This is a genomic window from Streptomyces sp. NPDC058796, assembly GCF_042745235.1.
In the GTDB taxonomy this organism is placed as follows: domain Bacteria; phylum Actinomycetota; class Actinomycetes; order Streptomycetales; family Streptomycetaceae; genus Streptomyces.
On record NZ_JBHYOP010000013.1, the window covers coordinates 11,609 to 123,994 of the forward strand.

106 protein-coding genes and 1 pseudogene (1 of these 107 running past the window's edge) are annotated in these 112,386 nt (G+C 73.5%); 54 read left to right on the forward strand and 53 right to left on the reverse strand.

Annotation, left to right across the window (positions count from 1 at the left end; all coding sequences use genetic code 11):
* The 10 genes from ACFW47_RS28880 to ACFW47_RS28925 form a co-directional block, all read left to right on the forward strand.
* Positions 1–3,590, forward strand: a 3,590-nt coding sequence (locus ACFW47_RS28880) for a HAMP domain-containing protein (protein WP_386307555.1), incomplete at its 5' end; no start/stop codon positions are given.
* 97 nt (positions 3,591–3,687) lie between these two features.
* Positions 3,688–6,186, forward strand: a complete 2,499-nt coding sequence (locus tag ACFW47_RS28885; protein ID WP_386307557.1) for a SpoIIE family protein phosphatase — start codon at positions 3,688–3,690, stop codon at positions 6,184–6,186.
* 116 nt (positions 6,187–6,302) lie between these two features.
* Positions 6,303–6,695 (forward strand): STAS domain-containing protein, encoded by a 393-nt coding sequence (locus ACFW47_RS28890; RefSeq protein ID WP_217251597.1) that lies wholly within the window; start codon positions 6,303–6,305, stop codon positions 6,693–6,695.
* Positions 6,696–6,850: 155 nt separating this feature from the next.
* Entirely contained in the window at positions 6,851–7,747 is an 897-nt protein-coding gene (locus ACFW47_RS28895; protein WP_386286358.1) for an STAS domain-containing protein, read from the forward strand.
* Complete coding sequence (locus ACFW47_RS28900) at positions 7,744–8,175, forward strand: STAS domain-containing protein (protein ID WP_386286359.1); 432 nt, start codon at positions 7,744–7,746, stop codon at positions 8,173–8,175. The genes ACFW47_RS28895 and ACFW47_RS28900 overlap by 4 nt, the downstream gene beginning before the upstream one ends.
* The gene (locus ACFW47_RS28905) at positions 8,175–8,615 is read left to right on the forward strand and encodes an anti-sigma regulatory factor (protein WP_386286360.1); all 441 of its coding nucleotides are present in this window, start codon (positions 8,175–8,177) and stop codon (positions 8,613–8,615) included. The genes ACFW47_RS28900 and ACFW47_RS28905 overlap by 1 nt, the downstream gene beginning before the upstream one ends.
* Positions 8,615–9,679: a SpoIIE family protein phosphatase gene (locus tag ACFW47_RS28910; RefSeq protein WP_386286361.1), complete on the forward strand. Its 1,065-nt coding sequence runs from the start codon at positions 8,615–8,617 to the stop codon at positions 9,677–9,679. The genes ACFW47_RS28905 and ACFW47_RS28910 overlap by 1 nt, the downstream gene beginning before the upstream one ends.
* Positions 9,676–11,415, forward strand: coding sequence for a PP2C family protein-serine/threonine phosphatase (locus tag ACFW47_RS28915; protein WP_386307558.1), 1,740 nt, complete (start codon positions 9,676–9,678; stop codon positions 11,413–11,415). The genes ACFW47_RS28910 and ACFW47_RS28915 overlap by 4 nt, the downstream gene beginning before the upstream one ends.
* Positions 11,416–11,656: 241 nt before the next feature.
* Complete coding sequence (locus ACFW47_RS28920; RefSeq protein WP_386307560.1) at positions 11,657–13,033, forward strand: NAD(P)/FAD-dependent oxidoreductase; 1,377 nt, start codon at positions 11,657–11,659, stop codon at positions 13,031–13,033.
* Between the two features lie 102 nt (positions 13,034–13,135).
* Positions 13,136–15,382: an FUSC family protein gene (locus tag ACFW47_RS28925; RefSeq protein WP_386307561.1), complete on the forward strand. Its 2,247-nt coding sequence runs from the start codon at positions 13,136–13,138 to the stop codon at positions 15,380–15,382.
* A 3-nt stretch (positions 15,383–15,385) separates the two neighbouring features.
* Here ACFW47_RS28925 and ACFW47_RS28930 read toward each other — a convergent pair whose 3' ends face one another.
* The 5 genes from ACFW47_RS28930 to ACFW47_RS28950 form a co-directional block, all read right to left on the reverse strand.
* Positions 15,386–15,820 (reverse strand): hypothetical protein, encoded by a 435-nt coding sequence (locus ACFW47_RS28930; RefSeq protein ID WP_272589977.1) that lies wholly within the window; start codon positions 15,818–15,820, stop codon positions 15,386–15,388.
* A gap of 28 nt (positions 15,821–15,848) precedes the next feature.
* Positions 15,849–16,682 (reverse strand): DUF1206 domain-containing protein, encoded by an 834-nt coding sequence (locus ACFW47_RS28935; RefSeq protein ID WP_386307562.1) that lies wholly within the window; start codon positions 16,680–16,682, stop codon positions 15,849–15,851.
* Positions 16,683–16,874: 192 nt separating this feature from the next.
* Positions 16,875–17,108, reverse strand: coding sequence for a DUF5133 domain-containing protein (locus tag ACFW47_RS28940; protein ID WP_386286366.1), 234 nt, complete (start codon positions 17,106–17,108; stop codon positions 16,875–16,877).
* Between the two features lie 31 nt (positions 17,109–17,139).
* Complete coding sequence (locus ACFW47_RS28945) at positions 17,140–18,009, reverse strand: SigB/SigF/SigG family RNA polymerase sigma factor (protein WP_386286367.1); 870 nt, start codon at positions 18,007–18,009, stop codon at positions 17,140–17,142.
* A 178-nt stretch (positions 18,010–18,187) separates the two neighbouring features.
* Positions 18,188–18,625, reverse strand: coding sequence for an ATP-binding protein (locus tag ACFW47_RS28950; RefSeq protein WP_386286368.1), 438 nt, complete (start codon positions 18,623–18,625; stop codon positions 18,188–18,190).
* A 125-nt stretch (positions 18,626–18,750) separates the two neighbouring features.
* Here ACFW47_RS28950 and ACFW47_RS28955 point away from each other — a divergent pair, with 125 nt between their 5' ends.
* The 3 genes from ACFW47_RS28955 (at position 18,751) to ACFW47_RS28965 (ending at position 21,276) form a co-directional block, all read left to right on the forward strand.
* Positions 18,751–18,966, forward strand: coding sequence for a hypothetical protein (locus ACFW47_RS28955; RefSeq protein ID WP_386286369.1), 216 nt, complete (start codon positions 18,751–18,753; stop codon positions 18,964–18,966).
* A 49-nt stretch (positions 18,967–19,015) separates the two neighbouring features.
* Positions 19,016–20,494, forward strand: coding sequence for an aminotransferase class I/II-fold pyridoxal phosphate-dependent enzyme (locus ACFW47_RS28960; protein ID WP_386286370.1), 1,479 nt, complete (start codon positions 19,016–19,018; stop codon positions 20,492–20,494).
* Positions 20,495–20,820: 326 nt separating this feature from the next.
* Positions 20,821–21,276, forward strand: a complete 456-nt coding sequence (locus ACFW47_RS28965) for a cyclic nucleotide-binding domain-containing protein (protein ID WP_386286371.1) — start codon at positions 20,821–20,823, stop codon at positions 21,274–21,276.
* 15 nt (positions 21,277–21,291) lie between these two features.
* Here ACFW47_RS28965 and ACFW47_RS28970 read toward each other — a convergent pair whose 3' ends face one another.
* Positions 21,292–22,656: an MFS transporter gene (locus ACFW47_RS28970; RefSeq protein WP_386307563.1), complete on the reverse strand. Its 1,365-nt coding sequence runs from the start codon at positions 22,654–22,656 to the stop codon at positions 21,292–21,294.
* Between the two features lie 73 nt (positions 22,657–22,729).
* Positions 22,730–23,344, reverse strand: a complete 615-nt coding sequence (locus ACFW47_RS28975) for a LysE/ArgO family amino acid transporter (protein ID WP_386286373.1) — start codon at positions 23,342–23,344, stop codon at positions 22,730–22,732.
* A 68-nt stretch (positions 23,345–23,412) separates the two neighbouring features.
* Here ACFW47_RS28975 and ACFW47_RS28980 point away from each other — a divergent pair, with 68 nt between their 5' ends.
* Both ACFW47_RS28980 and ACFW47_RS28985 read left to right on the forward strand, forming a co-directional pair.
* Positions 23,413–24,327 (forward strand): LysR family transcriptional regulator ArgP, encoded by a 915-nt coding sequence (locus tag ACFW47_RS28980; RefSeq protein WP_386307565.1) that lies wholly within the window; start codon positions 23,413–23,415, stop codon positions 24,325–24,327.
* Positions 24,328–24,435: 108 nt separating this feature from the next.
* Positions 24,436–24,687 carry a WhiB family transcriptional regulator gene (locus ACFW47_RS28985; RefSeq protein ID WP_073732104.1) on the forward strand — a complete coding sequence of 84 codons (252 nt, stop codon included), beginning with the start codon at positions 24,436–24,438 and terminating at the stop codon, positions 24,685–24,687.
* Positions 24,688–24,707: 20 nt separating this feature from the next.
* Here ACFW47_RS28985 and ACFW47_RS28990 read toward each other — a convergent pair whose 3' ends face one another.
* Entirely contained in the window at positions 24,708–25,157 is a 450-nt protein-coding gene (locus ACFW47_RS28990) for a DUF6098 family protein (protein WP_386286375.1), read from the reverse strand.
* 154 nt (positions 25,158–25,311) lie between these two features.
* On the opposite strand from ACFW47_RS28990, the gene ACFW47_RS28995 reads away from it, so the two are divergent.
* Complete coding sequence (locus ACFW47_RS28995; protein WP_386286376.1) at positions 25,312–25,665, forward strand: DUF488 domain-containing protein; 354 nt, start codon at positions 25,312–25,314, stop codon at positions 25,663–25,665.
* Between the two features lie 37 nt (positions 25,666–25,702).
* Here ACFW47_RS28995 and ACFW47_RS29000 read toward each other — a convergent pair whose 3' ends face one another.
* Positions 25,703–27,376 carry an FAD-binding dehydrogenase gene (locus tag ACFW47_RS29000; RefSeq protein WP_386286628.1) on the reverse strand — a complete coding sequence of 558 codons (1,674 nt, stop codon included), beginning with the start codon at positions 27,374–27,376 and terminating at the stop codon, positions 25,703–25,705.
* Positions 27,377–27,399: 23 nt separating this feature from the next.
* Complete coding sequence (locus tag ACFW47_RS29005) at positions 27,400–28,023, reverse strand: TetR/AcrR family transcriptional regulator (RefSeq protein ID WP_386286377.1); 624 nt, start codon at positions 28,021–28,023, stop codon at positions 27,400–27,402.
* 119 nt (positions 28,024–28,142) lie between these two features.
* Here ACFW47_RS29005 and ACFW47_RS29010 point away from each other — a divergent pair, with 119 nt between their 5' ends.
* The 3 genes from ACFW47_RS29010 (at position 28,143) to ACFW47_RS29020 (ending at position 30,837) form a co-directional block, all read left to right on the forward strand.
* A complete protein-coding gene (locus ACFW47_RS29010) occupies positions 28,143–28,772 on the forward strand; it encodes an alpha-ketoglutarate-dependent dioxygenase AlkB (RefSeq protein ID WP_386286378.1) in 630 nt (209 codons plus the stop codon).
* Positions 28,773–28,848: 76 nt separating this feature from the next.
* Positions 28,849–29,595 (forward strand): MBL fold metallo-hydrolase, encoded by a 747-nt coding sequence (locus ACFW47_RS29015; RefSeq protein WP_386286379.1) that lies wholly within the window; start codon positions 28,849–28,851, stop codon positions 29,593–29,595.
* A gap of 9 nt (positions 29,596–29,604) precedes the next feature.
* Positions 29,605–30,837 carry a DUF4032 domain-containing protein gene (locus ACFW47_RS29020; protein ID WP_386286380.1) on the forward strand — a complete coding sequence of 411 codons (1,233 nt, stop codon included), beginning with the start codon at positions 29,605–29,607 and terminating at the stop codon, positions 30,835–30,837.
* Positions 30,838–30,864: 27 nt separating this feature from the next.
* Here the strand turns inward: ACFW47_RS29020 and ACFW47_RS29025 are convergent, their stop codons facing one another.
* Positions 30,865–31,740, reverse strand: a complete 876-nt coding sequence (locus tag ACFW47_RS29025) for a universal stress protein (RefSeq protein WP_386286381.1) — start codon at positions 31,738–31,740, stop codon at positions 30,865–30,867.
* A 435-nt stretch (positions 31,741–32,175) separates the two neighbouring features.
* Between ACFW47_RS29025 and ACFW47_RS29030 the strand changes: the two genes are divergently transcribed.
* From ACFW47_RS29030 to ACFW47_RS29070, 9 genes are all read left to right on the forward strand, one after another.
* Entirely contained in the window at positions 32,176–35,136 is a 2,961-nt protein-coding gene (locus ACFW47_RS29030) for an ATP-binding protein (RefSeq protein ID WP_386307566.1), read from the forward strand.
* Positions 35,137–35,239: 103 nt separating this feature from the next.
* Positions 35,240–36,553, forward strand: coding sequence for a CAP domain-containing protein (locus tag ACFW47_RS29035; RefSeq protein WP_386286383.1), 1,314 nt, complete (start codon positions 35,240–35,242; stop codon positions 36,551–36,553).
* 59 nt (positions 36,554–36,612) lie between these two features.
* Entirely contained in the window at positions 36,613–37,290 is a 678-nt protein-coding gene (locus tag ACFW47_RS29040; protein ID WP_386286384.1) for an AIM24 family protein, read from the forward strand.
* 168 nt (positions 37,291–37,458) lie between these two features.
* Positions 37,459–38,520: a tetratricopeptide repeat protein gene (locus tag ACFW47_RS29045; protein WP_386307567.1), complete on the forward strand. Its 1,062-nt coding sequence runs from the start codon at positions 37,459–37,461 to the stop codon at positions 38,518–38,520.
* Complete coding sequence (locus ACFW47_RS29050) at positions 38,517–39,572, forward strand: polyprenyl synthetase family protein (RefSeq protein WP_386286386.1); 1,056 nt, start codon at positions 38,517–38,519, stop codon at positions 39,570–39,572. Before ACFW47_RS29045 ends, ACFW47_RS29050 begins: the two co-directional genes overlap by 4 nt.
* A 92-nt stretch (positions 39,573–39,664) precedes the next feature.
* Entirely contained in the window at positions 39,665–40,624 is a 960-nt protein-coding gene (locus ACFW47_RS29055; protein ID WP_386307569.1) for a threonine/serine dehydratase, read from the forward strand.
* 114 nt (positions 40,625–40,738) lie between these two features.
* Entirely contained in the window at positions 40,739–42,364 is a 1,626-nt protein-coding gene (locus ACFW47_RS29060) for a serine/threonine protein kinase (protein WP_386307570.1), read from the forward strand.
* A gap of 45 nt (positions 42,365–42,409) precedes the next feature.
* A complete protein-coding gene (locus tag ACFW47_RS29065; RefSeq protein WP_386286389.1) occupies positions 42,410–43,387 on the forward strand; it encodes an LLM class F420-dependent oxidoreductase in 978 nt (325 codons plus the stop codon).
* Between the two features lie 106 nt (positions 43,388–43,493).
* Complete coding sequence (locus ACFW47_RS29070) at positions 43,494–43,919, forward strand: SsgA family sporulation/cell division regulator (RefSeq protein WP_386286390.1); 426 nt, start codon at positions 43,494–43,496, stop codon at positions 43,917–43,919.
* Between the two features lie 6 nt (positions 43,920–43,925).
* Here ACFW47_RS29070 and ACFW47_RS29075 read toward each other — a convergent pair whose 3' ends face one another.
* Entirely contained in the window at positions 43,926–44,423 is a 498-nt protein-coding gene (locus ACFW47_RS29075; protein WP_386286391.1) for a DUF6328 family protein, read from the reverse strand.
* Positions 44,424–44,573: 150 nt separating this feature from the next.
* Between ACFW47_RS29075 and ACFW47_RS29080 the strand changes: the two genes are divergently transcribed.
* Entirely contained in the window at positions 44,574–44,918 is a 345-nt protein-coding gene (locus ACFW47_RS29080) for a hypothetical protein (RefSeq protein ID WP_386286392.1), read from the forward strand.
* Positions 44,919–44,930: 12 nt separating this feature from the next.
* On the opposite strand, the gene ACFW47_RS29085 is transcribed toward ACFW47_RS29080, so the two are convergent.
* From ACFW47_RS29085 to ACFW47_RS29105, 5 genes are all read right to left on the reverse strand, one after another.
* Positions 44,931–45,914 (reverse strand): aldo/keto reductase, encoded by a 984-nt coding sequence (locus ACFW47_RS29085; RefSeq protein WP_386286393.1) that lies wholly within the window; start codon positions 45,912–45,914, stop codon positions 44,931–44,933.
* Between the two features lie 61 nt (positions 45,915–45,975).
* Entirely contained in the window at positions 45,976–47,193 is a 1,218-nt protein-coding gene (locus tag ACFW47_RS29090; RefSeq protein ID WP_386286394.1) for an FAD-dependent monooxygenase, read from the reverse strand.
* 117 nt (positions 47,194–47,310) lie between these two features.
* Positions 47,311–47,994, reverse strand: coding sequence for a ribonuclease H (locus ACFW47_RS29095; protein WP_386286395.1), 684 nt, complete (start codon positions 47,992–47,994; stop codon positions 47,311–47,313).
* A gap of 55 nt (positions 47,995–48,049) precedes the next feature.
* Entirely contained in the window at positions 48,050–48,841 is a 792-nt protein-coding gene (locus tag ACFW47_RS29100) for a VOC family protein (RefSeq protein WP_386307572.1), read from the reverse strand.
* Positions 48,842–48,847: 6 nt separating this feature from the next.
* Positions 48,848–49,330 carry a VOC family protein gene (locus ACFW47_RS29105; RefSeq protein WP_386286397.1) on the reverse strand — a complete coding sequence of 161 codons (483 nt, stop codon included), beginning with the start codon at positions 49,328–49,330 and terminating at the stop codon, positions 48,848–48,850.
* 226 nt (positions 49,331–49,556) lie between these two features.
* Between ACFW47_RS29105 and ACFW47_RS29110 the strand changes: the two genes are divergently transcribed.
* Positions 49,557–50,213 (forward strand): ATP-dependent Clp protease proteolytic subunit, encoded by a 657-nt coding sequence (locus tag ACFW47_RS29110; protein WP_386286398.1) that lies wholly within the window; start codon positions 49,557–49,559, stop codon positions 50,211–50,213.
* Positions 50,213–50,815, forward strand: a complete 603-nt coding sequence (locus ACFW47_RS29115; protein ID WP_386286399.1) for a ClpP family protease — start codon at positions 50,213–50,215, stop codon at positions 50,813–50,815. Before ACFW47_RS29110 ends, ACFW47_RS29115 begins: the two co-directional genes overlap by 1 nt.
* A 50-nt stretch (positions 50,816–50,865) precedes the next feature.
* Here ACFW47_RS29115 and ACFW47_RS29120 read toward each other — a convergent pair whose 3' ends face one another.
* Positions 50,866–51,288 (reverse strand): helix-turn-helix domain-containing protein, encoded by a 423-nt coding sequence (locus ACFW47_RS29120; protein WP_386286400.1) that lies wholly within the window; start codon positions 51,286–51,288, stop codon positions 50,866–50,868.
* 248 nt (positions 51,289–51,536) lie between these two features.
* Here ACFW47_RS29120 and ACFW47_RS29125 point away from each other — a divergent pair, with 248 nt between their 5' ends.
* Positions 51,537–52,424: an RNA polymerase sigma factor SigF gene (locus ACFW47_RS29125; protein ID WP_386286630.1), complete on the forward strand. Its 888-nt coding sequence runs from the start codon at positions 51,537–51,539 to the stop codon at positions 52,422–52,424.
* An 18-nt stretch (positions 52,425–52,442) separates the two neighbouring features.
* Here the strand turns inward: ACFW47_RS29125 and ACFW47_RS29130 are convergent, their stop codons facing one another.
* Positions 52,443–52,898, reverse strand: coding sequence for an ATP-binding protein (locus ACFW47_RS29130; RefSeq protein ID WP_386286401.1), 456 nt, complete (start codon positions 52,896–52,898; stop codon positions 52,443–52,445).
* Between the two features lie 157 nt (positions 52,899–53,055).
* Between ACFW47_RS29130 and ACFW47_RS29135 the strand changes: the two genes are divergently transcribed.
* From ACFW47_RS29135 to ACFW47_RS29145, 3 genes are all read left to right on the forward strand, one after another.
* On the forward strand, positions 53,056–53,640 hold the full coding sequence (locus tag ACFW47_RS29135) for a PRC-barrel domain-containing protein (protein WP_386286402.1): 585 nt from the start codon (positions 53,056–53,058) through the stop codon (positions 53,638–53,640).
* The gene (locus tag ACFW47_RS29140; protein ID WP_386286403.1) at positions 53,637–54,053 is read left to right on the forward strand and encodes a PRC-barrel domain-containing protein; all 417 of its coding nucleotides are present in this window, start codon (positions 53,637–53,639) and stop codon (positions 54,051–54,053) included. Before ACFW47_RS29135 ends, ACFW47_RS29140 begins: the two co-directional genes overlap by 4 nt.
* 268 nt (positions 54,054–54,321) lie before the next feature.
* Positions 54,322–55,602, forward strand: a complete 1,281-nt coding sequence (locus tag ACFW47_RS29145) for a streptophobe family protein (RefSeq protein ID WP_386307574.1) — start codon at positions 54,322–54,324, stop codon at positions 55,600–55,602.
* 35 nt (positions 55,603–55,637) lie between these two features.
* On the opposite strand, the gene ACFW47_RS29150 is transcribed toward ACFW47_RS29145, so the two are convergent.
* Complete coding sequence (locus tag ACFW47_RS29150; RefSeq protein ID WP_073732076.1) at positions 55,638–56,048, reverse strand: hypothetical protein; 411 nt, start codon at positions 56,046–56,048, stop codon at positions 55,638–55,640.
* A gap of 308 nt (positions 56,049–56,356) precedes the next feature.
* Positions 56,357–57,349 (reverse strand): L-glyceraldehyde 3-phosphate reductase, encoded by a 993-nt coding sequence (gene mgrA, locus ACFW47_RS29155; RefSeq protein ID WP_386307576.1) that lies wholly within the window; start codon positions 57,347–57,349, stop codon positions 56,357–56,359.
* 128 nt (positions 57,350–57,477) lie between these two features.
* Here mgrA and ACFW47_RS29160 point away from each other — a divergent pair, with 128 nt between their 5' ends.
* On the forward strand, positions 57,478–58,362 hold the full coding sequence (locus ACFW47_RS29160; RefSeq protein ID WP_386307578.1) for a LysR substrate-binding domain-containing protein: 885 nt from the start codon (positions 57,478–57,480) through the stop codon (positions 58,360–58,362).
* Positions 58,363–58,387: 25 nt separating this feature from the next.
* Entirely contained in the window at positions 58,388–58,903 is a 516-nt protein-coding gene (locus ACFW47_RS29165) for a DinB family protein (protein WP_386307579.1), read from the forward strand.
* Here the strand turns inward: ACFW47_RS29165 and ACFW47_RS29170 are convergent.
* Positions 58,885–59,964 (reverse strand): adenosine deaminase, encoded by a 1,080-nt coding sequence (locus ACFW47_RS29170; RefSeq protein ID WP_386307581.1) that lies wholly within the window; start codon positions 59,962–59,964, stop codon positions 58,885–58,887. The genes ACFW47_RS29165 and ACFW47_RS29170 overlap by 19 nt on opposite strands.
* A 45-nt stretch (positions 59,965–60,009) precedes the next feature.
* A complete protein-coding gene (locus ACFW47_RS29175; RefSeq protein WP_386307583.1) occupies positions 60,010–60,399 on the reverse strand; it encodes a VOC family protein in 390 nt (129 codons plus the stop codon).
* Positions 60,400–60,546: 147 nt separating this feature from the next.
* On the opposite strand from ACFW47_RS29175, the gene ACFW47_RS29180 reads away from it, so the two are divergent.
* On the forward strand, positions 60,547–61,002 hold the full coding sequence (locus ACFW47_RS29180; RefSeq protein ID WP_386286410.1) for a pyridoxamine 5'-phosphate oxidase family protein: 456 nt from the start codon (positions 60,547–60,549) through the stop codon (positions 61,000–61,002).
* A gap of 6 nt (positions 61,003–61,008) precedes the next feature.
* Here the strand turns inward: ACFW47_RS29180 and ACFW47_RS29185 are convergent.
* From ACFW47_RS29185 to ACFW47_RS29200, 4 genes and pseudogenes are all read right to left on the reverse strand, one after another.
* A pseudogene (locus tag ACFW47_RS29185) lies at positions 61,009–61,613 on the reverse strand (aldo/keto reductase).
* Between the two features lie 84 nt (positions 61,614–61,697).
* On the reverse strand, positions 61,698–62,588 hold the full coding sequence (locus ACFW47_RS29190; protein WP_386286411.1) for a glycoside hydrolase family 19 protein: 891 nt from the start codon (positions 62,586–62,588) through the stop codon (positions 61,698–61,700).
* 217 nt (positions 62,589–62,805) lie between these two features.
* On the reverse strand, positions 62,806–64,128 hold the full coding sequence (locus ACFW47_RS29195) for an aldehyde dehydrogenase family protein (protein WP_386307585.1): 1,323 nt from the start codon (positions 64,126–64,128) through the stop codon (positions 62,806–62,808).
* 113 nt (positions 64,129–64,241) lie between these two features.
* Complete coding sequence (locus ACFW47_RS29200; protein WP_272590025.1) at positions 64,242–64,409, reverse strand: hypothetical protein; 168 nt, start codon at positions 64,407–64,409, stop codon at positions 64,242–64,244.
* Between the two features lie 205 nt (positions 64,410–64,614).
* On the opposite strand from ACFW47_RS29200, the gene ACFW47_RS29205 reads away from it, so the two are divergent.
* Together ACFW47_RS29205 and ACFW47_RS29210 are read left to right on the forward strand one after the other, a co-directional pair.
* Positions 64,615–65,055 carry an SPW repeat protein gene (locus ACFW47_RS29205; RefSeq protein ID WP_386286413.1) on the forward strand — a complete coding sequence of 147 codons (441 nt, stop codon included), beginning with the start codon at positions 64,615–64,617 and terminating at the stop codon, positions 65,053–65,055.
* Between the two features lie 139 nt (positions 65,056–65,194).
* Positions 65,195–65,464 (forward strand): GlsB/YeaQ/YmgE family stress response membrane protein, encoded by a 270-nt coding sequence (locus ACFW47_RS29210; RefSeq protein WP_386286414.1) that lies wholly within the window; start codon positions 65,195–65,197, stop codon positions 65,462–65,464.
* 30 nt (positions 65,465–65,494) lie between these two features.
* Here the strand turns inward: ACFW47_RS29210 and ACFW47_RS29215 are convergent, their stop codons facing one another.
* Positions 65,495–66,454: an NAD-dependent epimerase/dehydratase family protein gene (locus tag ACFW47_RS29215; RefSeq protein WP_386307586.1), complete on the reverse strand. Its 960-nt coding sequence runs from the start codon at positions 66,452–66,454 to the stop codon at positions 65,495–65,497.
* A 159-nt stretch (positions 66,455–66,613) separates the two neighbouring features.
* Between ACFW47_RS29215 and ACFW47_RS29220 the strand changes: the two genes are divergently transcribed.
* Positions 66,614–67,099: a nucleoside deaminase gene (locus tag ACFW47_RS29220; RefSeq protein ID WP_386307588.1), complete on the forward strand. Its 486-nt coding sequence runs from the start codon at positions 66,614–66,616 to the stop codon at positions 67,097–67,099.
* A 325-nt stretch (positions 67,100–67,424) separates the two neighbouring features.
* Here the strand turns inward: ACFW47_RS29220 and ACFW47_RS29225 are convergent, their stop codons facing one another.
* Complete coding sequence (locus ACFW47_RS29225) at positions 67,425–68,129, reverse strand: chaplin (RefSeq protein ID WP_386286417.1); 705 nt, start codon at positions 68,127–68,129, stop codon at positions 67,425–67,427.
* A 259-nt stretch (positions 68,130–68,388) separates the two neighbouring features.
* Between ACFW47_RS29225 and ACFW47_RS29230 the strand changes: the two genes are divergently transcribed.
* The 4 genes from ACFW47_RS29230 (at position 68,389) to ACFW47_RS29245 (ending at position 73,876) form a co-directional block, all read left to right on the forward strand.
* Positions 68,389–69,999, forward strand: a complete 1,611-nt coding sequence (locus tag ACFW47_RS29230; RefSeq protein ID WP_386286418.1) for an alpha/beta hydrolase — start codon at positions 68,389–68,391, stop codon at positions 69,997–69,999.
* 50 nt (positions 70,000–70,049) lie between these two features.
* A complete protein-coding gene (locus ACFW47_RS29235) occupies positions 70,050–71,144 on the forward strand; it encodes a chemotaxis protein (protein WP_386307590.1) in 1,095 nt (364 codons plus the stop codon).
* Between the two features lie 113 nt (positions 71,145–71,257).
* The gene (locus ACFW47_RS29240; protein ID WP_386286420.1) at positions 71,258–72,277 is read left to right on the forward strand and encodes a Gfo/Idh/MocA family protein; all 1,020 of its coding nucleotides are present in this window, start codon (positions 71,258–71,260) and stop codon (positions 72,275–72,277) included.
* A 273-nt stretch (positions 72,278–72,550) separates the two neighbouring features.
* Positions 72,551–73,876: a PAS domain-containing protein gene (locus ACFW47_RS29245; protein ID WP_386307592.1), complete on the forward strand. Its 1,326-nt coding sequence runs from the start codon at positions 72,551–72,553 to the stop codon at positions 73,874–73,876.
* A gap of 33 nt (positions 73,877–73,909) precedes the next feature.
* On the opposite strand, the gene ACFW47_RS29250 is transcribed toward ACFW47_RS29245, so the two are convergent.
* On the reverse strand, positions 73,910–75,418 hold the full coding sequence (locus tag ACFW47_RS29250; protein WP_386286422.1) for a hypothetical protein: 1,509 nt from the start codon (positions 75,416–75,418) through the stop codon (positions 73,910–73,912).
* A 286-nt stretch (positions 75,419–75,704) separates the two neighbouring features.
* Between ACFW47_RS29250 and ACFW47_RS29255 the strand changes: the two genes are divergently transcribed.
* The gene (locus ACFW47_RS29255) at positions 75,705–76,847 is read left to right on the forward strand and encodes an aminoglycoside phosphotransferase family protein (RefSeq protein WP_386307594.1); all 1,143 of its coding nucleotides are present in this window, start codon (positions 75,705–75,707) and stop codon (positions 76,845–76,847) included.
* A gap of 280 nt (positions 76,848–77,127) precedes the next feature.
* Entirely contained in the window at positions 77,128–79,062 is a 1,935-nt protein-coding gene (locus ACFW47_RS29260) for an N-acetylmuramoyl-L-alanine amidase (protein ID WP_386307595.1), read from the forward strand.
* A 9-nt stretch (positions 79,063–79,071) separates the two neighbouring features.
* Here the strand turns inward: ACFW47_RS29260 and ACFW47_RS29265 are convergent, their stop codons facing one another.
* The 5 genes from ACFW47_RS29265 to ACFW47_RS29285 all read right to left on the reverse strand — a co-directional run bounded on the left by ACFW47_RS29265 (position 79,072) and on the right by ACFW47_RS29285 (position 83,541).
* Positions 79,072–79,569, reverse strand: coding sequence for a hypothetical protein (locus tag ACFW47_RS29265; protein WP_386286425.1), 498 nt, complete (start codon positions 79,567–79,569; stop codon positions 79,072–79,074).
* A gap of 57 nt (positions 79,570–79,626) precedes the next feature.
* Complete coding sequence (locus ACFW47_RS29270) at positions 79,627–80,235, reverse strand: CGNR zinc finger domain-containing protein (protein WP_386286426.1); 609 nt, start codon at positions 80,233–80,235, stop codon at positions 79,627–79,629.
* Between the two features lie 478 nt (positions 80,236–80,713).
* Positions 80,714–81,619 (reverse strand): universal stress protein, encoded by a 906-nt coding sequence (locus ACFW47_RS29275; RefSeq protein ID WP_386307596.1) that lies wholly within the window; start codon positions 81,617–81,619, stop codon positions 80,714–80,716.
* 84 nt (positions 81,620–81,703) lie between these two features.
* Positions 81,704–81,946, reverse strand: a complete 243-nt coding sequence (locus ACFW47_RS29280) for a DUF397 domain-containing protein (protein ID WP_386307598.1) — start codon at positions 81,944–81,946, stop codon at positions 81,704–81,706.
* Between the two features lie 89 nt (positions 81,947–82,035).
* A complete protein-coding gene (locus tag ACFW47_RS29285; RefSeq protein WP_386307599.1) occupies positions 82,036–83,541 on the reverse strand; it encodes an acyl-CoA synthetase in 1,506 nt (501 codons plus the stop codon).
* A gap of 151 nt (positions 83,542–83,692) precedes the next feature.
* Here ACFW47_RS29285 and ACFW47_RS29290 point away from each other — a divergent pair, with 151 nt between their 5' ends.
* Positions 83,693–86,110 carry a penicillin acylase family protein gene (locus tag ACFW47_RS29290; RefSeq protein ID WP_386307600.1) on the forward strand — a complete coding sequence of 806 codons (2,418 nt, stop codon included), beginning with the start codon at positions 83,693–83,695 and terminating at the stop codon, positions 86,108–86,110.
* Positions 86,111–86,271: 161 nt separating this feature from the next.
* Entirely contained in the window at positions 86,272–88,047 is a 1,776-nt protein-coding gene (locus tag ACFW47_RS29295) for a serine hydrolase (RefSeq protein ID WP_386307602.1), read from the forward strand.
* Positions 88,048–88,092: 45 nt separating this feature from the next.
* Here the strand turns inward: ACFW47_RS29295 and ACFW47_RS29300 are convergent, their stop codons facing one another.
* From ACFW47_RS29300 to ACFW47_RS29320, 5 genes are all read right to left on the reverse strand, one after another.
* The gene (locus ACFW47_RS29300) at positions 88,093–88,284 is read right to left on the reverse strand and encodes a DUF2795 domain-containing protein (protein WP_055420399.1); all 192 of its coding nucleotides are present in this window, start codon (positions 88,282–88,284) and stop codon (positions 88,093–88,095) included.
* Positions 88,285–88,366: 82 nt separating this feature from the next.
* Positions 88,367–89,944 carry a phytoene desaturase family protein gene (locus ACFW47_RS29305; RefSeq protein ID WP_386307604.1) on the reverse strand — a complete coding sequence of 526 codons (1,578 nt, stop codon included), beginning with the start codon at positions 89,942–89,944 and terminating at the stop codon, positions 88,367–88,369.
* 69 nt (positions 89,945–90,013) lie between these two features.
* Complete coding sequence (locus ACFW47_RS29310) at positions 90,014–92,269, reverse strand: tetratricopeptide repeat protein (protein ID WP_386307606.1); 2,256 nt, start codon at positions 92,267–92,269, stop codon at positions 90,014–90,016.
* A 70-nt stretch (positions 92,270–92,339) separates the two neighbouring features.
* Entirely contained in the window at positions 92,340–93,209 is an 870-nt protein-coding gene (locus tag ACFW47_RS29315; RefSeq protein ID WP_386286434.1) for an oxygenase MpaB family protein, read from the reverse strand.
* A 44-nt stretch (positions 93,210–93,253) separates the two neighbouring features.
* Entirely contained in the window at positions 93,254–93,631 is a 378-nt protein-coding gene (locus ACFW47_RS29320) for a four-helix bundle copper-binding protein (RefSeq protein ID WP_073732046.1), read from the reverse strand.
* A 152-nt stretch (positions 93,632–93,783) separates the two neighbouring features.
* On the opposite strand from ACFW47_RS29320, the gene ACFW47_RS29325 reads away from it, so the two are divergent.
* The 4 genes from ACFW47_RS29325 to ACFW47_RS29340 are packed head-to-tail and all read left to right on the forward strand — an operon-like array spanning position 93,784 to position 96,635.
* Positions 93,784–94,188 carry a ChaB family protein gene (locus ACFW47_RS29325; protein ID WP_386286435.1) on the forward strand — a complete coding sequence of 135 codons (405 nt, stop codon included), beginning with the start codon at positions 93,784–93,786 and terminating at the stop codon, positions 94,186–94,188.
* 37 nt (positions 94,189–94,225) lie between these two features.
* Positions 94,226–94,579: a DUF6479 family protein gene (locus tag ACFW47_RS29330; protein ID WP_386286436.1), complete on the forward strand. Its 354-nt coding sequence runs from the start codon at positions 94,226–94,228 to the stop codon at positions 94,577–94,579.
* A 33-nt stretch (positions 94,580–94,612) separates the two neighbouring features.
* On the forward strand, positions 94,613–94,963 hold the full coding sequence (locus ACFW47_RS29335; RefSeq protein WP_386307607.1) for a hypothetical protein: 351 nt from the start codon (positions 94,613–94,615) through the stop codon (positions 94,961–94,963).
* A gap of 55 nt (positions 94,964–95,018) precedes the next feature.
* Positions 95,019–96,635: a cytochrome bc complex cytochrome b subunit gene (locus ACFW47_RS29340; protein ID WP_386307608.1), complete on the forward strand. Its 1,617-nt coding sequence runs from the start codon at positions 95,019–95,021 to the stop codon at positions 96,633–96,635.
* Here the strand turns inward: ACFW47_RS29340 and ACFW47_RS29345 are convergent.
* The 7 genes from ACFW47_RS29345 to ACFW47_RS29375 form a co-directional block, all read right to left on the reverse strand.
* Complete coding sequence (locus tag ACFW47_RS29345) at positions 96,560–97,021, reverse strand: cytochrome c oxidase subunit 4 (RefSeq protein WP_386286441.1); 462 nt, start codon at positions 97,019–97,021, stop codon at positions 96,560–96,562. The two genes, ACFW47_RS29340 and ACFW47_RS29345, sit on opposite strands and share 76 nt — an antisense overlap.
* On the reverse strand, positions 97,021–98,751 hold the full coding sequence (ctaD, locus tag ACFW47_RS29350) for a cytochrome c oxidase subunit I (RefSeq protein ID WP_386286443.1): 1,731 nt from the start codon (positions 98,749–98,751) through the stop codon (positions 97,021–97,023). Before ctaD ends, ACFW47_RS29345 begins: the two co-directional genes overlap by 1 nt.
* A gap of 13 nt (positions 98,752–98,764) precedes the next feature.
* Complete coding sequence (locus ACFW47_RS29355; RefSeq protein ID WP_386286445.1) at positions 98,765–99,934, reverse strand: CaiB/BaiF CoA transferase family protein; 1,170 nt, start codon at positions 99,932–99,934, stop codon at positions 98,765–98,767.
* Positions 99,935–100,040: 106 nt separating this feature from the next.
* The gene (locus ACFW47_RS29360; protein ID WP_386286447.1) at positions 100,041–102,836 is read right to left on the reverse strand and encodes a hypothetical protein; all 2,796 of its coding nucleotides are present in this window, start codon (positions 102,834–102,836) and stop codon (positions 100,041–100,043) included.
* Positions 102,837–102,949: 113 nt separating this feature from the next.
* Positions 102,950–103,555 (reverse strand): GerMN domain-containing protein, encoded by a 606-nt coding sequence (locus ACFW47_RS29365; protein WP_386286448.1) that lies wholly within the window; start codon positions 103,553–103,555, stop codon positions 102,950–102,952.
* Positions 103,552–105,048: an ATP-binding protein gene (locus ACFW47_RS29370; RefSeq protein WP_386286450.1), complete on the reverse strand. Its 1,497-nt coding sequence runs from the start codon at positions 105,046–105,048 to the stop codon at positions 103,552–103,554. Before ACFW47_RS29370 ends, ACFW47_RS29365 begins: the two co-directional genes overlap by 4 nt.
* A gap of 11 nt (positions 105,049–105,059) precedes the next feature.
* Positions 105,060–105,749, reverse strand: a complete 690-nt coding sequence (locus ACFW47_RS29375) for a response regulator (protein ID WP_386286452.1) — start codon at positions 105,747–105,749, stop codon at positions 105,060–105,062.
* 113 nt (positions 105,750–105,862) lie between these two features.
* Here ACFW47_RS29375 and ACFW47_RS29380 point away from each other — a divergent pair, with 113 nt between their 5' ends.
* Positions 105,863–106,723 (forward strand): DUF3152 domain-containing protein, encoded by an 861-nt coding sequence (locus ACFW47_RS29380; RefSeq protein ID WP_386286454.1) that lies wholly within the window; start codon positions 105,863–105,865, stop codon positions 106,721–106,723.
* Between the two features lie 15 nt (positions 106,724–106,738).
* On the opposite strand, the gene ACFW47_RS29385 is transcribed toward ACFW47_RS29380, so the two are convergent.
* The 6 genes from ACFW47_RS29385 to aztB all read right to left on the reverse strand — a co-directional run.
* A complete protein-coding gene (locus ACFW47_RS29385) occupies positions 106,739–106,948 on the reverse strand; it encodes a hypothetical protein (RefSeq protein WP_386286455.1) in 210 nt (69 codons plus the stop codon).
* Between the two features lie 103 nt (positions 106,949–107,051).
* A complete protein-coding gene (locus ACFW47_RS29390; RefSeq protein WP_386286456.1) occupies positions 107,052–107,993 on the reverse strand; it encodes a TerC family protein in 942 nt (313 codons plus the stop codon).
* 121 nt (positions 107,994–108,114) lie between these two features.
* Entirely contained in the window at positions 108,115–109,326 is a 1,212-nt protein-coding gene (gene aztD / locus ACFW47_RS29395; protein WP_386286457.1) for a zinc metallochaperone AztD, read from the reverse strand.
* 97 nt (positions 109,327–109,423) lie between these two features.
* Positions 109,424–110,404: a zinc ABC transporter substrate-binding protein AztC gene (aztC, locus tag ACFW47_RS29400; RefSeq protein ID WP_386307609.1), complete on the reverse strand. Its 981-nt coding sequence runs from the start codon at positions 110,402–110,404 to the stop codon at positions 109,424–109,426.
* The gene (locus ACFW47_RS29405; RefSeq protein WP_386307610.1) at positions 110,401–111,639 is read right to left on the reverse strand and encodes a hypothetical protein; all 1,239 of its coding nucleotides are present in this window, start codon (positions 111,637–111,639) and stop codon (positions 110,401–110,403) included. The genes aztC and ACFW47_RS29405 overlap by 4 nt, the downstream gene beginning before the upstream one ends.
* A gap of 16 nt (positions 111,640–111,655) precedes the next feature.
* Positions 111,656–112,386 carry the 3' portion of a zinc ABC transporter permease AztB gene (gene aztB / locus ACFW47_RS29410; protein ID WP_386286463.1) on the reverse strand. 127 nt of this gene lie beyond the right edge of the window, so the window shows 731 of its 858 coding nt (coding positions 128–858); the start codon falls outside the window, past its right edge — the gene reads right to left on this strand; its stop codon occupies positions 111,656–111,658.

A 112,386-nucleotide genomic window follows, 5' to 3' on the forward strand; every position in this document is an offset into this window, starting at 1 on the left:
AGATCCTGGAGCTCAAGAACACCATCAACACGATGGTCGACCAGCTCTCCGCCTTCGCCGACGAGGTCACCCGCGTCGCCCGCGAGGTCGGCACCGACGGACGGCTCGGCGGCCAGGCCGACGTGCAGGGCGTCAAGGGCACGTGGCGCGACCTCACCGATTCGGTGAACTTCATGGCGGGCAACCTGACCAACCAGGTCCGCAACGTCGCGCAGGTGGCGACCGCGGTGGCCAAGGGCGACCTGTCGCAGAAGATCACCGTGGACGCCCGCGGCGAGATCCTGGAGCTCAAGAACACCATCAACACGATGGTCGACCAGCTCTCCGCCTTCGCCGACGAGGTCACCCGCGTCGCCCGCGAGGTCGGCACCGAGGGCAACCTGGGCGGGCGGGCCCAGGTGCGCGGGGTGTCGGGCACCTGGAAGGACCTCACCGACAACGTCAACTCCATGGCCAACAACCTCACCGGCCAGGTCCGCTCCATCACGCAGGTCGCCACCGCCGTGGCCAAGGGCGACCTCTCCCAGCGGATCACCGTCGAGGCCAAGGGCGAGGTCGCGGCGCTGGCCGACGTGATCAACACGATGGTCGACACGCTGTCCGCGTTCGCCGACGAGGTCACCCGGGTCGCCCGCGAGGTCGGCACCGAGGGCCGCCTCGGCGGCCAGGCGCACGTGCCCAACGTGGCGGGCACCTGGAAGGACCTCACCGACAACGTCAACTCCATGGCCAACAACCTCACCGGCCAGGTCCGCAACATCGCGCTGGTGACGACCGCGGTGGCGCGGGGCGACCTGTCGAAGAAGATCGACGTCGACGCCCGCGGCGAGATCCTGGAGCTGAAGACGACCATCAACACGATGGTCGACCAGCTCTCCGCCTTCGCCGACGAGGTCACCCGCGTCGCCCGCGAGGTCGGCACCGAGGGCCGCCTGGGCGGCCAGGCCGAGGTCGAGGGCGTCTCCGGCACCTGGAAGCGGCTCACGGAGAACGTCAACGAGCTGGCCGGCAACCTCACCCGCCAGGTCCGCGCGATCGCCGAGGTCACCTCCGCGGTCGCCGAGGGGGACCTGACCCGCTCCGTCAACGTGGAGGCGTCCGGGGAGGTCGCCGAGCTCAAGGACAACATCAACTCCATGGTGGAGTCGCTGCGCGAGACGACGCGGGCCAACCAGGAGCAGGACTGGCTCAAGACCAACCTGGCCCGCATCTCCGGGCTGATGCAGGGGCACCGGGACCTGCCCGTGGTCGCCGAGCTGATCATGGACGAGCTGGTGCCGCTGGTGTCGGCCCAGTACGGCGCCTTCTACCTGGCGGAGGACGGCGAGGCCGGTCCCGAGCTGCGGCTCGTCGGCTCCTACGGCTACCCCGAGGACTCGACCAGACCCACCCGCATCGCCTTCGGCCGCACCCTGGTCGGGCAGGCCGCGCGCAGCCGGCGCACCATCGTGGTGGACGAGGTGCCGTCCGGTTACGTGACCATCTCCTCCGGCCTCGGCGAGGTGGCGCCGTCCGCCCTGGTGCTGGTGCCCATCGTGGTCGAGGGCCAGGTCCTCGGTGTCATCGAGCTGGCGTCCGTCGCACCGTTCACGCAGATCAACCGGGACTTCCTGGAACTGCTGATGGAGTCCATCGGCGCCAACGTCAACACGATCGTGGCCAACGCCCGTACCGACGAGCTGCTCGCCGAGTCGCAGCGGCTGACCGCCGAGCTGCAGGCCCGCTCGGCGGAGCTCCAGGTGCAGCAGGAGGAGCTGCAGCGCTCCAACGCCGAGCTGGAGGACAAGGCGTCCCTGCTTGCGGCGCAGAACCGGGACATCGAGGCGAAGAACCTGCAGATCGAGCAGGCGCGGCAGGAGCTGGAGGCCCGGGCCCAGCAGCTGTCGCTGGCCTCGAAGTACAAGTCGGAGTTCCTGGCCAACATGAGCCACGAACTGCGTACGCCGCTCAACAGCCTGCTGATCCTGGCCCAGCTGCTCGCGCAGAACCCGTCGCGCAACCTCACTCCGAAACAGGTCGAGTACGCGGGCATCATCCACTCCGCGGGCTCGGACCTGCTCCAGCTGATCAACGACATCCTGGACCTGTCGAAGGTCGAGGCGGGGAAGATGGACGTCTCCCCCGAGCGCGTGACGCTGCGGCAGCTCATCGAGTACGTCGAGGCCACCTTCCGGCCCATGACGACGCAGAAGGGTCTGGAGTTCACCGTGTCGACGGCCGCCGGAGCTCCGGCGGACCTGCTGACCGACGACTCGCGGCTGCGCCAGGTGCTGCGCAACCTGCTGTCCAACGCGGTGAAGTTCACCGAGCGGGGCGGCGTGGAGCTGGCCGTCGAACCGGCACCGGACGACGAGGTGCCGGCGGGCGTGGTCCGGGGCGGGGCGGTGGTGGCCTTCCGGGTGAAGGACACGGGCATCGGTATCCCCGAGCAGAACCTGGAGTCGATCTTCGGCGCCTTCCAGCAGGCGGACGGCACGACGAGCCGCAAGTACGGCGGCACCGGGCTGGGTCTGTCCATCACCCGGGAGATCGCCCAGCTGCTGGGCGGCGCCGTCACCGTGGCCAGCACGCCGGACCGGGGCAGCACCTTCACGCTGTTCCTGCCCGTGGCCCGGCCCGACTTCGAGGAGCTGCTGGCCCACGGCCCGCAGCAGGCCGACGCCGAGTCGCCGGCCGACGCGCTGTCCCGCCCGGCTCCGGTGGCCGAACTGGCTGGCGGCCACCGGCAGCGCCCCCGGCGGCTGCTCGTCGTGGAGGAGCGCCCCCGGGGCCTGCTCACCCTCGTCGCGGAGAGCGTGATCGCCGACCTGACGCACGGGCGGGACGACACGGGAGAGAGGCCCCCGCTCGACGTGACCACGGCCGTGGGCGCGCAGGAGGCCGCCGGTGCGCTGGCCGCCGAGCCGTGCCATTGCGTCGTCCTGGACCTGGGCATGCCGGACGCCGAGGCGTCCCGCTTCCTGCGGGCCCTGCGGGGCGACTCTGCGCTGGCGAGCGTGCCGGTGCTCGTGCACAGCGGCCACCGTGCGGACGCCGCCCTGGAGGAGGGCCTGCGCTCCGGCCCCGGGGGCGGGGCGCTGGAGTTCCTGTCCAGCCTCGACGAGCTGCGCGAGCGCATCGCCCTGCACCTGGCCGCCGAGGAGCCCGGAGACGTGCTCTCGCTGGTCCGGTCCGAGGAGCCGCAGCACCTCGCCCCGCACACGGTGGACGACTCGCCCGGCGGGCGCACCGTCCTCGTCGTCGATGACGACGCGCGCAACCTCTTCGCGCTCAGCGGCATCCTGGAACTCCACGGCTTCCGGGTCCTGCACGCGGAGAACGGGCGCCGGGGCATCGAGACGCTGGTGGACCACCCGGAGGTCGCGCTGGTGCTGATGGACGTGATGATGCCGGAGATGGACGGCTACGCGGCGACGGAGGAGATCCGCCGGATGCCCCAGTACGCCGAGCTGCCGATCATCGCGGTCACGGCGAAGGCCATGCCGGGCGACCGGGAGAAGAGCCTCGCCTCGGGCGCCAGCGACTACGTCACCAAGCCCGTCGACACCCAGGACCTCATCGCCTGCGTCCGACGGTGGCTGCCCGCATGAGCGCGCCGGCCCCCGTCCCCTACTCCGGTGGGCCGGGCGGTGCGCGGCGGCCGTCGTCGCGCACCGTGGCGGTCTCCGGCCGAGGAGAGTCGCACACGTGAGCATGTCCGAAAAGCCCCGCGAGCCGGGCGGTGCCGCGCCCCGGGACGCGTCCGCCGCGTCACCCCCGGCGCCCGGGCCGCCCCAGTCCTGCGCGGTGGACGGCCCGGCGGCCCCTCTGCGCGGCATGACCCCGCTGTCGCCCGTGGGCCGGCTGGCGGCCACGGTGGAACGGCTCAGCCGCGAGGTGCGTGCCGCCCAGGCCGAGGCGGAGGGCCGGGCCCTGATCGAACTCGCCAAGGGCATCCTGGTCGCCCGGCTGGGCTGCGGCCCGGCGCAGGCCGCCCGGCAGCTGGCCGAACTGGCCGAGCAGTCCCAGGTGACGTCCCTGGAGTTCGCGGTCGATGTGATCAACCAGGCCGCCCGGGACCGGGTGTCGGAGGTGACGGACGCGTTCCTCACCGCGACCGCCGCCGTGCGCGGTGCGGAATCCGAGGACGGCGCGGACACCGGGGAGGCGGGCGCCGAGTCGGCCGCCGTGCGGCTGCGGGCGGCCGAGAGCGGCGCGCTGGCCGCGGGCGACACCCAGGCCGTCGCCGACGCCCTGCTGAAGCAGGCGCTGCGCCCGCTGGGCGCGGCCGCCGTGGCGATCTGGGCGGCCGGGTACGACGGGTCGCTGACGCTGGCCGGCAGCGCGGGCTTCTCCGCGGCCGAGGCCACCCGCTGGCACTACGTGCCGCCGGACGTGACGACGGTGGCCCGGTGCGGGCTGGCCGAGCGCACCGGCCAGTGGTTCACCTCGCTCGCCGAGACCGGGCTGCCCAGCGTGGGCCGGCACCAGTACCCGGACGGCGGCAGGGTCGCCGTGCCCGCCGGCACGGGGGGCCGCATCCACGGCGTGCTGGAGATCGTCTGGCCGGCGCCGCTGGCCCCGCAGCCGCCGCAGGTGGTGCGCCAGGTGGAGGCCCTGGCGGAGCTGTGCGCGCACACCCTGGAGTCGTACGTGCCGTCGCGCGGCGCCGGGCAGGAGCCGCGGGTCATGCCGGACGCGGTGGAGCTGATGGACCTGGCCGACGGGCTGTACGACCCCGCGCTGGTCCTGGTGCCGCACCTGGACGCCGACGGGCATCTGGCGGACTTCCGCATCCAGCACGTGAACGAGAGTTTCCTGGACCCGGCGGGCCGGCCGCGTGCCGTCGTGGGGGGCGCGCTGCTGCTGGAGGCCTACCCGATGGCCGCCGGGGACAGCGAGCTGTTCCAGAACGTGGAGCGGGTGTACGCCACCGGCGAACCGTTCCGGGCGCGGCGCATCAACCTGACCGCGCTGGTGGACCAGGTGCCGCTCTCGGCGGTCGCGGACATCAGCGTCAGCCGGCACGGCAACGCCGTCCTGCTCATCTGGCGCATCGAGGACGAGACGGCCCGGCTGGCCAGCCTGCTCCAGCACGCTCAGCGCCTCGGCCGCATCGGCGGCTTCGAGGAGAACCTGCTCACCGGTGAGATCACCTGGAACGGGCAGTTGTTCGACCTCTACGGGCGTCCGCAGTCGAGCGCCCCGGTGCCGCTGGAGGAGCTGACCGCGCACGCCCACCCGGACGACGCCGTCACCATCCGCCGGTTCCTGCGCACGCTGCTGCACCACCGGCGGCCGGCGTCGGCGGCGTTCCGGCTGCAGCGGCCCGACCGGGTGACCCGGCACGTGCGGGTGGTCGCCGAGCCGGTGCTGGACACCGACGACCGGCTGCTCCTCGTACGCGGGGCCTACCAGGACATCTCGGCCCAGCACTGGACCGAGGTGGCGCTCGCGGCCACCCGCGACCAGCTGGCGCACACCGAGCAGCAGGCCATCGAACGCGCCCGGCTGACCCTGCAGCTCCAGCACGCGATCATGCCGCCGGCCCAGACCCCGCTCAAGGTGCCCGACCTCCAGGTGGCCGTGCGGTACCGGCCCGCGGAGACGGAGCAGCTGGTGGGCGGCGACTGGTACGACGCGGTGCGGCTGCCGAACGGGCTGGTGCTGCTGTGCGTGGGCGACGTCTCGGGGCACGGCATAGAGGCGGCGACCAGCATGGTGGTGCTGCGCAACGCGCTGCGCGGCCTGGCGGTGACCGGTGCCGGTCCGGGCCAGCTGCTGTCGTGGCTCAACATCGTGGCGCACCATCTGACCGGCGGTATCACCGCCACGGCGTTGTGCGGGCTGTACGACCCGGCCCGGCGCACGCTGCGCTGGGCCCGCGCGGGGCATCTGCCGCCGGTGCTGGTCCGGGGTGCCGAGGCGGGGCCGCTGCCGCTGGTCAAGGGGATGCTGCTGGGCGCGGTGGCCGAGGCGTCGTACGAGGAGGACGAGGTGCAGCTGGCGGCCGAGGACACGCTGCTGATGTACACGGACGGTCTGATCGAGCGCCGCGACCGCTCGGTGGAGGAGGCGCTGGCCCAGCTGCTGAACACGGTCCGTCCGGCGCCGGACTCCCTGGACCAGCACCTGGACCGGCTGCTCACCTACAGCAGGTCGGACACGGACGACGACACGTGCCTGGTGGGCATCCGGGTCGGGTGACGCGGGGCATGTACGTCCGGTCCGGTCGGTGGGGTGTGACGGACGGATTCGCGGGTAACCGCCGTGCGCGGTGGGACATCACACTCCACCGCCCGGCCGCATTGTTGGAGGTACACGTGCCCATAGCCCAGAACCCGCTGTCCGTCGAGGTGACGCTGGAGCGGGAGGAGGTCGCGCTGCTCAAGGTGGCGGGATATCTGGACGTCGACACCGCGACCGAGTTCCAGCACCACCTGGCCAACCAACTGCACCACGGGCGGCGGCACTTCCTGCTGGATCTGTCGGAGGTCCCGTTCATGGACTCCTCCGGCATGAACATCATTCTGCGCGTCTACCAGGAGGCCCGCGAGCTGCCGGGCAGCGTGCACATCATCGCCCCCACCGCGGCGGTGCGACGGGTGCTGGATCTCACAGGGGTGAGCATCACGGTGCCGGTCTCCGAGAGCGTCGACGAGGCGCTCTCCCGCGTCGACGCGCAACCGGAGGGCCCGCAGATACCGGAGGCCTGAGTTCCTGTCCTGCCCGACGCTCATCCGGACCGTTCGTGCGGGAGCAGGTGTCGTGCGAGGTCGGCGGGTGGTTACAGTTGACGCCCGGCAGAGACACGTCGCCGCCACGCAGCTTCCTGGGTGCTGCGGCGCAACGCGGATGAGGAGTGGGGCAAGTGCCGGATCAGGCGGAGGGAACGGCGGGATCGCCGACGCACGAGGTCAGGGACTTTCTGCGGCGCCGCCGTGAGCAGATCGCCCAGCGATGGGCGGACGAGCCCTTGTTCCGGGCCGTGTTCACCGTCTCGCGCGACGAGGCGGTCGAGGCGGGCAAGACCGTGGTCGACGCCCTGGCCCAAGTCGCGGACGGGGACCGGGTCGAGGACCCGGACGCCGCCGGGTTCACGGCGGTGCGCGAGCAGTTGGCGCGGATGGGCGCGGCCCGTTCCCGGGCGGGGCTGAGCACCGCCCAGGTGTCGAGTGAGCTGGCCACCCTGCGTCCGCCGGTCGAGAACCTGCTCCTGTCCGATCTCCAGGACGCGTCGGCCGAGCACGCCCGGGACTGCGTCACCACGCTGAGCGTGCTGATGGGCACCCTGCGGGTCGTGGTCATGCAGACGGCGCTCAGCGAGGGACAGGCGCTGATCGACCGCCAGCGGCTGCAGTTGCTGGAGGTGGCCACTCCGGTGATCAAGCTGTGGGACGGCATCGTGGCCGTCCCGCTGATCGGCACGCTGGACAGCGCCCGCAGCCAGGTCGTGATGGAGACGCTGCTGGAGTCCATCGTCGAGCAGCAGGCGCGGTACGCGATCCTGGACATCACCGGGGTCCCGACCGTCGACTCGCTGGTGGCCCAGCACCTGATGAAGACGGTCGCGGCGGCCCGGCTGATGGGCGCCGAGTGCATCGTCTCCGGCATCCGGCCCGCCATCGCGCAGACGATGGTCCACCTCGGCCTGGACCTGGGCACCGTGGTGACCCGGGCGAGCCTCGCCGACGCGCTGGGCTACGTGCTGCACCAGCTCGGGGTCGGCATCGTGAACCCTGGTACGAACGGCACGGTCACGCGGTGAGCGGGGCGTTCCCGGGGCCCCACGGGGGTCCCGTGACAGGTCATGTCCCGGTGCTCCGGCTCGGCGAGGTGCTGCTGGTCACCCTTCAGGGGGACCTGCACGACAGCACGGCCCAGCAGCTCCAGCAGGACCTCGCCGAGACGATCTCCCACAGCGGGGCGAGGGGCGTGGTCATCGACATCTCCGGGGTGGAGATCGTCGACTCCTTCCTCGGCCGGGTGCTGGCCGAGATCGCCGGGCAGACCGAGCTGCTGGCCGCGCGGACCGTGGTCGTCGGGATGCGGCCGGCGGTCGCCATCACCCTGGTGGAGCTGGGCCTGACGCTGCCGGGGGTGCACACCGCGCTCAGTACCGAGGTGGCCATGCAACTGCTCACGGAGCACGCGCCGTCGTCCCGCTACGGCGGCCTGCGCCGGGAGAGTTTGTGATGCCCACCACCGCGGGCGCCCAGGCCCGCCTGCCGATCCGTTCGGACATGGATCTGGTGTGGGTACGTCAGCACGTGCGGCAGGCGGCCGCGCAGCTCGGCTTCGGTCTGGTGGACCAGACCAAGCTGGTCACGGCGGCCAGCGAACTGGCCCGCAACACGCTGGTGTACGGCGGTGGCGGGACGATGGAGACGGAGCCGGTCACCGAGGGCGGCGTGCAGGGCCTTCGGCTGACCTTCAGCGACGAGGGGCCGGGCATCCCGGACCTGGAGCAGGCGCTCAGCGACGGTTTCACCTCGGGCGGCGGGCTGGGCATGGGGCTGGGCGGGGCGCGGCGTCTGGTGCACGACTTCGCGATCGAGAGCGATCCGGGGGCGGGCACGACCGTGCGAGTCACGTCCTGGGTGGGCCGGGCCCCCCGCCCGCGTGAGGAGACCTGATGCCGCGCGTGTGGGACGTACCGGTGCACGACTCCACCCGGGTGCGCGACGCCCGGGTGGCCGCGGAGCACGCGGCGGCCGTGGCCGGACTGGACGAGCAGCGCACCGCCACGGCGGCGCTGGTGGCGACCGAGCTTGCGACCAATCTGCTCAAGCACGCCGGCGGCGGTCAGGTGCTCATCGACGTCGTCGCTCCCGCGGTCCTCGCGTCCGGCCGGGAGCGGGATCTGCTCGTGCAGGTCGCGACGGTCGACCACGGTCCCGGGATCGGCGACGTGGCCGCCGCGCTGAGCGACGGCTTCACCACGACGGGCTCCCTCGGCGCCGGTCTCGGCACCTGCGCCCGGCTGTCCGACGACTTCGACCTGCACAGCGTCCCCGGCCGGGGCACGGTGGTGGTCGCCCGGATCGGCCCCGTGCTCGGCACCACGGCCCGCGACCGGGGCCCGGCGGCCCGGGTGCGGGCGGGGGCCGTGAACGTGCCGTTCGGCGGCGCGGAGTACTCGGGCGACGCCTGGGCGTGGGTCCGGTCCGGGGACCGGGTGACGCTGATGCTGGCCGACGGGCTGGGCCACGGCCCGGAGGCCGCCCGTGCCTCCACCGCGGCCGTGGAGGCGCTGCGCGGCGCGGCGCATCTGCCGCCGGCCGAGGCGCTGCGGCGGCTGGACACCGCGCTGTCCGGGACCCGCGGGGCGGCCGTCGCGGTGGCCCAGGTCGACGCCGGTGCCTCGGTGCTCCGCTTCGCGGGCGTCGGCAACGTCGGGGCGCGGCTGTGCGAGCGGGGCACCTGGCGGCACCTGGTCTCCCGGCCGGGCATCGTCGGCACCCACCGGCCCGCCACGCTGCGCGAGGAGGAGACGACGTGGGCGGACGACCGGGTACTGGTCCTGCACAGCGACGGCCTGCCGAGCCGCTGGACGCCGACGGACGACACCTGCCGTACGGCGGTCGATCCGGCGGTCACGGCGGCCGTGACGGTCCGGGACGCCAGCAGTCCGGCCCGGCCGGTGCGGGACGACACCGCCGTGGCCGTCCTGGCCTCGACCCCGCCGGACGGCCCATGACCCCTACCTGGCAGATCACCGACATCACCGACGCGGCGCGGGCGCGCATCGGCACCGCGCGTCTGGCCGCGGCCTGCGGCGTGCCGCCGCTGGAGCGCACCCGGCTGCTGGCCTCGCTCGGCGCGCAGTTGCGGCTGTGCCTGGCCAAGGGCGGTACGTGGCGGCTCACGCTGGAGGCGGGCACGGCCTCCCCCGCCACCGCGGAGGCGGAGGCCGGCCGGGGTGTGCTGCACGCGGTGGTGACGCCGTCGCGCGACGCCGCGTCCGCCGGTCAGCCGCCGTGGCGGGTCACGGTGCCCTGCCCGGAGGCGGTGCCGACCGCCGAGGCGGAGGTCACGGTGGACGACCCGGCAGCGCTGGCCGAGGCCCTGCTGGGGGCCGACGAGGACACGGCGCTGGTCCTGGAGCGGCTCACCGAGCAGGAGAACCTGGTCGAATTCCACCGCGAGGAGCTGCACCAGACCAACCAGGGCGTGGTGGCGCTGCACGCCGAGCTGGACGCCGCCGGGCGGGCCCAGCGGGAGGCGTTCGCCGCCGAGCGCAAGGCGCGCACGGAGGCGGAGAACGCCCGGCGCCGGCTGACCTTCCTGGCGGACGCGAGCGCCGTGCTGACCGCGTCGCTGGACCACCACGAGATCGTGCGCCGGCTGCCGGAGCTGCTGGTGCCCGAGTACGCCGCCACCGTCGACGTCTGGCTGTTCGACCAGGACGGCGACCGGCCGGGCCCCGCCCACCCGGCCGCCGCAGTGGTCGCCGCCCGCACCGGCCGGCCGCAGTACGCCGCCCCGCACCCCGGCGATCTGCCGGGTGTCGACGACCAGCCGCCCTCGGCGCTGGCGCCCGACCGCCCCCTGCTGTGCATCCCGCTGCCGACCCGGCAGGCGCCTCTGGGCGTGCTGACCCTGTCCCCGCCCGGGGACCGCTGGGACCCGGACGACGCGGTGATGCTGATCGAGCTGACCCGGCGGGCGAGCACCGCGATCGACCACGCCCAGCGCTACCAGCACAACCGCGACATCGCGGAGACGCTCCAGCGGGCCCTGCTCACCGAGCTGCCCGCCCCGCCGGGGCTCTCGATGGCGGCGCGCTACCTCCCGGCCACCCACGGACTGAACATCGGCGGCGACTGGTACGACGCGTTCCGGCAGCCCGACGGCGGCGTCATCGCCGTGGTCGGCGACGTGACCGGGCACGGGCTGCGCGCGGCGGTGATGATGAGTCAGCTGCGTACGGCACTGCGGGCCTACGCCGTCGACGGCGGCAGCCCCGGCCGGCTCCTGACCCGGCTGCACATGTTCCTGCACCACCTCCAGCCCGATCTGTTCGCCACGGCCGTCATCGCCCGCTTCCACCCCGATGAGCCCACGCTGACGTGGGCCGCGGCCGGCCATCCGCCGCCGGTGTTGCGTACCCCGGACGGGCGGGTCCAGACCCTGGACGCCAAACCGGGCGCGATGCTGGGCATTCCGCTCAAGCAGGAGATCGCCGACCACACGGTGCCGCTGGCGCCGGGTTCGACGCTCGCCCTGTACACGGACGGCCTGGTGGAGCGGCGCGCCCGGGGCATAGACCCGGGCATCGCGCGGCTGGCCGAGGCGCTGGGCTCCTTCGGCCCGGCGGCCCTGGAGGCGGACCTGGAGGGCTCGGCGGACGGCATCCTGAGTCCGCTGCTCAGCGACTCGGAGCGGGACGACGACGTCTGTCTGCTGCTCTGCCACCTCCGCGGCACCCGCTGACCTCGCTCCACCGGCGGCCGGCCGGGCACGGCTCCCCCACCGGAAAGTTCCCGCCCGTTCACTCCCGCCCGGTGCGCTCCGGGCCGGGGCGGGGCATGGTGGTGATCAGGATGTGTCGCCTGCCTGCCGCGCCCGGCTGGCCGGATCCGGGCGGGCGCGATGGGATCGACGAGGTGCGAAACAGCGATCCGGGGGCACGCGAACGGCGTTCGCGGCAGACCGCCTGGAGCCGCAGAAAGGGATGAACACCGTGACACGACCCAGGATCCTGGTGGTCGGCGCAGGTTTCGCCGGCGTGGAGTGCGTCCGCCGTCTGGAGCGCAGGCTCTCCCCCGGCGAGGCCGAGATCACCCTGGTGACACCGTTCTCCTACCAGCTCTATCTGCCGCTGCTGCCCCAGGTGGCCTCCGGTGTGCTGACCCCCCAGTCGATCGCGCTGTCCCTGCGCCGCAGCAGCAAGTACCGCACGCGGATCATCCCGGGCGGCGCCATCGGTGTGGACCTCAAGGCGAAGGTGTGCGTGGTGCGCACCATCACCGACCAGATCGTCAACGAGCCCTACGACTACATCGTGCTGGCGCCCGGAAGCATCACCCGGACCTTCGACATCCCGGGTCTGACCGACCACGCGTTCGGCATGAAGACGCTGGCGGAGGCCGCGTACATCCGCGACCACGTCATCGCGCAACTCGACCTCGCCGACGCCAGCCAGGACCCGGTGGAGCGCGCCTCGCGGCTGCAGTTCGTGGTGGTCGGCGGCGGGTACGCGGGCACCGAGACCGCTGCCTGCCTGCAGCGGCTGACGCACGCGGCCGTCAAGCGCTACAACCGGCTCGACCCGGGCCTGATCAAGTGGCACCTGATCGACATCGCGCCGAAGCTGATGCCGGAGCTCGGCGAGAAGCTCGGGCGCGACGCACAGGAGGTGCTCACCCGGCGCGGCATCGAGATCTCGCTCGGCGTCTCCATCGAGAAGGCCGGACCCGAGGAGGTCACCTTCACCAACGGCCGGGTGGTGCCCACCCGCACGCTGATCTGGACCGCCGGTGTGGTGGCGAGCCCGCTGATCGCCACGCTCGGCGCGGAGACGGTCAAGGGGCGGCTCGCGGTGACCGCCGAGATGTGCCTGCCCGACCACGACGGGGTGTTCGCGCTCGGCGACTCCGCGGCCGTGCCCGACCTCGCCAAGGGCCAGGAGGGCGCCGTCTGCCCGCCCACCGCCCAGCACGCCATGCGGCAGGGCCGGCACGTCGCCGAGAACATCATCGCGACCCTGCGCAACCAGCCGATGCGGCCCTACGTCCACAAGGACCTGGGTCTCGTCGTCGACCTCGGCGGCACCGACGCGGTCTCCAAGCCCCTCGGTGTCGAGTTGAAGGGCCTGCCGGCCCAGGCGGTGGCCCGCGGCTACCACTGGTCGGCGCTGCGCACGGGCGTGGCCAAGGCGCGGGTGGCGGCCAACTGGGCGCTCAACGCGGTGGCGGGCGACGATTTCGTGCGCACCGGCTTCCAGGCCCGCAAGCCGGCCAAGCTGCGGGACTTCGAGTACACGGACGCCTATCTGACGCCGGAACAGGTGCAAGAGCGCGTCACGGAGGCGGGCCGGGCCCGGCTGTGACCCCATGGCGGGTACGGGCGCGCGGCATGACATCCTGAGAAGTGGATCTCGGCGTCAACCGGCCGGGAGTCGGGCGTGTGAGTCGGGAGAGTGTACGGCGGCGTGAAGGCAGCGGGGCGCTCGGTGCGGACACGGCTGCGGGACCGGATCGCCGCGTCCGACCCGGGCCTGCTGCGGCTCACCGCGGGCCTGCGGACGGTGGGCGCCATCGCTCTGGTACTGGGTGTGCTCGCCGCGTTCGGCGCCGACGTCACCCACCTGGTCGCGGGCGCCATGGCGGCGATGGTCGCCACCTTCGCCATCCGCGAGAAGGAGCTCGGCGCGCAGGCGGTCACCCTGGCCCTGGGACTGCCCGTCGCCCTGGCCTCGGTGTCGGTCAGCTCGCTGCTCACCTCTCGGGTCGTCATCGGCGACGCCTTCTTCGTCGTCCTCATCTTCTTCGCCGTCTTCGTCCGGCGCTTCGGCGACCGCGGCACGGCTCTCGGGCTGATCGGCTTCCAGGTCTACTTCGTCTCCCTGTTCGTCGGCGCCGACGTGTCGGTGCTGCCGGGGCTGCTGGGCGCCATCGCGGTGGCGTTCGCGTGCAGTGCGGTGGTGCGCTTCGCCGTGGTGCCGGCGACACCGGCGGGCGTCCTCCAGCGGCTGCGGCAGGCCTTCCGCGCGCGGCTGGCCCAGCTGATCGCCACGCAGATCGAGCTGCTGGACGCCGGGCCGGACGGGATCGACCGGACGCTGGAGCACCTGCGGGACGGCACCGCGCGCCTGCACGAGACGGCGCTGATGATCCAGTCGCGGCTGGAGGACGGCACTCCGGACGCGTCCACGGCGCGCCTGGTGCAGCGGCGCATCGCGGACGCGGAGATCGCCGCCGAGCGGCTGGGCCTGCTGCTGCTGACCGCGCGCAGCGCCGAGCGGGCGGACACCCTGACCCTGCACCTGCCGGGGGCGCCGGCGCCGTCGGTGGGCAGTTCGCCGGCGCCCGGCGAGGCCACGGAGGTTCTGCGCCGGGACCTGGGGGCGCTGCGCACGCTGGTGCTGCGGCCGCCCGCCGAGGCGCGCGGCACCGCGCTGTCCCACCTGCGCAACCGGCTGCTCGGCTACCGCGACGAGGACAACCTGCCGGAGGCCATCCCGGCCGTCCAGGACGTCTTCCGCGGCATCGGTGAGGCCGCGAGGGCGGTCATGGGCCTCAGGATCGCCCTGGACGGGCCGCAGGACGAGTCGGACGACACTCCGGCGACCACCAGGTCCCGGGAGGAGCTGGACGCCGAGGACGCCGCGATCGACGCCGGCGAGGAGGAAGCGGAGAAGGACGAGCCGACCGGGCTGCGGCGGCCCACCACGCGCGCCGCGGTACAGGTCTCGGTGGGGTCCTCGCTGGCCATCGTCGGCGGGGAGTTCCTGTCCTCGCAGCGCTGGTACTGGGCCGTGCTCGCGTGCTGGATCGTCTTCCTGAACACGGCGTCCACCGGGGAGATCCTCGTCAAGGGCTACCGCAGGGTGCTGGGCACCCTGTTCGGGGTGGTGGCCGGCATCGTGCTGGCCGGCGTGGTCGGCGACCACACCTGGGTCGCGTTCGGACTGGTGCTGCTGCTCATCTTCGCGATGTTCTACACGGCACCGCTGTCGTACACGCTGATGTCGTTCTTCGTGACGGCGATGCTGGGGCTGCTGTACACCCTGCTGCACACCTACAGCCTGTCGGTGCTGCTGCTGCGCATCGAGGAGACGGCGCTCGGCGCGGCCTGCGGGATCGTCGCGGCGGCGCTGGTGCTGCCGATACGCACCGACCGCCGTACGAACGAACTGCTCGGCACGGTGCTGGAGCGGCTCACCGACGTCACCGAGGGAGCCGTGGACCAGCTCAGCGGCGGGCCGGCGGCCGACCTGCTGGACAAGGCGCGGGATCTGGACCAGGCGCTGGGCGACCTGCGGGCCGCCACCTCGCCGCTGACGCATCCGATCACGCCGCTGCGGGCGCGGCGGGACACCGCCCAGTACGTGGTGGCGCTGCTGGAGACGTGCGCGTACCACGCGCGGTCGCTGGCGGCGACGGCCGAGCTGCTGCCCACACATCCCTCGATCGCGGCGGACCCGCGCCTGCGTGGCGCGGTGCGGCGCACGGTGCGCAACATCGAGGCGATCGCCGCGCGCGTCGCCGACAAGGACGCGGACACCGGGGTGGAGACCGGGCCCAGCATCGCCTCGCTGCTGCAGTTCGAGGCGGGCGGGGTGCCGCGGTACGGCCGGATCACCGGGCGGGTACTGCGGCACCTGGAGCGTCTGGACGAGGCCGTGGTGGGCCTGGCCCGGCCGCTCGGCGTGCCCGTGGCGACGCCCGGGCGGTGAGGGTCAGAAGTCGCTGGGCAGACCGCTGGCCTCGGCTATGCCGCGCAGTTCCTCGTTCTGCTTGTGTCGTTCCTTGAGGTAGTCGGCGATCTCGCCGAGGCGCTCGGGGTCGGAGGCGGTGGCCGCGTCGGTGACGACCCGGACCGGGCCGGTCTCGTCGGTGCTGATTTCCACGACCTCGTTGTCCAGGCGGCCGGTGACCGCGGTGGCGATGACCAGCGCGGCCTCGTCCCTGATCTCCTGGGGCAGCGCCTCGGCGCTGTCCCCGTCCAGGGAGAAGTCGATGGTGGGCATCTGGTGCTCGTCGATGGCCTGGAGGACCGGTTCGACCACGCTGAGCAGGAGCTGGTAGTCGTCGTTCTCCATGCGGACGCGCAGGAGGTCGAGGTAGACGTCCACGGGACGTCCGTCCGGCGGAGGAATCTCGTGTTCGTTCATTCGCCCCGTGTTCCCCCGTCCGCGCGGCTCAGACCCGGCGCCAGCGTGCGAGGGCGAAGGAGAACACGCCGAACAGCACGAGACCCGCGGCGACGCAGACCAGCAGCCAGGGGCCGAGCGGGGTGTCGGCGAAGGAGCGCAGGGTGTCGTCGAGGCCCTTGGTCCTGTCGGGTTCGTAGTCGACGGCGGCCCGTACGGCGAAGGCGCCCGCCGCGGCGAAGACGATCCCGCGGGCCGTTCCGCCGCCGACCCCGGTCACGTCGACCAGCCGCCGGGCCCGGGGGCTGAGCGCGCTGAGTTTCAGCTTCTTGTGGTAGCTGCGGCGAAGCGCCTGTACGGCGATGACGACACCGGCGACGGCGACGGCGGCGCCGGCCAGGCCCACGACCCAGCGCCCGGCGGGCATCTCCATCACCCTGGCGGTGACGTCGCGGGACTGCCGGTCGCTGGATCCGCTGCCGCCGGATCCGGCCGCGAAGGCGAGGACGGAGTAGGCGACGAAGGCGTAGAACACGCAGCGGGCGGCGGCCGGGAGCCGCTTCCTGGCCGTGTGGCCGTCCTTGCCCGTGACGCCGAAGAGCGCCTCGGACAGCCGCCACAGGGCCATGCCGACGAGTCCGGCGCCCAGCGCCCACAGCAGCACGGCGCCGAACGGCTTGTCCGCCAGCTCGGCCAGGGCGCCGCCCCGGTCGGCCTGCCGGTTCCCGGTGCCGAAGGCGATCCGCAGCGCCAGGACGCCGACCAGCAGGTAGATGACGCCGCGGGCGGTGAGTCCGGCCCGGGCGGCCCCCTCGGCGGCCGAGCCGTTCGCGGCCCGGCGGGCCCGGCCTCGGCCGGTGTGTGCGAGAACACGAGCGTTCATCGTGAGCCTCCCCTCCGGGACAGCGGATGCCCCGGCCTCACGGCCACACACCCGGCATCCGGGATTCCCGGCCCCGACCGGCTTCCGGAGCGGCCCGTACGCCCTTCCGACGTCGCCGTACGCCCGCGGGCACGCCGGCTGCCCGCACACCGCGGGGGTGTGCGGGCAGCCGGCCCACCAGCCGTTCTCGGGTCAGTCCGCCGCGACCGCGGGCTCAGGGTCGGGGACCGGAGCGGTCGCGAGGTGCCGCCGGGCGGCCTCAAGGGCCTGCCGGACGTCGCGCGTGCCGGTCGACACGCACAGCGTGTACGCCAGGTCCCGCGTCCGGGGACCGGGTCCGCCCAGGTCGTCGGCGGGTTCGTGCAGGGCCGCCGCCTCGTACTGGTCGAGGAGCCCGCGCAGCACCGCGGGGTGGGGCATCAGCATCCGTCTCGTCCCTCCTGCGTCGCCCGGTCCGTCAGGTCCGCACCGGTCGGCCGGTGCCCCGGTGGCCCGTCCGCTGTCCCATCGCCTCGTCGCGCACACGGGCGCAGCTGCGGCTGATGAGCCGGGAGACGTGCATCTGCGAGATGCCCAGGCGGTCTGCTATCCGGCTCTGCGTCATGTCCTCGAAGAAGCGCATGTAGAGGATGGCCCGCTCGCGTTCGGGCAGCCGGCGCAGCCCTTCCTTGGCGGACTCCCGGTCGATCACGGTGTCGTACGAGGCGTCGGCCGCGCCGAGGGTGTCCGCGAGGCTGTAGCCGTCGTCGCCGGCCGAGAGCTCGGCGTCCAGCGACAGGGTGCTGAAGCTCTCCAGCGCCTCCATCCCGGCGCCGACCTCGTCCTCGGTCAGCCCGGTGTGGGCGGCGATGTCGGCCACCGACGGTTCGGGGCTGCCGGGGCTCTGGGTGAGCTCGCGTCGCGCCACCCGCACCTTGTTGCGCAGTTCCTGGACCCGGCGGGGCACCCGCAGGGCCCACATCCGGTCCCGGAAGTGGCGCTTGACCTCGCCGGTGATGGTGGGCACGGCGTAGCTCTCGAAGGCGCCGCGCTCCGGGTCGAAGCGGTCGACGGCCTTGACCAGGCCGAGCGCGGCGACCTGACGCAGGTCCTCGATGGACTCGCCTCGGTCGCGGAAACGGCCGGCGATCCGGTGGGCCATGGGCAGCCACGCGGCGACGAGTTCGTCGCGGAGCGCGTCCCGCTCGGGCCCCTCCTCGAGGGCGGCCAGCCGGGCGAAGAGGGCCATGGTGTCCGGGGCGTCGTCGTGCCGGCGACGGGCGGGGGCGGCGGTGGTTTCGGCGGACTCGGGCGTTCCGGGACGGACGGTGGGTGTTTCTGTGAGCATGCGGATCGCTCCTGAACGGTGGTCTCAGGGGGACTTTCCGCGGGAACGGCGCCGGCCGGGTCACTCACCCGGAGGGCCCGAGCAGCCATACCGCTCCCGCTGCTGCGCCTCCGGTCCGAAGCACGAACTTGCGACTGCCCCTGCCCCGGTGGAACAAACTCCGCTTTTGCAAAAGTACTCAGGACAGCGGAACGACCACGGTGATGCACTTGCCTCCCGTCGGAAGATCTGCCACGCGTACGTCGCGGGCCAGCCTGCAGACGATCGGCCAGCCCCGGCCGCCGACGCGGCGGCGTCCCTGGGGGTCGGTCTGCGGCACGGCCACCGGAAGGTCGCGGCTGCGATCGCACACCGACAGCTCGACGCCGGGTCCGACGACGTCGACCCGGAAATCGGTGATGCCGCCGCCGTGCAGGATCGCGTTGGTGGTCAGTTCCGAGGCGACCAGCACGGCGTCCGACAGGGCGTCCGCGTCGCAGGACGCGTGTCCTTTGCCGTCGCAGCACTCGGTGACGACGCGTTCCACGGTCTGCCGTGCCTCGGCGGGTTTGCACGGCCGGTGCGGATCGGCGCCGGACCGGGCGACGGCGGGTCGGGGCGGGTACCTTTCACTCATCCGTCAGCTCCCTGGTCGTGGGACTTGCCGTTACTTCCGGCTGACCTCTGCCGGTACCCCCAAACCTCCGGCCCCCCTTACGGCTCAGGGGCCATCCGGGCGGCCGTCGGGGGTACGCGGAAGACATGACGGATGTTGTGGACTCGGACGAACTGCTGCGTCGCATGCACCGGGCGAGGGCCTGCGCGGTGGAGCAGGAGCGGACCTGGCGGGCCCGGAGCGAGGAGCTGCGGCCGACCGATCCGGACGGCTCCCGGGAGGCCGCCGTACGGACGATGGCGTACGAGGCCGTCCTTCGGGTGCTGGACGAGGTACTGACCCCGGGACGCCGTCCCCGGTGACCGGACGCGCGACGGATTGACGGCGGCCCGGCCGGGAAACCGGGTCGGCATGACAGCCGACCACACCCGCGCGCCCGTGCTGGAAGCCCTCGTCGACTACCGTCGCGAGGGCCGGCTCTCGTTCACGCCGCCGGGGCACAAGCAGGCGCGCGGGGCCGACCCGGAGGTGCGCGAGGTGCTGGGCGACGCCGTCTTCTACGGCGACGTGCTGGCCACCGGCGGACTGGACGACCGGCTCACCCGGTCGCGGGTGCTCCAGCGGGCGCAGGAGCTGATGGCCGACGCGGTCCATGCCGAGCACACGTTCTTCTCGACGTGCGGGAGTTCTCTGTCGGTGAAGGCGGCGATGCTGGCGGTCGCGGGCCCGCACGAGAAGCTGCTGATCGGCCGGGACGCCCACAAGTCCGTGGTGTCGGGGCTGATCCTGTCCGGCATCGAGCCGGTCTGGGTGGAGCCGCGCTGGGACGCGGAGCGGCACCTGGCCCATCCGCCGTCGGCCGAGGAGTTCGAGCGGGCCTTCGCCGCCCACCCCGACGCCAAGGGCGCGCTGATCACCAGCCCGACGCCGTACGGCGCGAGCGCCGACCTCCGGGCCGTCGCCGAGGTGTGCCACCGGCGGGCGGCGCCCCTGATCGTGGACGAGGCGTGGGGCGCCCACCTGCCCTTCCACCCGGATCTCCCCTCCTGGGCGATGGACGCGGGCGCCGACATCTGCGTGACCAGCATCCACAAGATGGGCAGCGGTCTGGAGCAGGGTTCCGTGTTCCACCTGCGCGGTGACCTGGTGCCGCCGAAACTGCTCGGCATGCGGGCGGACCTGCTGGGCACCACCAGCCCGTCGGCGCTGATCTTCGCCGGGCTGGACGGCTGGCGGCGGCAGATGGCGCTGCGCGGCCGGGAGCTGATGGGCGGGGCGCTGGAGCTGGCGGCCGAGGTGCGGGCGGCCGTCGAGGAGATCGACGGCATGCGCGTCGAGGGCCGGGACGACTTCTGCGGCCCGGGGCTGGCCCACGGCTTCGATCCGCTGCCCGTCGTGATCGATCTCGACGGCCTCGGCGTCTCGGGTTTCCAGGCGGCGGACTGGCTGCGCGAGCAGCGGAGCGTGGTGGCGCACCTGGCGGACCACCGCCGCGTCAACATGCAGATCACCCACGGCGACGACCGGGAGACCGCCGGGGAACTGCTCGCCGCGCTGAAGGACCTCGCGCGTGCCGCTCCGGGTCTCGGTCCCGCACCGCGGGTCATGGTGCCCTCGCCGTCCGAGTTGCGGATGCCGCAGGCGGCACTCCCCCGTGACGCGTTCTTCGGGCCGACCGAGGACGTGCCGCTCGGCCGGGCGGCGGGCCGGGTCGCCGCGGAGATGATCACGCCGTACCCGCCCGGCATCCCGGCCGTCCTGCCCGGCGAGCGGCTGGCCGAGCCGGTCCTGCGGTACCTCCGCAGCGGTCTGGACGCCGGCATGTACCTTCCGGACCCGAGCGATCCGGCGCTGGAGACGATCAGGGTGGTCGCCGGGGGCGACGGGTGAGGCGGCGGATGCGCGGATGCCGCTGTGAGTGAAACGGGTCACGTGCCCCGGTACCGGGTTCGCGGAACCCCCGGAGATGGTTTAGCGTTCATCCATACGTGGCGACGGAGTCGACGGACATGTCCTTCGTACGTCACCGCTTACGGCCCTGGCCGGCCTCCCCCGTCCGGCCAGGGCTTTTTCATGCCCTGCCGCGCCCGTACCCGGATCCGGCACGGAATCCGTCCGGGTTCCGCCGTCCGCCGAGGTGCCCGGGGAGCCGACAGCGTCTGAAATGGGCATAGGGAAAGCCCCGGAACCGAATCGCCGGCGAGGAGCCCCGTGCCATGACCAAAGCGATCAAACTGCTGACCGCACTCCCCCAGCCGCAGCGCGCACGCCTCACGGCGCTCGCCCGGGAGGTCTCCTTCGCGGAGGACGCCCGGATCTTCGAGGCGGGCGGCCGGGCCGACCGCTTCTGGGTCATCCGCTCCGGCGCGGTCTCCCTGACCCAGGAGGTGACCCCCGTGCAGCGGGTCACGGTCGCCAGTCTCGGGGCGGGCGACCTGCTCGGCTGGTCCTGGCTGTTCCCGCCCTACGAGTGGGACTTCGGCGCCGAGGCCTTCAGCCCGGTGCGCGCCTACGAGTTCGACGCCGCCTCGGTGCTCCGCCTGTGCGAGGAGGACCCGCAGCTGGGCGTCGTGCTGGTGCGGTCGGTCGCCGAGATCCTCGCGCACCGGCTGGAGACCACCAGGGGCCGGCTCATGGAGCACTACGCGCTGCACGGGCGGGGCTCCCTGTGAGGCGGTGAGGCGCCGTCAGACGCGGTAGCGGCGCAGCGCCGGCACCGCGGCCGCCAGGGCCAGCATCACCACGACGACGAGCAGCCCGCCGCCGGCCACCGCTTCCCGCGCGCCGAAGGCGGAGCCCGCGCCGCCGTGCAGGACGTCGGCCAGGCGGGGGCCGCCCGCCACGACCACGGTGAAGACACCCTGCATGCGCCCGCGCATCTCGTCGGTCGCGGCGGACAGCAGGATCGCCCCGCGGAACACCATGGAGACCATGTCCGCGACGCCGGCCACCGCCAGGAACGCCACCGCCAGCCACAGGCTCGAACTCAGTCCGAAGCCGGTGACGGCGGCGCCCCAGACCACGACCGAGCCGATCACCATCCAGCCGTGCCGGCGGGCCCGGGAGAAGGTGCCGGAGAACAGCCCGCCGGCCACCGCGCCGATGGGGATCGCCGCGAACAGCAGGCCGAGGGCGAACCCCTCGCCGTGTCCGGCGTACGACTCGGCGGCGAGCTGCGGGAACAGCGCGCGGGGCATGCCCAGGACCATGGCGACGATGTCGGCCAGGAAGGACAGCAGCAGCACCTTGTGCCCGGCGATGTACCGGAAGCCCGCCACCACTTCCCGCACGCCCGCGCGCCGGACCGCCGTGCCCTTGAGCGGTGGCAGAGCGGGCAGCCTGTGGACCGCCCACACCGTGACGCACAGGGCCAGGGCGTCGATCAGGTACAGCTCGGCCAGGCCGATCACCGGGATGAGGACGCCGGCCAGGAGCGGGCCGACGACCTGCCCGGTCTGCATGACGGTCGAGCCGAGCGCGTTGGCGGCGGGGAGTTCGTCCTCGGGGACCAGGCGGGCGATGGAGGCGTTGCGGGCCGGCGCGTTCAGGCCCCAGAAGGCCTGCTGGAGCGCGAGCAGCAGCACGAGCGCGGCCACCGACTCCAGGCCGGTGACCGCCTGGAGCCAGAACAGCACCGAGGTAACGGCGATGCCGCTGTTGGTGATCAGCAGCAGCTTGCGGCGGTCCATGGCGTCGGCGACCGCGCCGCCCCACAGCGCGAACACGACCAGCGGCAGCAGGCCCGCGAGGCTCGCGGCGCCGACCCAGGCCGAGGAGCCGGTGATGTCGTAGATCTGCTTGGGCACGGCTACGGCGGTCAGCTGGCTGCCGACCGCCGTGACGATGGTCGACGACCACAGCCTGCGGTAGGCCGGACGGCGCAGCGGCCGGGTGTCCATGGCCCAGCGGCGCGGGCCGCGCCGTGCCGCCCCGTCGGGGGCCGGGTCCTTTGCTCCGGCGCCGTTCTTCCCGGCTTCCTTCTTCCCGGGTTCGGTACCGCTCTCGCCGCTGCTCCGGCTGGTGTCCACGCGCTTCCTACATGCTCGATACATCTTTCAGGCTGCGGACTTACTATCGCAGCTCCGTTCGAGCTCCCGACCCCCGCGTGGCCGCATCCGGGGGTGTTCAGGCCCCGACGACGAGAGTGACGCCGAGGACGATCATGGTGGCGGCGACCAGCCCGTCGAGCACCCGCCAGGCCGCGGGGCGGGCCAGGAAGCGGCCCAGGTAGCGGGCGCCGAAGCCGAGCGCGGCGAACCAGCACAGGCTGGCGACCGCGGCACCCATGCCGAAGGTCCAGCGCAGCGCCCCCTGGTCGGCGGCGACCGAGCCCAGCAGGAACACGGTGTCCAGGTACACGTGGGGGTTGAGCCAGGTCAGCGCCAGGCAGGTGAGGACCGCCCGGCGGCGCGAGCCGGCCGCGTCGCCCTCCGCCCGCAGCGCGCCGGCCGGCCGGAACACGCGCCGGGCGGCCAGGGCGCCGTAGCAGAGCAGGAAGGCGCCGCCCACCCAGCCGACCACGGTCAGGGCGTCCGGCCAGGCCACCACCACCGCGCCGACCCCGCCGACGCCCAGGGCGATGAGCAGCGCGTCGGACAGCGCGCAGATGCCGACCACGGCGAGGACCGCGTCGCGGCGGATGCCCTGGCGCAGGACGAAGGCGTTCTGGGCGCCGATGGCGACGATGAGCGAGAGGCCGGTGCCGAAGCCGGCGGCCGCGGCGGTGAGGGCGTTGGTCATGCTTCGACGCTAAGCAGACGATCACAGGACGTACAGCTAAAGATTCTTACGTATCCTTAGTGTTTGTGATGACGGAACCGAGCCTGCCGGCCTTCGCGGACCTCCCCCTGGACCAGGTGCGCACCCTGCTGGCGGTGGTGGACGAGGGGACCTTCGACGCGGCCGCGGCGGCGCTGCACGTGACGCCGTCCGCGGTCAGCCAGCGGGTGAAGGCGCTGGAGCAGCGCACCGGCCGGGTACTGCTGCTGCGCACCAAGCCGGTGCGGCCGACGGAGTCCGGGGCGGTGCTGGTGCGGCTGGCCCGCCAGGTGGCCCGGCTGGAGCGTGACGCGTACGCCGAACTCGGGCTGAGTGCGGCCGGGGAGCCGACCCGGATCCCGGTGGCCGTGAACGCCGACTCGCTCGCGACCTGGTTCCTGGGCGCGCTGACGCGGGTCCCCCGGGAGCCCCGGCTCTGCTTCGAGCTGCGCCGCGAGGACGAGGACCACACGGCGACCCTGCTGCGGGAGGGCGTGGTCATGGCCGCGGTGACCTCGTCGGCCGACCCGGTCCCCGGCTGCACCGTCCGCTACCTGGGGCGGATGCGGTACCTCCCCTGCGCCGCCCCGGACTTCGCCGCGCGCCACCTGGACGGGCCGGTGCGCGAGCGGATCGCCGAGGCGCCGGTGATGGTGTTCGACCGGCGGGACGACTTCCAGGACGGCTTCGCCCGGCGGCTCGGTCAGGGCGGCGCGAGTGCCGCGCGGCACTACGTGCCGACCTCCGAGGGGTTCGTCGAGGCGGTCGCCGCCGGTCTGGGCTGGGGCATGGTGCCCGAGCCGCAGGCACTGCCGCTGCTGCGCACCGGCCGGCTGGTGGAGTTCGCCCCGGAACTCCCGGTGGTCACCCCGCTGTACTGGCAGCAGTGGAGGCTCGACTCCCCGGCGCTGGCCACGCTGGCCGGGGCGGTGGCGTCGGCGGCGGCCGAGGCGCTGCGGAGGTAGGGGCGCGATCGAAGGCGCGGCGCCGGTTTCACCGCGTATCGACAGGCCACCCGGAAGGGAGCAAGGCAATTACGAGGGCGCGAACGATACCGATCGCAGGTGACATTGATGGACGACTGGCGAGAGCACGCCGCGTGCCGTACGGAGGACCCCGACCTGTTCTTCCCGATCGGCACCACCGGCCCGGCCGCTCTGCAGACCGAGCAGGCGAAGGCGGTCTGCCGGACGTGTCCGGTGCGGGAGCAGTGTCTGCGATGGGCGCTCGACACCGGGCAGTCCATCGGCGTGTGGGGCGGGACCAGTGAGCTGGAGCGCCGGGCGCTCAAGCGCCGGGAGGCGGTGCGCAGGAGGTCCGGCTGAACCCGGGCCCGGCGGCTTCCTCAGCGGCCGGTGCGGCGCAGCGGCCCCCACGGGTGCTCCTGGCGTTCCACCTCGGCCCGGGCCTCGTCGATGACGCCCGGGTCGATCCAGCACAGCGGCCGGGCGTCGGCCACCAGCGGCTCGTTGTCCGGGCCGCGGCCCGCCTCGCGGCCGGTGAGCACCCAGGGGCGGACGCCGGGACCCTTGTCGTGCGGCAGGTGCGCGTAGTCGTGCAGCCGCCGGGCCGCCCACACCCGCACGGGCCGGTCCGCCCACCAGGCCTCCACGTCGAGGGGGTTGGCGGACAGGCCCGGCATGGAAACGCCGGTGAGTTCGTCGGTGCTGGAGACGTCGGCGAGGTCGGTGCCCGGGCCGCGCGACCACCGCACGTACAGGCCCCGGTGCCGGCGGACCAGGTCGGTCAGTTCGTCCAGTGACCGCACGACCGGCAACCCGTCCGATGCGCCCATGCGCCGACCTCCCTCGCCGTACCGTCGGAGCGACGGGGTACCCAGGAGGCGTGGCGGGGAATCGGGCCGTTCCCGAACGGCGCACCCGTCCCCGGCGCCCCGTGGACTTGGGACGTAGGCTCGCGGCAGCACTGCCGTCGAGAGGGGAGTGGTCATGAGCGTGCGCGTGCGCCGCGTCTACGATCCGCCCGAGCCGGACGACGGCGTGCGGGTCCTGGTCGACCGGCTGTGGCCGCGGGGCGTGGCGAAGAACGAGGCACACGTGGACGAGTGGCCCAAGGGGCTCACCCCGTCGACCGAGTTGCGCCGCTGGTACCACGCGGGCGAGGGCTCGTACGAGGAGTTCGCCGAGCGGTACGAGGCCGAGCTGGCCGCCCCTGAGGCGGCGGAGCTCCTCGACCACGTGCGGCAGCTGGCGGGCGAGGGCGACGTGACGCTGCTGACGGCGTCCAAGTCGCCCGGCCGGAGCCACGCGTCCGTGCTGCTCCGGCTCCTCGACGGGGCGTGAGGAGCCGGAGCGGCCGCCGAGGCCCCTGCTGCCCCGCTCAGGCCGTCAGCCGTGCCGCGGCCCGGCCCGCCGCGCGCCCGGAGAACAGGCAGCCGCCGAGGAAGGTGCCCTCCAGCGCGTTGTACCCGTGCACCCCTCCCCCGCCGAAGCCGGCCACCTCACCGGCCGCGTACAGGCCCCCGACGGGCGTGCCGTCGGCACCGAGGGCGCGGGAATCGAGGTCGGTCTGGATGCCGCCGAGGGTCTTGCGGGTGAGGACGTGCAGCTTGACGCCGATCAGCGGGCCCGCCGCCGGGTCGAGGATGCGGTGCGGAGCGGCGACCCGGCCGAGGCGGTCGCCGATGTAGCGGCGGGCGTTGCGGATGCCCTGGACCTGGGCGTCCTTGGCGTAGGGGTTGGCCAACTGGAGGTCGCGGGCTTCTATCTGGCGCCGGATCGAGGGGGCGTCCAGGAGCGGCTTGCCGGTGAGCCCGTTCATCCGGTCGACGAGCTGCTCCAGGTCCGGCGCGGTCACGAAGTCGGCGCCCTCACGCAGGAAGGCGTCCACCGGGCCGGGGGCGCCCTTGCCGAGAACGCGCTCGCGCAGGAACCCGGCGCGGTCCTTGGCGGTGATGTCGGGGTTCTGCTCGGAGCCGGAGAGCGCGAACTCCTTCTCGATGATCTTGCGGGTGAGGATGAACCAGGAGTGGCCGTGTTCCGCGAGGCCGTCGGCGGTGCGCAGGTGCCGCAGCGTGCCGAGGGTGTCGTAGCCGGGCAGGCAGGGTTCGGGCAGCCGGCGGCCGAGGGCGTCGAACCACATCGAGGAGGGGCCGGGCAGGATGCGGATGCCGTGTCCGGGCCAGATGGGGTCCCAGTTGCGCACGCCCTCGGTGTAGTGCCACATCCGGTCGCGGTTGACCAGGCGTGCGCCCGCCTCGGCGCTGATGTCCAGCATCCGTCCGTCGACGTAGGCGGGGACGCCGGTGACCATCTCGGCGGGCGGGGTTCCCAGACGCTCGGGCCAGTGGCGGCGGACGACGTCGTGGTCGCCGCCGATGCCGCCGGAGGTGACGATCACGGCCCGGGCGGAGAGTCCGAACTCGCCGACGGCCTCGCGGTTGGAGGCGACGCCGCGGGGCGAGCGGTCCTCGGCGAGGACGGTGCCCCTGACGCCGCGTGCCGTGCCGTCCTCGACCACCAGGTGGTCGACCCGGTGGCGGTGGTGGAAGGTGAGCAGCCCGTCGCGCGCGGCCTGCTTCGCGTACCGCACGAAGGGCTCGACGACTCCGGTGCCGGTGCCCCAGGCGATGTGGAAGCGCGGTACCGAGTTGCCGTGCCCGCCCGCCCTGAGGTCGCCGCGCTCGGCCCAGCCGACGGTGGGCAGGAAGGTGATGCCGTGGCCGGCGAGCCAGGAGCGCTTCTCCCCGGCCGCCCACTCCACGTACGCGCGCGCCCAGCGCACCGCCCAGGAGTCCTCGTCCCCTATCCGGTCGAAGGCGGCGCTGCCCTGCCAGTCGCTCCAGGCGAGGTCGACGGAGTCCTTGACGCCGAGGCGGCGCTGCTCCGGGGAGTCGACGAGGAAGAGGCCGCCGAAGGACCAGAAGGCCTGCCCGCCGAGGTTGGCCGCGTTCTCCTGGTCGACGAGGGCGACCCTCCTGCCCCGGCTGGTCAGCTCGTGCGCCGCGACCAGACCCGCCAGTCCCGCTCCGACCACGATGACGTCGGCATCCATGGCGACCGTCCCTTCCTGTTCCGTCATTGACCGGTGCTGCCGTCGGTGAGCAGCGCGGTGAGCAGCTGCCCCAGCCAGACCCGGGCGTGTTCGACGTCCCGGTCCAGCAGCAGCTGGGTGGTGACTCCGTCGTAAGCGGCGACCACGGCGTGCGCGGCGCCGTCGGCGTCGCCCAGCGCAGCGGGCAGCGGGGTGTGCCCGCGGGCCCGGGCGAGCCGGTCCGCGATCGCCCGCCTCAGCCGTGCCCGGTGCTCCAGCAGGGCGCGGGCCACATCGGGGTCGCGGGCGGCGTGCACCAGGAAGTCCGTCTTGACCAGGAGCCAGTCCCGGTCGAGGAGCAGCACCTCGGTGACCCGGTCCACGGCGGCCGGCACGTCCAGGTCGGGACCGTCGGAGGCAAGGGCACCGGACACCTGCTCGGCGATCAGGTCGGCGCGCTGCCGGTAGAGCGCGAAGAACAGCTCGTCGAGGCTGTCGAAGTTGGAGTAGAAGGCGCCCCGGCTGTACCCGGCGGCCTCGCACACCTCCTCGATCGACACCCGCCCGAACCCCTTGGCGGCGAACACCTCGAACGCGGCGTCCAGGAGGTTCGCGCGGGTGCGCACGCGCCGCCTGGTCACCCGCCCGGTCGTCGTCCTCACCACCACGGCCTCTCCCTCCCGTTCGATGCGTGAACGTATCGGATACAGCGATGCATCGAAAGAGGTCCGACGACGAGCATCGCGGAAGTAGAACGGATTTTCGAATACGGAGTACGCTGGTCTCCATGACCACGCACCTCCAGGGTTCGCTCTTCGACCAGACCGACGAGGTCCGGCTGGGCCCACTGGACGGTCTGCGCCGAACCGAGCTGGGCTCCGGCGCCTGGATCGACCTGCTCCCGGGCTGGCTGAGCGGCGCCGACGCGCTCTTCGAGCACCTGGCCACCGAGGTCCCCTGGCGTGCCGAGCGGCGGGCCATGTACGACCAGGTGGTGGACGTGCCCCGGCTGCTCGCCTTCTACGGCGCGGGCGACCGGCTCCCGCACCCGCTGCTGACCGAGGCGCGCGAGGCGCTGACGGCCCACTACGCCGGGGAGCTGGGCGAGCCCTTCGCCACGGCCGGACTGTGCCACTACCGCGACGGCCGGGACAGCGTCGCCTGGCACGGGGACCGGATCGGCAGGGGCGCACGCCAGGACACGATGGTCGCGATCCTCTCGGTCGGCGCGCCCCGCGATCTCCTGCTGCGCCCGGTGGGCGGGGGCGGCGACACGGTGCGCCGGCCGCTCGGCCACGGCGACCTGATCGTGATGGGCGGCTCCTGCCAGCGCACCTGGGAACACTGCGTGCCCAAGAGCACCCGCGCCGCCGGGCCGCGCATCAGCGTCCAGTTCCGCCCGCACGGCGTGCGCTGAGGGTCGTGCGCGCTTCCCGGCCGCCGCGTCTGGTTGGCTGGCGCCCGACGGGCAGCCACCTCGACGCGGGAGAACCATGCGACCGGACGTACGGCAGGTGGCCGACGGCACCTACCTGGTGCACGGCGGCCACACCAACTGGGTGATCCTCACCGACGGGGACGCGGTGACCCTGGTCGACACCGGCTACCCCGGGGACCGTCGGACGCTGCTGGCCTCCCTGGCCGCCGTGGGGAGCGGCCCAGATGCCGTGGCGGCCGTGCTGATCACCCACGCCCACAACGACCACCTCGGCTCGGCCGAGTACCTGCGCACCACCCACGGCACGCCGGTCCTGCTCCACCCGGCCGAAGTGCCCCACGCCCGGCGGGACTTCCTCCAGCAGGTGTCCGTCGCCACCGTGCTGCGCAACGCCTGGCGGCCGGGGGTGCTGCCCTGGACGGTGCACGTCCTGCGCTCCGGCGGCACCGAACGGCACCCCGTCGCCTCGCCCGAGCCCTTCCCCGCCGGCGGCGCCTTCGACCTGCCCGGCCGGCCGGTGCCGGTGCACACGCCCGGACACACGGACGGGCACTGCGTCTACCACCTCCCCGACGCGGGCGTGGTGATCTCCGGCGACGCGCTGGTGAGCGCGCACGCCACCTCCCGGATCTCCGGCCCCCAACTGCTGCCCGGCATGTTCCACCACGACCGGGCGGGCGCCCTGGCCTCCCTCGACGTCATCGCGGGACTCGACGCCGACGTGCTGCTTCCCGGGCACGGCCCGGTCCACCGGGGCCTGGTGAAGGAAGCCGCGCGCCAGGCCCGGGAACGGGCGTTCTAGAGTCGGGGCATGGCCTTGCAGATCAGCGCCACCAACCCGGAGCACCCCGCGCTCCTGCTCGAACTGCCCTGGCAGACGCCGCTGGAGGAGTGGCCCGAGGAGTACCTCGTGCCGCTGCCGCGCGGCATCTCCCGGCACATCGTCCGCTACGCCCGGGCCGGGGACGAGGTCGTCGCCGTCAAGGAACTGGCCGAACGCCCCGCGCTGCGCGAGTACCAGCTGCTGCGCGACCTGGACCGGCTCGCCATCCCCGCGGTCGACGCGCTGGCCGTGGTCACCGGCCGCACCGACGCCTCGGGCGGTCCGCTGGAACCGGTGCTGATCACCCGGCACCTGGGCGGCTCGATGCCGTACCGGTCGATGTTCGAGACGACGCTGCGCCCGGCGACCATGCACCGCCTGATGGACGCCCTCGCGGTGCTGCTGGTGCGGCTGCACCTCACCGGGTTCGCCTGGGGCGACTGCTCGCTGTCCAACACCCTCTTCCGCCGCGACGCGGGCGCCTACGCCGCGTACCTGGTGGACGCCGAGACCGGGGAGCTGCACCAGCGGCTCAGCGACGGGCAGCGCGACTACGACCTCGACCTCGCCCGGGTGAACATCAGCGGGGAACTGCTCGACCTGGAGGCGTCGGGCGCGCTGCACCCCTCCGTCGACCCCGTCGACTTCGGCACCGAGATCTGCGCCCGTTACCGGAGCCTGTGGGAGGAGCTGACCCGCACTTCCGTCTACCCGGCGGGCAAGTACCACTACATCGAGCGCCGCATCCGGCGCCTCAACGACCTGGGCTTCGACGTGGCCGAGATGCAGATCGAGCACGCCTCCAACGGCGACACGGTCACCTTCGTGCCCAAGGTCGTCGACGCCGGCCACCACCAGCGCCAGCTGCTCCGCCTGACCGGTCTGGACGCCGAGGAGAACCAGGCCCGGCGGCTGCTGAACGACCTGGAGAGCTGGATGGCCACCCAGGACGACTACGCCCCCGGCGACCCCCTGGGCGCCCGTCCGGAGGTCCTCGCCCACCGCTGGGTGCGCGAGGTGTTCCGGCCCACCGTGCGCGCGGTGCCGGTGGAACTGCGCGGCGCGATGGACCCGGCGGAGATCTACCACGAGCTGCTGGAGCACCGCTGGTACCTGTCCGAGCGGGCCCAGCACGACATCGGGCTGGACACCGCCGTCGCGGACTACATCGCCAACATCCTGCCCAGGGCCCGCGAGACGCTGCGGCCTACGGCGGACTGAGCGGCGTACCGCGCTTTGCGGCGGCGCTCAGGCGTGCGGGACCACCGCCACCGGGCACTCGGCGTGGTGCAGCACGCCGTGCGCCACGGAGCCGATGCGGGCGCCGACGGCCGTACGGCGGGCGCGGCGGCCGACGACCATCAGCCGGGCGCCGCCGGCCACCGACAGCAGCACCTGACCCGCGCTGCCCATCTCCACGTGCTCGATCACCGGCACATCGGGGAAGCGTTCGCGCCACGGTGCCAGCGCCTCGCCGAGCGCCTTGCGCTCGTACTGCTCCAGGCCCCCGGCCTCGTCGGCGAGCGCCATCGAGCCCGGGCTGTAGGTGAACACCGTCGGCAGGCTCCAGGCCCGCACGGCGCGCACGGTGGCGCCGCGCGCGGCGGCGGCCTCGAAGGCGAACCCGATCACGTCGGCGCTGTCCTCCGGCTCCCCCTGCTGGCCAACGACCACCTCGCGGCCCGCCGCCTCGGCCGCCGCGTCGTCCCCGGACCGCACGAGGACCACCGGCCGGGTGGCCTCGGCGATCACCTGCTGGCCGACGGAGCCGAGCAGGAACCCGACGACCGCGCCGTGGCCGCGCGACCCGAGCACCAGCGTCCCGGCGCCGGCCCCGGCTGCGAGCAGCGCGGCGACCGCGTCGTCGGCCTCGCGGACCTCGGTGGACACCGTCAGCTCCGGGTGCCGTTCGGTGACGGTCGCGACGGACTCGGCGACCGCGTCGCGCACCCACCGCTCCTGCGCGTCCCGGTCCCCCGCGCCGTCCCCGTCCAGTGCCTGCACCCGCCAGGCGTGCACGACGTGCAGCGGCGCCTCGCGCCGGACGGCCTCCCTGGCCGCCCAGGCCAGCGCGGCCAGGCTCTCCTCCGAACCGTCCACCCCTGCCGTGATCGGGCGCGTCATGCGGGTCCCTCCCTGAGTCGCGGTCACGTCGTCCATGGGCACAGTCTTCCCTACGCTGTCCTCATGATCCTGGAGTGGGATCAGGTGAACGCCGACGCGGCCGGTCCCCGCACGCCGTGATCCTCGCGACTCGTCGTCTCCTGCCGTGCGTCCCGGCGTGTTCGTGCGGGTGACGCCCGGGCCAGGTCCGCGAAGCGGGGCGGGTACCGGCGGGCCGTGCCCGGACACCGCGGCAGGTGAACGAATTCCGCTTCCGCCCGGCAAGCGCCCGCACCGGCCGCGTGGGCCGGGACCCCGCGCGGCGCCGACCACGAGGCGGCCCGCCTCCCTCAAGAACCGCTGCCGGCCACGCGGCCGCCGGCACCACAGCACCGACCACGAGACGGCCCGCCTCCGCCCCGTGGGGCTGTCCGGCCCGCGTGCCAGGATGGAGGCGTGCCGCAGACCTCATTCACCAGCCCGCTCGTCGGCCGCGAGGACGAACTCGCGCGTCTCACCGGCGTGCTGGAGCGCGCCCGTGCCGGGGAGGCCCGCGCGGTGCTGATCGCCGGGGACGCCGGGGTCGGCAAGACCCGGACCCTGGACGAGGTCGCCGGGCGGGCCGCCGCGGCCGGCACGACCGTGCTCACCGGGCACTGCGTCGACCTGGGCGACGTCGGCCTGCCGTATCTGCCGTTCACCGAGATCCTCGGCGTGCTGGCGGCCGACGAGCGGTTCGCCGCCGTGCTGGGCGCCCACCCGGTGGCCGGCCGGCTGCTCGGCGGCGGTGCCGATGACCCGGAGGGCGGGGACGCCGGCACACGGTCGCGGCTGCGGCTGTTCGAGGGCGTGGCCGCGCTGCTGGCCGAGCTCTCCGACGTCGCCCCGCTGCTGCTGGTCCTGGAGGACCTGCACTGGGCCGACCAGTCCTCCCGGGACCTGCTGAGGTTCCTGCTCAGCCGGGGAGTCCTGCAACGGCCGGCGGGCGGGGCGCCCGGTCACCGCCTCGCGCTGTTCGCCTCCTACCGGGCGGACGACCTGCACCGCCGCCACCCGCTGCGGCCCCTGCTCGCCGAGCTGGTGCGGCTGCCGGCCGTGGAGCGGCTGGAGCTGCGGCCGCTGCCCGACGCCGACGTGGCCAGGCTGGTGCGTTCGCTGCGCGAGCGGCCGCTGCCGGAGACGACCGTGCACCGGATCGTCGAACGCGCCGAGGGCAACGCCTTCTACGCCGAGGAACTGGTCGCGGCCACGGACACGCCCGCCCGGGGCGTGCCCAGCGGTCTGGCCGACGTCCTGCTGATCCGGTTCGAGCAGCTGTCGGAGACCGCCCAGCAGGTGCTGCGCACCGCCGCCGTCGCCGGGCGCAGGGTGGGGCACGTACTGCTGCGGGACGCCGTCGGGCTGCCCGAGGAGGAGCTGGAGTCGGCGCTGCGCGAGGCACTGGGGCGGCAGTTGCTGGTCTCCGGAGACGGCGACACCTACTCCTTCCGGCACGCCCTCGCACGCGAGGCCGTCTACGCCGACCTGCTTCCCGGGGAGCGGGCCCGGCTGCACGGCGCGTTCGCCCGGCTGCTCGACGGTCCGGACCGCCGGTCCGACAGTGCCGCCGAGCGCGCGCACCACTACCGGGAGAGCCACGACCTGCCTCAGGCGCTCGCCGTGTCCCTGGAGGCCGCCGACCACGCCCAGCACATCGGGGCGCCCGCCGAGGAGCTGCGGCACCTGGAGGCGGCCCTCGACCTGTGGTCGGCGGTCGACGCCTCCGCACGGCCCGCCGGCCCGGACGCCGTGACGCTCACCCTGCGCGCCTCGGCGGCCGCCGCGCACGCCGGGGACCTGCACCGGGCCGTCTCGCTCACCCGGTCCGCGCTGGCCGGCCTCGGGCAGGACGCGGACCTGGAGCTCGCCGCCCGCGTCCGCTACACACTCGCCGGGAACCTGCTGCGCGTCGACAACCTGTCGGCCGCGTTCGCCCACAGCAGCGAGGCGTTCGCCCTGATCCCCGCCGAACCGCCGTCGCCGACGTGGGTGTGGGCCGCGGCGACACACGTCATGGCGGCCCGTCAGGTCGGGGAGCACGAGACCGCACTGCGGGTGGGCCGCCGGGCCCTGCGCGTCGCCGAGGAGCTGGGGGTCGCCGACGCCCGGGCGGACCTCCTGATCTCCGTGATCGGTCTCGAGGACGACAACCGGGCCACCTCGCGCGGCCGGGAACGGCTGCTGGAGGCGAGGGAGCTGGCGCGCCGGGCGGGGAACGCGCCGGTGGAACTGCGCGCGTTGTTCAACCTGGCCATCGGCTGTTTCGAGGCCGGCGCGCCGGCGGACTGCCTGAGCTGGGCGGCCAAGGGGCTGGAGCGGGCCCGCCGTTCGGGGCTGCTGTCCTCGCCCTATCCGCGCGAGATGCGGTATCTGCGGCTGCTGGTGCTGTACACGCTGGGTCACTGGGACGAGTGCCTGCGCGAGGCCGCCGAGGACGACGCCGGTCCCCCGCCCGCCGCCGGCGCCCACACCGTCGCGGCGGGCCTGTACGTGGCGCTGGCGCGCGGCGACCTCGGGGCCGCCGACCGCGCCCGTGCCCTGCTGGAGGGGCCGTTCGACTGGATGGTCACGCTGGTGGCGGGCATCGTGCTGACCGACGCCGCCGCGCTGCGCGGGGACGCGGAGGGCGCCGTGCGGTGGGCGCGGTCCACCGTCGCGACGCTCACCGACGACGCGGGTACGCCGCCGGCCGTCACCGTCCGCCTCGCCGCGCTCGCGCTGTCCGCGGTCGCGGACACCGTCGTCGGGCTGCGCGCGGCCGGTGACGAGACGGGAGTCCGCCGCTGGACGGACACCGCGGCGGAACTCCTGGAGCAGGCCCGCCGGTCCGCCGGCAGGGGCGAGGACGACCGGCCGCAGGGCCTGGAAGGACAGGCGTGGCTGGCCCGCGCGGAGGCGGAGTGGGCCCGGATCGCCTCCGGACCCGATCCGGCGGCCTGGCAGCGGGCGGTGGCCGGGTTCGGGCACGGCGACGTGTACGAACGGGCCCGGTGCCGGCTGCGGCTGGCCGAGGCACTGCTGGCGGCCGGCCGCCGTGCGGAGGCGGCCGACGAGGCCGGCCGGGCACACCGGGAAGCCGGCCGGCTCGGCGCCACGCCGCTGGGCGAGCGGCTGGACGACCTGCTGCGCCGTGCCCGGCCGGCGGAGACCGGGGACCGGGCCGCTTCGCTGACCGCCCGCGAGCGGGACGTGCTGCGTCTGCTCGCCCTGGGGCGCAGCAACCGCCAGATCGGCGAGGAGCTGTTCATCACCGCCAAGACGGCGAGCGTCCACGTCTCCAACATCCTCGCCAAGCTGGAGGCGGCGAGCCGCACGGAGGCGGTGGCGGTCGCCTACCGGCAGGGTCTGATCACCCCGGAGACCGCGGGTTCGGGCTGACCGGGCCGCGACAGCCCCCAACGCCGGGAACCCCTGGCCCTCGGCGGACGTTGACCCGGCAGCCGACACCCGTGTCGAGCGCCACCGGGAGGGAGGGCGGCGGATGACCGAGCTGGTGCCCGGGGGCAACATCCCCCTGCCGGACGGCCCCGTGAGCGTGCGGGTGCCCGGCGCCTTCGACGTGTCGGCGCTCGTCACGGACGACGGCGGCAAGGTGGACGGGGACGGCGACTTCGTCTTCTACAACCAGCCCCGGGTCCCGGGTGCCCGCCTGCGGGGCGACACGCTCACCGTCGATCCGGCGCGGCTGCGCCCGGGGGCCACCCGCGTGACGGTCGCGGTGAGCCCCTCCGAGCCTGATGCCGTCCTCGGCGCGCTCCCCTCCCCCACGCTCCATGTCGCCGACGCGCGGGGGCGCGCGCTGACGCGGTTCACGCCCGCCCGTCCCCGGCAGGAGACCGTGCTGCTGCTGGTGGAGTTCTACCGGCGCGGGGAGGGCTGGAAGCTGCGCGCCCTGGGGCAGGGGTACGCCGACGGACTCGCCGGGCTCGCCCGGGACTTCGGGGTGGACGTCGTCGACGACGAGGCGGACGGAGCGGGCGAAGCACCGGAGGAGCCCCCCGGACGGGCGCCGGCCGGCGACTGGGACGGTTTTCTGTCGCCGGTCAACTCGGCGCGTTCGGCGGCCGGTTCCCGGCCCGTCGCCGCCGACGCCCGTCTGGTCTCGGCGGCCCGGGCCCACACGGCCGCCATGGCCGCCGCCGGCGCGCTGAGCGTCGAGACCCGGGACGGCGTCTCGGTGCACCAGCGCGTCGTCTCCGCGGGGTACGCGTACCTCACCGTGGGCGAGCACCTGGTCTCCGGCCCGCGCACGCCCGCCGAGTTCGTCACGTACTGCCTGCGCTCCGAACGGACCCGGCGCACGCTGCACGAGGCGGCCTTCACGCACGCCGGGTGGGCGTACGCGGCCGGTGGCCCCTCGGGCGACACGTACTGGACGGTGCTGTGGGCGGTGCCGCTCACCCCGGACGGTCTGGCCCGCACGACGGCCGAGGTCGTGGAGCTCACCAACCGGGAGCGGACCCGGGCCGGTCTGCCGGCGCTGGCCGTCGACCCGCGGCTCACCGCCGCCGCCCAGGCGCACAGCGCCGACATGGTGGCCCGGGACTTCTACTCGCACACCGATCCGGACGGCGGCAAGCCCTGGGACCGGGCCGCGGCCGCGGGCGCCGCCCGGCGCACGGTCGGCGAGAACATAGCCTGCGGTCAGCGCTCCCCCGCCGACGTGGTGGAGGGCTGGATGAACAGTCCCGGTCACCGGGCCAACATCCTCAAGGCCGACTTCACCCACATCGGGATCGGGCTCGCCGGCGGCGGCCGGGCGGGCACGTACTGGACCCAGCTCTTCGGCGGCTGAGCGGAGCAAGGCGCCGCCCGATCTTGGCGGAACGGGCCGCTCCGGGCCAGGATGCGCGTATGAAGGGTGACCTCTTTTCCAGCGAGCACATGGTCCAGCCCGCCACCGCGCCGGGCATGACCGTCGAGAACTCCAAGTGCATCCGTTACACGGTGAACGGTGAGATGCTGGCGCGGCAGGGCGCGATGGTCGCCTACCGCGGCAATCTCCAGTTCGAGCGCAAGGGCCAGGGCGTGGGCGGCATGCTCAAGCGGGCGGTCACCGGGGAGGGCCTGCCCCTGATGGCGGTGCGCGGCCAGGGCGAGGCCTGGTTCGCGCACGAGGCGCAGAACTGCTTCGTCGTGGACGTCGAGCCCGGCGACGAGTTCACCGTCAACGGCCGCAACGTGCTGTGCTTCGACGTGTCGTTGTCGTACCGCATCTCCACCGTCAAGGGCTCCGGCATCGCCGGCGGCGGACTGTTCAACAGCGTCTTCACCGGGCAGGGCAGACTGGGCCTGATCTGCGAGGGCAGCCCGCTGGTGATCCCGGTCTCGCCCCAGTACCCCGTGTACGTCGACACCGACGCGATCGTCGGCTGGTCCGCGGGGCTGGCGACCTCGCTGCACCGCTCGCAGTCCATCGGCTCCATGCTGCGCGGCGGTTCCGGGGAAGCCGTGCAACTGGTGCTCCAGGGCGAGGGTTTCGTCGTCGTACGGCCGAGCGAGGCGACGCCGCAGAAGACACAGCAGCACTGAGGCAACCCGGTCCGCTCCGCCGACGTCTTGGTCGGCGACAGGCGAGACGCCCTGGTCGCCCCATGTGGCCAGGGCTGTTTTCCGACGCACTATACACAGGACGTATACACGGCGCGCATACCGTGCTCGCAGTGTGCCCGTGCTGTGGACGAGGACCGAAAGGCTTCCATGTACGGCAAGGCATTCGCCCCGGAGTACCAGGGCGCCCTCACCGCCCTCTCCGTCAACTCCTCGCTGACCGACGTGCTGGCCGCGGGCCAGGAGGAGCTGGCCGCCGCCGAACGGGCGGGACGGCACGCGGAAGCGGCACGCTCCGGGCTGGCGGTGGCCGAGGCACAGCGCCGGCTGGGCCGGGTCCCGGACGCCGACCGGGCGTGGAAGGCGAGTTACCGCGCGGCCCGTACGGCCGGGGACACCGCGGCGATGGCCTGGGCCCTGTGGAGCGGCGGCACGCTGGCCCGGCAGCGCGGGGCCCTGCGGCTGGCGCGGCGGCTGCTGGGGCTCGCGGCCGAACTCGGCGAGCGGGGCGGTGACGTGGTGGTGCGCGGCTACTCACTGGCGGGCCTGGCCGAGACGGGCCGCATCCAGGGCGACTACGAGGCCGTGGGGCGGCTGCACGAGCAGTTGCTGGCCGAGGCCCGGCGGCGCGGTGAGGCCCGGCACACGGTGTGGGCGCTGGAGGGCATCGCGCAGATGCACCGCAACACCGGCGCGTACGACCGCGCGTACGAGCTCTTCGAGGAGGCGGCCGGCATCGCGGCGCGCGCCGAGGACCGCCGCGGGCACGCCTGGGCGCTGCGCGGGCTCGCCGACGTCGTCTCCGTCCGCGACGGCGACACCGCACGGGCGCTGGAACTGCTCACCGAGGCGGAGGCCGGGTGCCGGACGATGAACCTGTCCGGGGCGCTGGCCTACAACCACAAGATGCGGGGCAACGTCCTCTACCGCGCGGGGCGTTACCCCGAGGCCCGCGACCTGTACGAGCAGGCGCTCGCGGAGTTCCGCGCCATGGGCGAGCCGCGCGGCGAGGCGCTGTCCCGGCTGGGTCTGGCCAAGTCGCTGGCCCGGCTGGGCCGCGACCGCGCCGAGACGGCCGCCGAACTGGCCGAACTGGCCGGTGTACTGGAGCGCATCGGACTGATGCACGCTCGCCGGATGGTGGCGCGGGCGCAGGAGGAGTTCGGTGTGACGGGCACCCCGGCGGGCGCCGCGGCGGAGGCGGCACGGTGACGGCGCGGGCCACGGCGGCGCAGGCGGCGCCCCCGCCGGCGGTACGGGAGCCGCGGGCCCTGGGCCGTTGCCGCGCCCTGGTGCGGCCCGCGCTGGAGGAGGCCGTCGGACGCTTGCACCCCTGGGTGGGCGAGATGGCCGCGTACTCCTTCGGCTGGTGCGAGGTGGGCGGGGCACCCGCCGCCCGCGCCCGGGGCGGCAAGGGCCTGCGGCAGGCACTGGCGGTGCTCGGGGCCGAGGCGGCCGGCGCGTCCGGGCGGGCCGGGGTGCCCGCGGCGGTCGCGGCTGAGCTGGTGCACGCCTTCTCACTGCTGCACGACGACATCATGGACGGCGATCCGGCCCGGCGCCGGCGCCCGGCCGTGTGGAAGGCGTACGGCACCGGGCCCGCCGTTCTCGCGGGCGACGCGCTGTTCGCGCTGGCCGTCGAGACGCTCGCCACCGCCCCGGCCGGTCCCCGCACGGTCCGGCTGCTGTCCACCGCGCTCGGCGACCTGGTCCGCGGCCAGGCGGACGACCTGCTCTTCGCCGAGCGCCCGTGGACCGGTCCGGGGCGGGTGCGGACGGCCGAGTACCGGACGATGGCCGAGCACAAGACGGGGTCCCTGCTGGGCTGTGCGGCCGCGGCGGGGGCCGTGCTCGGCGGGGCTCCCCGGGCGACGGCCGCCGCCCTCGACCGATTCGGCCGGCACCTCGGGGTCGCCTTCCAGGTCGTGGACGACCTGCTGGGCATCTGGGGCGACCCGGCCGTCACCGGCAAACCCGTGCTGGGCGACCTGCGGGAGCGCAAGAAGACCTTCCCGGTGCTGGCCGCGCTCGAAGCCCCCGTGCCGGCCGCCGGGCGGCTGGCCGCGCTGCTCGCCTCCGACGTCACCGATCCCGAGGAGGCGGCCGTCCTGATCGACGAGGCGGGCGGTCGTACGGCGGCGCTGGCCGAGGCGCACCGGTGCCTCGGCACGGCGGAGGCGGCGCTCGCGGGGGCGGCCGCGGCGGCGGGGCCGGCCGCGGAGCTGCGGTCGCTGCTGGACTACCTGACGCGCCGAGACCTCTGAGCCCCCCCCCGGGACCTTGTTGACCTGGGGCACCCCGCGCGAAAGGGTGCCAAGGGGCGCGGACGGCGCCCGGGTTCGGAAGGAAGAGTGCCTTGATCGGGATCACGGACATCGAAGCCGCGGCCGAGCGGATCGCCGGACACGTCGTACGCACCCCGACCGTGCCCAGCCCCGGGCTGTCCGCGCTGCTCGGGGCGCCGGTGACCGCGAAGCTGGAGCTGCTCCAGCGCACCGGCTCGTTCAAGGCACGCGGCGCGACGGCGAAGCTGCTGTCGCTCACCGAGGCCGAGCGGGCCGCCGGGGTGGTCGCGGTCAGCGGCGGCAACCACGGCATCGCGGTGGCGGTCATGGCCGCCGCGCTCGACGTGAAGGCCACGGTGGTCATGCCGCGTACGGCACCGGCCCGTTCCGTGGAGACCGCCGAGGAGGCGGGCGCACTGGTGCGGCTCACCGACGGCATGGACGGCGCCTTCGCCCTCGTGTCCCGGCTGCGCGAGGAGGGGCTGACCCTGGTCCACCCCTTCGACGACCCCTTGGTGGTCGCCGGGCAGGGCACCGTCGGGCTGGAGTTCACCGAGGACGCCGGGGAGCTCACCGACGTCCTCGTGAGCATCGGGGGCGGCGGGCTGATCGCGGGAGTGGCGGCGGCACTGCGGGCACGGCGGCCCGACGTGCGGATCTGGGGCGTGGAGACGGAGGGCGCCGAGGCCATGTCCCGGGCACTGGCGGCGGGCGGCCCGCGGTCCGTGCCCCTGTCGTCGATCGTCACGACGCTCAGCGCCCCGGCCGTCTCTCAGCTGACGTACGAGCATGTGTCGGCACTGGTCACCGAGGTGTTCGTGGTGCCGGACCGGGAGGCGGTCGAAGGTTCGCTGGCGCTCGCCGAGCACGGGAAGGTGTGGACCGAGCCGGCCGCCGGATGCCTGCTGCCCGCGGCCCGGCGCGTGGTGGAACGGGTCGGGGACGGCGCCCGGATCGGACTCGTGGTCTGCGGCGGGAACGCCACGGCCGCCGACATGACGGGCTGGGCGGACCGCTTCGGGCTGCGCTGACGGCTTTCCGCGCGACTTTCGCATTTACCGCCGGTTACCTCCGATTCGTTGAACGCGGCCCGGCCCGCTCACCGTACCTCTGGTCAAGCCGAGAGCCGGCGGTGCGAACGAGGGATGGCCATGGGCAGGGCGCGCGTCTCCACACACGAGTTGATCGCCGGACGGTACCGCCTGCTCGAGGTCGTCCACCGTGAGACGAACCGCGTCTCCTGGTCCGGGGAGGACGCCCACACGGGCCGCCCGTGCCTGATCGCGCAGACGGCGCTGCCGGAGGAGGAGGACCCGGCCGGCGAGACGGCGCGCCGTCTCGCCGGCCGGGTGGTCCGTACCTGCGAGACCGTGCAGGCACTGTGCCCCGGGCGGGTCGCCGAGGTGGTCGACGCGGTGGTGGCGGACGGCGTCCTGTGGACGGTGACCGAGTGGGTCGACGGCGTGCCGCTCGGCGAACTCCTGGAGCGCCGCGGCACGTTCAACCACGTACGGGCGGCGCGCATCGGTCTGGAACTGCTGGCCGTGCTGGAGGCGGCGCACGACCAGGGCGTCACGCACGGCGAACTCAGCCCGGGGCAGGTGTTGGTGGGCGAGGAGGGATCCGTCGTCGTCACCGGCTTCGGGCTGGCCGGCGCCACCCTCGCCCCGCGCCTGAGCGCACCTTCGTACGCCTCGCCCGAGCAGGCCCGCGACGAGCGGATCGGGCCCGCGGCCGATCTGTGGACGCTGGGCGCGATCCTCTACTCGATGGTCGAGGGTCGCCCGCCGTTCCGCGACCGGGGCCGGCCCGAGACGACGCTGCGGGGCGTGGACCGGCTGCCGCTGCGCACCCCGGTGCGCGCCGGTCCGCTCGCGCAGGCCGTGCAGGGGCTGCTGCGCAAGAACTCCAGGGAGCGGCTGACCCGCCCCGTGGTCCGGGCGGCCCTCACCCGGGTCCTGACGGAGGACCCCGACGCGACCGTGCGCGAGGTGCCCCGGCCCCGGCTGCGGGGCGCGTGCGCCACCGCCCGGCACGTGGGCTCGGGGTGGAGCCGGCGGACCATGGCCGTCGGCACCGCCCTGGCCGTCGTCACCGCCACGGTCGCCGTACTGGCCGTCACCCACGGGCCGCCCGGCGCCGGCGGCGACGCCGCCACCGGTTCCGGCCGGCGGCCCTCGGCCCCCGCCGCGCCGCCCACCGGTGAGACGGCACCCTCCTCCCCCGTGCCCCCGGCGAGCGCGCCTCCGCCCCCCTCGCCCTCGGCGTCGCCGTCCCGTACCGGCGGCTCCGTCCCGGCCGGGTTCCGCCGCTTCGACGCGCCGGAGGGCTTCTCGGTGGCCCTTCCCGAGGGCTGGCGCCGACTGGACACCACCCGGGTGCCGGACGGGGCGTACCGGGTCGTCTTCGGCGCGGCCGGTGACCCGCGCACCCTCGCCGTCACCTACAGCGAGCGCGCGGGCGCGGATCCGGTGGCCGTGTGGCGCGACGACGTGGAACCCGGGCTCCGGCGGTCGGCCGGCGAGTACCGCCGGATCGGCGGGATCCGGGCGACGACGTACCGGGGCCGCGAGGCCGCCGACATGGAGTGGGTCGCCCGCGACGAAGGCGACCGGGTGCGCACCTTCGGCCGCGGGTTCCTCCTCGGCGCGGGTCGCAGCTTCTCGCTGCGCTGGACGGTACCGGCGGAGGACTGGGAGGCCGCGGCGAACGAGGAGGCGCTCGCCACCGTCCTCGACACGTTCCGTCAGGACGCGGACGGGCGCGCGTGACCACTGGGGCCGTTTTCACTCCGTCCGGACGGGGACTCGCCCGTTATGGTGCAAATCGGATACACGATGATGACCGAGCAGGCCGGCCCCCGTGAGCTCGTCGGCCATCTGGTGCGTGCCGAGGAGGCCGGGTTCGACTTCTCGGTGACCTCGGACCACTACTTCCCGTGGCTGCGCGCGCAGGGCCACTCGCCGTACGCGTGGAGTGTGCTGGGCGCGGCGGCGCAGGCGACCTCGCGCATCCCGATGATGACGTACGTGACGTGTCCGACGTTCCGCTACCACCCGGCGGTGGTGGCGCAGAAGGCGGCGACGATGCAGTTGCTGTCCGAGGGCCGGTTCCGGCTGGGGCTCGGTTCGGGCGAGAACCTCAACGAGCACGTGGTGGGCGGCGGCTGGCCGTCGGTCGACGTGCGGCACGAGATGCTCCGGGAGGCCGTGGAGATCATCCGGGCGCTGTTCGAGGGCGGCCACGTGAACCACCGCGGCACCCACTTCGACGTGGAGTCGGCCCGGCTGTGGGACGTGCCGGACAGTCCGCCGCCCATCGGCGTCGCCGTCTCCGGGGAACGCTCCTGCAAGCTCGCGGGCGAGCACGCCGACCTGGTGATCGCCACCGAACCCAAGCCCGGGCTGCTGGAGGCCTTCGACCGCCACGGCGGCCGCGGCAAGCCGCGCGTGGGTCAGCTGCCGGTGTCCTTCGACCCCGACCGGGACACGGCGGTCAAGCGCGCCCACGCGCAGTTCCGCTGGTTCGGCAGCGGCTGGAAGGTCAACTCGGAACTGCCGCACCCGGATTCCTTCGAGGCGGCCACTCAGTTCGTCACCCCCGACGACGTGGCCGAGTCGATCCCGTGCGGCGACGACCCGGAGGCCTTCGTGGAGGCCGTACGCCCCTACGCCGAGGCCGGGTTCACCGAGATCGCCCTGGTGCAGATCGGCGGCGAGACCCAGCCGGCCTTCCTGGACTGGTCGGAGAAGACCCTGCTGCCCGCGCTGCGGGAGGCGCTGGGCGGCTCCTGACTCCGCCGGAAGTCCCGGCGCCGGCGAATCACCCGTCCGACTGAGCATCTTGCCGACGTGCGGGGTACTAGAGGGCTCTACGTCCGTTCCTCTGGAGGCCGCTGTCGTGAACTCCCTCGTGCGCAAGACGCTGGTCGTGCAGCTCCAGGCGGGCGACGCCGAGCGCTGCCCGGTCCTCGCCCACCTCGGCTACGACGCCGCGGACCCGTTCGCGCTCACCGTGGTGTTCAGCCACGACGGCCGTGTGCTCGCCCGGTGGACGCTGGACCGGGAGATGGTGGGCGACGGACTGACCCGTCCGGTCGGCGTGGGCGACGTGCGGCTGCGGCCCGAGTCGCGGGGCATGTGGGACGAGTTGCGCGTCGAACTGCTCGGCGACGCCCGGCCGGACGGGGACCGGCACCGCGCCGTGGTGTTCGTGTGGGCGGCGGCGGTCGAGGCGTTCCTGCGCGAGACGTACGACGTGGTGCAGCCCGGCCGGGAGGAAGTGAGCGTCGACGACTTCCTCGCCGAGCTCATGGCGGACGGCTGACCGCCCTCAGCGGGACGTGTGGCGGTACCGGGTCCACATCGGGATCCCGAACCAGCACAGCAGGTACCAGAAGACCACGCCGGCCACGAGGTAGGGCACGAAGCCGTCGTGGGTCGCGACGCGCAGGATCAGCAGGAGCGAGCAGGCCGTCGTCGCGAGCAGCAGCACCAGACCGAGGAGGGTCAGCCGGGACGCCCACCGCACCGCCTGCGGCTTCACGCGTCGCCCCGAGACGATGCGGTGCAGGGAAACCGGTCCGATCAAAGCACCGGTCGTCACGGCGCCGAGGACGACGGTGACCAGGTAGATCATCTGGTCGGTGTCCGAGAGGTCGTCGTACTTGGGCTGGAACACGACGGTGAGCAGGAAGCCGAAGAGGATCTGCACGCCCATCTGGGCGACGCGGACTTCCTGGATCAGCTCCGTCCACATCCGGTCCGCCCGCTCCTCCTCGCTCTCGTTGCGCCCCCTGCGCCGCACCGGCTCCTCAGCCGCGTCCGTCACGTTTCCTCCCGATGCCGTGGCCTTGGGTTCTCTTCCCTCTTCCCGGGTTCCCCGCGCTCAGGCGCCCTGTCGGCGCGGTGGCGCACTGTTTGAGTGATCGGGGGACGGTTACACGGGCCGGGAACCACACAGGCCGAAGGAAGGCGAAGGATGTCCGACACTCAGCTCACCGTGACGCTCAGCGGCGGCGGCGTGGACGACGCTCGGGCGGTCGTGCGCGCACTGGAGGGTGTCTTCGGGGCGCCCCACGCCATGCCGGCCGACGACCGGGCGACGGTGCGCACCGCGACCTTCGACTCACCGGACACCGTGGAGGCGTCCGCGCCGCCGGAGGCGGGCGCCCCGCTGTCCGCGCCGGTGACGGTCACCGTCCAGGGCACGCCCCAGGCCGTCGAGGCGGCCAGCCGGACCCTGGCCCAGGCCTTCAGCACCCGCGACGAGGGGGCGGCCTCCGGCGACCAGGAGCGGGAACGCGAGTTGCTCCTGGTGCCGTGAGCCCCGTACCGGCTACCAGCGGCCCTCGACCTGTTCCCTGATCCGGCGGTCGTAGAGGTCGCGGATCGCCGCGAGGGTCTGCTCGGACAGTTCCGGCAGCCGGGCGGCGTCCGCGTTGGCGCGGGCCTGCTCCGGGGAACGGGCGCCGGGGATCACGGTGGTCACTCCGGGCTGCTGGACGATCCAGCGCAGCGCCAGCTGGGCCGGGGTGTATCCCTCGGGGGCGAGCGCGGCGAACTCCGCCGCCGCCTGGACGCCGGTGGCGAAGTCGACGCCGGAGAACGTCTCGCCCTGGTCGAAGGCCTCGCCGTGCCGGTTGAAGTTGCGGTGGTCGTTGGCTGCGAAGACCGTGTCCCGGGTGTACTTGCCGGACAGCAGGCCGGAGGCGAGCGGCACCCGGGCGATGATGCCGACGCCGGCCTCGCGGGCGGCCGGCAGGACCTCGCCCAGGGGCTTCATCCGGAACGGGTTGAGGATGATCTGCACGCTGGCCACGTTCGGCCGGGCGATGGCGGTCAGCGCCTCCTCGCAGGTCTCCACGCTGACGCCGTACGCTGCGACGCGCTCCTCCTCGACCAGGGTGTCCAGGGCGTCGAACACCTCGTCGCTGGAGTAGACGGGGGTGGGCGGGCAGTGCAGCTGCACGAGGTCGATGACGTCGACGCCGAGGTTGCGGCGCGAACGGTCGTTCCACTCCCGGAAGTTGTCCAGGACGTAGTTCTGCGGGATCTGCTCGACCCGGCGGCCCATCTTGGTGGCGACCAGCACGTGCAGGTCGGGTCGGCCGCGCAGGAACGTGGCGATGGTCTCCTCGCTGCGTCCGTCTCCGTAGACGTCGGCGGTGTCGAAGAAGGTCACCCCTGATTCGGCCGCCGTCTCCAGCACCGTCAGGGCTTCCTTGTCGTCTACGTCCCCCCAGTCGGCGCCGAGTTGCCAGGTGCCGAGGCCGATCACCGAGGCGTGCTGGTGCGACCTGTCGAATGTGCGCTCGTCCATGCCCGCCAGTCTGTCATCCGGCGCCCGCCCGCACCGCGTCGGCACGGTGCGGGCGGGCGGCTCAGCCGCGGGTGGCGAGGTCCCGCGCCTGCACCGTCCGCGCGATCGCGGGTCCCAGCCTGCGCTTGAGCCGCCGCAGCGCATGCGAGTGCCCGGCCGCGCGGTCGATCCGGTAGTACAGCCGGGGTGGGACGTACGGCAGCAGGGGCGAGTGGCGCTGGCCGAGCAGCGCGAACATCTCCTGCGGAGGCAGCCCGATGTAGCGGGGCAGGTTCTCGTACCACCGGGCGCTGTAGCGGGCCGCGCTCTGCGCCGGCAGCAGGGCCGCCTTGCGTTCCCGTTCGTAGCGGGCGAGGGCGTCCGGGAGGGGGACGGGCTCGCGCAGTGCGCGGGCCAGGGCCATGGCGTCCTCCAGGGCGAGCGTCGTTCCGGCGCCGATGGAGTAGTGCGTGGTGTGGGCGGCGTCGCCGAGCAGGACCAGGTTGCCGCGGATCCAGGTGCGGTTGGTGAGGGTGCGGAAGGTCAGCCACGAGGCGCCGGAGCCGGCCGCGGACCGGCCGGTGAGCGGGTGGCCGTCCAGGACGTCGGCGAACAGCTTCTCCAGCAGGACGAGTCCTTCGGCCTCGTCGGCCCGGTCCAGGCCCAGTCCGGTCCGGGTCTCGGGGGCGCACTCGACCACGCAGGTGCTGCCCTCGGGGCCGTAGCCGTAGCCGTACGCCCAGATCCAGCCGTGCGGGGTGTCGGTGAAGGCGAAGGTGAACGCGTCGAAGACCTTGGTGGTGCCGAGCCAGATGTAGTGGTTGCGCCCGGCCCGCACCTCGGTTCCGAAGTGACCCGCGTGCCGGGTGCGCACGGCACTGCCCACGCCGTCGGCCGCCACGACGAGGTCGGCGTCGGGCAGGCGGTCGGCGCCGACCTCGTGCTCGTGCTCCAGGCGCACGCCCAGCGAGCGGGCGCGGGCGGCGAGGATCTCCAGGAGCCGGTGTCGGCCGATGCCGAAGCCCTCGTCGCCGCGGTGCCGGGCGGTCCGCCCGCCGACGCGGGCGACGCCGTCGTGCCAGCGCGCGGAGTGCTCCTCGACGGCGCGCGCGGAGTCCGGGTCGTGCTCGTGGAGCCGGTCGAGCAGTCCGCGCCAGTAGGTCACGCCCCAGCCGTAGGTGGAACCCTCGGGGCTGCGCTCGTGGACGATGATGTCGTGGGACGGGTCCTGAAGCTTCAGCAGGATCGACAGGTACAGGCCGGCGGGCCCGCCGCCGACGCAGGCGACCTTCACATTCACCCCTGGAATGCACTCAAAACGGGCATATCGCTACGCAGAGTACAGACGCGTGGGACGCTCTCGCGTGACCTCGCCCGACGCGGGTCGCGCGCCGGGCGGACGACAGGAACGGGCGGATCAGCCGGCCGCGGCCGTTCGGCACTCCGGGTGGCCCCAGCCCTGGTCGTTCTTGGTGATGGGCTCGCCGGCCGCGTACGAACGGCCGCACAGGCAGCGTCCGGGGAACTTGGCCTTGATGGTGCGTGCGGCGGAGCCGCCTTTGCGGGCGGTGGCCGGTCCCCGGCGCGGTGCCTTCTTCGCCGGGGTGTCCGGTGCGGGCGGCGGCTCGGGGGAGCCGAGTTCGCTGCCCGCGGGCTCCTGGACGACGGCCGCCTGGCTGGCGGCGCGGTCGGCGAAGTCGTTGAGCCGGTCGCCGTCGACCTGGTGGGCGGGCACGTAGCGGAAGTCGACCGAGCGGCCGTCCAGCAGCTCGTCGATGCGCACGACCAGCTCCTGGTTGGCGACCGGTTTGCCGGCGGCCGTCTTCCAGCCGTTGCGCTTCCAGCCGGGCAGCCAGGTGGTGACGGCCTTCATGGCGTACTGCGAGTCCATGCGGACCTCGAGGGGCACGCCGGGGTCGGTCGAGGCCAGCAGACGCTCCAGCGCCGTGAGTTCGGCGATGTTGTTGGTGGCCCGGCCCAGCGGCCCGGCCTCCCACCGCACCGGCGTCTCCGACGCGTCCGCCACCACCCAGGCCCAGCCGGCCGGGCCCGGGTTTCCCTTCGAAGCCCCGTCACACGCGGCCACCACACGTTCAAGCATGCGCCGATCATGCCATGGGGCGGCGGGGCCTCCGGACCGGGTCACGGGAGCGCGTTCAGGAGACTTCGGTGATCTTCGGCATCTCTCCCTCGGTCCGCGTGATGTCGATCACCGAGAAGTCGGCGCCCTGCGGGTCGCTCAGCGTCGCGTACCGCCCGAAGGGGGTGCTCATCGGCCCGAAGCGGAGGGTGCCGCCGAGTTCCGTCGCGCGGGCCACGGCCGCGTCGCAGTCGGGGACGGTGAAGTAGACGTTGATGTACGACGGCACCTCGGGCGGGAAGCCGTCCGTCACGGCCATGCGGCCGAGCACGGGCTCCTCCCCCAGGTCGAAGAGGCGGAAGTCGACTCCGTCGTCCTCCATCCGCTTCACCCGGTAACCGAAGACCGCGGGGAAGAAGGCGTCCGACTTGTCCGGCTCCCGGGTGAAGACCTCGGCCCAGCAGTACGCGCCGGGCTCGGCGACGGCCTCGAACCCCTCGTGCGCGCCGCCCTGCCAGAGACCGAACACGACACCGCCCGGGTCGCGGGCCAGGCACATGGTGCCGAAGTCGCCGACCCGCATCGGCCCCATCACCACCTCGCCGCCCGCCTCACGGATCCGCGCGGCGGTCGCCGTCGCGTCCCGGGACGCGAAGTAGAGACACCACTGCGACTGCCCATCCTGGCCGGGCACCGGCGGCACCACGGCGGCGACCGCCTTGCCGTCCGCGTAGCACTGGGTGTAGTCGCCGTACTCGGACGACGACACGCCGAAGGTCCAGCCGAGGACCTCGCCGTAGAAACGCTTGGCTCCCTCGACGTCGGCGAACATGGCGTCCGCCCAGCAGGGCGTTCCTTCAGTTTGCATGACGCCTCACTCCCCGGCGTACGCCTTCTCCAGTGCGGCGATGTCGAGCTTGCGCATCGACATCATGGCCTGGTTGGCCCGTGCGGCCTTCGCGGGGTCGGGGTCGCGGAACATCTCCTCGAGCCGGCCCGGGACGACCTGCCAGGAGACGCCGAAGCGGTCCTTGACCCAGCCGCAGGGGCCCTCCTCGCCGCCCCCCTCGGTGAGCCTGGCCCAGTAGTGGTCGACCTCCTCCTGGTCGTCGCAGGTGATCTGGAAGGAGATCGCCTCGTTGAACCGGAACTCCGGGCCGCCGTTGAGGGCGACGAACCGCTGGCCGTTGGCCGTGAAGTCGACGGTGAGCACGGTGCCGGCGGGCTGGTGCGCCCCCTCGGGGTAGCGGGTGACGGCGCCGATGCCGGAGTTCTTGAAGAGGGAGACGTAGAAGTGGGCGGCCTCCTCCGCCCGGCCGTCGAACCACAGACACGTGGTGAATCCGTCGGTGTTCATGAGTACCTCCCGGTCGCGGAACACGGTCACCACTGTCGACCGGCCGGAGCCGGAGAACTCATCGGTCGTGGGCCCTCGTCCTCGCGGACCGTCCGGACGCTCTGCCCGTGGCAGATCTGCCGCGGGCAGAGAAGGGCCTTCCCGGGGCCGCGGCGGGCCAAGAGTGGAGGGAGCGCGGCGCCACCGGCCGCGTACGACTCGCCCGACGACCCGACAAGGAGCACCGATGTCGCCACTCATCGCCGGCCCCGCCCCGGCCGCACTGCCCCGCGCGGAGGAGGGGGACACTCCTCCCTCCCGGTTCGACGACCACCTGGCCGCGCAGCTGCTGGCGCAGCGGATCGTGCTGCTGGGCACGCAGGTCGACGAGGTCTCCGCGAACCGGGTCTGCGCCCAGCTGCTGATCCTTTCCGCGGAGGACCCGCGGACCGACATCACGCTGTGCGTCAACAGTCCGGGCGGCTCCGTGCACGCGGGGCTCGCCATCTACGACACGATGCGGCTGATCCCCAACGACGTCTCCACGCTGGCCATGGGGTTCGCCGCCAGCATGGGGCAGTTCCTGCTGAGCGTCGGCACCGCCGGCAAGCGGTACGCGCTGCCGAACGCGCGCATCATGATGCACCAGCCGTCGGGAGGCATCGGCGGCACCACCGCCGACATCGAGATCCAGGCGGAGAGCCTGGAGTTCACCAAGCGGACCATCGAACGGATCACCGCCGAGCACACCGGGCAGAGCCCGGAGACCATCTCCCGGGACGGTGACCGGGACCGCTGGTTCACGGCCGAGGAGGCCAAGGAGTACGGAATGGTGGACCGGGTCCTGGAGTCCCTCTCGGACATCCGCCCGGCCACGACGCGACCGAGGATGGGACTGCGCTGATGGGGAGCTACACGATTCCGAACGTCATCGAGCGGACCCCGCAGGGAGAGCGCTCCTTCGACGTCTTCAGCCGGCTGCTGAACGAACGGATCATCTTCCTGGGCACCGAGATCGACGACGGCGTCGCGGGCGTCGTCATCGCGCAGCTCCTCCATCTGGAGTCGGCGGCCCCGGAGAGTGAGATCGCCATCTACATCAACTCGCCCGGTGGCTCGTACACCTCGCTGATGGCCATCTACGACACCATGACGTTCGTGCAGGCTCCGATCTCCACGTTCTGCGTCGGGCAGGCGGCCTCCACGGCGGCCGTGCTGCTGGCCGGCGGCAATCCCGGGCGGCGGTTCGCGCTGGAGCACTCGCGGGTGCTACTGGGCCAGCCGGCCAGCGGCGGACAGCGTGGCACGGCCTCCGACCTGGCGCTCCAGGCCAGGGAGATGGTGCGGATCCGCTCCCAGGTGGAGGAGGTCCTGGCGCGGCACACCGGTCACGACGTGGCGACACTGCGCGCGGACACGGACCGGGACAAGGTGTTCACCGCCGAGGAGGCCGTGGCCTACGGGCTGGCCGACGAGGTGCTGAGCCGGCGCCGGGTCGCTTTCTGAGAGCCGGGCCGGTGTCCCACGGCTCGCGGGACACCGGCCCGGCCGGGCTGTCAGGCCGCCAGGCACATCCCGTCGTACCGGGCACCGGGACCCCGGCCGCCGGCACCGGTGTGCCGGGAGGCGAGGCGGACCAGCTCTCCCTGCGCCCGCGCCAGCAGGTCGCCGAGACCCAGCCCGAGGGCGCCCGCGGCGGCGGCCAGCACCTCGGAGGAGGCCTCCTTGCGGCCGCGCTCCACCTCGGAGAGGTACGGCATGGAGATGCGAGCGGTCTCCGCCACCTCCTTCAGGGTGCGCTCCTGGGCGAGGCGTTCACGCCGCAGGATGTCGCCGACCAGATCGCGCCACAGGGGCTCCCGGGCGGCGGGGCGCCCTCGTTCCGGAGCGAGGGGCGGGGCGGCGGGGCGGGCTTCCGGGCGCTGGGCCCGGGGTCGCATGGGGATGACGCGGGCTTCGTTCGGCACGTGGCTGGTCACCTCCTCAGCCTAGGAGCCCGGCGGGGCGGGGAAAGGGGGCGGCGTTCAGCCCAGAGGGAAATCCCCGGGTGCCGGTCCCGGTGCGCGGGGCTACCCTGAGGACTGGACGCATCACTCCGCGAAGGCGCCGCGGCACCCGCTTTCCGCCACTCGTGAAAACGAGAGGCATGTGCCGCAGCGTCCCGGGTACCCGCCAGCGCGGGAAAAACCTAGGGAGACGCCGAACCGTGACTTTCGTGGGAGAGGTAATGGAGACCGCCGTGATCCGGCCGCAAGCGCAGGTCGTCGAGGAGACCACCGGGAGCGGGACGGGTGACGGATCTCTGCCGGGTGTCGTGGACCCCCGCACCGTGGCTCCGCGTGACGCACGGCAGCTGTCGCGTCAGTTCTTCCAGCGGCTGGCGGAACTCGAAGAGGGCACGCACGACTACCAGTACGCGCGCAACACGCTGATCGAGATGAACATGTCGCTCGTGCGGTTCGCCGCCGGCCGCTTCCGCGGTCGCGGGGACGACATGGAGGACATCGTCCAGACCGGCATGATCGGCCTGATCAAGGCCATCGACCGGTTCGAGCTGTCGCGCGAGGTGGAGTTCACGTCCTTCGCTCTGCCGTACATCGTCGGTGAGATCAAGCGGTTCTTCCGGGACACCACCTGGGCGGTGCACGTGCCGCGGCGGCTCCAGGAGCTGCGCGTCGAGCTGGCCAAGGCCCGCGAGGAGCTGTCCTCCCGCCTGGACCGCGAGCCCACCGTCGCCGAACTCGCCACCCTGATGAACATCAGCGAGAACGAGGTGATCGAGGGCCAGATCGCCTCCAACGGCTACAACTCGTCCTCGCTGGACGCGGCACTGACCGGCGACGGGCCCGAGGGCGGCGAATCGGTGCTGGCCGACTTCATCGGCGTCGAGGAGGACGGGCTGCGGCTCGTCGAGGACTTCCACTCGCTCGCCCCGCTGATGGCCGAGCTCAGTGAGCGCGACCGGCGGATCATCCACATGCGGTTCGTCGAGGAGGCCACCCAGGCGGAAATCGGCGAACAGCTCGGCTGCTCGCAGATGCACGTGTCCCGGCTGATCAAGCGGATCATCACCCGGCTGCGCGAGGGCATGCTGGGTGAGCTGGGCTGCGCCTGAGACCTGCGCGGGGGGCGTTCACGCCTCGGTGAGCGGCACCAGGGCCGTGACCCGCTTGCCGACGGGTACGCGTTCGACGACGACGGCCTCGGCCAGGGCGTGGACGATCTCCAGGCCGTGCCGGCCGACGCGTTCGGGATCGCGGGGGTAGCGCTCGGGCGCCGCGCCGCTGCTGTCGTAGACGGTGACGGCCACCGAGGCGGGTGTGCCCTCCAGCTCCAGGATGTACGGCCCCTTGCTGTGGCGGTCGGCGTTGGTGACCAGCTCGCTCACCACGAGCAGCACCGCGCCGTCGGCGCGCGGGCCGATGGTGGCGCACCACTCGGTCCTGAGCTGGTCGAGGAAGAGCGAGGCGAAGGAACGCGCCTGCGCTATGCACCCCGGGTCACCGGAGTAGTGTGCCGCCCGCCTCAGCGGTTCAACGGGAACGTCGAAACCAGTCGGTATCACTGCCCCGTCCAGGTACTCGGTCATGCGTTTCTCTCTCGGAAGCCGGACTGGCCGGACGCTGCTGCACCTGTCCTCGTACCCCGGGTGCGGCATCGCAGTCCCCATGTCCTCGTACTGCGGGCATCGTCACAGTGGCGCGGGGAACCCGAAGGCGCGGGAGAGGGCGCGGGAAGGGTGCGCGATGAACGAACTGATGGCCGCACGAAGCCTCACCACCCGGCCGGTGGTCACCCTCGGCGGCGATGCCGTCGCCCATGTCAAGGACACCGTATGCGACGCCGACGCGGGCCGGATCACCGGTTTCACCCTGACCGGACGGGGACTGCTGTCGGGGCCGCTGAAGGACGGTCTGCCCTGGCCGTCCGTATACGCGCTGGGACACGACGCGGTGATGATCCGCGACCGGCGGGGCCTGGTGAGCGCCGCGGCCATGACGGCGCACCAGCAGACGCTGCGGGCCCGGGTGCTCGGGGCGCGGGTCCTCACGGAGGACGGTGACGAGCTCGGCACCGTACTCGACGTCGTGGTCGAGGGCGGCACCGGCGGGCGGGTGGTGGGCTTCCGGGTGGCGGCGAGCAGACGGTTCGTCCCGGGGCGCAGCCGGCACGGGCGGCGGGTGTACGTGCCGCGTGGGGATTCGCTCACGGTCACCGGCCGGTCCCTCGTCCTGTCCGGGGAGGCCGTCCGGCACGTCGCCGACGACCTCACCGGTCTCACCGCCCTGGTCGGTGGTGTGCCCGGCCGGTGGAAGGGCTCCCTGCCGTGATGCTGTTCACCGAGGTGCGGGGGCTGCCGGTGACGGGTCCGGCCCGGACCGGACCGCTCGGCACCGTGACGTGCCTGACCGTCGACGTCGCGTCCGGGGCGGTGAGCCACGTCCGGCTGCGCGGCGGCCGCTTCCGCGGGGCGACGGTGCTTCCCTGGGACGCGGTGCACGGGATCGGCCCCGGGGGTGTCCGGGTCGGTTCCGCCGACGCGGTGGACAACGCCCCGCCTTGTCAGGACCTGCTGGGCCGTCGGATCCTGACCGAGGCCGGCACCGAGCACGGCGCGGTGCTGGACGTGGCGTTCGACACGGAGACGGGGCGGCTCCTCGCGCTCTTCACGACCCGGGGCGAGGTATCGCCGGACCGGCTGCTGGGCCTGGGTGACTACGCCGTCGTCGTCCGGACCGGCTGAGCCCTGCGCCGGGCGGGCCGCCGGCCGCGGGCGAGCCGGCCCGGAAACCCATGCGCACCCGACTGGACCAACCGGCCGGCGGAGCCCGACCCGACGAGCAGTCCCCGGCACCCAACGATCCCCGGCCACGCACAAGCCCGACCGGAGCGCCAAACCCATGCGCACCCGACTGAACCGACCGACCGCGGGGCGGCCGGCTCGTGTGTCCGGCGGACGCGGACGGTCCTGCCGGCGCGCGCCCGCGGCCGGGGCTGCTTAGCGTGGCAGCGTGAGTTCGCGAACCCCACCCGCCGCCGCCGGACCGGCGGCGGCCCGTCATGGCTGGCCGCAGGCCCTGGGCACGGTGGTGACCGGGCTGGTCGCCATGTGGGTCGTGGCCGCGCTGGGGCTGTGGGCGGCCGGCGCCGCGGACCTGCCCGACAACGCCTTTCCCCGGGTCGTCACCGCGACCGTCGTCACGGCCGTGGGCGGGGCACTGGAGGTGTCCGGCGACGCGGGAGGGTTCGCCGAGACCGACGCGGGACTGACCGTGCTGCCGCTGTCCGTCACGCTGACCGGCGCGCTGGTCGTCGCCCGGGGTTTCCTGCGCCCGTTGCGGCACCGGGCGGTCGCCGGTGCGACGGAGCTGGCCGGCTGGGCCGGACGGATCGCCGTCCTGTGGCTGCTCGCCCTGCTGGGGCTGGCCTTCGCCGCCCGCCAGACCTTCGAGGTGTCCCTCGGCGAGGGCATTCTCGACGACCTCGGTGACCTCTTCGGGATCGCCCCGAGGGTCGGCTTCACCACGGACGTGCCGCTGACCGTCCTGTTCGGGCTGCTGTGGCTGGCCGGCGTGCTCCTGCTCGCCCTGCTCGTCTCGAGCGGGGCGCCGCTGCCCGGGCGGCTGCTGCGCCTGCACACCTCGGTGCGGCCGGCGGCGTACGCGATGGTCGCCCTGCTGCTCGCGTACGTCGTCGTCGGCGCCGTGGTGGGGCTGGTCGTCGCCGGGACGCGGGGGCACCCGGCGGAGACCTTCGCGGTCCTGCTGCTCGGCCTGCCGAACCTGGCGTGGCTCGCGCTCACGGTCGGCCTCGGTGCCACGTGGGACGGGCGCGTCGAAGGGCCGTTCGGGCTGCCGATGCCGCACGTGCTCGACGAGGTGCTGCGCGGGCCGGACGTCGCCGCCCTGAACCTGGGGACGCTCACCGAGCACGACGGCCGCTGGTGGTGGCTCCTGGCCGTCGCGGCGGTCCTGCTCCTGACGGCCGGGTTCGTCCTGGCGTCCCGTTCCCCGGCCGAGACGCCGGCCTGGCCGCACGCCGTGCACATGGCCGTCGCGCTGGCCCTCACGGTGCTCATGACCGGCTTGGTCGGCCGGATCTCCGCGCGCTACGGCCTGTCGGTGCTCGGCGTGGGCGACCTCGGCGGCGGCCTGTCCGGGCAGCTGTTCCTGCGCCCCCGGCTGTGGGCCGCGGTCGGCCTCGCCCTGCCGTGGGGGCTGGTCACCGGATTCGCCGGGGCGCTGCTCGCGCGGTGGGCGGGCCGGCGGCGCGACGGGACGGCGGGTTCCTAGGAGGCCCTGGGCCGGACGCGCAGGCCCGGGCGTGCTCAGGCGACGGGGACGACGAGGGGCGGAGCGGCCCGCTGCATGCGCAGGGCGTCCACGGACTCGGCCATCAGCTCGTACTCGGTGGTGTCGTCGCTGGTGGCGATGCGCACCAGGCGCCCCGCGGCCAACTCGTCGGCGACCAGCTCCTGCTGGACGTCGTCGGCACACCAGGTGCGCAGCACGCGCGGCACGTCGGGTGCGTCGTCGGCGACCGGAGTCAGGGCGCCGCGCGGTAAATGGGGGGTGTCGGGCTGCGGGTCGAGCCGCTCGGCGATCCAGGAGGCCCGGTCGCGCAGCCACCACAGGGCGAGGGCGAGGGTGGGGGCCCGGTAGGTGCCCAGCGGTACTCCGATGCGCCGGCCGTCACAGACACCGTAGGCGGTGACATGGCACAGGAACTCGTCGTGCACTGCTCCCCTCCCCCGTCGCGCAGTCCGCCTGCCGGTCGGGCGTGACGTCCGTGCGGCTCGTGTGCTGTGCGTGAGGGCGCCGTCGCGTGCTGTGAGACGCCCTGTAGGTGAGTATGTTCACTACTGAACCACTGTCACCATGAATTTCCGGCCAGTCTCCTGGCATATTCACGGCCGTCGGTGGCCGAAACAGCGCGTCGCGGGGTGTGGGCAGGGCGGCGGTACCGGAGGGCGCCCGTCCGGACATGCCGAGGATCCCGGAGGCGGGCCGGCGCCTCCGGGATCGTGTCCGTTTCCCTGCCGGTTCTCTACTTCGTGACGATCTCGTCGATCCGGGCCAGTTCGTCGGCCCCGAACTCCAGGTTCCCCACGGCCGCCACGCTGTCCTCCAGCTGCTGCGGGCTGCTCGCGCCGACCAGGGCGGAGGTGACCCGGCCCTCGCGCAGGACCCAGGCCAGCGCCATCTGGGCCAGGGACTGGCCGCGGGCACCCGCGAGGTCGTTCAGGGCGCGCAGCCTGCCGACCAGCTCCCCGGTGACCGCGTCGCTGTTGAGGAACGGGCTGTCGCTCGCGGCGCGCGAGTCCTCGGGGATGCCGTCGAGGTAGCGGCCGGTCAGCAGGCCCTGCTCCAGCGGGGAGTAGGCGATGGAGCCGGTCCGCAGCTCGTCGAGGGCGTCCAGGAGGCCGCTGGTCTCGGGGCGGCGGTCCAGCATGGAGTAGCGCGGCTGGTGGATCAGCAGCGGCGTGCCCAGCCCGGCGAGGATGCGGGCGGCCTCGCGGGTCTGCTCCGGCGAGTAGTTGGAGACGCCCACGTACAGTGCTTTGCCCTGCTGCACCGCCGTGTGCAGGGCTCCCATGGTCTCCGCCAGGGGAGTGTCCGGGTCGGGGCGGTGCGAGTAGAAGATGTCGACGTACTCCAGGCCCATGCGGGACAGGCTCTGGTCGAGGGAGGAGAGCAGGTACTTGCGCGAACCCCACTCCCCGTAGGGGCCGGGCCACATCAGATAGCCGGCCTTGGTGGAGATGACCAGCTCGTCGCGGTACGGCGCGAAGTCGGCCCTCAGCGCCTCACCGAGGGCGGACTCGGCGGAGCCGGGCGGCGGGCCGTAGTTGTTGGCGAGGTCGAAGTGGGTGACGCCGAGGTCGAAGGCGCGGCGCAGGATGGCGCGCTGGGTCTCGACCGGGCGGTCCGGGCCGAAGTTGTGCCACAGGCCGAGCGAGAGCGCGGGGAGCTTCAGGCCGCTGCGTCCGGTGCGCCGGTAGGGCATGTCCGCGTAGCGGTCGGGGTGTGCGGTGTACAACGCGACTCCAGAGGGGTTGGCACCCGGGGTACGGGGCTTGTGCGGAACCGCGTCCCACTCTGGCCTGACCTGCGGGCAGTGGTCCAACAGAAGAATCCGATGAGATTGTGCGGCTACGCTTCTGAGTCATGGAACTGCGTCATCTCCAGCACTTCGTGGCGGTCGCCGAGGACCAGCACTTCACCCGGGCGGCCGAACGGCTGCTGGTGTCCCAGTCCGGTCTGTCGGCGTCCATCCGGGCGCTGGAGCGGGAGTTGAGGGCGCCGCTGTTCGTGCGCACGACCCGCCGGGTGACGCTGACGGAGGCCGGGCGGGCGCTGCTGGGCGAGGCCGAGCGGATCCTCGCACAGGTGCGGTCCGCGCACGAGGCCGTCGCGGCGGTGCAGGGCGTGCTGCGCGGCACGCTGTCCCTGGGCACCGAGCAGTGCATCGCCGGGGTGCCGGTGGCGGCGTTGCTGGCCGCGTTCCGCAGGGAGCATCCGGACGTGGAGATCCGGCTGCGGCAGGCGGGCTCGGGCGAGCTGGCGGAGGAGGTCGCGGCCGGGCGGCTCGACCTGGCCTTCGCCTACCGGACGCAGGAGGACACGGACCAGCTGCGGTCGGTGTCGCTGGCCGGCGAGCCGATGACGGTGCTCTGTCACCCCGAGCACCGCCTGGCGGCGCACGGCGCGGTGCTGACCCCGCAGGACCTCGCCGACGAGGTGTTCGTCGACTTCCACCCCGACTGGGGCCCGCGCCGCGTCACCGACACCGCCTTCGCCGAGGCCGGAGTGCGGCGGACCGTCGCGCTGGAGGTGAACGACGTGCACGGTCTGCTCGACCTGCTCGACGAGAACCTGGGCATCGCGGTCGTGCCGCGCCACTTCCGGCACAAGCGGGCCTCCCTCACCTCGCTGCCCCTCAAGGAGGGCGACGCGAAAGCGTACGAGACCATCGCCCTGCTGCCGCCGCCGCAGGCCACCAGCCCGGCGGCGCGGGCACTCATGACGCTGCTGGAAACGGCGAGCGGCTGAGGACGGACTGCGCGATGGTGGACGCATGCATGCGAAGGACATCCTCATCGAGGCCTACGGCCGCATCCAGGAAGAAGTCCACGCCGCCGTCGAGGGCCTGGGCCCCGACGGCCTGAACGCCCGCCCGGCCGGCGACGCCAACTCCGTCGCCTGGCTGGTCTGGCACCTCACCCGGGTCCAGGACGACCACGTGGCGGACGCCTTCGGGCTCGAACAGGTGTGGCTCGCCGGCGACTGGGAGAAACGCTTCGGCCTCGGGCTGCCCCGCGACGACACCGGGTACGGCCACAGCCCGGCTCAGGTCGGGAAGGTCCGTGTCGACTCCGCCGGCCTGCTGACCGGGTACTACGACGCGGTGCACGAGCAGACGCTCGGGGCCCTGCGCTCCCTGGCCGCCAAGGACCTGGAGCGGATCGTGGACGACAACTGGGATCCGCCGGTCACGCTCGGCGCGCGCCTGGTCAGCGTCCTGTCCGACGATCTCCAGCACGTCGGACAGGCCGCCTACGCACGCGGGCTGGTTCAGAGCACCGAGGCGTAACCGGGCAGGACCACGTCGTCGATGAGGGCCTTGCGCTCGTCGAAGGGGATGAAGGCGCTCTTCAGCGCGTTCACCGTGACCGTGCGCAGGTCTTCCACCGTCCAGCCCGCCTGCTCGACCAGCAGGGACATCTCCCGGGTCATCGTCGTGCCGGAGACGAGCCGGTTGTCGGTGTTGAGGGTGACGCGGAAGCCGAGGTCCTTGAGCGCCGTGATCGGGTGCTCGGCGATCGAGGTCGCGGCTCCGGTCTGGAGGTTGGAGGTCGGGCACATCTCCAGGGCGATCCGGCGGTCGCGGACCCAGCCGGCGAGCCGGCCGAGCTTGCCGGCCGCCAGGTCGGGGATGTCGTCGGTGATGCGCACGCCGTGGCCGATGCGCTGGGCACCGCACACCTGGAGGGCCTGGTGGATGCTGGGCAGTCCGTGCGCCTCGCCGGCGTGGATGGTGAACGGCACGTTCTCGCGGCGCAGGTGCTCGAAGGCGTCGAGGTGGTCGGCGGGCGGGAAGCCGTCCTCGGCGCCCGCGATGTCGAAGCCGACGACGCCCGCGTCCCGGAAGGCGACCGCGAGGTCGGCGGTCTCGCGGGTGCGGTCGAACATCCGCATCCCGCACAGCAGGGTGCCGACACGGACCGGGGTGCCGGCCGCCGCCGCCTTGGCCATGCCGGCCGCCAGCCCCTCCTGGACGGTCTCGACGACCTCGGCGAGGGTCAGACCACCCTTCAGCATCAGCTCGGGGGCGTAGCGGACCTCGCCGTAGACGACGCCGTCGGCGGCGAGGTCGAGGACGTACTCCTCGGCGGTGCGCAGCAGTCCCTCGCGGCTCTGCATCACGGCGAGGGTGTGCTCGAAGGTCGCGATGTAGCGGACCAGGTCCCCGGAGTTGGCCGCCTCGTAGTACCAGGCGGCCAGCTCGTCGGGGTCGGTGGTGGGCAGGGCGTGGCCGACGGACCCGGCCAGTTCCACGACGGTCGCGGGGCGCAGGCCGCCGTCGAGGTGGTCGTGCAGGACCGCCTTGGGGAGGCGGCGGAGGAGTTCGGTGTCTATGCGCGTAGATGACATGAGTGGGCGTTCCTCGGCGGATCGGTGAGCGAAGAGCGGGGACGGTCAGGCGGCGGGCTGGAGCAGGTCCCAGCGGTTGCCGTACAGGTCCTGGAAGACGGCGACCGAGCCGTAGGGCTCGCACCGGGGCTCCTCCAGGAAGGTCACGCCGGCGGCCGCCATCCGGGCGTGGTCGCGAGCGAAGTCGTCGGTGTACAGGAAGAACCCGACGCGTCCGCCCGTCTGGTCGCCGACCCGGGCCCGCTGCCGCTCGCCCTTGGCCCGGGCCAGCAGCAGAGCGGTGCCGCCGCCCGCGCCGGGCTCGACGACCACCCAGCGGGAGCCGTCGGGCCGGGGAGAGTCCTCGGCGAGGCGGAACCCCAGGGCCTCGGTGTAGAAGCGGATCGCGTCGTCGTAGTCGTCGACGACAAGGGCGACCAGGGCGATGTGCGGCATCGGGACCTTTCGGGACGGGCGATTGACGGGAGAGGTTATACGTAAAACCTCCCGGGCGCCAGTCCTCGGTCCTAGGCCCCGGGTACGAGGGGCACGACCGCCCCGGGCCCGAGGCGCGGGCGCGGCCCCGCCCCTACCGTCACGGACATGAAGATCACCGCACCGCCGCGCGCCCCCGGGCAGCGTCGGCAGGACGTACTCGACCGGCTGGAAGGCGAACTGGACATCTGGGTGGCCACGGCGGACGCCGACGGCGTGCCGTGCATGGTCCCGCTGTGGTTCGTGTGGCACGAGGAGTCGGTCTGGCTGTGCACACGGCTCACCAACCCGACCGGCCGCAACCTGCACGGCGGCGGCCGGGTCCGGCTGGCGTTCGGGCACACCCGGGACGTCGTGCTGATCGACGGTGAGGCGGAGACGTTCGGCCTGCGGGAGGCACCCTCTGCGGCGGACGCGTTCGCCGCGAAGACCGGCTGGGACCCGCGCGGGGACAGCGCCTCGTACGCCTGGTTCCGGGTGCGCCCGCGCGCGGTCCAGGCGTGGCACGAGGAGCGCGAGCTGATGGGGCGGCACATCATGCGGGAGGGCGTCTGGACCGTGTAGGGAGCGTCAGCCCTTCCTGGCACCGTCCAGCCGTGCCGGTTCCCCGTCGCTGAGCCGGAGGGCTCCCGCGGCGAGGTGCGCGGGACTCGCGCCGTGCGCCCGGGCGACCCCGCGGCCATCCTCCTCGGGGGGCCGGCACCCTGCGGACCGGCCTCGCCCGCGAGGGCGCGGAACGGCGATGCCCTGTTCACGGCACAGGGCGAGGAGTTGGTCGGTGGCGTGGTCGTGGAAGCCGAGGCCGTACCGGTTCTGCACGCAGATCGCGGACGCGTTGGCCTGCGCCTCGGCTCCGCGCCGGAGGCGCCGAGGCGGCGGATCAGGCCCGCCGCGCGCAGTGCGGCGAGGGCACCGAAGTGGTCGGCGATCCAGTCCTGCCGCTTGCGGCGCAGGTGGGCGACGTCGAGGCGGTCGCGGCCGAGCTGACGCGGGTTCTCCTCGACGTGGGCGCGCAGGTCCTCGGCACGGGCGGAAGCGCCCCGCTCCCCCGGCCGCTGCCGGAACGGCCCGCCCTTGACCGCGATCACCAGGTCGTCGGCGTACGGTGCCGGCGCGCTGTGGGGGGCGCCGCCCGTCCGCCGCATCGTGCCGAGGCCGACGCGGCGGACGGGCAGGTCGCCGAGGCGTCAGGTGCCGGAGGACTCCGCGGTGATCTCTTCCGAGGTCATCGGCGGAGTGTCGCACGCACCCGGCGCGGGTCAGCAGTACAGATTGCCGCCCGGCGAGACACCGAGGATCTGGCTGAACTGCTGGTACTTGCTGACGCGGCTCTGGACCTGCGCGGGGTTCTTGCCGTCGCACTCCAGGGAGCCGTTGATGGAGCGGATCGTCTGGCCGAAGCCGGCGCCGTTCACCATGGCGTTGTGCCCGGTCATGCTGCCCGGTCCGGACTGTGTGTTCCAGTACCACAGGGCGGTCTTCCAGGCGACGGCCGAGTCGTTCTGCACCAGCCAGGGGTTGTTCAGCAGGTCGATGCCCAGGGCGTCGCCCGCCGCCTTGTAGTTGAAGTTCCAGCTGAGCTGGATGGGACCGCGCCCGTAGTACGCGGCCTGGCCGGCCGGGCAGCCGTAGGGCTGGTTCCAGTCGCAGTAGTGAGGGTAGTTGGCGGTGTTCTGCTCGACGATATGCACCAGTCCGCCGGTCTCGTGGCTGACGTTGGCGAGGAAGGCGGCGGCCTCCTGCTTCTTCACCGTGTCGCTGCCGGTGTTGGCGAAGCCGGGATAGGCGCTGAGGGCTGCGGTGAGGCCGCTGTAGCTGTAGAACGAGTTCCTGCCCGGGAACATCTGGTTGAACTGCGCCTCGGTCACCACGAAGTTGCCGACCGGCGTCTCGGAGCCGCCGTCGCAGGCGTAAGGCTCCCAGTACCAGGTGCTGATCAGCGGGTCGTAGCCCGGGTTGGCGTGCTCGGCGATGTACGCCTTGCCGTCCGTGTAGCGGACGATGTCGCCGGCATTGTAGTTCGCACCGGCCGACCAGGCGGGGTAACTGGAACAGGAGGCGGCGGACGCCTCGGTGGCGGGCAGGAAGGCGGGGACGGCTCCCGCGAGGGCGAGTGCGGTGACCACGGCGGATATACGGCGCCTCGACACGGACTTCCTCCTTCGGCGGAGCACGGCCGCTCCCGTACCAGGGAAGGGAGAAGCGGAGCCCTGGGCGCGCGCCGGCGGACCGGCCACGGCGTCGGGGGCGGCCGTGGTGGGGGGTGTTGGAGGCACACTCAACCGTGTTGGTCTGTACCAGTCAAGGGTGTAGACCAGTTCAACCCGGCCGGTTCCGGGCCGGGTTGAACGCGAGTCGTCGGGCCGGTCAGCCCAGCGGCTTCTTCAGGACCGCCTTGCGGTGGCTGAAGGTCTCGATGGAGTACCGCCCGTGGTAGCTGCCCGTGCCGCTCTCCCCCACACCGCCGAACGGCAGGTCGGAGACGGTGAGATGGGCCAGCGGCAGCCCGTGGCCGAGGCCGCCGGAGGAGGTCTCGGCGGCGAACCGCTCGCGCGTCTCGTCGGACTCGCTGAAGACGTAGAGGGCCAGCGGCTTGTCGCGGTCGTTGACGAAATCGATCGCCTCGTCGAGCCCGGACACGGTGACGATCGGCAGGACCGGGCCGAAGATCTCCTCCCGCATCACCGGCGCGTCGGGCGCGACGTCGGCGAGTACGGTCGGCGCGATGTACTTCCGCGAGCGGTCGCTGCCGCCGCCGACGACCACCCGACCCGAGTCCAGCAGGCCGGACAGCCGGTCGAAGTGACGCTCGTTGACGATCCGCGCGTACTCCGAGGACCGCGCCGGGTCGCTCCCGTACAGCGCCTCGACGGCACGGACCAGCGCCGGCTCCAGGGCGGCGGCGGTCTCGGGGTCGGTCAGCACGTAGTCGGGGGCCACACAGGTCTGGCCCGCGTTGAGGAACTTGCCGGCGGCCAGCCGTGCGGCGACGGTGCCGAGATCGGCGTCGCGGTCGACGAACGCCGGGGACTTGCCGCCGAGTTCGAGGGTGACCGGGGTGAGGTGCTCGGCGGCGGCGCGCATGACGATGCGGCCGACCGTGCCGTTGCCGGTGTAGAAGATGCGGTCGAAGCGCTCGGCGAGCAGGGCCGTGGTCTCCGGGACGCCGCCCTCGACGACGGTCACCGCGTCGGTGTCCAGGTACCGCGGCAGCAGGCGGGCCAGTGCGGCGGAGGTCGCCGGGGCCAGCTCGCTGGGCTTGGCGACCACCGCGTTGCCGGCGGCCAGCGCGCCGACGACCGGGGCGAGCAGCAACTGGGCCGGGTAGTTCCAGGGCGCGATGACGAGGACGACGCCGAGGGGGTCGTACTGCGTCCAGGCGGTGGCGTCGGCGCCGAGGTGGGCCGGGACCGGGGCGGGCTCGGCGCGCAGCCAGTCGGCCAGGTGGTCGAGGGTGTGGTCGATCTCGCGGACGGTGAAGCCGGTCTCCGTGCGCTGGGCCTCGGCGGCGCTCTTGCCGAGGTCGGTGTGGAGGGCCGCCTCCAGGTCCGGGCCGTTCTCCGTGAGCAGGGCGCGCAGCCGGCGCAGCTGGCCGGTGCGCCACTCGACGGGCTTCGTACGGCCGGTGCGGAAGGTGGCACGCAGCCGGGCGACGGCGTCGGCGGGCTGCTCGGGGGCGGGGTGGTTCACGGGTGCCTCGCTGGCGGTGGAAGACGTTGACAGTATGGATGTAGTTGCCAACATTTCAGGTACCGAAATACATTCCCGTGCCGCACCCACGCGATTCCGTCACCGGGACGCGTTCACTTCTCCTCGCGGCCCGGCACGACCACCAGGAAGGCGTCCGACTTCAGGTCCATGACGACGGTCGCGGGCTCGCCCTGGGCACGCCGGCGCGCGGCGTACTCCTCCGCCGGCCACGACCCGCGCGGGGAACCCGCGGGAAACCGTTCCAACACCTTCGCACCCATGGCGGCGGCCACCTCCGCTGTCGCTGTGTCCCGGAGCCTCTCGACGCTCGCCTGCCCGCGATCCGCGTGGACATGTCCAGCCCGCGCACCGCCCCATCCGCGGACCGCTCCCCGACTACACATAAGGGAAAAATAAGAGCAGAATGGACGCGTGCGGCGCTACCGAAACCGCACCGACGGCCCGGTCAGTCGAAGGAGACGAATCATGGCCAACGTCTCGCACTCCCGAGGTGACATCTCCAGTCACCCCGACGCCCCGGAAATGCAGGAGCGTTACGCACGCATGCTCGGCGGCCGCGATGTGGCACTCGTGGACGGGCCGGTGTTCCTGCTCGGCCTGTACTGCGCCGTGTCCCCGTGGATAGTCCACTTCACCACCAGTCAGCCCGCACTCGTGGCCCACAACCTGATCATAGGAATCGCCATCGGCCTGCTGGCCCTGGGGTTCACCCGCGCTCCGGAACGCATGTACGGCCTCAGCGGTGCGATGTGCGCGATGGGGATCTGGATGATCATCTCGCCGTGGATCGTCGGCACCGACCCGGACGCCGGCGTCATCTGGAACAACATCATCATCGGCGCTCTGACCCTGGCCCTGGGGACGGTGTGCGCCGCCACGGCGGCGAAGAGCATGCGCAGGCCCTGAACACGAGGGAGGAACACCGAGGGCCGGCCCGCGGGAGCGGGCCGGCCCTCGCACGCCCCTGCCGACCGGTCCCGCGGACTAGTCGCGCCCGCAACGGGCACACGCCCTACTGCGGGGGTCTTGACATGAAGGGGCGGAGATGGAAATCGGCGGCATCATCAGTGCCATCATCATCGGCATCGTCATCGGCGTGCTGGGCCGGCTCGTGGTCCCGGGCCGTCAGCGCATCGGGATCCTCTGGACGATCCTCGTCGGCATCGTGGCCGCGCTGATCGGATCGTGGGTCGCGGCGGCCTTCGGCGTGGCCGACACGGACGGCGTCGACTGGGTCGAGTGGCTCATCCAGATCGGTCTCGCCGCGCTCGGCGTGGCCGCGCTGGACCGGTCGAGGGCCCGCACCCGGCGCTGAGCGAGCGGGCCACCTGCCTCCGGGCCGCCGTCACCGGCCGGCGAGCCACTCCTCGTACCAGCTCACGGTGGCGTCCACGGTGTCCGTGAGCGGCGTGGGAGCCGTGCCGAAGGTCCGCTCGAAGGCGGTGGAGTCCATGATCTGCGGCTCCGTGTGCTGGTAGAACATCTCCGCGTACTCGGCCATGAACAGTTCGTCGAACGGGCCGAAGGGGCGGGGTTCGGACAGCACCACGACGTTCAACGGCCGGCCCACACGCTTCTCGATCATCATGTGGATCTCACGCGTACTGACGGCGGGCACGGTGGGCAGGTGCCACACGCGGCCGTCGCCCTCGGGCCGCTCACCGAGCGTGGCGAGGCCGGCCGCGACGTCCCGGATGTCGGTGTAGCTGTGCCGCAGACCGATGTCGCCGAGGCCCAGCACCTCGCCTCCCGTCAGGGCGCCCGGGAAGACGGCGGCACCGAGGGACGAGTTGAGCACTCCGGGACCGACGAAGTCGGCGCTGCGGCCGAGGGCGACGCGGGCCCGCCCGGTCCGGTGCGCGGACAGATAGCGCTCGTCGAGCTCGGCGCGCATCCGGCCCTTGCGGCTGGTCGCCAGCCAGGGGCTGCCCTCGGTCATCACCGCTCCCCCGGTCTCGCCGTACGGGTAGAGGGTGTCGAGCACGACGAGCCGGGCCCCGGTCACCTCGACGGCGGCGAGGACGGCCTCCTGGACGCGCGGCATCACCTCGGTCTGGAGGTGATAGCCGACATTGACGCAGTGGTGCACCACGGCGGCTTCCCCTATCGCGGCCCGCGCCCCCTCGGCCGTGCTCACGTCGGCGGCGAACCGCTCGACGCCCTCGATCGCGGGACCCTCGCCCTTCCGGTCGACGAGCCGGACGCGGTGGCCCCGGCGCACGAGCTCACGGGCGAGTTCGGTGCCGGCGGGTCCCGAACCGAGGACGGTGTGCGGGGTGTGCGACTGCGGTGTGGCGGCGGACATGGCGGTCCCCTTCTCTCGGCTTCTCCGGTATGTCTGCGAGAGCGGACCGCAAGAGGCGGTAGCTCTTGTTAGAGACTGTAACTCTAGCGATCGGCCGTAGCAAGAGAAGGCCGGCATAGGCTGCCCGTGAGGATCACATCGCCGAGGAGGGCCGGGCCCATGGTTGTGAAGGACGCCGAACTGCCGTACCTGCGTCGCTGCGTGGAGCTGGCGGCGGAGGCGCTGGCGGCGGGTGACGAGCCGTTCGGGTCGGTACTGGTCGGCGGGGACGGCGAGCTACTGGCCGAGGACCGCAACCACGTGGCCTCCGGCGACCGCACCCGCCACCCCGAGTTCGAGCTGGCGCGCTGGTCCGCCGCCCACCTCACCCCCGAGGAGCGGGCCGCGGCCACGGTGTACACGTCCGGCGAGCACTGCCCGATGTGCGCCGCCGCCCACGCGTGGGTCGGCCTGGGGCGCATCGTGTACGTCGCCTCGTCGGAGCAGCTCGGGGGCTGGCTGACCGAGCTGGGCGTCCCCGCACCACCGGTGCGGACGTTGGCGGTGCGGGAGGTGGCGCCCGGGGTGGCGGTGGACGGCCCGGTACCGGAACTGACCGAGGAGGTCCACGCGCTGCACCGCCGGTTCCACACGGGACGGGCCTGAGCGGCGGCGGAAGCTCAGGGGCCGTCGGGGCCCGGCGCGCGGGCCCCGGCCCAGGTGTCCTGCTCCAGTCGGGTGCGCCGCCAGGGCGTCGGCTCGCCGTCCGGCCGGGACCCGTGGCCCCAGTCGGCTCCCTTGCCGGTTCTGTGGCGCCCCGCCGGTTCCCGGCTTCCTCGGTCGGCCCCGGGCGTCGGGCCCCGGCCGGTGGCTCGCTGTCCCGCCGGGGTGTGCCGTTCCGTGGGGCCGCGTTCGGCGCACACGGGTCCGGCGGGAGCGGGGCGCCCCGACGGCCGCGTGTGCGGGCCCCGGGACGGCCGGCCGCCGTGTGTCAGGTTCGGGCGTCCGGCCGGAACCGCCGGTAGAGGACGACGCCGCCCAGCACGAGCGCGGCACCGCCCGCGAGGGCGGGCACGGTCTGGTCCGCACCGGTGTGGGCCAGGGACACCGACCCCTGCGACGGGGCCGCGACGTGCGGGGACGGCTTCGGCTGGGCGCGCTCCTCCTCGGGCGCCGACGGCTCGGGCTCCGGCCGCGCGGGGGGCTCGGCGGGCTCGGACTCGTCACCGGGACCGTTCGTCGATTCGTTGCCGACGGCCGGGTTGCCGATGCCGACGACGTTGACGCTGTTGCCGCTGACGTTCACCGGGAGGTGTACCGGCAGCTGGACGCCGTTGCCGGAGAGCACGCCCGGGGAGTCCTGCGCACCGCCCTCGGCGGCCGCGCCTCCCGACGCGCCGGTCCCCTCGGAGGGTTCCTTGCCCTTGTCCGCCGTACCGTCCGCCCCGGTGTTGGCGCAGCTGTTGCCCGCGGCCGGGTTGAGGAGCCCCACCACGTTCACCGTGTTGCCGCACACGTTCACCGGGACGTCCACCGGGAGCTGGACGGTGTTGCCCGAGATCAGCCCCGGCGAGCCTGCCGCGGAGCCGTCCGCGGCGGCGCCGTCGGACGCGAACGCGGCGTACGCCGGCATCGTCACGGCCAGCGCCCCGGAGGCCGCGACGGCGAGCACACCGTTTCGGGTAACCCTTCTCATGAGTTTCCCTGCCTTCCAGACTTGGTCACGGGCACTCACCCGCACCGGTTAAACCGCGGACGCACCATCCGAGTTATGGCTCATAGGCCTTTCACCCCATCGAGTGACCGTTTTGTCGAACTGGCGGCAAAGCGCCGTAGGCCCGCGGTGGCGCCCCGAACGGGCGGCTCCGCCGCCCGGAGGCGAGCCGTCCGGGGCCCGCTTATGGTGAGCGAGGGCGCCGAGCACCGGTCCGCGACGGGGCGCCCGGGAGGCATCGATGCTGGCCAAGCTGGAGTCCCGGACCTCGGTCCGGCACTGCGCGGTCACCGGCGCGCTCGGGCTGGCCCTGCTGGTCGCGGGGCTGCCCGCCGCGACCGCGGGGGACACCGGGCCGGACCTGTCCCGGTTCTACGACCAGAAGGTCAAGTGGTCGGCGTGCGAGGACATGGAGGCGCCGGAGGACCTGCAGTGCGGGAAGGTCACCGTCCCGCTCGACTACGACCGGCCCAAGGGCGGGACGCTCGACCTCGCCCTCGCCCGCTACCGGGCGACCGGCGACAAGCGCGGCTCGGTGCTGCTCAACTTCGGCGGGCCCGGTGGCTCCGGCGTCGACGAACTCGTCGGCGGCGGCAAGGACTTCATGCACCTGACCAACGGCTATGACGTGGTCGCCTTCGACCCCCGCGGCGTCGGCCGGTCCTCACCGGTCACCTGCGGCCCGGCCACCGTCGACATCATCGAGGCGACGGACGGGGACGAGAAGATCACCGATCCGCGGGACGTGCTGCGGCGGCTGCGGGACGCGGCGGCCGAGTGCGCGAAGCACTCCGGCCCGGTGCTTCCCCACATAGGCACGGTCGAAGCCGCGCGTGACATGGACGTGATGCGCCAGGCGCTCGGCGACGACCGGCTCAACTACCTCGGCTTCTCCTACGGCACCCGGCTGGGCGCGGTCTACGCCGCCAGGTTCCCGGACAAGGTCGGGCGGATGGTCCTGGACGGCGTGGACACCCTGACGGAACCGCTGACCGAGCAGGGACTGGCCGGAGCGCGAGGGCAGCAGACGGCGCTGGAGAACTTCCTCGACTGGTGCGTGGAGGACATCGCCTGTCCGTTCGGGCAGGACGCGCGGCAGGCCCGGCGCCTGGTCGAGCAGGTCATCGCGTCGCTCGACTCGGACCCGGTACCGACGGCCTTCGGTGAGCCGTTCTCCGGTCAGGACCTGGTGGGCGCCATGGGTCAGGCCCTCTACAGCAAGGAGCTGTGGCCGTCGCTGGAGCGGGCGCTCGCACAGTTGATGGAGGGCGGCGACACCAGCGGCCTGCAGGCTTTCGTGTCCGGCGGCGTGACCTTCCCGGTCCGTGGGCGGGCGCGTGCCGGGAACGGGGAGAAGGCCGGTGCCGGCCTCACCGACCCGGAGGACGTCCCGATGGACAACCTGCCGGCCGCCCTGATGGCGATCAACTGCGCGGACGACCCCGACCGGCCCTCCGCCGGCCAGGTCGCCGAGTCGCTGGGCCGGCTGCGCGCCCGGTACGAGGAGGCCTCGCCGGTCTTCGGCCGCTACCGGCTCACCCAGGTACTGATGTGCCACGGCCGCCCCAAGGGCACCGACTACATCCGTGAGGACGTGAAGGACCTCGACACCGCGAAGATGCTCCTCGTCGGCACCCGGGGGGACCCGGCCACTCCCTACCGCTGGACCGAGGAGACCGCGGAGCGGCTCGGGCCCTCGGCCGTGGTCCTCGACAACAAGGGCGAGGGGCACACGGGCTACGCGTCCTCCGAGTGCGTCCACCGCAAGGTCGACGACTTCCTGCTGTACGGATCCCTGCCGCCCGACGGCAGCTCCTGCGGCGGCGAGGCCTCCCGCGGCCGGGACGAATGAGATGGATTGCTCCGAATGCCCGACACGTCCGTCCGGCATATCGTGCTGACATGGAGCACGATCTGAGTCCCGCCGCCCTCGCCGAACTGCGGCGACCCCGTCCCTACCCGGCCGTGTCCGTGCTGACGCCGACGCACCGCCGCGAGCCGGACAACGCCGGCGACCCCGTCCGGCTGCGCAACGCCGTCGCCGAGGCCAAGAAACAGTTGCAGGACGACCCGGCGGTGACCCGTGAGCGTCGCATGGAGGTCTCCCGGGAACTCGACCGCGCCCTGGCGGAGGTCGACCTGTCGCACACCGAGGACGGCCTGGCGATCTTCGCCGCGCCGGGTGAGCACCAGGTCTGGACCCTCGCCCGTTCCGTCCCGGAGCGTGTCGTCCTCTCGGACACCTTCCTGACCCGCAACCTCGTCGCCGCGCAGGCCGCCGAGCGGCCGTTCTGGGTGCTGTCGGTCGCCGCCGACCGGGTCACTCTGTGGAGCGGCGGGGCGGGAAGGGTCGTCGAGGACCGCACCGGCGGCTTCCCCATGGACCGCCCGCCGCTGGACTTCGACCCCGAACGCATGGAACGGATCGGCGACTCGCCGAGCACCTTCCGGGACGAGACCACCCGCCGGTTCCTGCGCGACGCCGACACCGAGATGGGCCGGGTCCTGCGCGCGCACCCCCGGCCGCTGTACGTCACCGGCCCGCAGCCCGCGCTGTCCGTGCTGGAGGAGACCGGGAACACCGTGCGGGACGCGGTGCTCGTACCGCACGGGGGCCTGGCGCACGGCACGGCCGACGCCGTGTGGCAGGCGGTGGCGCCCGTCCTCGACGACGAGGCGCGTGGCTCCGTCGAGGCCGTCGCCAGGGAACTGGACGCCGCCCGGGGGCGCAAGGACTTCGCGGCCGGCGTCGACGAGCTGTGGGAGAGCGCGCACACCGGCCGGGTCCGGCTGCTGGCCGTCGAGGAGAACTTCAAGGTGACGATGCGCGAGGACGGCGAACACCTGCTCCCGGCGTACGACGGCGACCTCGACGCCCGCGAGGACATCGTGGACGAGATCGTCGAGCAGTGCCTGGAGACCGGCGCCGAGGTCCGCTTCGTCCCCGACGGGGCGCTCGGCGAGGCGGAGGGCATCGCGGGCGTACTGCGGTACTGACGCCGGCGCCGCGTCCGGCGGTCCGCCCCCCTTGACGACCGTGAAACCCTGTTCGCGGTACACGTACCCGCCCTCCGCGGGTGCGCCGCGGACGGGGAAGGAGCCGGCGGAGCGTGAGCGAACTTCTGGGTGTGGCGGTGCTGGGCGCGGGACACATGGGCGCCGACCACGTACGGCGCCTCGACCGGGTGGTGAGCGGCGCCAGGGTCGCCGCCGTCGTGGACCCCGACGCCGAACGGGCCAAGGCGGTCGCCGCCGGGATCGGCGGGGTCGTCGTGCACACGGACGTGGAGGCCGCGCTGGACGCGCCGGGTGTGGAGGCCGTGCTGATCGCCTCACCCGGCGAGGCGCACGAGGAGGCTCTGCTGGCCGCCTTCGCGAGAGGGCTGCCGGTGCTGTGCGAGAAGCCGATGGTGCCGGACTCCGCGGGCGCGCTGCGCGTGGTGGAGGCGGAGGCGCGACTGGGCCGCAGGCTGGCGCAGATCGGGTTCATGCGGCGCTACGACGCGGAGTACCGGCAGCTGAAGTCGCTGCTGGACGACGGGCGGCTGGGCCGGCCGCTGATGCTGCACTGCGTCCACCGCAACGTGTCCTCCCCGCCGCACTTCACCTCCGACATGCTGGTCACCAGTTCCGTCTCGCACGAGATCGACGCGGCCCGCTGGCTGCTCGGGCAGGAGCTGACCGCGGTGAGCGTCCTGAGGCCGCGTCCGTCGGCGGGGGCGCCCGAGGGGCTGCTCGACCCCCAGTTGGTGCTCTTCGAGACCGAGGGGGGCGCCCTGGTCGACGTGGAGATCTTCGTCAACTGCGGCTTCGGCTACGAGGTCCGGTGCGAGGCCGTCTGCGAGGCGGGCAGCGCCCGGATCGGGGACGCGCGCACCATGGTGGTGACGGCGGCGGGCGGTGCCCGTGAGGAAGTGCCGCAGGACTACCTCGTGCGGTTCGCGGACGCCTACGACCGCGAGGTGCGGGACTGGGTCGACGCCACCCGGCGGGGACGGGTCACCGGCCCGAGCGCCTGGGACGGGTACGCGGCGTCCGCGGTCGCCGAAGCGGGCGTACGGGCGCTGGAGAAGGGGGCGCGCACGCCCGTCGGTCTGGCGCCTCGGCCCGCACTGTACGACGCGCCGTAGAACAGAGGTCCGCCGAACACCCGGGCGACGACTCCGGCGAGCGCGCACACCCGTCAAGTCCCGTAGGAAGCCTACGACTTGACGACGAGGGCGCGTACGCCCTCCGGGCGCCGAAGTCACTCCGGGAAGACTGTGGCATATGCCGGAAGCACCACCGTATCGTGTCTTGCCGAATCCCTTACGGGGCCCCGCGGGCTGTGCCACAGTCGTAGCGGCCCTTCCGCCGGCCTCGGTCCCGCCCTGGTTCGTACCGTCTGCACATCGGAGTGCGTCATGTCGTCCCATCTCTCCGCGGACCACCCAGCCGCCCAGCCACCGGGACGCGGCTCGGTCGAGGCGCTCATATCGCAGGCGCGGCGGCTCAAGGGCGACGTGGACGCCGTACGGCGGGACAGTCAGGGCGACGGAACGGACCCGCGAGGACGCTGGCAGCGCGCTCTGTACGACCTGGCACTGCACCAGCTCAGCGACCTCGACGAGCACTTGGCGCAGTTGCGGGACGGCCCGGCCCCCGCACCGCGCCCGGGTTCGCTGCTCAGCAGGGTCGGCAGCGCGGAGTGGAACCTGCTGACGGACGAGGCCGAGTGGTCCGGGGAGCTCTTCCGGATCCTCGGCCGCGACCCCGCCGCCCTCCCCCTCAGCCTCGACGAGTTCCCGTCCCTGGTCCTCACCGAGGACCGGCCGAAACTGACCGCGATGGTCACGGGCTGCCTCGTCGACGGCCGGCCCATCGACGGGGAGTTCCGCGTCGTGCGCCCCGACGGCACCGTACGGACCGTGCACATGATGGGCGAGCCCGTGCTCGACGCCGACGGCAGCACCGCCTCGATGTGGGCGGTACTGCGGGACGTCAGCGAACTGCGCCGCAGCCAGCGGGCCGTGAGCGAGACCCGTGACTCGTTCCGGCACCGTCCGCCGGCCGCGGACACCGGGCAAGGGGCCGCGGTCGAACCGCGGGAAGCCGTGCCGCCGCCCTGGCACGGCCTCCTGCGGTTCCCGGACCAGGGACGGCCGGGCCTGGACCTGGCGGCCGGGTACCTGCCCGCCGCGGCCGACACGCCCCGGTGCGGCGTCTGGTACGACGCCTGTCCGCTCGCCGGTGACGAAACCCTGCTGAGCGCCGGCGAACTCCCCTGCTCCGACGCCGACCAGGCACAGGGTCCGGCGATGGTGATCGGCGCGCTGCGCGGCCTGGCGACGGCGGGCGTCCGGCCCGCCGGACTTCCGGACCGGCTCGCCCGGTCGCTGCGGTCCACCGCTCTGCCGCCCGTGCGCGGCGCCGTGTACTGCGGCTACCGGCCCGACAGCCGCACCCTGACGTGGGCGCACGCCGACGGCCCCGCCCCGCTGCTGTTCCGCGACGGGACGGGGTGCGCGCCGGCCTGGCAGGCCGAGACCACCCTTGAAGCCGGTGACCTGTTGCTGCTGCACACCGGCGGACTCGTCCCGGCGGGTCGGCGACGCCTCCTCGCCCTGGCCCCCCGGCTGACCGGAGCCCACTCGGCGCAGGACGTCCTGCACATCGTGTCGGAGGAGATCGGCCAGTCCCTGCACCGGGAGGACGCCTGCGTGCTGGTGGCCCGGGTGGCGCCGAAGTAGGAGCGCCGCGCGCCGAAGCGGAGGCGCCGTGCGCTACGCCTGGGCCGTCCTGCCGCCGCTCCCCCTGCCCTTGGACGTCTTCCCCTTGGGCAGCGCCAGTTCGATCTCCTCGCGCAGTTCCTGGATCTTCGGGTAGCCGGCGTACTGCGCGGTGAGCCGGTACATCTGCCGCAGCCGGTCCCAGGTCCGCTGGGAGGAGTTGGACCCCATCGACACCAGGGCCAGGCGCGCGTACCGGTCCGCCTGTTCGGGGTCGTCGGCGATGAAGCAGGCGGAAGCCATCGACAGGTAGTCGAAGATCTTCGACCGCTGCCGGCCGTCCACCCTGAGGGCCAGGGCCTTGTCCGCGTAGTGCTGGGCGTGCGCGGCGGCCCCCGGCTCGAACTCGGCGAGGGTCCGGTAGGCCAGGGCCTGCATGCCGTACAGGTCCTCCTCCTTGAACGTCTGCATCCAGTCCGGCGGCGGCACGTCCGCCTTGTCGGAGACGAAGAGGTCTTCGGCCCGGCCCAGGGTGCGGCGCATCGCCTGGCCCTTGCCCATGGACGCCTGCGCCCAGGCCTCGATCGTGTAGAGCATGGCCTTGGTGCGCGGCAGCACCTGCTCGCCGGAGCCCGACTGGGCGAGCTTCATCAGGTCCATCGCCTCGTCGGGCCGGCCCAGGTGCACCATCTGGCGGGCCGCCCGGGAGAGCGCCTCGCCGGCCCGGGGCCGGTCACCGCCCTCGCGCGCGGCGTGGGCGGCGATGACGAAGTACTTCTGGGCCGTGGGTTCCAGGCCGACGTCGTGCGACATCCAGCCCGCGAGGACGGCGAGGTTGGCGGCGACGCCCCACAGGCGCCGCTGGAGGTGGGGTGGGTGGTGGTAGGCGAGCATGCCGCCCACCTCGTTGAGCTGGCCCACCACGGCCTTGCGCTGGAGGCCGCCGCCGCGGGCGGCGTCCCAGGCGCGGAACACTTCGACCGAGCGCTCCAGTTCCTCCACCTCCTGCGACCCGATGGGGGCGGCCTCGTATCGGTCGAACCCGGCGGGGTCGGCGTGCAGGGGCTGGTGCAGGTCGGGAGCGTCGGCCGCCAGGGCCGGGTCGGTGTGGAGCCAGTCGTGCATGGCGCTGCTGAGTGCGGAGCCCGCGGCGAGCGCGGCGCCCGCGCCCACCAAGCCGCGTCGGTTGAGCATGAGGTCCATTCCCGTGAATTCGGTGAGGACCGCCGCGGTCCGCTCGGGCGCCCACGGCACTCCGTCGGGATGTTCCTCGCTCCCGCCGCCCTGCCGTTTCCCCGCGCGCCCGTGCCGGACCAGACCGAGGTCCTCGATGGTCACGACACGGCCGAGACGCTCGGTGAACAGAACCGCCAGCACCCGCGGCACCGGATCACGCGGGATCTCCCCCATGTCGATCCACCGCCGCACCCGCGAGGTGTCGGTCGCCAGCTGCGGATGGCCCATGGCCGCCGCCTGCCGGTTGACCAGCCTCGCGAGCTCGCCCTTGGACCAGCCGGCCAGGCCGAACAGGTCCGACAGACGGGTGTTGGGTTCTTTGCTCACGTCAAGCCCCCAGGTTCTCGGCTGAGTTGACAGTAGCCCCGTGCGGGTTGCCGGGCGACTATTCGCCACCGTTCGCCAGGGTGCGCCAGATGGTGTGCCACGGGCGGCGGGGTGTCAGGTAGGAATGCGCCACCCCGACCGGTCGCCGCGGGGGTCACTCCCCAGGGTGGCTCCGGGCGGCCGGGCGGGCAGCGCGACGGCTTTCGGAAGAGACGCCTGCTCCTCGCGGGGCCGGCGCGGCTCTTCAGGCAGGCACAGCAGGCACACGAAGGGATCTGTCTCGCCCATGTACGCAGCATCGTCCTCCGTGTCCGCCCCGCAGCGCTCACTGCACCCCCGCCCGGCGGCGGGCGGCGGCCCCTACCTCGCCCCCGCGCGTCCGGCGGCCCCGGTGCCCGGGGCGGGCAGGGCGCGGCGCGGCGCGGGCCCCGGCACCCAGCCGCTCAGCGGAAGAATCGACCTCTCCGGCCCGCAGGGCACCCAGTTGCGCACGGCGATCGCCTCCGTGCACCGGATCTGCCCGGAGTTCTCCCCGGTGCAGGTGCTGCGCCGCACCGGGCGGTCCGTGCTCCTCGTCGGTACGACCGGGCGCAGCACCGCGGTCGCCAAGTGTTTACTGGACCACTCCCCCGCGTGGGCGGAGCGCATCCGGCACGAGATAGGGGCATACCGCTCGTTCGTCCGGCACCGCCCCCCGGTGCGGGTGCCGAGGCTGATCGCCGCGGACCCGGACAACTGCACGCTGGTGATCGAGCGGATGCCCGGACGGGTGGCGGCGCTGCAGCGGCACCCGCTGGAGGCTCCGCCCCGGGCGGACATCAGGGCGGCGCTGGGCGCGGTCTGCCGGCTCAACGCCTGGCGGCCCCCGGCCGGCACCTTCGACGCCCCGCTGGACTACGCGGCCCGGATCTCCCGGTACCACGAGCTGGGGCTGCTTACCGACCGGGACCTGGGCGACCTGCAGAAACTGCTGCACGGCATCGCTCACGCGAGCGGCCGCCAGGGCATGGGCCAGTTCTGCCACGGTGACGCGCTGCTGTCCAACATCCTCATGTCACCGGCCGGTCCGGTGCTGGTGGACTGGGAGCACGCGGGCTGGTACCTGCCCGGCTACGACCTGGCGACCCTGTGGGCGGTCCTCGGCGACGCCCCGGCGGCCCGCAGGCAGATCAGCCAGATCGCCCAGTCGGGCGGCACCGCCGCGCGGGACGCCTTCCTGGTGAACCTGATGCTGGTGCTCACCCGGGAGATCCGTACCTACGAGACGGCCGTGCAGCGCTCGATGCAGGACGCGGTCCCGGCACAGCCCGTGCCCGCGCAGCCGGGCGCCGTGCCCTCCGGCGAGGAGCAGCGGCTGCTGCTGCGCCGGCTGCACGACGACTGCCAGATGGCCCGCAGGGCCGTGCGCGCGGCGGTCGGCACTCGCTGAGGAACGGGCCGACGGTCCGCGGTGCGCCCTCCGGGGAGGGAGCACCGCGGATTTCGTGTGCCCGGAGTCCCGGCGTTGCCCATTGGTGTACGCCACTGACGCCGCGCAGGCCCGTGAGCCGCCGTTCCGAAACTCGCCCGACCCCCTGCTGACGTGGGAAACCGCCGCCGTGGCGGCATGATTGACGGATCGTCTGACCGCCGGGTACCACTGACCCACGCCCGGCCCCGCACCTCCGTCGCTCACGCCCCGCCACGCCCGACCGTCACAGGAGGCCGCTTTGCGCAGATCGCCCGTCGTGCCCGCCCTGGCCACCGCGGCCCTGCTGCTGCCGCTGCTCGGCGCCGCACCCTCCGCCGCCCGGCCCCCGGACGCTCCGCCCGCCCCGGACCGCCTGCAGCGGGCGTTCGCCGACGCGGCGGCCGAGTACCACGTGCCGCAGAGCGTCCTGCTGGGCGTCTCCTACCTCCAGTCCCGCTGGGACGCGCACGGCGGCGCGCCGAGCGTGACCGGCGGCTACGGACCGCTGCACCTCACCGACGCGCGCACGGCACTGGCCGCGGCGTCGCACCACGGCGAGGGCACCGAGGACCCGCGCGGCGACGACGCCCGCGCCCCGCTGCGCCCCGCGCCGACGACCGCCCCGCCCGCCGACCTGCCGGCGCGGCTCACCACCTTGCCGAGGGCGGCCGAGCTGACCGGTCTGAGCCCCGAGGCCCTGCGCAGCGACCCGGCCGCGAACGTGTCGGGCGGTGCCGCGCTGCTGGCGGCCGCCCAGCGGGACCTGGGCGAGCCGCTGAGCGCGGACCCGGCCGACTGGTACGGGGCGGTGGCCCGCTTCTCGGGCGCCGAGGACTCGGCGACCGCGGCGGCGTACGCGGACGACGTGTTCGAGGTGATCCGCGCGGGCGAGCGGCGGACCACGGACGCCGGGCAGCGGGTCGCCCTGGCCGCCCGCCCCGACGTGGCACCCGACGTGTCCCAGCTGGACGACGCGGGTCTGCGGGCCGCGAGGTCCGCCGGCACCGAGTGCCCGCGGTCGGTCTCCTGCGAGTGGGTCCCGGCACCCTACGAGGAGTTCGGGGACGGCGACTACGGCAACCACGACCTGGGGAACCGGCCCGCCTCGCAGCGCGTCCGGTACATCGTCGTGCACGACACGGAGGGCACCTGGAACGGCGTCCTCAACCTGGTCCAGGACCCCGCCTACGTCTCCTGGAACTACACCCTGCGCTCCACCGACGGCCACATCGCCCAGCACGTGAAGGCGAAGGACGTGGCGTGGCACGCGGGGAACTGGTACGTCAACGCCAAGTCGATCGGCCTGGAGCACGAGGGCTTCCTCGCGGAGCCGGACGCCTGGTACACGGAGGCGATGTACCGGTCGTCGGCGCGGCTGGTGAAGTACCTGGCGAGGAAGTACGACATCCCGCTGGACCGGCAGCACATCCTCGGCCACGACAACGTACCGGGCACCACCACGGCGACGATCCCGGGCATGCACACCGATCCCGGCCCGTACTGGGACTGGCGGCACTACTTCAAGCTGCTCGGCCGCCCCTTCGAGCCGACCGCCGGCAAGAGGTCCGGTCTGGTGACGATCCGCCCCGGCTACGCCGCCAACCGCCCGGAGTACACCGGCTGCGAGACGAGGGGCGAGCCCTGCGCGGTGCACGGTTCCAGTGCGGTCCGGCTGTACTCGGACCACGACGTGAACGCGCCCCTGATCAGGGACGTCGGCCTGGGCACCGCCCCGACGACCGGGGTGAACGACCTGTCGTCACGGGTGTCCACGGGGCAGCAGTACGCGGTGGCCGACCGGTGGGGCGACTGGACGGCGATCTGGTACCTGGGGCAGAAGGCGTGGTTCCGCAACCCGGGGAGGAATCCGGCGGCGGTCCCCGCCTCCGGCCGGGTGGTCACCCCGAGGAAGGGGTTGGACAGCGTCCCCGTGTACGGGCGGGCGTACCCGGAGAAGGCGGCCTACCCGGCGGGCGTGCCCGCCCAGGCCGTGTCGCCCCTGCCGTACCGGGTGCTCGCGGGCCAGCGGTACGTGGTGGGTGAGCGGGTGGCCGGGGAGTACTACTACGCGGTGACCTTCGACGAGGCCTCCCACCGGGTGGTGACCGGGCAGGACGTGTACTACCAGATCCAGTACGGCCACCGGGTCGGGTACGTGCGCGCCGCCGACGTCACGCTCTCGACCGTGCGGTAGCGGCCCGGCTCAGCCCTGCTGGAAAAGCTCCGCCGGGAGCGGCTTCAGCAGGGTGTACAGGTCGTCGGTGATGGGGCGGTCCCAGGCGGCGATGGTCACCAGGACGCCGTCGCTGCGGTCGAACTGCACGCAGGAGATCCGGCTCTCGGAGAGCTTGAGCCGGCGCACGATGAGCAGGTTGTCGCCCTGCATCACCGGGACGTCCTCGGCGCCGGCGACCGTCACCTCCTCGTCGTTCTCCAGGGCCAGCAGCAGCTGGGCCACCTCGAAGGGGATCTCGCCCTCGGGGACCTCGCGGGCCGGGGAGCCCTCCGGCAGGTTGCCGATGATCATCGCGGGGCCGCGGCCGCCGAACAGGTCGTAGCGCAGGAAGACACCCTGGCAGCTGCCGTCGGGCGCGGGCAGCAGGCCGGCGCCCAGATTGCCGGGCCAGTCACCCGGGTCCATGGCCAGTACGTCGAAGTCGGGCCCGGCGGGCGTGGCGCTGCGGCGGCGGAGGAACGACATGCCGCCATGGTACGTGGCCTCGCCCTCCGAACGGCGTGCGGGCGGGTGCCCGTCGGGCTACGCGGTCCGCTTGTGCCGTTCGTGGTGGCGGGCGACGCGGGCGCGGTTGCCGCAGGACGGCTTGCACCATTCCTGGCGCGGGTGCTCCTTGAGGAAGTAGCGCACGCAGCGGGGTGCGTGGCAGGCCCGCAGCCGGTGCCGGTCGGGACCGGCGAGGAAGCCGATCACGGCGTGGGCGAGCAGCGCGGCGAGGTCGTCCGGCCGTCCGCCGGCGGGCTCCCTGCGCAAGGCCGGCTCGGCGGGGCCGGTGTCCGCCCAGTCCAGCACGGGGACGCTGGGTGTGCGCGCGGCCGCCTGGTTCAGGCACCGCAGGGCGTCGGGGACGGGCAGCAGCCGGGCGGCGTCCGCGGGACTCGGTTCACCGGGGCGCACGGCGCGGGCGAAAAGGGCACGCGCCGCGGCGCGCACCGCGCGGACGGCGGCCAGGGCCGGCTCGTCGGCGCGGTACCTTTCGGCGTCCGGCACGATGCCGGGGTGGGCGCGGACCCACGCGGCGAGCCCGGCGAGGTCGGCCAGGTCGTCGGCGACCCCGCCGTGTCCGTCGTGCCGGACGGTCAGCGCGAGGTCGAGGGAGATCCGGGTGTCCGTGCCGGTCGAGTCCTGCATGGGGCCGATGATAGGCACGCCTGGTACCCGTCGGCCGGGGTGCGTCCGGCCTCGTGACGCGAGCCCCGCCGGCCGCGTCCCGGCCGACGACCGGATACGCCCGGCTCTCGGCGCGCGGCCGCGACAACAGGACAAGCCCGTCCCGGGCGGTCCGCCGCACTCCGCCTACGCGGACATCGCCGACCGGACCACGTCGGGCGCGGGGTGCCGCCCTCACCCTTCGGGGCCGGGCACAACAGGACGGGCCCGACCCGGGGCGGTCCGGCACACACCTCGCCCGCGCGGGCACCACCGACCGCACAGCGGCGGGCACCGGCAACCCGCCCTGGCTCCCTTCGGGGCAGCCACGACGCGCCCGGCGGCCATGCGGGAGGCGGGCGGCCCCCCACGTGCGCGGCGAGGCACTGAGCCGACGGCGGCCCGTCCGGCCCGTCCCGCCCGGACCGTCGGTCCCGCACCGGTTCGCGCCCCGTCTGTCTCAGCCCTCGTCCGGCGGAGCCGGTGGTACGACCGCGATCGGGGACACCGCGTGCAGCAGGACGGCGTGGGTGACCGAACCCATCATGCGGGCGGGGGCCAGCAGGCGCCGGCGGTGGCGGCCGACGACGACCAGGGCGGCGTCGCGGGAGGCGGCGACGAGGTGGCCTGCGGCGTCGCCGGGCACGACGTGCGCTTCGGCCCGGACGTCGGGGTGGCGTTCCCGGTAGGGGGCGAGGAAGCCGTCGGCGAGCACCCGGGTCTCGCTCTCGATCGAGACCTCGTCGATCACCGGGGGCATGATCTGGCCCGCCGCGGCCCAGGTCTGCACCGGCCACGGGTAGGCGGCGATCACCTGGAGGCGGGCGCCGAGCAGGGCCGCCTCGGTGAAGGCGAAGGACAGGGTGGCGTCGTCGGGGCTGTCCACGTGCAGGCCGACGACCACGCGGGGGCCGGGCTCGTCCGGCGCCTCGCCGTGGGCCTCGCGCCCGGGGCGGGGCACCACGACGACGGGGCAGTCGGCGTCGCGGGCCGCGGCCATCCCGTTGGAGCCGAGCAGCAGGCTGGCGAAGCCGCCGCGGCCCCGGGAGCCGAGTACGAGCAACTGGGCGTCGGCTCCCAGTTCGGGCAGCGCGGCGGCCGGCACGCCCTCCACGCCGAGGTACTCCGTGGAGACCGCGTAGGCCCGCCCCTCCAGGTGGGCGCGGGCCTGGTCGAGCACGGGGTTGTCGCCGGTGTCCGGGGGGCCCGCGACCAGGACGTCGGTCTGGGCCCAGACGGCGTACTGGCGTACGTGCACCACCCGCAGGCTTGCCTCGCGCCGGTGGGCGGCCTCCAGCGCCCAGTCCAGGGCGCGCAGGCTGTCGTCCGATCCGTCGACCGCCGCGATGACCGGCAGGGTGCTCATGGGTGCCTCACCTCCGCAAGACCGCCTTCCCCCGGGGGGCGGGCGGGACACCCCGGTTCGGCCGGTCGGCCCAGCCCCGGCGGCTCAGGTGAGGTCGAACTCCCCGTCCCGTGCCCCCGACACGAACGCGCCCCATTCCGCGGGCGTGAAGATCAGGGAGGGGCTTTCCGGGCTGCCGCTGTTGCGCATGGCGATGAACCCCTCGACGAAGGCGATCTGGACATCCCCCAGGCCTCGGCTGCTGGACTGCCACTGCGCGTCGGTGAGGTCCAGTTCCGGCTTGTCCCAGCCCATGAGCGGGCGCTGGTGGGTGGTGCTCTCGGCCACGTCCGTGCTCCTCCCGGTGTCGTCGTCCGCGGTCAGCCTAGCGATCGGCCCGGACCGCCGACAGGCCACGTGGGAAGCCTTTCGAAGGGTCAGGACCCGGCGAACCGGTCCCGCAGCTCCCGCTTCAGGATCTTCCCGCTGGCGTTGCGCGGCAGCGCGTCCACGAAGCGCACCCGCTTGGGCGCCTTGAACGGGGCGAGTTTCTCGCGGGCGTGGGCGATCAAGTCGTCCTCCGTCACCTCGCCGCGCACGACGACGACCGCGGTGACCGCCTCGATCCACCGCTCGTCGGGCAGGCCGATCACGGCGGCCTCGGCGACCGCCTCGTGGGTGTAGAGGACGTCCTCGACCTGGCGGGAGGCGACCAGCACGCCGCCGGAGTTGATGACGTCCTTCACGCGGTCGACGATCGTGAAGTAGCCGTCCGCGTCCCGGACGGCGAGGTCGCCGGAGCGGAACCAGCCGTCGCGGAAGGCGGCTTCGGTCTCCTCGGGTTTGTCCCAGTATCCCTGGCACAGCTGCGGGGAGCGGTAGACGACTTCGCCGGGGGTGCCGTCGGGGACGTCCTTGCCGTCCTCGTCGGCGATCCGCGCGTCGACGAACAGGACGGGCCGGCCGCAGGAGTCCATCCGGCCCTCGTGCTCGTCCGGGCCGAGGACGGTGGCGAGGGGGCCGATCTCGCTCTGGCCGAAGCAGTTGTAGAAGGCCAGGTCCGGCAGGCGTGCGCGCAGCCGCTCCAGGACGGGCACGGGCATGATCGACGCGCCGTAGTAGGCCTTGCGCAGGCCGCCGAGGTCGCGGGTGGCGAAGTCGGCGCGGTTCGCGAGGCCGATCCACACCGTGGGCGGGGCGAAGAGGCTGTCGGCGCGGCCGGCTTCGATCAGGTCGAGGAGGCGGTCGCCGTCGGGTGCGTCGAGGACGGTGTTGGTGGCGCCGACGGCGAGGTAGGGCAGCAGGAAGACGTGCATCTGCGCCGAGTGGTAGAGCGGCAGGGCGTGCACGGGGCGGTCGCCGGCGCGGAGGTCGAGGGCGGTGATGGCGCTCAGGTACTCGTGCACCAGCGCCCGGTGGGTCATCATCGCGCCCTTGGGCAGGGCGGTGGTGCCCGAGGTGTAGAGCAGCTGCACCAGGTCTTCGGCGCCCGGCTCGGGCCCGTCGTACGCGGGTGCCTCGGGCAGCCGGGCGAGGAGCGAGTCGTCGGCCTCGCGCAGGGGCAGGGTGCGCACGCCCTCGGGGAGCCGGGCGGCGAGGTCCGGGTCGGTGAGGACGAGTGTGCTGCCGGACTGGCCGACGATGTAGGCGAGGTCGTCGCCGGTCAGGTTCTGGTTGACCGGGACGTGCACCAGGCCCGCGCGGGCGCAGGCCAGGAAGGCGATCAGGTAGGCGTCGGAATTGTGCCCGTAGGCGCCGACCCGGTCGCCGGGGGACAGTCCCCCGGCCAGCAGGACGCTCGCCGCGCGGGAGACCGCGGTGTCGAGTTCGTCGTACGTCCAGGCGCGGTCGCGGTACTCCACCGCGACGCGGGCCGGCGTGCGCCGGGCACTGCGCCGCAGCACCCCGTCGACCGTGCTGCCGTGTCCGGGCGTCAGCGTCATGGCCCGATCCTCGGCCGGTCGGCGGGGCGGGTCAAGCCGTGTGCGCGGTGCGGGAATCCCCGCCGCGACGCCCTGTGTCATGCAACTGACACGTGCACATACCGACTGGTACGCTCAGCCGCTCCTTCCCCCGAAGACGCAGGGAGGCACGATGCGCACACGCTCCAGACGGCTCGTCGCCGTGGCCGCCGCGCTGCTGACCGCGGCGACCGCACTGCCCGCGGCCGCCGCCGACGGACCCGCCCGCGGCCGGCCCGAACGTCCGTCCCACGGCGGGCTGTCCGCCGTCATCCGCTACACCGAGTACGGCATCCCGCACATCGTCGCCAAGGACTACGCGAACCTCGGCTTCGGCACGGGCTGGGCGCAGGCCGCGGACCAGGTGTGCACGCTCGCCGACGGTTTCGTGACCGTACGCGGCGAGCGCTCCCGGCACTTCGGCGCCGACGCGGTGTCCGACCTCTCGCTCTCCTCGGCCGGCACCAACCTCTCCAGCGACCTGTACTTCCGGGGCGTACGCCGGGCCGGCACCGTGGAGAGGCTGCTCGCCGAACCGGCGCCGCGCGGTCCCAGCCGGGAGTCGAAGGAGCTGATGCGGGGCTTCGCGGCGGGGTACAACGCCTGGCTGGAGCAGAACCGGATCACCGACCCGGCGTGCCGGGACGCCGCCTGGGTGCGGCCGGTGACCGCCCTGGACGTGGCCGTGCGCGGTTTCGCCCTCTCCGTGCTCGGCGGGCAGGGCCGTGCCGTGGACGGCATCACGGCCGCGCGGCCGCCGGGTGGCAGCACGGCCCCCGCGCCTGACCCCGGCGCCGACGCGATCGCGGCCGCCGCCCGGGAGCTCTTCGCCACCGACGACGCCGACATGGGCTCCAACGCCGTCGCCTTCAGCGGACGCACCACCGCGAACGGGCGCGGGCTGCTGCTCGGCAACCCGCACTACCCGTGGCACGGCGGGCGCCGCTTCTGGCAGTCGCAGCAGACGATCCCCGGGCGGCTGAACGTGGCGGGCGGCTCCCTGCTCGGCTCAGCGACGATCTCCATAGGCCACAACGCGCACGTCGCCTGGAGCCACACGGTGGCCACCGGCGTCACCCTCAACCTCCACCAGCTCACGCTGGATCCGGCCGACCCGACGGTGTACCTGGTCGACGGGCGCCGCGAACGGATGACGAAACGGTCCGTCACCGTCCCGGTGAGGAACGGCGCCCCGGTGACGAAGACCCAGTGGTGGACCCGGTACGGCCCGGTGGTGACCTCGCTCGGCGCCTCGCTGCCGCTGCCCTGGACGTCGGGCACGGCGTACGCGTTGAACGACCCGAACGCCGCCAACCTGCGCGCCGCCGACACCGCGCTCGGCTTCAGCCGGGCCCGGGGCACGGACGATGTGCTGGACTCCCTGCGCCGCACGCAGGGCCTGCCGTGGGTGAACACCATCGCGGCCGACTCACGCGGCCACACGCTGTTCACCCAGTCGCAGGTGCTCCCCCGCGTCACCGACGAGCTGGCCGACCGCTGTTCGACGGCGCTCGGCAAGGTGACCTACCCGGCCTCGGGGCTCGCGGTGCTGGACGGGTCGCGCGGCGAGTGCGCGCCGGGCCGGGACCGGGACGCCGTGCAGCCCGGGATATTCGGGCCCTCGCGGATGCCGACGCTGAAGGACGCGCCGTACGCGGAGAACTCCAACGACAGCGCCTGGCTCGCCAACGCGGACCGGCCGCTGACCGGTTACGAGCGGGTCTTCGGCACGGTGGGGACCCAGCGGTCGATGCGCACCCGGGGCGCGATCGAGGATGTGGCGGCCATGGCCGCCCGGGGCGGGCTGACCGTGCAGGACCTGCAGCGGCAGCAGTTCGCCGACCGGGTGCCCGCCGGCGACCTGGCCGCGGCCGACGCGGCGCGGGCCTGCGCCGCCCTGCCCGGCGGCACGGCGACGGACGCCGACGGCAGGTCCGTGGACGTCCGGGAGGCCTGTGAGGTGCTCGCGGACTGGGACCGCACGGTCGACACCGGAAGCAGGGGCGCGCTGCTCTTCGACCGGTTCTGGCGGGCGCTCACGAAGACGGTGCCCGCCGGACAGCTGTGGAAGGTGCCGTTCTCGCCCACGGACCCGGTCGGCACCCCGCACACGCTGAACACCGGCGCGCCGGGCTTCGCCACCGCCCTCGCGGACGCGGTCGGCGAGCTGCGGGCGGCGGGCATCCCGCTCGACGCCCGGCTCGGTGAGCATCAGTTCGTGGTACGCGGCGGCAAGCGCATCGCCGTGGGCGGGGGCACGGAGTCGCTGGGCGTCTGGAACAAGATCGAGCCGGTCTGGGACCCGGCCGGCGGGGGTTACACGGAGGTGACCACCGGCTCCAGTTACGTCCAGGCCGTCGGCTGGGACGGGAGCCGGTGCCCGGTGGCCCGTACGCTGCTGACCTACTCCCAGTCGTCCGATCCCGCCTCGCCGCACCACGCCGACCAGACCCGGCTGTTCTCCGGCGAGCGGTGGGTGACGTCCCGGTTCTGCGAGCGCGACATCCGGTCGTCGCCGGACCTGCGCGTCGTCCGGGTGCGCGAACGCTGAGCCGCACCGGCCCGCGGCCCGCCCGGCCCTCTGCCGGGCGGGTCCGACGGCTCGTCGGCTCCGCACGCCCCATTGACAGGCCCCGCCTCTGACAGGAAAGTTTCACCCCGCACGGCGATCCACGAAAGATACTTTCAGCTTCGGTGGCGGGAGGCTCTTCGATGGCCGGACAGGCGACGAACGGATTCACTCGGCGTCAACTGGGCGCCGGCGCCCTGGCCCTGGGCGGTGCCCTGGCCATCGCCCCGTTCGCGGCCGGACCGGCCGAGGCCGTCGCGGACCGGGGCCGACGCCCCACGCTGCGGCGCGGCTCCGCCGAGCGCGCCGGCCTGCTCGCCGGGCATCTGCGCCAACTCGTCACCGACGCCGAGACGTTCCTCGGCCCCTCCCCCGAGCACCCGTGGTACGCGGGCGCCGTGCTGCTCGCCGGGCGGGGCGGGACGGTGGCCCTGCACGAGCCGATCGGCATGGCGGTGCGCTACCGGTCCTACGACGAGACGACCGACACCGGCGTCGAGTTCCCGGCCGGGGAGCAGATCCCGATGGCCCGGGACACGGTGTTCGACCTGGCGTCGATCTCCAAGCTGTTCACCTCGATCCTCGCCGTGCAGCAGTTGGAGCGCGGCGCGCTGGAGCTGGAGGCGCCGGTCGCCTCGTACCTGCCGGACTTCGGGCGGGCCGGGAAACAGGACGTGACGGTCCGCCAGCTCCTCACCCACACCTCGGGCTTCCGGGCGTGGATCCCGCTGTACAGCGCGCCCACGTACGAGGAGAGGGTCCGGCTCGTGTACGACGAGGCGCCGGTCAGTCCGCCCGGAACGGCGTACCTGTACTCCGACCTGAACATGATCTCCCTCCAGCTGGTGCTGGAGGAGGTCACGGGCCGCGCCCTGGACGTCCTGCTGCGCGACGAGATCACCGCCCCGCTCGGCCTGGACCGCACCCGCTACAACCCGCCCGCCTCCTGGAGACCGCGGATCGCGGCCACCGAGGACGCCCGCAAGCCCTGGTCCGGTCTGGACCGTGGGCTGGTGTGGGGTGAGGTGCACGACGAGAACGCCTTCAGCCTCGGCGGCGTCGCCGGGCACGCGGGGGTGTTCTCCTGCGCCTGGGACCTCGCCGTCCTCGGCCGGGCGCTGCTCAACGGCGGTTCCTACGGCCGGGCGCGCATCCTGCTCCCGGAGTCGGTGGAGCTGATGTTCACCGACTTCAACACCGACTTCCCCGGCGACGAGCACGGCCTGGGCTTCGAGCTCTACCAGCACTGGTACATGGGTGCGATGGCCACCCCGCGCACGGCCGGGCACACCGGCTTCACCGGCACCTCGCTGGTGCTGGACCCGACCACCGACTCGTTCCTGGTGGTGCTGGGCAACTCGGTGCACCCGGTGCGCGGCTGGCGCTCGGGGTCGGCTCCCCGGGTCGCGGCCGGCACCCACATGGCGCGGGCCGTGCCGGTCCGTCCCGCGCACGGGCGCACGGCCTGGTTCTCCGGGACGACGGGATCGACGACCGCCACGCTGACGCTGCCCGCGCTGGACACGTCCGGCGGCGGGGCGGGGCTGCGCTGCTCCCTGTGGTGGGACACCGAGCCCGGGTCGGACGCCCTCGTCCTGGAGGCCACCACCGACGGCGGCGCCACGTGGACGCCCGTGCCGTTCACCACCACGCGCCGCGGTGAGGGACCGCGGGAGCACCCGGCGGGTTCGGTCAGCGGCTGGTCGGGCCGCGTCTGGCACCGGCTGACCGCCGCCCTTCCGGCCGCCCGCGGCCTCACGCTGCGCTGGCGGTACTCGACCGACCGGCTGTACGTGGGCCGCGGGGCGTACGTCGACGGGCTGCGCGCCGAGGCGGCGGGCGACGTCCTCTTCCACGACGCGCGCCCGGCGGACGCGGCGCGGCTCGAGGCGGTGGGGTGGACGGCGTCGGCCGACTGAACGGCCGTACGCGTCCGGGGCGCCCGGCGTCGCCGGGGTGACGGACTAGCCGTTGAAGACGGCCTTCTGCACCTCGTTCGGGCCGTCGAAGCTGTTCTCCTTGAGGCCGTCGAGACGGCTCACGACCTTGTCGTCGGCCTTGTTCTTGCGGGCGCAGTCGACGAGCGACTTCTTGTCCGCCGGGTAGTCCATGCCGCTGAGGGCCTTCTGCAGGTCGATGGGGCTGAGGTCGGCCATGACGGGCTCCTTGCCGTGCTGGTGACGTGTACGGAATTTCCGTTATGTCGCGGTACCCAGCTCGGTGCGGCGCATGCGCCCGTCAGCTCGGCGTCCGCTCCAGCACCGCCATCGCCGCGTTGTGGCCCGGCACCCCGCTGACCCCGCCGCCGCGCACGGCGCCCGCGCCGCACAGCAGCACGTTCGGGTGTCCGGTCGCCACGCCCCAGCGGCCGGCCCCGTCCTGGGCGTGCGGCCAGGACAGTCCCCGGTGGAAGATGTGGCCGCCGGGCAGGCGCAGGTCGCGCTCCAGGTCCAGCGGCGACCTGGCCTCGACGCAGGGCCGCCCGTCGGCGTCGGTGGCCAGGCAGTCCGCGAGGGGTTCGGCCAGGTGGGCGTCGAGCTGGGCGAGGGCCGACTTCAGCAGTTCGTCGCGTACGGCGTCGTTGTCCCGCGTGAACAGGCGGGCGGGGGTGTGCAGGCCGAACAGGGTGAGGGTGTGCGTGCCCTCGGCGGCGAGTTCCGGACCGAGGACGGTGGGGTCGGTCAGGGAGTGGCAGTAGATCTCGGAGGGCGGGGCGGCGGGCAGCTCGCCGGCGGCGGCGCTGGCGTGCGCGGTGGCCAGCTGCTCGTAGCCCTCGGCGATGTGGAAGGTCCCGGCGAACGCCTCGCGCGGGTCGGCCGCGGGGTCGCGCAGGGCCGGGAGGCGGGTCAGCAGCATGTTGACCTTGAGCTGGGCGCCCTCGGCGGGCGGCGGCGGTGCCTGCCCGGTGAGCGCGGCCAGCTCCCGCGGGGAGGTGTTCACCAGGACGTGGCGCGCGGCGGCGACGCCCTCGCCGTCGGCCGAACGGTAGGTGACCTCGGCGGCTCGTCCGTCGGTGTCGACGCGTACCGCCTCGTGCCCGGTGAGGATGACGGCGCCCGCCGCACGTGCCGCGCCGGCCAGGGCGTCGGTGAGGGCTCCCATGCCGCCGACCGGCACGTTCCAGGCGCCGGTGCCGCCGCCGATCACGTGGTAGAGGAAGCAGCGGTTCTGGGCCAGGGAGGCGTCGTGGGCGTCGGCGAAGGTGCCGATCAGGGCGTCGGTGAGGGCCACTCCGCGCACCAGGTCGTCCGCGAAGTGCTCCTCGATCGCGACGCCGATCGGCTCCTCGAACAGGGCCCGCCAGGCCGTCTCGTCGTCGACCCTGCGGCGCAGTTCCTCCCGGGAGGGCAGCGGTTCGGTGAGGGTGGGGAAGATCCGCCGGGCGACGTGCCCGGTCATGCCGTAGAAGCGCTGCCAGGCCGCGTACTCCCGTTCCGAGCCGGTGAGCCTGGCGAACGACTCCCGGGTCCGCCGCTCGCCCCCGCCGACGAGGAGCCCCGTGGAGCGGCCGTCGCGCTCCACGGGCGTGTACGAGGAGACGGTGCGGCCGCGCACCCTGAAGTCGAGGCCCAGGTCCCGCACGATCTTCTTGGGCAGCAGACTGACCAGGTACGAGTAGCGCGACAGCCGCGCGTCGACCCCCGCGAACGGCCGCGTGGACACGGCTGCCCCGCCGGTGTGGTCCAGCCGCTCCAGCACCAGCACCGAACGCCCGGCGCGGGCCAGGTAGGCGGCGGCGACCAGACCGTTGTGTCCGCCGCCGACGACCACGGCGTCATAGCTGCGGGCTGCGAGGGGCTGTGTGGGCGGCGTCATGGCTCTTGGTAACACGGGGCGGCGACGGGCGGCCAGAGGTACGGCCCCGCGCGCCGCCGAACGCCCGCGTCAGCGGCCGGCCGCGTGCGCGGCCCCCGCCCGGCCCGCTCCCGACCTGCGCAGGACCGCCACCCTGCGGTACAGCTCCACGGCCTCGGCCGCGCGGCCGAGTTGTTCGAGGCAGTGGGCCTCGTCGTCGCGGCCGGCGAGGGTGTCGGGATGGTCGGGGCCCAGGACGCGTTCGCGGGCGGTGGCGACCTCGCGGTACTCGGTGAGGGCGGCGGACCAGCGGCCCAGCCAGCCGAGGGCGACGGCTATCTCGCGGCGGCTGACGAGGGTGTCCGGGTGGTCCCGGCCGAGCACGCGGGCGCGGATCGCGCACACTTGGCGGGACTCGGCGAGCGCGTCCTCCCAGCGGCCGAGACGGCCGAGGTTGACGCCCAGGCCGTGGCGGGCGCGCAGGGTCTCGGGATGGTCGGGTCCCTGGGCACGGGTCCGGTCGTCGATCAGCCCCTCGTACAGGGCCAGCGCTTCGGCGCTGCGGCCGAGGCGCCCGAGGCTGATGCCGATCTCGTAGCGCGCGGCGAGGGTGTCGGGGTGGTCCGGGCCCAGTGCCCGCTCGCGGGCCGCGGCGACCTCCCGGTAGGTGGCGAGGGCCTCCTGCCAGCGGCCCAGCCGGCCGAGTTCGTAGGCCACCTCGTAGCGGGTGACCAGGGTGTCGGGGTGGTCGCGGCCGAGCACGCGGGCACGGGCGGCGGCCACCTCGCGGGCCATCCGGTGGGCGTCCTCGGGGCGGCCCAGCCGGCCGAGGTTGAAGGCCAGGTTGTGCCGGCAGCGCAGCGTGTCGGGGTGGTCGGGGCCCATGACGCGCTCACGCGCGGCGAGGACCGACGCGTAGACCTGGTGGGCGTCGGCGTGCCGGCCCAGCCGGCCGAGGGTGTAGGCCATCTCCTGGCGGACGGCGAGTGTGTCGGCGTGGTCGGCGCCCAGGATCCGGATGCGGGCCTCGGCGACGCGTTTGTAGGCGCGCAGCGCGTCGGCGGGGTGGCCGGTGCGGCTGAGGGTGAAGGCGATCTCGTAGCGGCTGGCCAGCGTGTCGGGATGGTCGGGGCCGAGCAGGCGCTCGCGTTCCCCGGCCACCGCGCGGTGGATCTCGCCCGCCTGCTCCCAGCGGCCGAGCCGTCCGAGGCTCAGGCCCGCGTTGTGCCGCCCGGCCAGCGCGGCGGCCGCCTCGGGCACCGGGTCGGGACGGACGCCGGGGCGCGGCGCGGTGGTCCCGGCGTCCGCGGGGCGGGGGGTCCAGTCGGCGGACAGGCCGGAGGCGGGGTCCGGGGGCGTGGTGCGCAGGTCGGCGGCGGTCGCCTTGTGGCCGGTGGTCATGCCGTCGGTCCAGGACGGCAGCGCGGCCCGGCCTCCGCCGACCGGCCGGGGCGTCCGCGTCCGGGGCGCCGGCACGGCCGGCGCGTACGCCGGTGAGGTGCGGCCGGCGGTGATCCGGCGGCCCAGTTCCCGGGCGTCGTCCGGACGCTGGTCCGGCCGCTTGGCCAGCAGGTCCAGGATGATCCGGTCCAGGTAGGCGGGCAGTTCGGCGCGGTGGGCGCGCGGAGGCTCCGGCTCGGTGTCGCGGTGTCCGACGAGGATCGCCCAGGCGTCGTCGAGGTCGAACGGCGGCACCCCGGTGGCGATCTCGTAGAGCACGCAGCCCAGTGAGTACAGGTCGCTGCGCCGGTCCACCTCGTCGCCGCCGATCTGCTCCGGCGACATGTAGTGCGGGGTGCCCATGGCGACGCCCGTGCCGGTCAGCCGGGCGGTGAACCCGGCGTCGTGGCCGAGCCGGGCGATGCCGAAGTCGCAGATCTTCACGGTGCCGTCGGCGAGCCGCACGATGTTCGCGGGCTTCAGGTCGCGGTGCACGATGCCCTGCTCGTGGGTGTACGCGAGCGCGGCGGCGACCTGGTCGGCGATGTCGACGATGTCGGCGACCGGCAGCGGATGATGCTTGTTGTCCTCCAGCAGCCGGCTCAGGTCGCGCCCCTCCAGCAGCTCCATGACCAGGAAGAGCACGCCGTCGCTCTCCCCGAAGTCATGCACCACGGTCACGCCGCGGTGCTGCAGCGCGGCGGCCACCCGGGCCTCGCGCCGGAACCTCTCCCGCAGGACGCGGGTGAAGGCGTGGTCGTGCTGCGCGCCCAGCGGTTTGAGGCACTTGACGGCGACACGCCGCCCAAGCGACTCGTCCCGCGCCCGCCACACCTCGCCCATGCCGCCGCGCCCGATTCGCTCCAGCAGCCGGTACCGGCCCTGGATCAGCGTGCTGTCCCCCATCACTACGCCCGCCCCCGTAGTTCTGTGTCCCGTCAGCTGCGCCCTCCCCTGGCGGGTCCAGTATGGCGGTTTATGGTCCGAGTTTGTATGGTGCCGGGCGCGCGGCCGGGCCGAGCCGTGCCACGGCGCGCAGGATGTGTCTGGGCGGCAGCTGCCAGCGCAGACGTGCGGGAACCGTGCGCAGCGCGGTGCCCGTGGCGCGCAGCCGCCGGGTGACGGTGGCGGGATCGGGGGCCGGTCTGCCGTAGAGCCCGTGCGCGTACGTCGGCAGGGAGTCGTACGCGAGTTGTGCCACCCGGCGCCACAGCAGTGCGCGTGCGGGAACCAGGAGCGGGTGGGTGGGCGGGCGGCGCAGGAAGTCGTCCACCTCGTGTGCCTCGTCCCCGGCGGCCAGCTCGGTCCGCACCCGCGCGAAGTAGGCGGCCAGCTCGGCGCGGCTGGCGGGCACCGCGGCCGGGTCGAGGCCGACGAGGCGGGCACTGTGCCGGTGTTCGGCGAGGTAGCGGTCGGCGTGGGCGTCGGTGAGCGGGAAGCCGGAACGGCGCAGGACGTGCAGGTAGGAGCCGATCTCGGCGCAGTGCACCCACAGCAGCAGCGCGGGTTCGTCGACGCCGTAGCGCTCCCCCGTGTCCGGGTCCGTCGCGCCGAGCCTGCGATGGATCTTCCGTACGCGTGCCCCCGCCTGCTCCGCGGCCTCGGTGGTGCCGTACGTCGTGGTGCCGACGAAGCCCGCGGTCCGCATCAGGCGGCCCCAGGCGTCGCGCCGGAAGTCGCTGTTCTGCATGACGCCGCGCACGGCGCGCGGGTGCAGCGCCTGGAGGTACAGGGCCCGGATCCCGGCGATCCACATCATTGGGTCGCCGTGCGCCTGCCAGGTCACCGACCCGGGACCGAACAGCCCCGGGTCGCCCGCTGGAGCACCCGCCCGCGTGACCGCCATACCGGCAGGCTAACGCCCCGCCGCGTGGCGCCCCAGAGGGCGCCTCAGCGCAGGGTGGCGAGGAACTCTCCGCACGCCCGCGCGCAGGCGCGGCAGGCCTCGGCGCTCTCCTCGGCGCCCGGGTGGGCGTCGAAGACGTGGGCGCTCTCCAGGCACACCTGCCGGCACCACTCCAGCTGGACGCGGATGGCGGCCTCGTCCACCTGGTTCTGTTCGGACAGCACTCGGCAGGTCGCGTCGCAGACCTCCGCGCACATGATGCCCTTGCGTCGTACCAGCTCCTGGTTCTCGGTCCCGTCCGGGTCCACGAGGCTCGCCCGCAGGGCGCAGGCCCGCGCGCACTCGGTGCAGGCCTGCGCACAGGCGAAGCGGTCCTCGAGGAAGCGGAACAGTTCCTGCTGGGAAGTCGTCGTCGATGTCACACCGCGCGGGTTGCCGCTGCGGACGGCGGCAAACCGCCGGGCCTGTGCTGCCAAGGGTTCCGGCCCGTTTTCCGGGTGGCCCGGCGGGCACCCGTGCACTCTTCCGGCGCTGGTGACAGCGAGAACGCCCACGACTGGCGGAGGTGCAGGACATGCCGGGACGAGAGGAACTGCCGTCGACGCTGGAACGCTCCCCCCGGGAGGCCCAGCGGACCTGGATCAAGGCGCACGATTCCGCGGTGGAGGAGTACGGCGAGGGTGAGCGCGCGCACCGGGTGGCGTACGGGGCGCTCAAGCACAAGTTCGAGAAGGTCGGCGATCACTGGCAGCGCAAGGAGGGCGGTCGCAAGGGGCCGTCCGACCCGCAGTCCGGCCGGCCCCGCGGACAGGGCGGGCGCAGTGGCGAGGGTGTCGACGAGAAGGCCTCCAAGGAACACCTGTACGGCGTCGCCAAGGAGCTGGGGGTGGAGGGCCGGTCGCGGATGTCGAAGGCTGATCTGCTCGCGGCGATCCGGAAGGCCAACCGCTCGCGGACGCGGTCCGCCCGGTCGAGCTGAGCAGGTTGGCGACGTGCACCTGGGGTACCCGCGCTCCATGACGAACGCATGGATGGACCTGGCCGCCGGCGGCGGCATCGGCGTCGGCATCGGTGTCGCAGCCGTCGTGGTCGTGGCCCTGCTGATCGGGGCGTTCGCCTTCGGCAGCCGGCTCAAGCGCAAGGAGTCGCCGCCGCCGACGCCGGAGGAGCAGCCCCGCATGCCCGACGAGGGGCCCGTCCGCGAGGTGCGTGAGCGGCGGGAGCCCGACGAGATGCCCCCCAGCGACGACCGGACGCTGCCGCACGACCTCGGTCACCAGGGCAGCCGCACCGCCCCCGGGCAGGAGCGGCCCCGCTGGGACGAGGGCAGCAGCGGCTCGTTCGGCAGCGGCGGGCCGGGCGGACGCTGACCCGAGGAAGCCGTACAGAGGGAAGTGAGAACCATGGCCGACCCCGCTCGCAACACCCTGCCGTTGCCCGACTACGACCATCTGCCGATCGGCGGTCTGGAGAGCCGGATCCGGTCGCTGGGCGCGCAGGAGGTGGAGGAGCTGCTGGCGTACGAGCGGTCGCACGCCGACCGGCTCCCCGCCACGGAGCTGCTGACGGCCCGGCTGGAGCAGCTGCGGTCAGGTGCCGAGCCCTCCTCCGGCGACCCGGGAGCGGTACGTCCGGAGCAGGGGCAGGGCCGCACGGGCTCGCCCGTGTCGCCCGCGACCTCGCCGCAGCCGTTCTCCCCGCCGCCACACGGTACGCCGGACCAGCGGGGCAAGCCGAAGGGTGACCGTACGTAGCCCGTACCCGCCGTCGGCGTAGTTTCCGGCAAGGACGCGGGGGAACTCATGCGCCGTGCTGTTGAAGAGGAGAAGGGCCCGCGCCGGTGCGCGGGCCCGCGACGCGGCCGAACGCACCGTCCACTGGGCCGAGGGGCGGCTCCCCGTCTCCTCGGGCGGGGGGCTGTTGCGCAAGGCCTTCCCGGAGCACTGGTCGTTCCTCCTGGGCGAGATCGCCCTGTACAGCTTCGTCGTGCTGCTGCTGACCGGCGTGTGGCTGACGCTGTTCTTCAAGCCGTCGATGACGGAGGTCGTCTACGACGGGTCGTACGAGCCGCTGCTCGGGCTGAGCATGTCGGAGGCGTACCGCTCGACGGTGGACATCAGTTTCGACGTGCGCGGCGGGCTGCTGATCCGGCAGACGCACCACTGGGCGGCGCTGGTGTTCCTGTCGGCCATCGGAGTGCATCTGCTGCGGGTCTTCTTCACGGGGGCGTTCCGCCGGCCGCGTGAGGTGAACTGGCTGATCGGCGTGACGCTCTTCCTGCTGGCGCTCGTCGAGGGCTTCGCCGGCTACTCGCTCCCCGACGACCTGCTGTCCGGGACGGGGCTGCGCATCGCGCAGGGCATCATGCTGTCGATCCCGGTGGTGGGCACGTACGTCAGCATGTTCGCGTTCGGCGGCGAGTATCCCGGCGACGACATCGTGCCGCGGCTGTACTCGCTGCACATCCTGCTCGTCCCCGGGGTGCTGCTGGCGCTGGTGACGCTCCATCTGATCCTGGTCTTCTACCTCAAGCACACCCAGTGGGCGGGGCCGGGCCGCACCAACCGCAACGCGGTCGGCAAGCCGATGTTCCCGCAGTTCGTGACGAACTCCACGGGCCTGTTCTTCATGGTCTTCGGCGTCCTGACGGTGCTCGGGGCGGTGGCGCAGATCAACCCGATCTGGGCGTACGGCCCCTACCGGCCCGACGTGGTCTCCTTCGGATCGCAACCGGACTGGTACGTCGGCTTCCTGGAGGGGTCACTGCGGTTGATGCCGCCTTTCGAGACGGAGGTCTGGGGCCACACCGTCATGTGGAACGTCCTGGTGCCCGCGGTGGTGCTGCCGGGCGCCCTGTTCGCCGTGCTGTACGCGTACCCGTTCTTCGAACGCTGGGTGACGGGCGACCACGAGGAGCACCACCTGTGCGACCGGCCCCGGGACAAGCCCGTGCGGACCGGGCTGGGTGTCGCCGCGGTCTGCTTCTACGCGGTGCTCCTCCTGGCGGGCGGCAACGACATCATCGCCCATGTCTTCGACATCTCGCTCAACTTGCTGACCTGGGTGTTCCGGGTCTCCCTGGTGCTGCTGCCGCCGATCGCCCTCATGGTGACCAAGCGGGTCTGCCTGGCGCTGCAGGAGCGGGAGCGCGAGCGGCTGGACGAGGGCGCGGAGACGGGGCTGTTGCGGCAGACGCTCGCGGGGGGCTACGTCGAGACCCACGCGCCCCTCGGCACCGAGGAGCGGCACGTGCTGCGGTCGCGGCGGGAGCCGGAGCCGCTGGCGCCGACTCCGTCCGACGACGGGGGACCGCACGTGGGGAGGCTGCGGGCGACGCTCAGCGAGTGGTACTACGGCGACCGGGTCGACGTGGAGGAGGCGGGCCCCGAGGAGCCCCCTTCCTCTCCGGGCGAGCTGGAGCGCTGAGCGTCCCGGCCGGCGTACTGGAGGACGAGGCCGAGGACGGCGAGGGCGAGGATGCCGAAGCCGATGAGGGCGAGCCACAGTCCGTAGACGATGCCGAGCGCGAGGACGACGGCCCCCAGGGCGGTCGTGACGGGCCAGGGGCTGTGCGGCGGGAAGAAGTCGAGCGGGCCCGCGGTGTCCAGGACCTCCGCGTCCCCGCGGTCCTGGGCTCGCAGGCCCTTCTTGCGGTACTGCACGCGCAGGAAGAACGCGACGAGCGAGGCCATCAGGAAGGCGACGGTCAGTGCCGCGGTGCCGGCCGGCTCGTGGGAGAACCAGCCGTAACCGGCGGCGGTGACGGCGAAGAAGGCCGCCACGCCGGTGAACAGACGGGCTTCGGTCCTCACTACTGCTTCCTCTGCTCGTGCCTCTGGTCGCGTCGGGAGATGCCGGGGTGGTGCAGGTCGAACGCCGGGGACTCGGAGCGGACCCGGGGCAGCGACGTGAAGTTGTGCCGCGGGGGCGGGCAGGAGGTGGCCCATTCGAGGGAACGCCCGAAGCCCCAGGGGTCGTCGTGCTCCGCCTTCGCGCCGTACTGGCGGGTGCGCCACACGTTGTAGAGGAACGGCAGGGTGGACAGGCCGAGCAGGAAGGCGCCGATGGAGCTGATGGTGTTCAGCGCGGTGAAGCCGTCGGCGGCCAGGTAGTCGGCGTAGCGGCGGGGCATGCCCTGCTCGCCGAGCCAGTGCTGGACCAGGAAGGTGGTCTGGAAGCCGACGAAGAGCGTCCAGAAGTGGATCTTTCCGAGGCGTTCGTCGAGGAGTCTGCCGGTGAACTTCGGCCACCAGAAGTAGAAGCCCGCGAACATCGCGAAGACGACCGTGCCGAACAGCACGTAGTGCAGGTGGGCGACGATGAAGTACGAGTCCGTCAGATGGAAGTCCAGGGGCGGGGAGGCGATGAGGACGCCGCTCATCCCGCCCAGCAGGAAGGTCATCAGGAACCCGAACGACCACAGCATGGGTGTCTCGAAGGACAGCGAGCCGTGCATCATCGTGCCGATCCAGTTGAAGAACTTCACTCCCGTCGGCACCGCGATGAGGAACGACATCAGGGAGAAGAACGGCAGCAGCACCGCGCCGGTGGCGAACATGTGGTGGGCCCACACCACCGCGGACAGCATGGTGATGGCGATGGTGGCGCCCACCAGGCTGACGTAGCCGAAGATCGGCTTGCGGCTGAACACCGGGATGATCTCGGAGACGATGCCGAAGAACGGCAGCGCGACGATGTACACCTCGGGATGGCCGAAGAACCAGAACAGGTGCTGCCACAGCAGCGCCCCGCCGTTCGCCGCGTCGAAGATGTGCGCGCCGAACTTCCGGTCGGCCTCCAGCGCCAGCAGCGCGGCGGTGAGGACGGGGAAGGCCGGCAGCACCAGGATCGACGTGAACAGCACGTTCCAGGTGAAGATCGGCATCCGGAACATGGTCATGCCGGGGGCGCGCAGGCACAGGATGGTGGTGATGAAGTTGACGGCGCCCAGCGTGGTGGACACGCCGGTCACCACCAGTCCCATGGTCCACAGGTCGCCGCCCGCTCCCGGGCTGAACACCGCGTTGTTCAGCGGCGCGTAGGCGAACCAGCCGAAGGCTGCCGCTCCCCCGGGTGTCAGGAACCCGGCCACCACCATGAGGCCGCCGAACAGGTAGAGCCAGTACGAGAGCGCGTTGAGCCGGGGGAAGGCCACGTCCGGGGCACCGATCTGCAACGGCATGATCGCGTTGGCGAACCCGGCGAACAGCGGGGTCGCGAACAGCAGCATCATGATCGTGCCGTGGACGGTGAAGAGCTGGTTGTACTGGTGGGTGGTGAGCAGCTGGAGCCCGGGGCGGGCCAGTTCACCCCGCATCAGCAGGGCGAGGACGCCACCGAAGAGGAAGAACCCGAAGGACGTCGTCATGTAGAGGTTGCCGATCACTTTGTGATCGGTCGTGGTCGCCCATCGGGCCAGCGCCCGGCCGACCGTGCGGTTGGTCCGCTGCCGCGCCGGTGTCCGGCGCGGCGGTTCCGTCCTCTCCTCCACCGCCATGCGGCGGAGGGTACCCAGGCGCCCCCGGCTCAGTCGTACGGCCACGCCGGGACCGGTGTCAGGTGCTCGCGCCCTCGTCGTCCGGGAAGATCTCGGCCGTGTGTTCGCCCAGCTCAGGTGGTGCGAGACGGTAGCGCGCCGGGGTGGTGGCGAGACGGATCGGATGGGCCACCTGGCGGGTACCGCCCGCGTCCACGACAGCCTCGACGCCCAGCCGCTCGGCGTAGGCGAAGGCTTCGTCGAGGGCGTTGACCGGGCCGGCCGGCACTCCCGCCGCCGGCAGCACGCCGGCCCAGTGGTCGGCGCCGCGGGTGCGCAACCGGTCCTGGAGCAGCGCCCGGAGTTCACCGCGGTGCGCCACCCGGTCGGGGTTGGTGCGGAACCTCGGGTCGTCGGCGAGTTCCGGGACGCCGAGCAGCGCGGCCAGCGCGGCGAACTGCCGGTCGTTGCCGACCGCGAGGGCGATCGGCCGGTCGGCGGTGTGGAAGGTCTCGTACGGGGCGATGCTCGGGTGGGCGTTGCCGAGCCGTCCCGGTACGACGCCCGCCGCGACGTAGCCCGAGGCCTGGTTGGCCAGCGCCGACAGCAGTGAGCCGAGCAGGCTGACCTCGACCAGCTGGCCCTCGCCGGTGCGTTCCCGGTGGCGCAGGGCGGCGAGGATGCCGACGGTGGCGTGCAGCCCGGTGATGACGTCGACGAGGGCGACGCCGGTCTTGGCGGGTTCGCCGTCCGCTTCCCCGGTGACGCTCATCAGGCCGCCTACGGCCTGCACCAGCAGGTCGTAGCCGGGCAGCGCCGCGCCGGCCCCGGTGCCGAAGCCGGTGACGGAGCAGTAGACGAGGCGCGGGTCGGCGGCGCGCAGTTCCTCGTGGCCGAGGCCGAGCTTCTCCATGGTGCCGGGGCGGAAGTTCTCCACCACGACGTCCGAGCCGGCGATCAGCTCGCGGGCCCGGCCGCGTCCCTCGTCGGTGGCGAGGTCGAGGGTGACGGACCGTTTGTTGCGGTTGACACCCAGGAAGTAGGTGGAGGTGCCGGAGGCGTCGGCGGGCGGGCGCCAGGCGCGGGTGTCGTCGCCGGTGCCGGGCCGTTCCACCTTGACGACGTCGGCGCCCAGGTCGGCGAGGAGCATCGTCGCGTACGGTCCGGCGAGGACGCGGGAGAAGTCGGCGATCCGCACGCCCCGGAGGGCTGAGGTGCCGTGGTCGGTGAGGGTGGCGTCAACGGGCATGGCGTCATCGTGCGCGCTGCGCGGTGCCCTCACACGTGACCTGTGCCACCCGCACGCGGCTTGGGACGGGACGGTCCGAAGCCGCGTGCGGGGCCGGCCCGGTCGGCTACGACGCGTCGAGCACGGTGCCGTTCAGCACCGGGCCCAGCGGCTCGCCCGCGTCGTCGGTGGGCTGCCACCCGATGTGCTCGGCGGGTTCGGTGACCTCGTCACGGACCGTGGGCACCGTCACCTCGGCCTCGGTCTCCCCCGGCGGGACCAGGGCCCACAGCGAGAGGTACTCCAGCCGGGACAGCGGGACCTCGTCGTCGGGGACCTCCCAGGCGTTCTCCAGCAGCCAGTCCGGGTCGACGTCCTTGGTGGACAGCTCCGGACGGGTGTCGTCCGGCACCGGCAGCAGCATGGTGCCGAAGTGGACGTCGGCGGGCTCGGACAAGGTGACGCGCCAGCGCAGCGGCTGTCCCTCGGTGACCTCGTCGGCGACGGGGCGCACGGCGATCCTGGGCATCGGGTCGTCGTTCTCGACGGTGACACCGCCGGCGTAGGAGCCGACGACCGATCCGCGGACCGCCTTCACGAGCAGGTCGTGCGAGGTGTCCCAGGCGTACCGCTTGTTGCCCGCCACCTTCACCGTCACGTCGATGCCGGAGCTGCCGGTACGGACGTTCACCAGCCGGTGTTCGGTCACGCCGGTCGCCGGATCGGTGACGTACGTGCGGACCGTGCCGCCGCCCTTGCCCCGGACGCGCACGGGGACGCGGTAGGTGCGCACTCCGTCGTCGCCCTCCTTGACCGTCGTCCGGCCGACGTCGACACGGGCCAGGGGTGCGGGCCGCACCCGGGGGGTGCCCGGCTGCCAGGCGTAGGCGTCCATCAGCCAGGCCTGGCCCGAGGACGAACGCGGCGTCAGTTCGAGCGAGGCGATCCGGCGCAGGTCGATGCCGGTGCGGGCGGCGGAGGTGAGCGGCACCCGCAGTTCCTGCGCCCAGTAGGAAGCCGTGCGGTCACTGCCCGGCAGTCCGTCGGCGCGGACGCCGCCGAGGGTGGCGCGCCGGCCGTCGGCGTCGGTGACGGACACGTCGAGCCGGGTGCCGGTGCTGCCCGGCGGCACGATGACGCGCAGGGCGAGGCTCTCGGCGCCCTTGAGGGATACGGGCGCCTTGGGCCGGATCCGGGCCGGGGTGCCCGGTGCGGTCCAGTCGAGGGCGACGGCGCTGCGGCCGACCTCGCGTTCCGGCTGCCAGTACGCGAAGTGCGGCGAGGAGCCGCGGGCGTCCTCGCCGAGGCAGGCGGCGGACGGGTCGGGGTCGACCGCGGCGCACAGGCGTCCGCCGGTCACCTCGACCCCGTCGTCGGGCAGGAGTCCGGCGCCGCGGCCGGCCCCCACGGCGTGGGTCAGCACACGTGCCGGGTCCGCCGAGGGGGCCCGGCGGCCGGTGCCGTCGATCAGCTCGCGCACCCGGTCGTCACCGGCGACGAACAGCCGTGCGGCGGCGGCGATGTAGGTGGCGCCGGCCCGGTGCTGCTGCTCGGCGGTGAGGCGGGTGGGACTGCCCACCGAGCAGACCGGGTCGCGGTCCTCGGGGTCGTCCCAGAAGTCGTCGGAGGCGGGCGCCTCGGCCTGGCCGGGCGTCCACTCGCTGTTGAAGTAGTTGTGGTTCGCGCCCGTGATGTGGACGGCGCTGTGCAGCGCCCGGCCCCGGCTCACACCGCGCGTGCCGTCGACGTACAACTGCCCCTGGAGGTCGGAGACGTCGCCGTCGCAGCCCGGCAGGATCGTCAGTGACGGCACGTCGGGGACGGGGTTCTGGCCGAAGGCGGTGGGGCCGATGAGTACGGTGCCCCGGATGTTCCAGCGGGAGCGTCCGGGGCCGCCGTCCTGGCTCGCCGGCGGCGGGTAGAGGCTGTCCATGGCGGCCCGGTCGACGCCCTCGCCGCCGCGCGAGTGCCCGACGAGCAGGACACGGGACAGGTCGGCCGTCGGACCCCGGCGTACGGGCCGGGGCGCCGTGGCGGGGCGGGCCGCCCAGTCGGCCCAGCGGGCCAGGTGCGAGCGCACCAGCGAGGAACGGGCCTGGGCGCCGCCGTCCTCGAGGTCGCCGTCCTGGCCGTTGATGCCGCCCGCGGAGATCGAGACGGTCACGTAGCCCTGGGAGGCGAGCAGCCTCTGGTCCTCCAGGTAACCGCGGTGACTGGGGATGGGCCGGGCGCCGTCCGCGCAGGGCCAGTCGATCGTGACGGCCTCCTCACCCTGGCCGGGGACGTAGCAGGTGCCGTGGCGGCCGTGCAGGAACAGGGCGAGCGGGCGCTTGCCGGTCGCCCCCTTCGGCGCGACGACCAGGCCGCGCATCTCGACCGGCGCGGGAAGGCCGGGCAACCGCACCGGGTCGAGCGCGTACTCGCCGGTCGTCGTGGCGAACCGGCCGGGCCTGCCCGGGTCGACGCTGCCGGCGGGGAGCTGGGGCGGGAGCTTCGCCGGGGGCGCCTGGGAGGGGCGGCGCTCGCGGGCCGGGGCGCCGGGTGGTTCGTCCAGGCGGCGGCCGGCGGCCATGGCCTGAAGGTCCGTCAGCCCGTCGGGGGCGGCCGGTCCGGTGTCGTCCAGCGATAAGCGGAAGGTGCGGCCGTCGGCGTCCGGTTCCGGTACGCCGACCAGGCGGCCGTCGGCGTGGAACTCCACCCGGGCGTCGCCGTGCGGGACGTTCCGCGGGGAGCGCCACTCCAGGACTCTCCCGTCACCGGCGCCGGTGACCCTCCAGCCGGGCGGGAGGTCCGCGGTGCCGGCCGGGGTCGCCGGGGCATCGGCGGTGCCTGGCGGTCGCGGCGCGGCGTGGGCGGCGGGCGCCACTCCCAGCAGGGTCAGGGCCGCCGCCGCGGCGGCCCATGTCCTTCGAGCACGTATCAAGAATCCGCTCCTCAGTACCTCGGGTCGGGGCTCCGCCGGTGCGCAGGGCCCTCGTTGGAGGAGGAGGGGAACGAGTTCCTTCGGGTTGCCTGTGCGCGCGCCCGGGCGCGCGCTCAGCCTCCGGCGGTGCTTCCGCCGGTGCCTCCCGTCCTGTCGGCCGCGTCGGCCGCGCCGGTCGGGCAGTCGTCGCTGGACCGGCCGGCGAGCCGGCCGCCGGGCTGTTCCACGGTCACCTGCGCGCTGCCGAGGGCCGGGTCCTGGCCCAGACGGGCGACGGCGACCGTGCAGGCCAGCTGGTCGACGGCCGTCTCGCTGAGGCTCCCGGTCCCCTTCGGCAGCTGGACGACGACGGCCGCTCCGTCGGCGCGGACGGTGGGTGCCTCGGCGGCCGGCGGCAGTTCGGTCGTCAGCCCCCGTCCCCGCTCCTCGGCGTCCGGCCCCTTGAACAGCATGAGTACGGCACTGCCGAGGTCGGCCGCGCCGGTCACCGTACGCGTCACCGGCACCAGGTCGCCGTCCGCCACGAAGTAGAGCGGGACCGCTGCGGCGGGCACGGCCCCGGACGGTGCCTGTGTCGGGCTGGGGGTGCCGGCCGGGCCCCGGACGCCGGTAGCGGGCTCGCCCGCCTCCACCACGCCGGTCGCGGGGATGCCGCAGGCGGAGAGCGGGAGCAGCGCCGCGCACAGAAGGGTGAGGGAGATCCTGCGTCGCGGGTTCATGGCCGGTCCTCCTCGTCCGTGTGCGTCGTACGGTCCCCGGCGCCCTCCGGTCGCAGCGGGAGGACGACCGTGAAGACGGCGCCGCCGTCGGGGTGGTTGGCCGCGCGGACGGTTCCGCCGTGCAGGCGTACGTTCTCCGTGGTGATGGCCAGCCCGAGGCCGCTGCCCTCGCTCCGGGTGCGGGCGCTGTCCGACTTGTAGAAGCGGTCGAAGACCTGCGGCAGGACGTCGCCGGGGATGCCGTCCCCGCCGTCGTGGACCTCGATGACCGCCTGCCTGCCCGCCCGGGGGTCGTGCTCCTCGCGCAGGCGCAGGCGGACGGGCGGGGCACCGTGGCGCAGCGCGTTGGCGACGAGGTTGGCGACGATCACGTCGAGGCGGCGCGGGTCGACCCGGCCGCGCAGCCCGCCCGGCCCGGGCAGGCTGCTCCGTACGGTGTCCGGCCAGCCGCGGGTGGCGAGCGTGCGCCGTACGGACTCGGCGAGGTCGATGTCGTCCAGGTGCAGGGCGGCGGCGCCCGCGTCGAACCGGGAGATCTCCATCAGGTCGTCCACCAGGCCGGCCAGCTTCGTGGTCTCCTCGCTGATGAGGCGCACGGCCGTCGCGGTGTCCTCGTCCAGGCCGGACGCGTCCTCGTCCAGTACGTCCGTGACCGCCGACATCGCCGCCAGCGGGGTGCGCAGCTCGTGGGAGACGTCCGCGGCGAAGCGGCGCGCGCCGGCCTCCATGCGCCGCAGTTCCGCCACCGACCCCTCCAGCGCGGCGGCCGTCTCGTTGAAGGTGCGGGACAGGTCGGCGAGTTCGTCGGAGCCCTGGACCGCGAGCCGGGTGTCGAGCCGGCCCTCGGCGATGCTGCGGGTGGCCCGCCGCAGGGCCCGCACGGGGCGCAGTACACCCCGCGCGGCCAGGAGCGCGATCAGGACGGCCAGGGCCAGGGCGGGCACGGTGGCGCGCTCGATGGCGGAGACCAGCGCGTCGACGTAGCCCTGTTCGTCGCGCTGCGGCACGGTGAGGTAGACCTCGAGCCCCGAGGCGGGCAGTTCGGTGCTGTACTGGCCGGCGAAGGTGACGGGCATCCCCACGACCAGTGCCGGGTGGCCGTCCCGCGTCACGCGTTGGAACACCGTGGCCCGGCGGGTGCGCACGGACTCGCGCATCTCCGGCGACAGTTCGCGGAACGCGTCGCCGGGGGCGGAGGTCGCGCTCGCCTGCCGGTAGGCGACCAGCACCCGCCAGTTCTGGGACCGGCCGCCGCGCGACACGTCGGCGGCGAACGCCTGGAGGTCGGACTCGTCGGGCGGGAAGCGGTAGTTGGGGACCAGGGTGTTGACGCGGTGCCGGAAGTCCTCGATCACCGTGTCCTGGCTCTGCTGCAGGACCCCGGTGCGCGCCTCGCGGAAGGTCAGGGCGCCGGTGGTCACCGTGGCGACGACGGCTACGAGGGTGAAGGCCACGACCAGCCGCACGCGCAGCCCGTTCAGCGCGCGCGGCACGCGCGGCACTCTCATCGGACCCCGAAGCGGTAGCCGAAGCCGCGCACGGTGTGGACGTAGCGGGGGCTGCCGGCGGGTTCGCCGATCTTGGACCGCAGGCGCTTGACGCAGGCGTCCACCAGTCTCGCGTCACCGTGGTAGCTGTGCTCCCATACGGCCTCCAGGAGCTGCTGGCGGCTGAAGACCTGCCCCGCGGAGGCGGACAGGGTCAGCAGCAGCCGGAGTTCGGAGGGGCCGAGGGCGACCGGCCTTCCCTGGTGGGTGACGGTGAGGCCGGCCCGGTCGATGACCAGGTCGCCGTGGTGTTCGACGCGGGCGGTGCCGTGGTCGTCCGCGGCGCCGCCCACCCGGCGCAGCACCGCGCGGATGCGTGCGTCCAGGACGCGGGCGCGGACCGGCTTGACCACGTAGTCGTCGGCCCCGGACTCCAGTCCGACCACGATGTCCGTGTCGTCGCCGCGGGCGGTGGCCATGATGATCGGCACCTGGTCGTGCGCGCGTATGCGGCGGCACACCTCCAGACCGGGCATGCCGGGCAGCATCAGGTCGAGGACGACGGCGTCGGGCCGGAACGACCGGAGCTGCTCCAGCCCCTCCTCGCCCGTCGCCGCGGCGGCGACCTCGTGTCCCTGGCGGCGCAGGGCCAGGCGCACGCCGTCGCGGACGGCGCGGTCGTCTTCGATGATCAGGACCCGTGGCATGGGTCTCAGTATGCGGATGAACGTGCGAACGCCCGTGTGCGGGTCGCGGCTGTTACACAGCGGTCCAAAAGCCGTCCATGGGCGATCACACGGACCGGGCACGCTTCGTGAGCATGAACGTGCACCGATCGAACCCCGCTTCGCCCTCCGGCGCGTCCCGCCGCCACGGATCCCGGGCCCGTCGCAGGCGGGGCGGCGGGCCGCCGCTCCTGTGGGCGGGGCTCGTGGCCGGTGTCGTGCTGCTGCTCGCCGGTGGCCTGGTCCTCGAGGAACGGTCCGTGTCCTTCGACGGCCGCGCTGACGCGGCCGGTCCGTCCGCGCCGGTCTCCGGCGCGCCGTCCGCACGCGAGGCCGCCGAGACGGGGGAAGAGGCGAAGGGGGAGGACTCCATGGGTGCCGACTCCATCCCCTCGTCGGGCCCCGGGACGTTCGTCACCGCCCAGGGCGGCGGTGACCGGGTCGGCGGGAGCGGACACACGCTCACCTACGTCGTGCAGGTCGAGGACGGCATCGGGATCGCGGCGCCGGAGGTGGCGGCCGAGGTGGAGCGGATCCTCGCCGACGAGCGTGGCTGGACGGCCGACGGGCGGACCGGATTCCGGCGCGTGTCCGGCGGCACGTCCGACTTCCGGGTGCGGCTGGCCACGCCGGGGACCGTGGACGACATATGCGGCCAGTACGGTCTGGACACCGGCGGCGAGGTCAACTGCAACGTCGGTCAGGACGTCATGGTCAACCTCAAGCGGTGGCTGCTGGCGACGCGGTACTACGCCGACGACGTGACGTCCTACCGCGCGCTGATCATCAACCACGAGGTCGGGCACTTCCTCGGCCACGGCCACGAGGGCTGCCCCGGGGCGGGGCGTCCCGCCCCGGTGATGATGCAGCAGATCAAGGGGCTGCACGGCTGCCGGACCAACGTCTGGCCCTACGACCGCGAGGGCCGGGCCCTCACCGGTCCCGCCGTCGGCTGAGCCGGCGGCCCCGGGCTACGGGCGCCGCTCCTGGCCGGACGCGTCGCAGTCGGGATTCAGGCAGGTGCCCCGGTGCCATACCGGGACGTAGATGCCGAGGGTCTTGTGGCGCGAGACCTCCGGGGGCACGTGGTGGCCACAACGGGGGCAGACGTCCTCGCGCGGCGAATCGGTGTGCTGCGTTTTCGTGCCCTGGGTCTTCGTCTTCTGCATGCGACTGGTCATGATTTCTCACCAACACCAGCGAGAGCTTTGAAAAGCCTTTGCCCCCACTTTACGTTCAAATGTGCGAGAGGGACAGTGGGGCGCCGACGCGGCCGTCACGGGACTACGGGGCCTTCTGGGGGCGCCGCAAACTCATGATCACCGACACCGTCAGGACCACGACGATCACGGCCAGGCTCAGCGTGGAGGGGATCTCGGGGATGGACTTGCTGATCATCTTATGGCTCGCCTGGAGAATGAGCTTGACGCCGATGAAGCCGAGGATGACGGCCAGACCCGTGCTCAGGTAGTGGAAGCGGTCCAGCAGGCCCGACAGCATGAAGTACAGGGCCCTGAGGCCGAGGATGGCGAACGCGTTGCTGGTGTAGACGATGAAGGTCTCGTCGCTGACCGCGAGCACGGCCGGCACGCTGTCCACGGCGAAGATCAGGTCGGCCGCCTCGATCGCGGCGACGACGGCCAGCAGGGGCGTCGCCACCCGCTTGCCCGCCTCCTTGACGAAGAATCTCTGCCCCGCGTACTCGTCCCGCACGGGGACGAACTTGCGCAGCAGGCGGACGGCGAAGCTCCGCCCCGGGTCGAAGCTCTCCTCCTCGCCCTTGAGGATCTTGTACACGCTGTAGAAGAGAATGGCCGCGAAAACGAACAGGACGGCGGTGAACCGGCTGACCACGGCCACACCCGCGGCCAGGAAGAGACCGCGGAACACCAGGGCGCCGATGACCCCGAAGAACAGGACCCGGTGCTGGTATTCGCGGGGCACCTTGAAATAGGCGAAGATCAGGGCGAAGACGAAGAGGTTGTCGACGGAGAGGCTCTTCTCCAGGAGCCACGCGGTGGTGTACTCGGTTCCCGCCGTCCCGCCGAGTACCAGGAAGACGACCGCGCCGAAGACGAGGGCGAGTCCCACCCACAGTCCGCTCCAGGCGGCCGCCTCCTTGAACCCGATGACATGGGCGCTGCGATGGGCCAGCAGGTCGACGACGAGCGACACGACCACGGTCGCGGCGAAGACGGTCCAGAGCCAGAACGGCACATCGAGCATGCGGGCCTCGCAGTGATCCGCAGGGACGGCCCCCCTCCATCCGAGTGTGCCCTACGCACGGGGGCGGGTCGCCCGGAGACCGGACGGCCCGCCGCGCTCGTGACCGCGCGGGAGTGCGGGATCAGTGCCCGGCGACGACGCCCGACAGCTCGTTGGTGCCCTTCGGGAGCGTCACTGACCTGACCTTCTCGCCCGACTCCAGGTCGATGGCGTGCAGACCCCTCGTGCTCGGCTCGGACACGTAGGCGGTGTGGTCGCGGACGAAGAGTGTGGGCCTCGGCTGCTGCCAGTCCAGCGGCTCCTGCCACGTGCCCACGGCGGGGATCTTCTCGGTGACCTTGCCGCTGACCGGGTCGATGACGTGGATCGCGCCGTCGGTGCCGAGGACGAGTGCCTCGCCGTGCGGTCCGCGGGCCAGCGACCGGAACGAGTAGCTGGTGCCGAGGTCGACCAGGCGCAGCTCCGCCTTCTCCGTGTCGATCAGCGACACCCGCGTGGGCCGCTCCAGCTCCGCGTCCGGGTCGGTCTTGTAGTCGCCCAGCAGGACGGGCGAGGCGTCGCTGCCGGCCTGGTTGCCGATCCGGCCGTAGGCGTCGGGGGCGTCCACCTTGGTGAACCGGCCGTCCTTGTAGAGCAGTACTCCGTCCTCGCAGCCGACGGCGATCGCCTCGCCCTCGGCCGCCGCCTCGCCGTGCACGCCGGGGCAGTCCTCGTTGCGGGCGACCTCCTCGCCCTTCTCGTCCAGGACGAGGGCTCCGGTGCGCTTCTCCTCGTCTCCGATCGTGGTGAGGAGCTCGCCGTTCGCCAGTTCGATGGCGACACCGTGGTGGGCCTCGGCCGAGGTGTAGGTGCGGCCCCGCGGTTTCTCGCCGGTGCCCAGGTCGGCGGGGTCGAAGACGTTGACCTGGCCGGTGCCGTCGGTGAAGAGGACCGTCTTCCCGGCGTGGCGTACGACGTGGCCGGGCTTGGCGCCCGGGTACTCGATGCCGGTCAGGGTCTGGTCCGCCGCGTCCAGGACGCGGAAGCCGCTGTCGGTGGAGACGATGACGTGGTCGTCGTCCCCGGCGGGGTTGACCCGGTTGAACCCGGGCAGCTCGATGGTCCGGGCCAGCTTCAGGCTCTCGCCGTCCAGGATGTAGAGGCCGCCGTCGAAGGTGGCCACCAGCGGGTTTGTGACCGTGGCGGCGGGCGCGGCGCTCGCGGTGTCCTCGGCCTTCGCGTCGGACGAGGAGGACGAGGAGCCGTCGCCGCTGCCGCAGGCGGTCAGCACCGCGGACACCGCCAGGGCGAGGGCCGCCCCCGTGCGGGTTCTGTTGCGTATCGACTTGTTCACCGGTGTGTTCCTTTCCGGGCCGCCCTGGAGGCGGCGTGTGATGCGGGAGGGCCGGCCGGTCGGCCGGAAACTGGTGGGAGGGGGAAGGCAGGCCGAGTCAGCCGCCGGCCGGGGAGGCGGTCAGACCGTCGGTCACGGCGGTGGTGTTGGCGCGCATCATCCGCAGGTAGGTGTCGGCGCCCTCGCCCTTCGCGGTCAGCGACTCCGAGTACAGCTCGACGACCCGTACGTCGCCGTCCAGTTCCCCGCGCAGCACCTCGGCGAGCCGCTTGGGCCGGGAGGAGTCGGCGAACACCGTGCGCACCCCGGCCCGTTCCATGGCCCGGGTGAGCGAGCGCAGGTCGGAGGAGCTGGGCGAGGCCAGCGTCGTGCCGCTGGGGATCACGGCGCCGATGACGCGGAAGCCGAAGCGTTCGGCGAGGTAGCCGAAGACGTGGTGGTTGGTGACCAGGGCCCGCTCGTCGTCGGGGATGCGGTCGAAGGAGTCCGCCATCCAGGTGGACAGCTCCGCGAGCCGCGCGTCGTAGCGGGCGGCGTTGGCACGTATCGCCGTCTCGTCCACGCCGTCGACGTGCTCGACCACCTGGTCGGCCATGAGGCCGGCCGCCTTGCGCATCCGGTCGGGGTCGGTCCAGAAGTGCGGGTCCGGCTGTCCGGCCCCGTCGGCGGGGCCGCCGTCGTCGCTCGCGTGGAAGGTGAGCGGGTCGACGGCGGCGCCGACCTCGAAGGTGGCCACGCCGGCCTCGCGGGCGGCGCCCACGTGCCGCAGTACGTTCTCCTCCAGGCCGAGGCCGTTGAAGACCACCAGATCGGCGCCCTCCAGTTCGGCGGCCTGTACCGCCGACAGGCCGAACGAGTGCGGGTCCGCGTTCGGTTTCATCAGGACGGTGACCTCGGCCTCGTCGCCGACGATCTGCCGGGTGACGTCACCGAGGATGTTGGTGGTCACGACGATGCGGGCCCTGTCGTCGGTGGTGGCGCACGCCGTGGCGGCCACCGCCGTGGTCAGGGCGAGCAGGCCCACCAGCAGGCTCCGCAGCCGGGCGATGCCCACCCGCGCGCGCTTCGTGCCCCTCATCGGCCGGTCTCCGTCATCAGGCGGGGCTCGAAGTCCAGCTCGAAGGTGCGGGCGATGCGCAGGCCGTCGTTGTAGTCGACCTCGTACACCCGCTTGCCCGCGGGGTCGTTGACGTAGGCGCGGCTGCGGTCCACCTCGATGACGGGTCCGCCGGCGTCGGCGCCGGTCTTCGCGGGCGTGGTCAGGAGCGGCTCGGTGGAAGAGGTCTCCCTGCCCGTCACGATGTCGTACCCGTGCAGCGCGCCGTCGGTCTCCAGGACGAGCAGCGCGGAGCCCTCCCCCGCCGTGTTGGCGGCGACGACCGGCCCGGTCTCCACCCGCTTCCAGGTGCGGTCGGTGACGTCCAGGACCCATACGGCACGGTCACCGGCCGGCGCCGTGAGGGTGTCGCTGCCGGCCCGGTGCCGGAAGGCTGCGGCCCGTTCCTTCGCGGGCACGTCCTCGCCGTAGGGGATCCTCTCCGCGGTGAAGGCGCCGTCGCCCGCGCCGACGAGCAGGGCGCCGTCGGCACATCCGAGGACGAGTCCGCGCCGGGTGACCGCGTCGCCGCGGGGTTCCTCGCACTCCGCGTCCGGCGCGGCGACGCGCTCGCCCTCCCGGTCGTACACGGTGAGCTTCGTGGAGCGGCCGTCGCCGGTGAGCGCGAGCAGGTGCTCCTCGTAGGGCACCACGGCGCCCGAGTGCACCCCGTCGAGGATCCGGGCGGCCGGGACCTCGCCGTGCTCCAGCTCCTTCCGGTCGTACAGTCCGGTCCGGCCGTCCCGGTCGGTCACCGCGGTCACGGTGGCGTCGCTGCGGACCTCGGCGTCCGGGCCCACGGGCAGGTCGCCCACGTCGCGTATCGCCGCCCGGTAGTAGTGCACGTGGTCGCCGTGGTCGACCGTCCAGGCGCCGGTGTCGACAACGTGCGTACCGCGGGCGGTGTCGAAGTAGCCGAAGCGGCCGTCGGAGGCCAGCCGGGTCGCGCCCGCCACGTCCGCCGTCCTGTGCACCTTGCCGGTGATGAGGTCGAGGACCCGGGTGTCGCCGCCGGGGTCGCCGAGCAGCAGACGGGACTGCTGCTCGGCGGACTCCTTCGCTCCCTCGACGTATCCGTGCGGGGTGGCGGTCGGTGAGCTCCCGGCCGGGGTGGACGTGTCGTCGGCTCCCTGGGCGCAGCCCGCGGCGAGGAGTGCGGTGAGGACGAGTGCGGTCGATGCCCGCGTGGTTGAGTTCTTCGGGACGGTCAGGGCCATCGCGTCTGTCTTTCCTTCAGTCGACTGGTGCCGGAGCGGGGGCGGCTGCGGGTCGCGCGCGGCGGTGGCGGAGGCCGGACGCGACGTGGGAGAGGAAGAAGAGGCTCACCGCGAGCGCCGAGACGGTCGCGCCTGCGGCGGTGCCCAGGTGCCAGGACAGGAGCAGGCCGCCGAAGGTGGCGACGGTGCCGAGGAGCGCGGCCAGGGCCATGACGCCGCGGACGCCGCGCGCCCAGGGCAGGGCCGCCGCCGGCGGGGCGATGAGCAGCCCCAGGACGAGCAGGGTCCCGACGATGTGGAACGAGGCGACGATCGCCACGCCCAGCAGGCCGAGCAGCACCGCGTGCGCGAGACGGGGACGCAGGCCGAGGGTGCGGGCCTTGCGCGGGTCGAAGGCGAGGGCGAGGAAGGCGCGGTGGCCGAGCACCGAGACGGCCAGGGTCACCAGCAGCGCGACGCCCAGCAGAAGCAGGTCCTGTCCCCGGACGGCGAGGACGTCACCGAAGAGGAAGCCGGTCAGATCCACTGCGAAGGACTGCGAGCGCGAGACGATGATCACGCCCAGCGACAGCATGCCCACGAACAGCAGCCCGATGCCGGTGTCCTGGGACAGCCTCGGCGTGCGCCCGAGCGCGGTGACGCCCACCGTCATGACGGCCGCGCTCGCCACCGCGCCCACCAGCGGATTGCCGCCGAACAGCACGGCCAGCGCGACCCCGGGCAGCAACCCGTGGGACATGGCGTCCC

Bases quoted from the DNA above. Each gene is read 5' to 3' on its own strand.
- ACFW47_RS28905 (WP_386286360.1), top strand. From the start codon at position 8,175: ATGCCCACCACCGCGGGCGCCCAGGCCCGCCTGCCGATCCGTTCGGAC.
- ACFW47_RS28910 (WP_386286361.1), top strand. From the start codon at position 8,615: ATGCCGCGCGTGTGGGACGTACCGGTGCACGACTCCACCCGGGTGCGC.
- ACFW47_RS28915 (WP_386307558.1), top strand. From the start codon at position 9,676: ATGACCCCTACCTGGCAGATCACCGACATCACCGACGCGGCGCGGGCG.
- ACFW47_RS28920 (WP_386307560.1), top strand. From the start codon at position 11,657: ATGAACACCGTGACACGACCCAGGATCCTGGTGGTCGGCGCAGGTTTC.
- ACFW47_RS28930 (WP_272589977.1), bottom strand. From the start codon at position 15,820: ATGAACGAACACGAGATTCCTCCGCCGGACGGACGTCCCGTGGACGTC.
- ACFW47_RS28935 (WP_386307562.1), bottom strand. From the start codon at position 16,682: ATGAACGCTCGTGTTCTCGCACACACCGGCCGAGGCCGGGCCCGCCGG.
- ACFW47_RS28940 (WP_386286366.1), bottom strand. From the start codon at position 17,108: ATGCTGATGCCCCACCCCGCGGTGCTGCGCGGGCTCCTCGACCAGTAC.
- ACFW47_RS28945 (WP_386286367.1), bottom strand. From the start codon at position 18,009: ATGCTCACAGAAACACCCACCGTCCGTCCCGGAACGCCCGAGTCCGCC.
- ACFW47_RS28950 (WP_386286368.1), bottom strand. From the start codon at position 18,625: ATGAGTGAAAGGTACCCGCCCCGACCCGCCGTCGCCCGGTCCGGCGCC.
- ACFW47_RS28955 (WP_386286369.1), top strand. From the start codon at position 18,751: ATGACGGATGTTGTGGACTCGGACGAACTGCTGCGTCGCATGCACCGG.
- ACFW47_RS28960 (WP_386286370.1), top strand. From the start codon at position 19,016: ATGACAGCCGACCACACCCGCGCGCCCGTGCTGGAAGCCCTCGTCGAC.
- ACFW47_RS28965 (WP_386286371.1), top strand. From the start codon at position 20,821: ATGACCAAAGCGATCAAACTGCTGACCGCACTCCCCCAGCCGCAGCGC.
- ACFW47_RS28970 (WP_386307563.1), bottom strand. From the start codon at position 22,656: ATGTATCGAGCATGTAGGAAGCGCGTGGACACCAGCCGGAGCAGCGGC.
- ACFW47_RS28975 (WP_386286373.1), bottom strand. From the start codon at position 23,344: ATGACCAACGCCCTCACCGCCGCGGCCGCCGGCTTCGGCACCGGCCTC.
- ACFW47_RS28980 (WP_386307565.1), top strand. From the start codon at position 23,413: ATGACGGAACCGAGCCTGCCGGCCTTCGCGGACCTCCCCCTGGACCAG.
- ACFW47_RS28985 (WP_073732104.1), top strand. From the start codon at position 24,436: ATGGACGACTGGCGAGAGCACGCCGCGTGCCGTACGGAGGACCCCGAC.
- ACFW47_RS28990 (WP_386286375.1), bottom strand. From the start codon at position 25,157: ATGGGCGCATCGGACGGGTTGCCGGTCGTGCGGTCACTGGACGAACTG.
- ACFW47_RS28995 (WP_386286376.1), top strand. From the start codon at position 25,312: ATGAGCGTGCGCGTGCGCCGCGTCTACGATCCGCCCGAGCCGGACGAC.
- ACFW47_RS29000 (WP_386286628.1), bottom strand. From the start codon at position 27,376: ATGGATGCCGACGTCATCGTGGTCGGAGCGGGACTGGCGGGTCTGGTC.
- ACFW47_RS29010 (WP_386286378.1), top strand. From the start codon at position 28,143: ATGACCACGCACCTCCAGGGTTCGCTCTTCGACCAGACCGACGAGGTC.
- ACFW47_RS29015 (WP_386286379.1), top strand. From the start codon at position 28,849: ATGCGACCGGACGTACGGCAGGTGGCCGACGGCACCTACCTGGTGCAC.
- ACFW47_RS29020 (WP_386286380.1), top strand. From the start codon at position 29,605: ATGGCCTTGCAGATCAGCGCCACCAACCCGGAGCACCCCGCGCTCCTG.
- ACFW47_RS29025 (WP_386286381.1), bottom strand. From the start codon at position 31,740: ATGACGCGCCCGATCACGGCAGGGGTGGACGGTTCGGAGGAGAGCCTG.
- ACFW47_RS29035 (WP_386286383.1), top strand. From the start codon at position 35,240: ATGACCGAGCTGGTGCCCGGGGGCAACATCCCCCTGCCGGACGGCCCC.
- ACFW47_RS29040 (WP_386286384.1), top strand. From the start codon at position 36,613: ATGAAGGGTGACCTCTTTTCCAGCGAGCACATGGTCCAGCCCGCCACC.
- ACFW47_RS29045 (WP_386307567.1), top strand. From the start codon at position 37,459: ATGTACGGCAAGGCATTCGCCCCGGAGTACCAGGGCGCCCTCACCGCC.
- ACFW47_RS29060 (WP_386307570.1), top strand. From the start codon at position 40,739: ATGGCCATGGGCAGGGCGCGCGTCTCCACACACGAGTTGATCGCCGGA.
- ACFW47_RS29065 (WP_386286389.1), top strand. From the start codon at position 42,410: ATGGTGCAAATCGGATACACGATGATGACCGAGCAGGCCGGCCCCCGT.
- ACFW47_RS29080 (WP_386286392.1), top strand. From the start codon at position 44,574: ATGTCCGACACTCAGCTCACCGTGACGCTCAGCGGCGGCGGCGTGGAC.
- ACFW47_RS29085 (WP_386286393.1), bottom strand. From the start codon at position 45,914: ATGGACGAGCGCACATTCGACAGGTCGCACCAGCACGCCTCGGTGATC.
- ACFW47_RS29095 (WP_386286395.1), bottom strand. From the start codon at position 47,994: ATGCTTGAACGTGTGGTGGCCGCGTGTGACGGGGCTTCGAAGGGAAAC.
- ACFW47_RS29100 (WP_386307572.1), bottom strand. From the start codon at position 48,841: ATGCAAACTGAAGGAACGCCCTGCTGGGCGGACGCCATGTTCGCCGAC.
- ACFW47_RS29105 (WP_386286397.1), bottom strand. From the start codon at position 49,330: ATGAACACCGACGGATTCACCACGTGTCTGTGGTTCGACGGCCGGGCG.
- ACFW47_RS29110 (WP_386286398.1), top strand. From the start codon at position 49,557: ATGTCGCCACTCATCGCCGGCCCCGCCCCGGCCGCACTGCCCCGCGCG.
- ACFW47_RS29115 (WP_386286399.1), top strand. From the start codon at position 50,213: ATGGGGAGCTACACGATTCCGAACGTCATCGAGCGGACCCCGCAGGGA.
- ACFW47_RS29125 (WP_386286630.1), top strand. From the start codon at position 51,537: ATGGAGACCGCCGTGATCCGGCCGCAAGCGCAGGTCGTCGAGGAGACC.
- ACFW47_RS29130 (WP_386286401.1), bottom strand. From the start codon at position 52,898: ATGACCGAGTACCTGGACGGGGCAGTGATACCGACTGGTTTCGACGTT.
- ACFW47_RS29135 (WP_386286402.1), top strand. From the start codon at position 53,056: ATGAACGAACTGATGGCCGCACGAAGCCTCACCACCCGGCCGGTGGTC.
- ACFW47_RS29160 (WP_386307578.1), top strand. From the start codon at position 57,478: ATGGAACTGCGTCATCTCCAGCACTTCGTGGCGGTCGCCGAGGACCAG.
- ACFW47_RS29165 (WP_386307579.1), top strand. From the start codon at position 58,388: ATGCATGCGAAGGACATCCTCATCGAGGCCTACGGCCGCATCCAGGAA.
- ACFW47_RS29170 (WP_386307581.1), bottom strand. From the start codon at position 59,964: ATGTCATCTACGCGCATAGACACCGAACTCCTCCGCCGCCTCCCCAAG.
- ACFW47_RS29175 (WP_386307583.1), bottom strand. From the start codon at position 60,399: ATGCCGCACATCGCCCTGGTCGCCCTTGTCGTCGACGACTACGACGAC.
- ACFW47_RS29180 (WP_386286410.1), top strand. From the start codon at position 60,547: ATGAAGATCACCGCACCGCCGCGCGCCCCCGGGCAGCGTCGGCAGGAC.
- ACFW47_RS29200 (WP_272590025.1), bottom strand. From the start codon at position 64,409: ATGGGTGCGAAGGTGTTGGAACGGTTTCCCGCGGGTTCCCCGCGCGGG.
- ACFW47_RS29205 (WP_386286413.1), top strand. From the start codon at position 64,615: ATGGCCAACGTCTCGCACTCCCGAGGTGACATCTCCAGTCACCCCGAC.
- ACFW47_RS29210 (WP_386286414.1), top strand. From the start codon at position 65,195: ATGGAAATCGGCGGCATCATCAGTGCCATCATCATCGGCATCGTCATC.
- ACFW47_RS29215 (WP_386307586.1), bottom strand. From the start codon at position 66,454: ATGTCCGCCGCCACACCGCAGTCGCACACCCCGCACACCGTCCTCGGT.
- ACFW47_RS29220 (WP_386307588.1), top strand. From the start codon at position 66,614: ATGGTTGTGAAGGACGCCGAACTGCCGTACCTGCGTCGCTGCGTGGAG.
- ACFW47_RS29225 (WP_386286417.1), bottom strand. From the start codon at position 68,129: ATGAGAAGGGTTACCCGAAACGGTGTGCTCGCCGTCGCGGCCTCCGGG.
- ACFW47_RS29230 (WP_386286418.1), top strand. From the start codon at position 68,389: ATGCTGGCCAAGCTGGAGTCCCGGACCTCGGTCCGGCACTGCGCGGTC.
- ACFW47_RS29235 (WP_386307590.1), top strand. From the start codon at position 70,050: ATGGAGCACGATCTGAGTCCCGCCGCCCTCGCCGAACTGCGGCGACCC.
- ACFW47_RS29245 (WP_386307592.1), top strand. From the start codon at position 72,551: ATGTCGTCCCATCTCTCCGCGGACCACCCAGCCGCCCAGCCACCGGGA.
- ACFW47_RS29255 (WP_386307594.1), top strand. From the start codon at position 75,705: ATGTACGCAGCATCGTCCTCCGTGTCCGCCCCGCAGCGCTCACTGCAC.
- ACFW47_RS29265 (WP_386286425.1), bottom strand. From the start codon at position 79,569: ATGTCGTTCCTCCGCCGCCGCAGCGCCACGCCCGCCGGGCCCGACTTC.
- ACFW47_RS29270 (WP_386286426.1), bottom strand. From the start codon at position 80,235: ATGCAGGACTCGACCGGCACGGACACCCGGATCTCCCTCGACCTCGCG.
- ACFW47_RS29275 (WP_386307596.1), bottom strand. From the start codon at position 81,619: ATGAGCACCCTGCCGGTCATCGCGGCGGTCGACGGATCGGACGACAGC.
- ACFW47_RS29285 (WP_386307599.1), bottom strand. From the start codon at position 83,541: ATGACGCTGACGCCCGGACACGGCAGCACGGTCGACGGGGTGCTGCGG.
- ACFW47_RS29290 (WP_386307600.1), top strand. From the start codon at position 83,693: ATGCGCACACGCTCCAGACGGCTCGTCGCCGTGGCCGCCGCGCTGCTG.
- ACFW47_RS29295 (WP_386307602.1), top strand. From the start codon at position 86,272: ATGGCCGGACAGGCGACGAACGGATTCACTCGGCGTCAACTGGGCGCC.
- ACFW47_RS29300 (WP_055420399.1), bottom strand. From the start codon at position 88,284: ATGGCCGACCTCAGCCCCATCGACCTGCAGAAGGCCCTCAGCGGCATG.
- ACFW47_RS29305 (WP_386307604.1), bottom strand. From the start codon at position 89,944: ATGACGCCGCCCACACAGCCCCTCGCAGCCCGCAGCTATGACGCCGTG.
- ACFW47_RS29310 (WP_386307606.1), bottom strand. From the start codon at position 92,269: ATGGGGGACAGCACGCTGATCCAGGGCCGGTACCGGCTGCTGGAGCGA.
- ACFW47_RS29315 (WP_386286434.1), bottom strand. From the start codon at position 93,209: ATGGCGGTCACGCGGGCGGGTGCTCCAGCGGGCGACCCGGGGCTGTTC.
- ACFW47_RS29325 (WP_386286435.1), top strand. From the start codon at position 93,784: ATGCCGGGACGAGAGGAACTGCCGTCGACGCTGGAACGCTCCCCCCGG.
- ACFW47_RS29330 (WP_386286436.1), top strand. From the start codon at position 94,226: ATGACGAACGCATGGATGGACCTGGCCGCCGGCGGCGGCATCGGCGTC.
- ACFW47_RS29335 (WP_386307607.1), top strand. From the start codon at position 94,613: ATGGCCGACCCCGCTCGCAACACCCTGCCGTTGCCCGACTACGACCAT.
- ACFW47_RS29355 (WP_386286445.1), bottom strand. From the start codon at position 99,934: ATGCCCGTTGACGCCACCCTCACCGACCACGGCACCTCAGCCCTCCGG.
- ACFW47_RS29365 (WP_386286448.1), bottom strand. From the start codon at position 103,555: ATGAACCCGCGACGCAGGATCTCCCTCACCCTTCTGTGCGCGGCGCTG.
- ACFW47_RS29375 (WP_386286452.1), bottom strand. From the start codon at position 105,749: ATGCCACGGGTCCTGATCATCGAAGACGACCGCGCCGTCCGCGACGGC.
- ACFW47_RS29380 (WP_386286454.1), top strand. From the start codon at position 105,863: ATGAACGTGCACCGATCGAACCCCGCTTCGCCCTCCGGCGCGTCCCGC.
- ACFW47_RS29385 (WP_386286455.1), bottom strand. From the start codon at position 106,948: ATGACCAGTCGCATGCAGAAGACGAAGACCCAGGGCACGAAAACGCAG.
- ACFW47_RS29390 (WP_386286456.1), bottom strand. From the start codon at position 107,993: ATGCTCGATGTGCCGTTCTGGCTCTGGACCGTCTTCGCCGCGACCGTG.
- aztC (WP_386307609.1), bottom strand. From the start codon at position 110,404: ATGAGGGGCACGAAGCGCGCGCGGGTGGGCATCGCCCGGCTGCGGAGC.
- ACFW47_RS29405 (WP_386307610.1), bottom strand. From the start codon at position 111,639: ATGGCCCTGACCGTCCCGAAGAACTCAACCACGCGGGCATCGACCGCA.